At 49.7% G+C, this 115343-nt stretch carries 117 protein-coding genes, 1 tRNA gene and 1 riboswitch (2 of these 119 running past the window's edge); of the genes, 47 read left to right on the top strand and 71 right to left on the bottom strand.

Annotated elements, in window-relative coordinates; genetic code table 11:
- A protein-coding gene (gene mutM / locus Undi14_RS03120; protein WP_200177860.1) for a bifunctional DNA-formamidopyrimidine glycosylase/DNA-(apurinic or apyrimidinic site) lyase crosses the window boundary here: on the bottom strand, positions 1 to 512 show its 5' portion. It extends 310 nt beyond the left edge of the window; only the first 512 of its 822 coding nucleotides appear in the window; the start codon lies at positions 510 to 512; its stop codon lies off the left edge, out of view.
- Positions 513 to 696: 184 nt separating this feature from the next.
- Between mutM and Undi14_RS03115 the strand changes: the two genes are divergently transcribed.
- The 7 genes from Undi14_RS03115 (at position 697) to ggt (ending at position 8104) form a co-directional block, all read left to right on the top strand.
- On the top strand, positions 697 to 2544 hold the full coding sequence (locus Undi14_RS03115; RefSeq protein ID WP_200177859.1) for a tetratricopeptide repeat protein: 1848 nt from the start codon (positions 697 to 699) through the stop codon (positions 2542 to 2544).
- Between the two features lie 96 nt (positions 2545 to 2640).
- Positions 2641 to 3261 carry an outer membrane lipoprotein LolB gene (locus Undi14_RS03110; RefSeq protein ID WP_200177858.1) on the top strand — a complete coding sequence of 207 codons (621 nt, stop codon included), beginning with the start codon at positions 2641 to 2643 and terminating at the stop codon, positions 3259 to 3261.
- Positions 3258 to 4100, top strand: coding sequence for a 4-(cytidine 5'-diphospho)-2-C-methyl-D-erythritol kinase (ispE, locus tag Undi14_RS03105; RefSeq protein ID WP_200177857.1), 843 nt, complete (start codon positions 3258 to 3260; stop codon positions 4098 to 4100). Before Undi14_RS03110 ends, ispE begins: the two co-directional genes overlap by 4 nt.
- Positions 4101 to 4183: 83 nt before the next feature.
- Positions 4184 to 4260, top strand: a tRNA-Gln gene (locus tag Undi14_RS03100).
- Between the two features lie 122 nt (positions 4261 to 4382).
- Positions 4383 to 5345, top strand: a complete 963-nt coding sequence (locus Undi14_RS03095; protein WP_186884709.1) for a ribose-phosphate pyrophosphokinase — start codon at positions 4383 to 4385, stop codon at positions 5343 to 5345.
- 115 nt (positions 5346 to 5460) lie between these two features.
- Positions 5461 to 6060, top strand: coding sequence for a 50S ribosomal protein L25/general stress protein Ctc (locus tag Undi14_RS03090; protein ID WP_186884708.1), 600 nt, complete (start codon positions 5461 to 5463; stop codon positions 6058 to 6060).
- A gap of 301 nt (positions 6061 to 6361) precedes the next feature.
- Entirely contained in the window at positions 6362 to 8104 is a 1743-nt protein-coding gene (gene ggt, locus Undi14_RS03085; RefSeq protein WP_370589887.1) for a gamma-glutamyltransferase, read from the top strand.
- A 248-nt stretch (positions 8105 to 8352) separates the two neighbouring features.
- On the opposite strand, the gene Undi14_RS03080 is transcribed toward ggt, so the two are convergent.
- A complete protein-coding gene (locus Undi14_RS03080) occupies positions 8353 to 8946 on the bottom strand; it encodes a 5-formyltetrahydrofolate cyclo-ligase (RefSeq protein WP_200177855.1) in 594 nt (197 codons plus the stop codon).
- A gap of 70 nt (positions 8947 to 9016) precedes the next feature.
- On the opposite strand from Undi14_RS03080, the gene Undi14_RS03075 reads away from it, so the two are divergent.
- The 4 genes from Undi14_RS03075 to Undi14_RS03060 all read left to right on the top strand — a co-directional run bounded on the left by Undi14_RS03075 (position 9017) and on the right by Undi14_RS03060 (position 13676).
- Complete coding sequence (locus tag Undi14_RS03075; protein WP_234030379.1) at positions 9017 to 10963, top strand: lytic transglycosylase domain-containing protein; 1947 nt, start codon at positions 9017 to 9019, stop codon at positions 10961 to 10963.
- Complete coding sequence (locus tag Undi14_RS03070) at positions 10950 to 11663, top strand: glutathione S-transferase family protein (RefSeq protein WP_200177853.1); 714 nt, start codon at positions 10950 to 10952, stop codon at positions 11661 to 11663. The genes Undi14_RS03075 and Undi14_RS03070 overlap by 14 nt, the downstream gene beginning before the upstream one ends.
- Entirely contained in the window at positions 11660 to 12913 is a 1254-nt protein-coding gene (locus Undi14_RS03065) for a multifunctional CCA addition/repair protein (RefSeq protein WP_200177852.1), read from the top strand. Before Undi14_RS03070 ends, Undi14_RS03065 begins: the two co-directional genes overlap by 4 nt.
- Before the next feature lie 82 nt (positions 12914 to 12995).
- On the top strand, positions 12996 to 13676 hold the full coding sequence (locus tag Undi14_RS03060) for a GNAT family N-acetyltransferase (RefSeq protein WP_186884703.1): 681 nt from the start codon (positions 12996 to 12998) through the stop codon (positions 13674 to 13676).
- Positions 13677 to 13711: 35 nt separating this feature from the next.
- On the opposite strand, the gene Undi14_RS03055 is transcribed toward Undi14_RS03060, so the two are convergent.
- Positions 13712 to 14215 (bottom strand): Lrp/AsnC family transcriptional regulator, encoded by a 504-nt coding sequence (locus tag Undi14_RS03055; RefSeq protein ID WP_200177851.1) that lies wholly within the window; start codon positions 14213 to 14215, stop codon positions 13712 to 13714.
- A gap of 175 nt (positions 14216 to 14390) precedes the next feature.
- Here Undi14_RS03055 and hppD point away from each other — a divergent pair, with 175 nt between their 5' ends.
- Both hppD and phhA read left to right on the top strand, forming a co-directional pair.
- On the top strand, positions 14391 to 15506 hold the full coding sequence (gene hppD, locus Undi14_RS03050) for a 4-hydroxyphenylpyruvate dioxygenase (protein WP_186884701.1): 1116 nt from the start codon (positions 14391 to 14393) through the stop codon (positions 15504 to 15506).
- 90 nt (positions 15507 to 15596) lie between these two features.
- Complete coding sequence (gene phhA, locus Undi14_RS03045; protein WP_370589886.1) at positions 15597 to 16484, top strand: phenylalanine 4-monooxygenase; 888 nt, start codon at positions 15597 to 15599, stop codon at positions 16482 to 16484.
- A 173-nt stretch (positions 16485 to 16657) separates the two neighbouring features.
- Here the strand turns inward: phhA and Undi14_RS03040 are convergent, their stop codons facing one another.
- The 4 genes from Undi14_RS03040 to Undi14_RS03025 all read right to left on the bottom strand — a co-directional run bounded on the left by Undi14_RS03040 (position 16658) and on the right by Undi14_RS03025 (position 20156).
- Positions 16658 to 17188, bottom strand: a complete 531-nt coding sequence (locus Undi14_RS03040; RefSeq protein WP_200177849.1) for a hypothetical protein — start codon at positions 17186 to 17188, stop codon at positions 16658 to 16660.
- A gap of 261 nt (positions 17189 to 17449) precedes the next feature.
- The gene (locus Undi14_RS03035) at positions 17450 to 18292 is read right to left on the bottom strand and encodes a hypothetical protein (RefSeq protein ID WP_200177848.1); all 843 of its coding nucleotides are present in this window, start codon (positions 18290 to 18292) and stop codon (positions 17450 to 17452) included.
- Between the two features lie 143 nt (positions 18293 to 18435).
- On the bottom strand, positions 18436 to 19299 hold the full coding sequence (locus Undi14_RS03030) for a lipid A biosynthesis acyltransferase (protein ID WP_200177847.1): 864 nt from the start codon (positions 19297 to 19299) through the stop codon (positions 18436 to 18438).
- Positions 19296 to 20156, bottom strand: coding sequence for a lysophospholipid acyltransferase family protein (locus Undi14_RS03025; RefSeq protein ID WP_200177846.1), 861 nt, complete (start codon positions 20154 to 20156; stop codon positions 19296 to 19298). Before Undi14_RS03025 ends, Undi14_RS03030 begins: the two co-directional genes overlap by 4 nt.
- 221 nt (positions 20157 to 20377) lie before the next feature.
- Here Undi14_RS03025 and metK point away from each other — a divergent pair, with 221 nt between their 5' ends.
- The 7 genes from metK (at position 20378) to Undi14_RS02990 (ending at position 33507) form a co-directional block, all read left to right on the top strand.
- On the top strand, positions 20378 to 21559 hold the full coding sequence (gene metK, locus Undi14_RS03020) for a methionine adenosyltransferase (RefSeq protein WP_186884696.1): 1182 nt from the start codon (positions 20378 to 20380) through the stop codon (positions 21557 to 21559).
- 26 nt (positions 21560 to 21585) lie between these two features.
- Positions 21586 to 22503: a M14 family zinc carboxypeptidase gene (locus tag Undi14_RS03015; protein ID WP_234030378.1), complete on the top strand. Its 918-nt coding sequence runs from the start codon at positions 21586 to 21588 to the stop codon at positions 22501 to 22503.
- Positions 22504 to 23094: 591 nt separating this feature from the next.
- Entirely contained in the window at positions 23095 to 24969 is a 1875-nt protein-coding gene (locus tag Undi14_RS03010) for a M4 family metallopeptidase (RefSeq protein WP_234030377.1), read from the top strand.
- 327 nt (positions 24970 to 25296) lie between these two features.
- A complete protein-coding gene (locus Undi14_RS03005) occupies positions 25297 to 27408 on the top strand; it encodes a prolyl oligopeptidase family protein (protein ID WP_234030376.1) in 2112 nt (703 codons plus the stop codon).
- Between the two features lie 344 nt (positions 27409 to 27752).
- On the top strand, positions 27753 to 29504 hold the full coding sequence (locus Undi14_RS03000; protein WP_200177845.1) for an ABC transporter ATP-binding protein: 1752 nt from the start codon (positions 27753 to 27755) through the stop codon (positions 29502 to 29504).
- A 1-nt stretch (position 29505) separates the two neighbouring features.
- On the top strand, positions 29506 to 31266 hold the full coding sequence (locus Undi14_RS02995; protein WP_234030375.1) for an ABC transporter ATP-binding protein: 1761 nt from the start codon (positions 29506 to 29508) through the stop codon (positions 31264 to 31266).
- A 6-nt stretch (positions 31267 to 31272) separates the two neighbouring features.
- Positions 31273 to 33507: a penicillin-binding protein 1A gene (locus tag Undi14_RS02990; RefSeq protein WP_200177843.1), complete on the top strand. Its 2235-nt coding sequence runs from the start codon at positions 31273 to 31275 to the stop codon at positions 33505 to 33507.
- A gap of 155 nt (positions 33508 to 33662) precedes the next feature.
- Here Undi14_RS02990 and metC read toward each other — a convergent pair whose 3' ends face one another.
- Positions 33663 to 34868 carry a cystathionine beta-lyase gene (metC, locus tag Undi14_RS02985; RefSeq protein WP_200177842.1) on the bottom strand — a complete coding sequence of 402 codons (1206 nt, stop codon included), beginning with the start codon at positions 34866 to 34868 and terminating at the stop codon, positions 33663 to 33665.
- A gap of 155 nt (positions 34869 to 35023) precedes the next feature.
- Here metC and Undi14_RS02980 point away from each other — a divergent pair, with 155 nt between their 5' ends.
- Positions 35024 to 35506, top strand: a complete 483-nt coding sequence (locus tag Undi14_RS02980; protein WP_200177841.1) for an Lrp/AsnC family transcriptional regulator — start codon at positions 35024 to 35026, stop codon at positions 35504 to 35506.
- Here Undi14_RS02980 and Undi14_RS02975 read toward each other — a convergent pair whose 3' ends face one another.
- The 7 genes from Undi14_RS02975 to Undi14_RS02945 all read right to left on the bottom strand — a co-directional run bounded on the left by Undi14_RS02975 (position 35507) and on the right by Undi14_RS02945 (position 42934).
- The gene (locus Undi14_RS02975; RefSeq protein WP_234030374.1) at positions 35507 to 36289 is read right to left on the bottom strand and encodes an MBL fold metallo-hydrolase; all 783 of its coding nucleotides are present in this window, start codon (positions 36287 to 36289) and stop codon (positions 35507 to 35509) included.
- Between the two features lie 247 nt (positions 36290 to 36536).
- Positions 36537 to 37364 (bottom strand): methylenetetrahydrofolate reductase [NAD(P)H], encoded by an 828-nt coding sequence (gene metF, locus Undi14_RS02970; RefSeq protein WP_200177840.1) that lies wholly within the window; start codon positions 37362 to 37364, stop codon positions 36537 to 36539.
- Positions 37361 to 37705 carry a phage holin family protein gene (locus tag Undi14_RS02965; RefSeq protein WP_190477187.1) on the bottom strand — a complete coding sequence of 115 codons (345 nt, stop codon included), beginning with the start codon at positions 37703 to 37705 and terminating at the stop codon, positions 37361 to 37363. Before Undi14_RS02965 ends, metF begins: the two co-directional genes overlap by 4 nt.
- A gap of 68 nt (positions 37706 to 37773) precedes the next feature.
- The gene (gene ahcY, locus Undi14_RS02960; RefSeq protein WP_200177839.1) at positions 37774 to 39201 is read right to left on the bottom strand and encodes an adenosylhomocysteinase; all 1428 of its coding nucleotides are present in this window, start codon (positions 39199 to 39201) and stop codon (positions 37774 to 37776) included.
- A gap of 26 nt (positions 39202 to 39227) precedes the next feature.
- A riboswitch (S-adenosyl-L-homocysteine riboswitch) is annotated at positions 39228 to 39301 on the bottom strand.
- A 385-nt stretch (positions 39302 to 39686) separates the two neighbouring features.
- On the bottom strand, positions 39687 to 40211 hold the full coding sequence (locus Undi14_RS02955) for a GNAT family N-acetyltransferase (RefSeq protein ID WP_200177838.1): 525 nt from the start codon (positions 40209 to 40211) through the stop codon (positions 39687 to 39689).
- A 164-nt stretch (positions 40212 to 40375) separates the two neighbouring features.
- The gene (locus Undi14_RS02950; RefSeq protein ID WP_200177837.1) at positions 40376 to 40918 is read right to left on the bottom strand and encodes an adenine phosphoribosyltransferase; all 543 of its coding nucleotides are present in this window, start codon (positions 40916 to 40918) and stop codon (positions 40376 to 40378) included.
- Between the two features lie 33 nt (positions 40919 to 40951).
- Positions 40952 to 42934, bottom strand: a complete 1983-nt coding sequence (locus tag Undi14_RS02945) for a cation:proton antiporter (protein WP_370589872.1) — start codon at positions 42932 to 42934, stop codon at positions 40952 to 40954.
- Between the two features lie 124 nt (positions 42935 to 43058).
- Here Undi14_RS02945 and Undi14_RS02940 point away from each other — a divergent pair, with 124 nt between their 5' ends.
- From Undi14_RS02940 to Undi14_RS02905, 8 genes are all read left to right on the top strand, one after another.
- Positions 43059 to 44099, top strand: a complete 1041-nt coding sequence (locus Undi14_RS02940) for an SIS domain-containing protein (RefSeq protein WP_186896314.1) — start codon at positions 43059 to 43061, stop codon at positions 44097 to 44099.
- Positions 44099 to 44623 (top strand): HAD family hydrolase, encoded by a 525-nt coding sequence (locus tag Undi14_RS02935; RefSeq protein ID WP_186896313.1) that lies wholly within the window; start codon positions 44099 to 44101, stop codon positions 44621 to 44623. The genes Undi14_RS02940 and Undi14_RS02935 overlap by 1 nt, the downstream gene beginning before the upstream one ends.
- Positions 44620 to 45240 carry an LPS export ABC transporter periplasmic protein LptC gene (gene lptC / locus Undi14_RS02930; RefSeq protein WP_186896312.1) on the top strand — a complete coding sequence of 207 codons (621 nt, stop codon included), beginning with the start codon at positions 44620 to 44622 and terminating at the stop codon, positions 45238 to 45240. The genes Undi14_RS02935 and lptC overlap by 4 nt, the downstream gene beginning before the upstream one ends.
- 58 nt (positions 45241 to 45298) lie before the next feature.
- On the top strand, positions 45299 to 45874 hold the full coding sequence (gene lptA, locus Undi14_RS02925; protein ID WP_186884680.1) for a lipopolysaccharide transport periplasmic protein LptA: 576 nt from the start codon (positions 45299 to 45301) through the stop codon (positions 45872 to 45874).
- A 1-nt stretch (position 45875) separates the two neighbouring features.
- Positions 45876 to 46628: an LPS export ABC transporter ATP-binding protein gene (gene lptB / locus Undi14_RS02920; protein ID WP_186884679.1), complete on the top strand. Its 753-nt coding sequence runs from the start codon at positions 45876 to 45878 to the stop codon at positions 46626 to 46628.
- 11 nt (positions 46629 to 46639) lie between these two features.
- Positions 46640 to 48121 (top strand): RNA polymerase factor sigma-54, encoded by a 1482-nt coding sequence (locus Undi14_RS02915; protein ID WP_200177835.1) that lies wholly within the window; start codon positions 46640 to 46642, stop codon positions 48119 to 48121.
- Between the two features lie 109 nt (positions 48122 to 48230).
- Positions 48231 to 48575, top strand: coding sequence for a ribosome hibernation-promoting factor, HPF/YfiA family (gene hpf, locus Undi14_RS02910; RefSeq protein ID WP_186884677.1), 345 nt, complete (start codon positions 48231 to 48233; stop codon positions 48573 to 48575).
- Positions 48576 to 48724: 149 nt separating this feature from the next.
- The gene (locus Undi14_RS02905; RefSeq protein WP_200177834.1) at positions 48725 to 49819 is read left to right on the top strand and encodes an enoyl-CoA hydratase/isomerase family protein; all 1095 of its coding nucleotides are present in this window, start codon (positions 48725 to 48727) and stop codon (positions 49817 to 49819) included.
- A gap of 351 nt (positions 49820 to 50170) precedes the next feature.
- Here the strand turns inward: Undi14_RS02905 and Undi14_RS02900 are convergent, their stop codons facing one another.
- From Undi14_RS02900 to Undi14_RS02840, 13 genes are all read right to left on the bottom strand, one after another.
- Positions 50171 to 50899 (bottom strand): ABC transporter ATP-binding protein, encoded by a 729-nt coding sequence (locus tag Undi14_RS02900; protein WP_200177833.1) that lies wholly within the window; start codon positions 50897 to 50899, stop codon positions 50171 to 50173.
- Positions 50900 to 50909: 10 nt separating this feature from the next.
- Positions 50910 to 52874, bottom strand: a complete 1965-nt coding sequence (locus Undi14_RS02895; RefSeq protein ID WP_200177832.1) for an ATP-binding cassette domain-containing protein — start codon at positions 52872 to 52874, stop codon at positions 50910 to 50912.
- Positions 52875 to 52883: 9 nt separating this feature from the next.
- Entirely contained in the window at positions 52884 to 53774 is an 891-nt protein-coding gene (locus Undi14_RS02890) for a branched-chain amino acid ABC transporter permease (protein WP_186896308.1), read from the bottom strand.
- A 170-nt stretch (positions 53775 to 53944) separates the two neighbouring features.
- Positions 53945 to 55102: an ABC transporter substrate-binding protein gene (locus tag Undi14_RS02885; RefSeq protein WP_200177831.1), complete on the bottom strand. Its 1158-nt coding sequence runs from the start codon at positions 55100 to 55102 to the stop codon at positions 53945 to 53947.
- 310 nt (positions 55103 to 55412) lie between these two features.
- Positions 55413 to 56117 (bottom strand): DUF4197 domain-containing protein, encoded by a 705-nt coding sequence (locus tag Undi14_RS02880; protein ID WP_200177830.1) that lies wholly within the window; start codon positions 56115 to 56117, stop codon positions 55413 to 55415.
- Positions 56118 to 56152: 35 nt separating this feature from the next.
- On the bottom strand, positions 56153 to 57307 hold the full coding sequence (locus tag Undi14_RS02875; protein ID WP_200177829.1) for a deoxyguanosinetriphosphate triphosphohydrolase: 1155 nt from the start codon (positions 57305 to 57307) through the stop codon (positions 56153 to 56155).
- Positions 57304 to 58959 (bottom strand): bifunctional shikimate kinase/3-dehydroquinate synthase AroKB, encoded by a 1656-nt coding sequence (gene aroKB / locus Undi14_RS02870; RefSeq protein WP_200177828.1) that lies wholly within the window; start codon positions 58957 to 58959, stop codon positions 57304 to 57306. Before aroKB ends, Undi14_RS02875 begins: the two co-directional genes overlap by 4 nt.
- Positions 58960 to 58978: 19 nt before the next feature.
- Positions 58979 to 60361, bottom strand: a complete 1383-nt coding sequence (locus Undi14_RS02865; RefSeq protein ID WP_200177827.1) for a hypothetical protein — start codon at positions 60359 to 60361, stop codon at positions 58979 to 58981.
- A 58-nt stretch (positions 60362 to 60419) separates the two neighbouring features.
- Positions 60420 to 62567: a type IV pilus secretin PilQ gene (pilQ, locus tag Undi14_RS02860; RefSeq protein WP_370589870.1), complete on the bottom strand. Its 2148-nt coding sequence runs from the start codon at positions 62565 to 62567 to the stop codon at positions 60420 to 60422.
- Entirely contained in the window at positions 62564 to 63100 is a 537-nt protein-coding gene (locus tag Undi14_RS02855) for a pilus assembly protein PilP (RefSeq protein WP_234030373.1), read from the bottom strand. The genes pilQ and Undi14_RS02855 overlap by 4 nt, the downstream gene beginning before the upstream one ends.
- Positions 63097 to 63747 (bottom strand): type 4a pilus biogenesis protein PilO, encoded by a 651-nt coding sequence (locus tag Undi14_RS02850; RefSeq protein WP_200177826.1) that lies wholly within the window; start codon positions 63745 to 63747, stop codon positions 63097 to 63099. Before Undi14_RS02850 ends, Undi14_RS02855 begins: the two co-directional genes overlap by 4 nt.
- A gap of 21 nt (positions 63748 to 63768) precedes the next feature.
- Positions 63769 to 64401 carry a PilN domain-containing protein gene (locus Undi14_RS02845; protein WP_186896300.1) on the bottom strand — a complete coding sequence of 211 codons (633 nt, stop codon included), beginning with the start codon at positions 64399 to 64401 and terminating at the stop codon, positions 63769 to 63771.
- Positions 64401 to 65477 (bottom strand): pilus assembly protein PilM, encoded by a 1077-nt coding sequence (locus Undi14_RS02840; RefSeq protein ID WP_200177825.1) that lies wholly within the window; start codon positions 65475 to 65477, stop codon positions 64401 to 64403. The genes Undi14_RS02845 and Undi14_RS02840 overlap by 1 nt, the downstream gene beginning before the upstream one ends.
- 343 nt (positions 65478 to 65820) lie before the next feature.
- On the opposite strand from Undi14_RS02840, the gene Undi14_RS02835 reads away from it, so the two are divergent.
- The gene (locus Undi14_RS02835) at positions 65821 to 68139 is read left to right on the top strand and encodes a penicillin-binding protein 1A (protein ID WP_200177824.1); all 2319 of its coding nucleotides are present in this window, start codon (positions 65821 to 65823) and stop codon (positions 68137 to 68139) included.
- A 20-nt stretch (positions 68140 to 68159) separates the two neighbouring features.
- Here Undi14_RS02835 and cyaY read toward each other — a convergent pair whose 3' ends face one another.
- On the bottom strand, positions 68160 to 68471 hold the full coding sequence (gene cyaY / locus Undi14_RS02830) for an iron donor protein CyaY (RefSeq protein ID WP_200177823.1): 312 nt from the start codon (positions 68469 to 68471) through the stop codon (positions 68160 to 68162).
- A 248-nt stretch (positions 68472 to 68719) separates the two neighbouring features.
- Positions 68720 to 69313 (bottom strand): 1-acyl-sn-glycerol-3-phosphate acyltransferase, encoded by a 594-nt coding sequence (locus Undi14_RS02825; RefSeq protein WP_234030372.1) that lies wholly within the window; start codon positions 69311 to 69313, stop codon positions 68720 to 68722.
- Positions 69314 to 69403: 90 nt separating this feature from the next.
- Between Undi14_RS02825 and Undi14_RS02820 the strand changes: the two genes are divergently transcribed.
- Positions 69404 to 70138, top strand: a complete 735-nt coding sequence (locus tag Undi14_RS02820; protein WP_200177821.1) for a transporter — start codon at positions 69404 to 69406, stop codon at positions 70136 to 70138.
- A gap of 18 nt (positions 70139 to 70156) precedes the next feature.
- Here Undi14_RS02820 and Undi14_RS02815 read toward each other — a convergent pair whose 3' ends face one another.
- The 5 genes from Undi14_RS02815 to Undi14_RS02795 form a co-directional block, all read right to left on the bottom strand.
- Positions 70157 to 70777 carry a sulfite oxidase heme-binding subunit YedZ gene (locus Undi14_RS02815; RefSeq protein ID WP_370589869.1) on the bottom strand — a complete coding sequence of 207 codons (621 nt, stop codon included), beginning with the start codon at positions 70775 to 70777 and terminating at the stop codon, positions 70157 to 70159.
- Positions 70778 to 70784: 7 nt separating this feature from the next.
- Positions 70785 to 71765: a protein-methionine-sulfoxide reductase catalytic subunit MsrP gene (msrP, locus tag Undi14_RS02810; protein WP_200177819.1), complete on the bottom strand. Its 981-nt coding sequence runs from the start codon at positions 71763 to 71765 to the stop codon at positions 70785 to 70787.
- A 117-nt stretch (positions 71766 to 71882) separates the two neighbouring features.
- Entirely contained in the window at positions 71883 to 73031 is a 1149-nt protein-coding gene (ccsB, locus tag Undi14_RS02805) for a c-type cytochrome biogenesis protein CcsB (protein ID WP_370589868.1), read from the bottom strand.
- Between the two features lie 78 nt (positions 73032 to 73109).
- Entirely contained in the window at positions 73110 to 75266 is a 2157-nt protein-coding gene (locus tag Undi14_RS02800) for a cytochrome c biogenesis protein ResB (RefSeq protein WP_200177817.1), read from the bottom strand.
- 80 nt (positions 75267 to 75346) lie between these two features.
- A complete protein-coding gene (locus tag Undi14_RS02795) occupies positions 75347 to 76012 on the bottom strand; it encodes a cytochrome c (RefSeq protein ID WP_186884654.1) in 666 nt (221 codons plus the stop codon).
- Positions 76013 to 76223: 211 nt separating this feature from the next.
- Between Undi14_RS02795 and yihA the strand changes: the two genes are divergently transcribed.
- The 6 genes from yihA to Undi14_RS02765 all read left to right on the top strand — a co-directional run bounded on the left by yihA (position 76224) and on the right by Undi14_RS02765 (position 82835).
- Positions 76224 to 76931: a ribosome biogenesis GTP-binding protein YihA/YsxC gene (gene yihA / locus Undi14_RS02790; protein ID WP_200177816.1), complete on the top strand. Its 708-nt coding sequence runs from the start codon at positions 76224 to 76226 to the stop codon at positions 76929 to 76931.
- 173 nt (positions 76932 to 77104) lie between these two features.
- A complete protein-coding gene (hemB, locus tag Undi14_RS02785; RefSeq protein ID WP_200177815.1) occupies positions 77105 to 78115 on the top strand; it encodes a porphobilinogen synthase in 1011 nt (336 codons plus the stop codon).
- Between the two features lie 154 nt (positions 78116 to 78269).
- The gene (locus Undi14_RS02780; protein ID WP_200177814.1) at positions 78270 to 79526 is read left to right on the top strand and encodes a sterol desaturase family protein; all 1257 of its coding nucleotides are present in this window, start codon (positions 78270 to 78272) and stop codon (positions 79524 to 79526) included.
- The gene (locus tag Undi14_RS02775; RefSeq protein WP_200177813.1) at positions 79507 to 80601 is read left to right on the top strand and encodes a magnesium transporter CorA family protein; all 1095 of its coding nucleotides are present in this window, start codon (positions 79507 to 79509) and stop codon (positions 80599 to 80601) included. Before Undi14_RS02780 ends, Undi14_RS02775 begins: the two co-directional genes overlap by 20 nt.
- A 138-nt stretch (positions 80602 to 80739) precedes the next feature.
- Positions 80740 to 82182 carry an exodeoxyribonuclease I gene (sbcB, locus tag Undi14_RS02770; RefSeq protein ID WP_200177812.1) on the top strand — a complete coding sequence of 481 codons (1443 nt, stop codon included), beginning with the start codon at positions 80740 to 80742 and terminating at the stop codon, positions 82180 to 82182.
- Positions 82183 to 82298: 116 nt separating this feature from the next.
- Positions 82299 to 82835: a GNAT family N-acetyltransferase gene (locus Undi14_RS02765; protein WP_200177811.1), complete on the top strand. Its 537-nt coding sequence runs from the start codon at positions 82299 to 82301 to the stop codon at positions 82833 to 82835.
- A 106-nt stretch (positions 82836 to 82941) separates the two neighbouring features.
- Here Undi14_RS02765 and Undi14_RS02760 read toward each other — a convergent pair whose 3' ends face one another.
- The 36 genes from Undi14_RS02760 to rpsL all read right to left on the bottom strand — a co-directional run bounded on the left by Undi14_RS02760 (position 82942) and on the right by rpsL (position 105259).
- On the bottom strand, positions 82942 to 83580 hold the full coding sequence (locus Undi14_RS02760) for a peroxiredoxin (protein WP_186896287.1): 639 nt from the start codon (positions 83578 to 83580) through the stop codon (positions 82942 to 82944).
- Between the two features lie 157 nt (positions 83581 to 83737).
- Positions 83738 to 85534 (bottom strand): protein-disulfide reductase DsbD, encoded by a 1797-nt coding sequence (dsbD, locus tag Undi14_RS02755; RefSeq protein ID WP_200177810.1) that lies wholly within the window; start codon positions 85532 to 85534, stop codon positions 83738 to 83740.
- Complete coding sequence (cutA, locus tag Undi14_RS02750; RefSeq protein WP_370587083.1) at positions 85531 to 85866, bottom strand: divalent-cation tolerance protein CutA; 336 nt, start codon at positions 85864 to 85866, stop codon at positions 85531 to 85533. The genes dsbD and cutA overlap by 4 nt, the downstream gene beginning before the upstream one ends.
- 146 nt (positions 85867 to 86012) lie before the next feature.
- The gene (rplQ, locus tag Undi14_RS02745; RefSeq protein ID WP_186884644.1) at positions 86013 to 86408 is read right to left on the bottom strand and encodes a 50S ribosomal protein L17; all 396 of its coding nucleotides are present in this window, start codon (positions 86406 to 86408) and stop codon (positions 86013 to 86015) included.
- A gap of 121 nt (positions 86409 to 86529) precedes the next feature.
- Positions 86530 to 87507 carry a DNA-directed RNA polymerase subunit alpha gene (rpoA, locus tag Undi14_RS02740; RefSeq protein WP_200177809.1) on the bottom strand — a complete coding sequence of 326 codons (978 nt, stop codon included), beginning with the start codon at positions 87505 to 87507 and terminating at the stop codon, positions 86530 to 86532.
- Positions 87508 to 87609: 102 nt separating this feature from the next.
- The gene (rpsD, locus tag Undi14_RS02735) at positions 87610 to 88233 is read right to left on the bottom strand and encodes a 30S ribosomal protein S4 (protein WP_186884642.1); all 624 of its coding nucleotides are present in this window, start codon (positions 88231 to 88233) and stop codon (positions 87610 to 87612) included.
- Positions 88234 to 88429: 196 nt separating this feature from the next.
- Complete coding sequence (rpsK, locus tag Undi14_RS02730; RefSeq protein WP_110255932.1) at positions 88430 to 88834, bottom strand: 30S ribosomal protein S11; 405 nt, start codon at positions 88832 to 88834, stop codon at positions 88430 to 88432.
- Positions 88835 to 88865: 31 nt separating this feature from the next.
- Positions 88866 to 89231, bottom strand: coding sequence for a 30S ribosomal protein S13 (gene rpsM / locus Undi14_RS02725; protein ID WP_186884641.1), 366 nt, complete (start codon positions 89229 to 89231; stop codon positions 88866 to 88868).
- Between the two features lie 28 nt (positions 89232 to 89259).
- Complete coding sequence (gene rpmJ / locus Undi14_RS02720; RefSeq protein WP_014004415.1) at positions 89260 to 89373, bottom strand: 50S ribosomal protein L36; 114 nt, start codon at positions 89371 to 89373, stop codon at positions 89260 to 89262.
- A 33-nt stretch (positions 89374 to 89406) separates the two neighbouring features.
- The gene (gene infA / locus Undi14_RS02715) at positions 89407 to 89625 is read right to left on the bottom strand and encodes a translation initiation factor IF-1 (RefSeq protein WP_005663428.1); all 219 of its coding nucleotides are present in this window, start codon (positions 89623 to 89625) and stop codon (positions 89407 to 89409) included.
- 24 nt (positions 89626 to 89649) lie between these two features.
- Positions 89650 to 90987, bottom strand: coding sequence for a preprotein translocase subunit SecY (secY, locus tag Undi14_RS02710; RefSeq protein WP_190477132.1), 1338 nt, complete (start codon positions 90985 to 90987; stop codon positions 89650 to 89652).
- 25 nt (positions 90988 to 91012) lie between these two features.
- Positions 91013 to 91444: a 50S ribosomal protein L15 gene (rplO, locus tag Undi14_RS02705; RefSeq protein WP_186884639.1), complete on the bottom strand. Its 432-nt coding sequence runs from the start codon at positions 91442 to 91444 to the stop codon at positions 91013 to 91015.
- Between the two features lie 28 nt (positions 91445 to 91472).
- Positions 91473 to 91652, bottom strand: a complete 180-nt coding sequence (gene rpmD, locus Undi14_RS02700) for a 50S ribosomal protein L30 (RefSeq protein WP_186884638.1) — start codon at positions 91650 to 91652, stop codon at positions 91473 to 91475.
- Between the two features lie 10 nt (positions 91653 to 91662).
- Positions 91663 to 92181: a 30S ribosomal protein S5 gene (gene rpsE, locus Undi14_RS02695; RefSeq protein WP_110255927.1), complete on the bottom strand. Its 519-nt coding sequence runs from the start codon at positions 92179 to 92181 to the stop codon at positions 91663 to 91665.
- A 12-nt stretch (positions 92182 to 92193) separates the two neighbouring features.
- Positions 92194 to 92556, bottom strand: a complete 363-nt coding sequence (gene rplR / locus Undi14_RS02690) for a 50S ribosomal protein L18 (RefSeq protein ID WP_186884637.1) — start codon at positions 92554 to 92556, stop codon at positions 92194 to 92196.
- 12 nt (positions 92557 to 92568) lie between these two features.
- A complete protein-coding gene (gene rplF, locus Undi14_RS02685; RefSeq protein WP_186884636.1) occupies positions 92569 to 93102 on the bottom strand; it encodes a 50S ribosomal protein L6 in 534 nt (177 codons plus the stop codon).
- Positions 93103 to 93112: 10 nt separating this feature from the next.
- Complete coding sequence (gene rpsH / locus Undi14_RS02680) at positions 93113 to 93508, bottom strand: 30S ribosomal protein S8 (protein ID WP_186884635.1); 396 nt, start codon at positions 93506 to 93508, stop codon at positions 93113 to 93115.
- Positions 93509 to 93522: 14 nt separating this feature from the next.
- Complete coding sequence (gene rpsN / locus Undi14_RS02675) at positions 93523 to 93828, bottom strand: 30S ribosomal protein S14 (RefSeq protein ID WP_186884634.1); 306 nt, start codon at positions 93826 to 93828, stop codon at positions 93523 to 93525.
- A 7-nt stretch (positions 93829 to 93835) separates the two neighbouring features.
- The gene (gene rplE / locus Undi14_RS02670) at positions 93836 to 94375 is read right to left on the bottom strand and encodes a 50S ribosomal protein L5 (RefSeq protein WP_186884633.1); all 540 of its coding nucleotides are present in this window, start codon (positions 94373 to 94375) and stop codon (positions 93836 to 93838) included.
- Positions 94376 to 94379: 4 nt separating this feature from the next.
- The gene (rplX, locus tag Undi14_RS02665) at positions 94380 to 94694 is read right to left on the bottom strand and encodes a 50S ribosomal protein L24 (protein ID WP_186884632.1); all 315 of its coding nucleotides are present in this window, start codon (positions 94692 to 94694) and stop codon (positions 94380 to 94382) included.
- Between the two features lie 9 nt (positions 94695 to 94703).
- Positions 94704 to 95072 carry a 50S ribosomal protein L14 gene (gene rplN, locus Undi14_RS02660; protein ID WP_006464924.1) on the bottom strand — a complete coding sequence of 123 codons (369 nt, stop codon included), beginning with the start codon at positions 95070 to 95072 and terminating at the stop codon, positions 94704 to 94706.
- Between the two features lie 238 nt (positions 95073 to 95310).
- Positions 95311 to 95583: a 30S ribosomal protein S17 gene (rpsQ, locus tag Undi14_RS02655; protein ID WP_186884631.1), complete on the bottom strand. Its 273-nt coding sequence runs from the start codon at positions 95581 to 95583 to the stop codon at positions 95311 to 95313.
- The gene (rpmC, locus tag Undi14_RS02650; RefSeq protein ID WP_186884630.1) at positions 95583 to 95774 is read right to left on the bottom strand and encodes a 50S ribosomal protein L29; all 192 of its coding nucleotides are present in this window, start codon (positions 95772 to 95774) and stop codon (positions 95583 to 95585) included. Before rpmC ends, rpsQ begins: the two co-directional genes overlap by 1 nt.
- A gap of 13 nt (positions 95775 to 95787) precedes the next feature.
- On the bottom strand, positions 95788 to 96207 hold the full coding sequence (rplP, locus tag Undi14_RS02645) for a 50S ribosomal protein L16 (protein ID WP_186884629.1): 420 nt from the start codon (positions 96205 to 96207) through the stop codon (positions 95788 to 95790).
- A gap of 2 nt (positions 96208 to 96209) precedes the next feature.
- A complete protein-coding gene (gene rpsC, locus Undi14_RS02640; RefSeq protein ID WP_186884628.1) occupies positions 96210 to 97034 on the bottom strand; it encodes a 30S ribosomal protein S3 in 825 nt (274 codons plus the stop codon).
- Positions 97035 to 97043: 9 nt separating this feature from the next.
- Entirely contained in the window at positions 97044 to 97376 is a 333-nt protein-coding gene (gene rplV, locus Undi14_RS02635) for a 50S ribosomal protein L22 (protein WP_186884627.1), read from the bottom strand.
- 6 nt (positions 97377 to 97382) lie between these two features.
- A complete protein-coding gene (rpsS, locus tag Undi14_RS02630; RefSeq protein ID WP_124574225.1) occupies positions 97383 to 97658 on the bottom strand; it encodes a 30S ribosomal protein S19 in 276 nt (91 codons plus the stop codon).
- Positions 97659 to 97668: 10 nt separating this feature from the next.
- On the bottom strand, positions 97669 to 98496 hold the full coding sequence (rplB, locus tag Undi14_RS02625; protein WP_186884626.1) for a 50S ribosomal protein L2: 828 nt from the start codon (positions 98494 to 98496) through the stop codon (positions 97669 to 97671).
- 2 nt (positions 98497 to 98498) lie between these two features.
- The gene (gene rplW, locus Undi14_RS02620; RefSeq protein ID WP_186884625.1) at positions 98499 to 98813 is read right to left on the bottom strand and encodes a 50S ribosomal protein L23; all 315 of its coding nucleotides are present in this window, start codon (positions 98811 to 98813) and stop codon (positions 98499 to 98501) included.
- Positions 98810 to 99433: a 50S ribosomal protein L4 gene (gene rplD / locus Undi14_RS02615; RefSeq protein ID WP_186884624.1), complete on the bottom strand. Its 624-nt coding sequence runs from the start codon at positions 99431 to 99433 to the stop codon at positions 98810 to 98812. Before rplD ends, rplW begins: the two co-directional genes overlap by 4 nt.
- Positions 99434 to 99436: 3 nt before the next feature.
- Complete coding sequence (rplC, locus tag Undi14_RS02610) at positions 99437 to 100093, bottom strand: 50S ribosomal protein L3 (protein ID WP_186884623.1); 657 nt, start codon at positions 100091 to 100093, stop codon at positions 99437 to 99439.
- A 216-nt stretch (positions 100094 to 100309) separates the two neighbouring features.
- Positions 100310 to 100627 (bottom strand): 30S ribosomal protein S10, encoded by a 318-nt coding sequence (rpsJ, locus tag Undi14_RS02605; RefSeq protein ID WP_110255911.1) that lies wholly within the window; start codon positions 100625 to 100627, stop codon positions 100310 to 100312.
- Positions 100628 to 100757: 130 nt separating this feature from the next.
- Positions 100758 to 101948, bottom strand: coding sequence for an elongation factor Tu (gene tuf, locus Undi14_RS02600; protein WP_186896239.1), 1191 nt, complete (start codon positions 101946 to 101948; stop codon positions 100758 to 100760).
- Positions 101949 to 102026: 78 nt separating this feature from the next.
- Entirely contained in the window at positions 102027 to 104132 is a 2106-nt protein-coding gene (gene fusA / locus Undi14_RS02595; protein WP_186886133.1) for an elongation factor G, read from the bottom strand.
- 128 nt (positions 104133 to 104260) lie between these two features.
- Complete coding sequence (gene rpsG, locus Undi14_RS02590) at positions 104261 to 104731, bottom strand: 30S ribosomal protein S7 (protein ID WP_162039546.1); 471 nt, start codon at positions 104729 to 104731, stop codon at positions 104261 to 104263.
- A 144-nt stretch (positions 104732 to 104875) separates the two neighbouring features.
- Entirely contained in the window at positions 104876 to 105259 is a 384-nt protein-coding gene (gene rpsL / locus Undi14_RS02585) for a 30S ribosomal protein S12 (protein ID WP_186886132.1), read from the bottom strand.
- A gap of 426 nt (positions 105260 to 105685) precedes the next feature.
- Between rpsL and Undi14_RS02580 the strand changes: the two genes are divergently transcribed.
- The 10 genes from Undi14_RS02580 to Undi14_RS02535 all read left to right on the top strand — a co-directional run.
- Positions 105686 to 107635, top strand: coding sequence for a phosphoethanolamine transferase (locus Undi14_RS02580; protein ID WP_370589867.1), 1950 nt, complete (start codon positions 105686 to 105688; stop codon positions 107633 to 107635).
- 325 nt (positions 107636 to 107960) lie between these two features.
- Entirely contained in the window at positions 107961 to 109085 is a 1125-nt protein-coding gene (locus Undi14_RS02575; RefSeq protein ID WP_200177808.1) for an ABC transporter permease, read from the top strand.
- A complete protein-coding gene (locus Undi14_RS02570) occupies positions 109085 to 109867 on the top strand; it encodes an ABC transporter ATP-binding protein (protein WP_200177807.1) in 783 nt (260 codons plus the stop codon). The genes Undi14_RS02575 and Undi14_RS02570 overlap by 1 nt, the downstream gene beginning before the upstream one ends.
- 7 nt (positions 109868 to 109874) lie before the next feature.
- The gene (locus Undi14_RS02565) at positions 109875 to 110813 is read left to right on the top strand and encodes an MlaD family protein (protein ID WP_200177806.1); all 939 of its coding nucleotides are present in this window, start codon (positions 109875 to 109877) and stop codon (positions 110811 to 110813) included.
- A gap of 30 nt (positions 110814 to 110843) precedes the next feature.
- A complete protein-coding gene (locus Undi14_RS02560; protein WP_200177805.1) occupies positions 110844 to 111458 on the top strand; it encodes an ABC-type transport auxiliary lipoprotein family protein in 615 nt (204 codons plus the stop codon).
- Positions 111459 to 111466: 8 nt separating this feature from the next.
- Complete coding sequence (locus tag Undi14_RS02555; RefSeq protein WP_200177804.1) at positions 111467 to 112663, top strand: VanZ family protein; 1197 nt, start codon at positions 111467 to 111469, stop codon at positions 112661 to 112663.
- Between the two features lie 98 nt (positions 112664 to 112761).
- The gene (locus Undi14_RS02550) at positions 112762 to 113088 is read left to right on the top strand and encodes a ferredoxin (RefSeq protein WP_186896277.1); all 327 of its coding nucleotides are present in this window, start codon (positions 112762 to 112764) and stop codon (positions 113086 to 113088) included.
- 9 nt (positions 113089 to 113097) lie between these two features.
- The gene (locus tag Undi14_RS02545; protein ID WP_186896276.1) at positions 113098 to 113745 is read left to right on the top strand and encodes an alpha/beta hydrolase; all 648 of its coding nucleotides are present in this window, start codon (positions 113098 to 113100) and stop codon (positions 113743 to 113745) included.
- Positions 113746 to 113802: 57 nt separating this feature from the next.
- Complete coding sequence (locus Undi14_RS02540; RefSeq protein ID WP_200177803.1) at positions 113803 to 114951, top strand: D-alanyl-D-alanine carboxypeptidase family protein; 1149 nt, start codon at positions 113803 to 113805, stop codon at positions 114949 to 114951.
- 218 nt (positions 114952 to 115169) lie between these two features.
- Positions 115170 to 115343, top strand: the start of a protein-coding gene (locus tag Undi14_RS02535; protein ID WP_200177802.1) for a D-amino acid aminotransferase. It continues 672 nt past the right edge of the window; only the first 174 of its 846 coding nucleotides appear in the window; the start codon lies at positions 115170 to 115172; its stop codon lies off the right edge, out of view.

Here is a 115343-nt window from a genome sequence, read left to right as displayed (position 1 = left end):
ACGCCGACCACGATATCGCCTGCCAGCAATACCTGCTTGATCGCAGCACTGCGCTGCCGGGTCAGGCGAAACAGCAATTCTGCACTGAACTGATCTTCCAGCGGTTCAACACCCAGATTTTTCAGCAAGACATGATGGTCGAGATCGCCATCAGCCGCAGAATGCCAGAGTACCGCGCCAAAACGACGCGGATCCGTCATCCGCAACGCCTGCCTGCCGACGATGATATCAATGTGATCGTGTTTTTCTGGCGGCGTTGTCGCTGGCAAAATACGCAAATGCCCCGACATTCCCAAATGAATCAGCACCGTGCCATGCTGAAAATGGAGCAACAGATATTTACCGCGCCGTCTTGTCGCAAGTATGGTGTGCCCCGTCAGCAAAGCAGGTAAATCTGCGGGGAAAGGCCAGCGTAAGCCAGCGCGCCGCATGATCACAGCGGTCACCCGCTGCCCCGTCAAATGGGGCGCAACGCCACGACGTGTCACTTCAACCTCAGGTAATTCGGGCATAGTCTGGAACTTTTATATCAATGAAGTTTCTAATTTTGCAGAGTTCAGAAAGTAAGGCGGCATTCATGTGCATGAACATGAGTCATCGCTATGTACAATTTGAAACAGGGTCAGGCGTGTCAGCTCCCACGCGTTGGCTACTTCGGCGTAAAATCAGCCATCCACAGTTCATTTCGGGTTCGTCTTGAAAACTATCTCTGCATTTGTCACCACATCTATTGTATCCGTACTTCGTCCGGCGGCTTACCTCAGTTGCGCCGCGCTGCTGTCTGCCTGTGCCGGCATCGGCGGATTACATAATTTTAAATCCGAAGACACCCATCATGTTAGCGATGCAGCGAAAGCGGCTCTGTCTGCCGATCAGGATCTGAACGGCGCCAGCCCGGCGATTGTCGAAAACAAAGATAAACTGCCGGCGGTCGCCCTGACAGACGAGTTGTTATACAAAATACTGACAGCAGAAATCGCGTACCAACGCGGTAACTGGCAGGCGGCGTATATCACTCTGATGAGCACCGCTCAGCAAACCAGCGACCCGCGTCTGGCAAAGCGTTCAGCGGAAATTGCCCTGAGTGCGAAACAACCTGGCGAAGCGCTGGCAGCAATCCGTCTGTGGCGCGAACTGGCACCAAACTCAAATGAAGCGACCCAGTATTATCTGGGCTTCATGGTCATGAATAATAATCTGGCCGAAATCCAGAAAGTGTTTTCAGAAAAGCTCAAAGAAGCTGACCCAAAACAATACGGCGTCATCATGTTGCAAACCCAGCGTCTGCTGGCACGCGGACGTGATAAAAATGCCGCATTTGACGTACTGGAAGAAACCTTAGCGCCCTACAAAACCTTGCCGGAAGCCCATCTGGCGCTGGCGCAAGGCGCTTACAGCAAAGGCGACAACAAGCGTGCCGTTGAAGAAGCGCAACTGGTTCTGAAAACCAAAACCGATTCGCAACTGGCGATACTCACCATCGCGCAGGCATCCTCGCAAAAAGATGCCGCCAAAGCGATGGCGGCATTTCTTGCCAAAAACCCCGATGCGCGCGATGTCCGCCTGGCCTACGCCAGTATCCTGATCGATTTAAAACAACTGGACAAAGCCAGTGTCGAGTTTGAGCATATTTTGCGCGACAAACCCGATGATCTGAGCGCGATTTACACACTCGGTTTGCTGGCGATGGAGAAAAAACAGCCGCAACAAGCCGAAGAATATTTCATGCAGCATCTGAAAATCGTCGAAACCAAAGGTGAAGACCGCGACACCACGCCAGTGTTGCTGAATCTGTCCAGAATCGCGTTCGAACGCAAGGACTACAAAGCCGCACAAGAATGGCTGAGCAAGGTTGAATCCTTTGATGGCCGCAATTCTGCGTGGTTTAACGTGCAGATGCGGCGGGCAAACTTATATGCCCGCGATGGCAAGCTCGACAGTGCGCGACAATTGCTGAAAGACCTCAAACCGGCAAATCCGTCTGAACAACTGCAGATCATACAAACCGAAGCGCAAATTCTGCGCGACAGCGGTCTGCCAGCAGAAGCCGATCAGGTTCTGCAAAACGCGATCAAAGCCCATCCGGATAATGCAGACCTGCTGTATGACTACGCAATGCTGCTCGAATCACAATCAAAGTATGCAGAAATGGAACAGGTTTTACGGCGTGTGATCAGCATTGAACCAAAGAGCCAGCATGCCTACAATGCGCTCGGATACTCGTTTGCCGACAGAAATATCCGCCTTGATGAAGCGCTGACACTGATCACAAAGGCAAATGAATTGTCGCCGGATGATCCATTCATTCTGGATAGTTTAGGCTGGGTGAAATTCCGCCTCGGGCAATTTGATGACGCAGAAAAAGCCTTGCGCCGCGCTTATGAATTGCGCTCCGATACCGATATTGCCGCCCATCTTGGCGAGCTGTTATGGACACAAGGTCAGAAAGATGCGGCACGCAAAATCTGGCGTGAAGGTCGCACTAAAGACCCAAAAAACACTTCCCTGAAAAACACGCTGGAACGCCTGAATGTGAAGCTGTAAGCGCTCAGTCAAGACCTTCAGATAATGCATATACTCCGGTGGGGTATATGCATTATTTTTAATATAGTCCAATAAAATAAAGGGCTCCAGAGCATCATGAACAGATACTCCCGCATTTTTATGCTTCTGACAGGCTTATCCGGCGCGCTTCTCAACAGTGCCTGCAGCAGCCTTCCGCAAACGACAACAAACAGTGCAGAACGGCTGCACAGCGTCAGCCGCAGCTATCAGGAAACCATACACCTGAGCGGTAAAATCTCAGTTCGCTACGAACAAAACAACAAACAACAAAGCCTGCCAGGTGGAAGTTTTGAATGGGAGCAAACCAGCGACAACCTGCAAATCACCCTGTTCTCCCCCATCGGCCAGCTCATCGCCAAAATCACCCAAAATGCGAACGGTGCGCTTCTTGAACGCGAAGGAAAAATGCCTCAACAAGCTGACAATCTGGATCAATTGCTTGCAGACACCTTGCGCTGGCCGCTGCCAGTTTCCGGGATGCGCGATTGGCTGCAAGGCTTTGTTCGTCAGCCTGATGGCAACAGAACTGCGCTGCTTGCCACCGATCAGACCATCAGTAGCGACGGCTGGAATATCCGCTACGCGAGCTGGCACGCATCGACGAATTCCCCCAAGCGCATCGATTTAAATCGCTACACAACAAGCGCTGGCGAAGTTATTTTGAATATTTTTATTGAAGCACCGCAGAACCCATGACGCAACGACTCCTTGCCTGTCCGGCACCCGCCAAACTGAATTTATTTTTGCATGTGACCGGTCGGCGTGCCGATGGCTACCACTTGCTGCAAACCGCATTTCAACTGATAGACCGCTGCGATACGCTGGACTTTGAAGTTCGCGACGATGGTCAGATCATCCGCTCCAACGATGTTCCCGGTGTGCCGGCAGATACCGATCTGATCGTGCGCGCCGCGCGCCTGCTACAAGAAAAAACCGGATGCCCACTCGGCGCCAATCTGAAACTGCATAAAATTCTGCCTATGGGTGGCGGACTGGGCGGTGGCTCCTCCGATGCAGCCACCACACTGATGGCACTAAACCGTTTGTGGCACACAGGTCTGAGTAAAACTGAACTGATGTCGCTGGGCTTGCAGCTCGGTGCCGATGTACCGTTTTTTATCTTTGGCGAAAATGCTTTTGCGGAAGGCGTCGGTGAAGAATTGCAGGCAATTCAGACGCCGGAACGCTGGTTCGTTGTCATCGAACCCGGCGTGCAAGTGCCGACACCTGCAATTTTTTCGGCAAAGGAGTTGACAAGAGACAGTAAGATCGTCAGAATAGCGGACTTTTCCAGCAATGCAGAAATGTTCTGGAAAAACGATCTGCAAACAGTTGCCTGCGCAATGTTTCCTGAGGTTGACGAAGCGGTTAGATGGCTGTCACAATTCGGAAACGCGAAGATGACAGGATCAGGGGCTTGTGTTTTTTGTGCTTTTGCCGACGAATCGGCAGCAGACAAAGTGATAGCGCAAATGCCTGAACGCTGGACATCGTGGAAAGCAAAAGCACTGAATCGCCATCCTATGGATGAATGAAGCAGAAGTAAAAAAGATTTGGTCTGATGCCGATTTGACGCTAAAATAGCGGTCGATTCTGGACGACAGACAAACGGTTGAGTAGGGGAGTCGCCAAGCTGGTTAAGGCACCGGATTTTGATTCCGGCATGCGAAGGTTCGAATCCTTCTTCCCCTGCCATTAAAATTAAAGCCGCCGCATAGATTCTGCGGCGGCTTTTTTAGTTTTTACTTTTGATTTTTTTGCAAAAAGTCTATGCAAATAAATCAGGTCCTCAAAAAATTCAGCCAATAGGTCCCGCCATGGCAAACGCGCGCGCAAATGACAACATGATGGTCTTCACTGGCAATGCCAATCCGGCATTAGCAGCTGGAGTCGTCAAACAACTGGGCATTCCTCTAGGTAAAGCAGATGTTTCAAAATTCTCCGACGGTGAAGTGATGGTCGAGATTAATGAAAACGTCCGTGGTAAAGATGTCTTCGTTTTACAATCCACCTGTGCTCCAACCAACGACAACCTGATGGAAATCATGTTGATGGTCGATGCACTCAAACGTGCTTCTGCTGGTCGCATTACAGCAGCCATTCCTTACTTCGGTTACGCCCGTCAGGATCGCCGCCCACGCTCAGCGCGTGTTGCGATTTCTGCCAAAGTGGTCGCGAACATGCTGGAAGAAGCCGGCGTTGACCGCATCATGATCATGGATTTGCATGCCGATCAGATTCAGGGTTTCTTCGACATTCCGGTCGATAACATCTACGCGTCGCCAATTTTGCTGGGCGATCTGGTCTCGAAAAACTATGACAACCTGCTGGTTGTTTCCCCGGACGTCGGCGGTGTGGTACGTGCCCGCGCTCTGGCAAAACGCCTCGGCTGCGATCTGGCGATTATCGATAAACGCCGTCCGAAAGCCAATGTGTCAGAAGTCATGAACATCATTGGTGAAGTCGAAGGCCGTAACTGCGTGATCATGGATGACATGGTCGATACCGCGGGTACGCTGACCAAAGCAGCAGAAGTATTGAAAGAACGTGGCGCTAAGAAAGTGCTGGCATATTGCACGCATCCGGTATTATCCGGTCCGGCCATCCAGCGCATTACACAATCGCCGCTCGACGAGCTGGTGGTGACGGACACGATTCCATTATCCGAGGCAGCACGCGCATGCCCGAAAATCCGTCAACTGTCTTGTGACAGCTTGCTGGCAGAAACCTTCCGCCGTATCACCAAAGGCGAATCAGTTATCTCCCTGTTCACGGATTAATTTGTACCAGTTTCGGCGCTGTCTTTTATTTGACAGCGCTTTTTTATGAATCCCTGGTCGCGGGGATTCTTTATCGCAAAACGACAAACCGTTTTGCATTTTTTGGAGTAACACCATGAAAGTTATCGCATTTGCACGCAAAGAACAGGGGACCGGAGCGAGCCGCCGCCTGCGCAATGCTGGCCAAACACCTGGCATCATCTACGGCGGCACAGAAGCACCAGTTGCTATCACTCTGGATCACAATGCGCTGTACCATGCATTGAAAAAAGAAGTATTCCATTCTTCTATTCTGGATCTGGAAGTTGACGGTAAAGTAGAAAAAGTTCTGTTGCGCGACTTCCAAGTCCACGCATACAAACAATTGGTATTGCACGCTGATTTCCAACGCGTTGATCCAAATAAAGAAATCCACGTTAAAGTGCCTCTGCACTTCGTGAACGCTGACGTATCCCCAGCAGTAAAAACTTCTGGCGCAGTCATCAGCCACGTAGCAGTTGAGCTGGATGTATCCTGCTTGCCAGCAAATCTGCCAGAATTCGTTGAAGTTGACCTGTCCAAACTGGAAGCTGGTCAATCTATCCACGCATCTGGCCTGAAACTGCCAAAAGGCGTAACAGCTGTTGTACACGGTGGTGATATCACTATCGCTATCGCAACTGTACCAGCAGGCGCAGTTTCTGCTGAAGCTGAAGCCGGTACTGAAGCGAAATAATTCTCGCGAATTCATTTCGTTTTTGCCGCTGAAAAGCCACCTTACGAGGTGGCTTTTTTATTTTGACGTTAGCTCTGGACTGAGCTCCCCTGCTCTCTTTACACATCCGCACAAGAGCGCCGCATCGCCCGTCAATCGCACACGCCCCACGTGCAAATCACCTATCGATATGCGATAGAAATATATTCGTCACCAGACTAAGCAGATACACTGTCGGCTGAGTATTATCCAACGTACACCAGACATGACCTCACGGAGAATTCGCGTGTTACTAAAGAAAAAATCGGGGCTGACGCCATTCATTGCAGCCAGCTTCACGGGTTTCAACCTCGTTATCAGCGTCGCCATCAGTCTCGCCGTCAGCCCACTCCCCGCACAGGCGCAAATCGCGGCGAACATTCGTTACGATACCAATTTCCCCATTATCAGCCCGGTCAGCAGTCGTCACGGTATGGTCGCGACCGAACAGGCTTTGGCCAGTGAAGTCGGTGTCAAAATACTCGCGCAAGGTGGCAACGCTGTCGATGCGGCAGTCGCCACCGGATTCGCTCTCGCAGTTGTGCTGCCGAATGCCGGTAATATCGGCGGCGGCGGCTTCATGCTGATTCACGATAGTCGTTCCGGAAAACAGATCGCCCTCGATTTTCGTGAAAGCGCGCCGGAAAAAGCCCACAAAGACATGTATCTCGATGCCAGCGGCAACGTTATTCCCGGCAGTTCCACCCACAGCCATCTGGCGATAGGCGTGCCCGGCACCGTCGCCGGTTTGGAGCTCGCGCTCAGCAAATACGGCAGCATGAAACTAAAAGATGTCATCGCCCCAGCTATCCGTCTGGCGGAACAAGGGTTCACCGTCACGCCTTATCTCGCTGCATTGTTGCAAGCCGAACGTGAGCATCTTGGAAAATGGCCATCGAGTCGCGCGATTTTTTTCAAAGACGGGCGACCATTGCAGGCTGGTGAAAAGCTGGTTCAAAAAGACCTTGCGCATTCGCTGCGACTGATAGCGTCACAAGGTTCCAAAGCATTTTACGAAGGCGAGATTGCAAAGAAAATTGTCGCCGAAGTGCAGCAGCATCAAGGCTTTATCAGCGCCAGCGATCTGAAGAATTACAAGGCGATAGAGCGCCAGCCAGTTAAAGGCAATTATCGCGGCTACGAGGTCGTTTCCATGCCGCCACCCAGTTCTGGCGGTGTGCACATCATCCAGATGCTGAATATGCTGGAACACTACCCGCTCAGACAACAAGGTGCCAACAGCGCGCAGACCTTACATCAACTCAGTGAAGTCATGAAGCTCGCTTATGCCGACCGTTCCGAATATCTGGGCGACCCGGATTTCTACAAAGTTCCGCAAAAGGGTCTGACTGCGCGCAGCTACGCCGATGAACTCGTCAAAAAAATTAATCCTGAGCGCGCCACACCTTCGGCAGAAATCAAACCAGGCCAACCACAAGCCTATGAAAGCGACCAGACCACGCACTACAGCGTGGCCGACAAATTCGGCAACGTTGTCGCAACGACCTACACCCTGAATCTGAATTTCGGCAGCGGCATTGTCGCCAGCGGCACCGGCATCGTATTGAATGATGAAATGGATGATTTTTCCGTCAAAGCTGGTGTACCCAATGCTTTCGGGCTGATCGGCGGCGCCGCTAATGCGATACAGGCAGGTAAGCGCCCACTGAGCTCGATGTCACCGACGATAGTGTTGAAAGATGGCAAACCGTTTCTGGTCACAGGCAGCCCAGGTGGCAGCCGCATCATTACCACCACGCTGCAAACCATCTTAAATGTGATCGACCACGGCATGAACGTCGCCGAAGCAACGATAGCGCCACGCATCCATCAGCAATGGATGCCGGATCAGCTGTATTTTGAAAAAGGCATCAGCGCCGACACCTTGAAAATCCTGACAGACAAAGGCCAGAATCTGAAACAGGCTCCGGTGATAGGAAAAACTCAGACCATACAAGTCAGCGATGGCGTGTTTTACGGCTTTTCTGATTCGCGCAATCCCGATGGTAAGGCGCTGGGATTTTAAAGAACGACATTGCTGATCGCATCGCTGGGCGCATCAATGCAGCTTATTGTTGCGCCCTTATCTTCCCTGTTTTGATATCGGATCAGTACTCCCGTATCATAAAAAAACACCGATTTTTAGCATACTCCCCCTCTTTTTTATCAAAATCACGCTCTTGTCAGCGAAAAATAAGGGGGGGTAAATATATACTCCCCGGGAGTATATAAAGCACATAAAACGCCGAAATTACCTCTATTGCACCAGCTGACTCAAGCCAGACATCCGGTTTCGGTCATGATCTGCGTCATCGGGATGTCGTGTTCACCCGGCGCAAATTCGGCACAGGCGCATTGATAGGCGATGCCGAGGCTGACCGCATCCGGCAGACCGGGCAGTGTTCTGTCGTAATACCCACCACCATAACCGAGACGATAGCGATCGGCATTAAAACCAACGCAGGGAATCAGCAATGCAGCTGGCGTCACCAGATGATTACGTTGCGCCGGTAAAGGAATGCCGTAATCATCCGTCAGCATCGCATCCCCTTCGCACCAGGCGAGAAAGCGCAAAGGCACCTCTCTCGCGCTGACCCAGGGCAATGCGAGTTGTATTCCCATTCCAGCAATCGCGGCGTAGCAGGAACGCAAGTCCGGCTCAGCCTGTATCGGCCAGTAAACGGCCAGACTGGTGGGTTTTTCCTGACGGCACCACGCCAGTAAATGATCTGCGATTTGTGCGTCCCATTGCTGGCGCACAGTTGCGTCAAGCTGACGACGGCAATCTAATAAATATCGTCGCAAGGCGCTGCGATTCTGGCTAAGTTCTGCGAGGCTGGTGTGTCCGCTCAGAGGTGGCTGTGTCATACTGTCAGAAATAGATTTTGATAGCGATGCAAAGATGTCTGTGAAAAATAAATTAGCGCAATGTAGCCTCATGATCTTAGCAGGTTTGAGTGTTTTACCCTGTGCGTATGCGGCCTCTCCCAAAAAGAGTTTCATCAATGATGATGATCGCTTCATGGCCTTACGCGATGCAGGCTTGCATGAAGATGCGGCAAGTGCCGAACAACATGCGCCGGCGCTCGCGCAATATGAAATTCCATCGTATGTCGATTACTACCGCCTGCGCTCGCATCTGCAGCGCGCATCGAATACAGAATTCCGCGAATTTATCAGCAAATACGAAGGCAGCGCCATCGCAGACCGCTTGCGCAATGACTGGTTAACGTTGTTAGGCAAGCGCGGCGAATGGGATTTATTTGATCAGCAATATCCGCAGTTTGTTGTGGCTGACGATAATCAGTTGCGTTGCTATGCGTTGTTATCGAGAGCATATAAACAGCAGAAAGTCGCCAACGAAGCCAAAGCCTTGCTGAATGCGCCGCGTGATTATGGCGAGGGTTGCTACAGTCTGGTGAGCTATCTGACGGCAAATGGCCAGCTCAGTCAGGCGGATTTGTGGACACAGATACGCATGGCGGCAGAATACGGTGCCGTACCGCTGGCACAACGTCTGGGGAAATTACTGGATTTGCCGGAAAAAAAGCTGAGTGCGGCACTGGAAAAACCTGCGAGTCTGTTAAAAACTGGGCCGGAAAATAACCGGATTTCCAAAGAGTTGTTCGTCATCGCGCTGGGTCGCGCAGCGAAATCCGACCCCGAAGACGCGGCAGAAAAATTATCCCGCTTCAGCGCCAAACTCAACGACAGCGAGCGCGCGAATGCGTGGGCGCAAATTGCCTTACAGTCGGCGCTGAAATTAGAACCGGAAGCGCTGGCTTACTGGTTACGCGCGGATGGCGCCACCTTGTCGCAGGAAGCCTACCAATGGCGGGTGCGTACTGCATTGCGTGAAGGCGACTGGAAAATCGTTAAGACAACAATCGCGCTGATGCCTGCTTCACTGAAAAATGAACCTGCCTGGATTTACTGGCTGGGACGCGCACTGAAAGCCGAAGGCAAAAACGAAGAAGCGCGGCAATTATTTGCCAGCATCGCCGATCAGATTCACTTCTACGGACAACTCGCGCTAGAGGAAAATGGTCAGAAAGTCGGCGTGCCTCTGACTTCCAGACCTGTCACTGCCGATGAACTGGCGGCGGTAGAACGCAATCCGAATTTACAACGAGCGCTGAAATTTTATTCCATGAATCTGCGGCTAGAAGGCACGCGGGAATGGAACTGGGAATTACGCAAAATGACAGAGCGGCAGCATCTGGCTGCGGCAGAACTGGCGCGTAAAAACAATATGCTGGACCGTATGGTGAATACCTCTGACCGCACCCGGGGCGAATTCGATTTCAACCAGCGCTACCCTACGCCGTTCAACGACAGCATGTACAAAACCACGCAGGCGCTCGGACTCGATATGGCGTGGGTGTATGGTCTTATCCGTCAGGAGTCGCGGTTCGTCATGCATGCGAAATCGCATGTCGGCGCATCGGGATTGATGCAAATCATGCCAGCGACGGCCCGCTACGTCGCCAAAAAAATTGGTCTGGGTAATTTCGTGCCGGAACAGGTCAATGATATCGATACGAATATCGCTCTCGGTACCAATTACCTCAATATGGTGCTGACCGATCTGGGTGGTTCACAAGCGCTGGCGTCCGCCGCCTATAACGCCGGCCCCGGGCGTCCACGCGCGTGGCGGGCAAAGCTGACGCGCCCAGTTGAAGGCGCCATTTTTGCGGAAACCATTCCGTTTGCAGAAACCCGTGGCTACGTCAAAAATGTCTTGTCCAATGCGACCTACTACGCGGCATTGTTCGAGAAAAAACCACAATCGCTGAAAGCCCGTCTCGGCATCGTCGTGCCTAAAGGCATGTCTGCCAATGATGCCGAAATACCTGAAGAGTCTACGAACAATGCAAGATACTGAAATGCTTCCCGCGCTGGCCGCGCTGATGGATGAACGCCGTTCCCGTATGGTGCTGGTGATAGGCAATAAGAATTATTCATCGTGGTCCATGCGCGCATGGGTAACCATGAAAGCCTTTGGTATTCCATTTGAAGAGATACGCATACATCTGGATCAGCCGGATACCACAGCAAAAATTTCAGAATATTCGGCGGCCGGAAAAGTGCCGGTGCTGATCGCCAACGATATTACCGTCTGGGACTCGATGGCGATTTGCGAGTTTTTAGCCGAACAGTTTTCTTTATTAAATTTATGGCCGGAAGACACGGCCGCGCGCGCGTTTGCACGCAGCATCTGCGCTGAAATGCATGCCGGATTTTCTTCGCTGCGTTTTGACATGCCGATGAATATCCGGGCTGATTTACATGGCAAAGGCCATACCCCTGGCGCGCAGGCAGATATAGGCCGGATTTGCGAAATCTGGGAAGATTGCCTTGCGCGCTTTGGCGCGCATGAATTTTTATTTGGCGCATTCTCCATCGCTGATGCTTATTTTGCCCCAGTCGTCACGCGCTTTAAAACCTACGGCGTCTCTTTAGCGCCAGCGCTGGAAGCATATGCAGACAGAGTCTGCGCACACCCGGCCGTAGCGCAATGGATACTGGAAGCCAGGGCCGAAACAGAATCTGCCCCGTGGCATGATGCCCGTCCACCCAAATGAGTACGAAGCAAATCTATATCGTCGGCGGCGCTGTCCGTGATTCACTGTTGGGACTGCCGGTGCAAGACAGGGATTATGTCGTCGTCGGCAGCACACCGGAAGAAATGATCCGGGATGGTTTTCGGGCGGTCGGTAAAGATTTTCCGGTTTTTCTGCATCCTAAAACCCACGAAGAATATGCGCTGGCACGTACCGAACGTAAAACCGCAGCCGGTTATAAAGGCTTTGTTTTTCATACCGATGCCAATGTCACACTGGAACAGGATTTAATCCGACGCGATCTGACGGTGAACGCGATGGCGCAAGACAGCAACGGCCAGATTACCGATCCGTTTGGTGGTTGTCAGGATTTGCAACGACGCGTATTACGACATGTCTCTGCCGCATTTGCGGAAGACCCAGTGCGCATACTGCGGGTTGCGCGCTTTGCTGCGCGCTTCGCCTTACCGCCGCACAACTTTACCGTTGCCGACGAAACCAATGCGCTGATGCAAGAAATGGTGGCAGCCGGGGAAGTCGACGCGCTGGTGCCAGAGCGCGTCTGGCAAGAGCTGGCGCGCGGTCTGATGGAGGTTAAACCATCGCGTATGTTTGAAGTCTTGCGCGCCTGCGGCGCTCTGAAACGATTACTGCCCGAACTGGATGCGCTGTGGGGCGTGCCGCAACCGGAAAAACATCATCCCGAAATTGATACCGGTGTTCATGTCATGCTGGTCGTCGATTATGCGGCGCAACAGGGATATTCGCTGCCGATCCGGTTCGCTGCCCTGATGCATGATCTCGGTAAAGGTACTACGCCGCCGGAACTCTGGCCAAAACACCACGGTCACGAGGAGCGTAGTGCAAAGCTGGTCGATATCGTCTGCCAACGCCTGAAAGTGCCGTCAGATTGCCGCGATCTGGCTTACATGACCGCGCGCGATCATGGCAATGTTGGGCGTGCGTTTGAAATGCGCGCGTCGACTATCGTCGATTTTCTGACCCGCAACGATGCATTCCGTAAACCACAACGTTTTAGCGACATGCTGCGGGCGGCCGAGTGTGATTGTTTTGGTCGTGCGGGCCTTGAAAACAAAGAATTTCCACAAACTGCGTTTTTAGAACAGGCACTGAATGCAGCGCAGCAAGTGAATGGCGGTGAAATTGCACAGCTCTGTAAAGATCAGCCCAAACGCATCCCAGAAGCCATACGCGACGCCAGAATTGCGGCGGTGCAACAGATTAAAAAGCAGACTCCACTCTCACATTGACAATGTTTTCTGGAATAATCAGAACAGATCGCCTACAATGCTTTGTGCACTGCACAAATTCTATTTGCAGTAAGGACATGTCATGAATCCTACCGATATTTTCCCCATTAATTTCAATGAACATTCCGGCAGCAACAAGCCTGCTGTCTACGTCAAAGAATTGTCTGAAAAAGACCGGCATCGCATACTCAAACATTTTCTGGCATTAGAAGAAAGTGATCGTTTACTGCGTTTTGGCACCTATCTGCCGGATCCCATGATAGAAAAATATGTTAATGGTCTGGACTTTTCCCGGGATAAAGTATTCGGAGTGCTGAGCCGTAACTTCCGGCTGGTCGGCGTCGGTCATCTGGCATTTGCGCCGCGCAGCGAAAAAGATGAGGCTACCGATAAAGATACGGTCGCTGAATTTGGTGTCTCGGTATCCAAATCAGCACGCGGTAAAGGCGTCGGTGCCAAGCTGTTCGAACGCGGCGCGATTCATTGTCGCAATGCCGATGTCGATACCTTGTACATGCATTGTCTGTCGTCAAATCAGACGATGATTCATATCGCCAAGAAAGCAGGCATGGAAATTCAGCGCGAATACGGCGAGGCCGATGCCTATCTGAAATTATTGCCAGCCGATGCAGTCAGCGTTCTGAAAGAAGCCGTGCAGGAACAGGTTGCCGCTATTGATTACTCGATCAAAGCGAATACCCGTGCCGCCGTCAAATGGCTCAGACACTTGCCGGGTATGGGCAACCACTCTGAAAAAAAATAGTCACCCCGGCGAATCAGACACTCGCGGATTCGCCGTCAAGCCGTGCCCGCCACTGGCATGGCCGTCGTCTCTTTGATCTGCTGTAATGCAAAGCTGGATTTCACATCCAGCACAGCCGGATGACGCAATAAGGTTTCCATCATGAAACGCGAAAAATGATTCATGTCTTCGACATGCACGCGCAGTAAATAGTCCATTTCGCCTGTCATCGCGTAACACGCCACCACTTCTGGCCATTGCCCTACCGATGCAGAAAAATCGTCCCGTGGCGACCGCGAGCCACTCTTTCCGGGCAAATCATTGTGTTTTTCCAGGCGTACATTCACGTACGCCAGCAAACCCAGACCAATCTTGGCAGGCTCGAGCAAAGCCACATATTTGCGGATCACGCCACTCTCTTCCAGTCGTTTAATACGGCGCAAGCAAGGTGAAGGTGACAGATTAACACGCTCCGCCACCTCCTGATTCGTTAGTCGTCCGTCGGCCTGCAAGATCGCCAGAATTTTACGGTCAATTTTATCGAGAGGAATTTCAGCCATTATTTGCCAATATTTAAAATAAATAAGACATATTATTGCTCAAATAAGAAATACCTTAGGTTATTTTGAAATTTAATGGCGCATTTGCCGGACTATACTGCTCGCTTGATCTACATCAAAACACGCGTAACGACGTGACGATGCAGACCCAGACGAATTAATACAGGAGACACGCATGACTTTCCAGACTTGGGAAAACCCTATGGGGACAGATGGTTTTGAGTTCATCGAATACGCAGCACCAGACCCAAAAGCACTCGGTGAATTATTTGTCACCATGGGCTTTACCGCCATCGCCAGACACCGCACAAAAGATGTCACGCTGTTTCGCCAGGGTGACGTAAATTTCATCATCAATGCCGAAAAAGATTCGTTTGCACAGAAATTCGCCCGCAAGCATGGTCCATCGGTATGCGCTTTCGCATTCCGCGTCAAAGATGCGAATGCCGCCTACAAACGCGCGCTGGAATTAGGTGCCTGGGGCTTTGACAATAAAACCGGCCCGATGGAATTAAATATCCCTGCGATCAAAGGCATCGGTGATTCATTGATTTACTTCGTGGATCGCTGGCATGGAAAAGACGGCGCACAACCAGGCGCGATCGGCAATATCAGCATCTATGATGCTGACTTCGTTGCGATTCCGGGCGTTGAGTCCAATCCGGTTGGACTGGGGCTCACTTACATCGATCACCTGACCCACAACGTGCATCGCGGCCGCATGAAAGAGTGGGCCGACTTCTATGAAACACTGTTCAATTTCCGCGAAATCCGTTATTTCGACATCGCAGGCAAACACACTGGTCTCAAATCAAAAGCGATGACATCGCCTTGCGGAAAAATCCGGATTCCTATCAATGAATCTTCGGACGACAAATCACAAATTGCCGAATATCTCGACCTGTATCAGGGCGAAGGCGTGCAGCATATCGCCATGGGCACGGACGATGTGTATGCGACGGTCAGCGGCATGAAAGCAAGTGGCGTGGCGTTCCAGGACACGATAGACACTTACTACGATCTGGTAGATCGTCGTTTGCCCGGCCACGGTGAAAACCTGGAAGCCTTGCGCAAGTTACGGATTCTGATCGATGGCAAGAGCACGGAAACATCGCGTGAATTATTACTTCAGATTTTCACGACAACAGTGATCGGTCCTATTTTCTTTGAAATTATCCAGCGCAAGGGAGATCAGGGCTTCGGTGAAGGTAATTTCCGCGCCCTGTTTGAATCAATTGAACTCGATCAGATTCGTCGTGGTGTACTGAAAGACGACAAAGCGACAGCATAAAATTTCTGTACGGATGTGATGTGAATGACCTCAAAAGGCTGACCGGTTTCTGGTCAGCCTTTTGTCAAAGAGAGACAAACAATGGACAACATCAACACAAACAACATGACCGTCAGTAATGAAGAATTTCTGGCAACCGTGGCTGAAAAATCTCATGGGGCAGCGCTGCGGGGTGATTATGAGCATGCTGATTCGCACTACGTCGTCAAACAACATTGGCAGGCTTATACAGAGGCAGAACACGATCTCTGGCGCGCCTTATATCAACGGCAGATGTCGCTTTTACCGGGACGCGCATGTGACGAATTTATTGATGCCTTACATAAAATGAATGCAGCCGATGGCATTCCTGAATTTGAAAAAACATCGCGTGAATTATTTGCAGCAACTGGCTGGACTATCGTCGCCGTTCCTGGCCTGATTCCTGAACTGACCTTCTTTGAGCACCTTGCCAATCGTCGCTTTCCGGTCACCGTCTGGCTGCGCAAACCCGAAGAATTCAACTACATCGTCGAACCCGATGTATTCCATGATTTCTTCGGACATGTGCCTATGCTGTTCAATCCGGTATTTGCCGATTATATGCAGTTGTATGGCAAAGGCGGCTTAAAAGCCATGCAGCTGGGTGGTCTTGAGCAACTGGCGCGTCTGTATTGGTACACCGTGGAATTTGGCCTGATCAACACACCGCAAGGTTTACGCATTTATGGCGCAGGTATTTTATCTTCCGGTGGCGAAGTCGAATATTGTCTGATACCAGGCACCAGCTCGCGGCATATCCATCTGGATATACAACGCTGCCTGAATACGCTGTACAAAATCGATACCTATCAGGAAACCTACTTTGTCATTAACAGCTTCCAGGAATTATTTGATGGTACTGCGGCAGATTTTGCGCCGTACTATGAAAAACTGAAACAAGGTCAGGCGTTACCTGCCAATACCTTGTTGCCTGACGAAACCGAGCTTTTAGTGTAAATCCTTAGTCTTTACAAAGCCTGCGAACCACGAACGCCGGAGAGTAATTCACCGGCGTTTTTTGTGGGTAGCTGAACATTTACCAGTTTTCAAACCTGAATAAAATTTTTCAACACCTGTGGCAGTAATGACCAACGGGGTTGTCAATCAAACGCGGTTTGCGGTCAACTCTGCTATTGCGCAAAGCGACCAACACGGCTGGTTTGTAAACGTTGTAATGCCAGCGCTTGCCATGCAGGACTGGCATACGCCAGCGTCAGGTTTCTTTGCAGGCCGTGCCACAATCCCGCATCCAGATTCAGCTGCAGCGCTTCCAGATAATGCGTGCTGACCAGCATGAATTGCCGCCGGTAAGGAAGCAAATAAAGATGCGGGTCGGCCTGCAGTTGCTTGTCTGCGTCGGCGTAAGTGGCATACCAGAGATTACTCAGACCAGCGACTTCCGGGCCATGCCAGAAATCCCCCATGTCGTCACCCGCTTGCGCCTGACCAGACAGCACGTGGCGGGCATGCTCCCAATGAGAAAAGCCAATATCCGCCGCGGCCAGATTAAGACAATGGCGCAGTTGCCAGCCGTCAGGAATATCCCAGCGGTGCTGGCGACAAAGAACCTGCGCACGCTTGCGAGCATTGGCATTGTCACTTTGCAGCAGTGTTAACCACAGACGGGCGCGGGTTTTGAGTTCGTTGATTAAAACGTTCATGTCTGCGCTCCCTGAGTAGGGCAGACAATAAAAGGAAATAGTGCAGAAATATACAAGGTCAACATGATGAGCTCCGATTCGTTATCTGACGACCCGCTACGTCAAACGAATTTCGCTTATCACATCAAAAGATGGCAGCAACAGTATCGTCAGTAACGACATTAGTACTGTGGCTGCAAAGATAAAGGGTGAGAGCCTCTTGTGCGGGAAGGCGCCCCTTAGCACCTGTGCCGCGATTGTAAAGTCAGGTTGACAGCATTGTCAATCAGGCAGTTTTTGGTCTGATACATAATCCCCGATCAATTCCACCTCCAACTCTTTTGCCAGCATATCCATTGCTTGCTGATTGACGGGATAGGGATAATCCGTGATGCCTTTGACACCGTATTTCGTCAGCATATGCTGGTTTGGAAAATATACTCTGGGGGATGGGCGGGCAACACTGATACGATATTTCGTCATTGAGTCTATCGTTTTTGATAGAAATACAGCGAGTTCCGCACGATTTGAAAATGTATACACATGTTTATCATCATCCAACTCCACTTTAAAAATCGCAGGAACAGTCGCAATAGTCAATAAAGCAGAAATGTGAATCAAGGTACTATCAAAACCTAGCGAACTATAAAATGACTGCTCCTCCCTTTCGAGATCATTTAACTCGGATTGGAATGAGGTATTTTTTATATGATTTAGTTCATTTTTATTTTTTGCGGCTCCAGACACTCCTCCATGAAACCCAAGGACAGCATCTGGCATCAGTTTTTTCTGGAGCGCGGCAACAAACAGGTAATTGGCACAACTGGAAAAACAATAATCCTGTACTTGCAGTGCCACTTTATTGCTAGCCATCTCTTTAGCCACATCCAGAGCATCTTTTGCACTCCCACCTTCGGAGGTAATGACAATCAGTGATGCACCGCTTCGGATCTGTTCAATCAATGCATTTGCAGACTCTCGGTTAATTTCACCTTTAAAAAAAACAGTCTCCTGCTCACGGCGAAGCTCAAATGACTGTGCTGCCATTGTCGGCGCAGCAATGAACGTGACAATTAGAAAGGTAAGCACTGTCACGGTAGCATGGAAGCATAATTGCTTTAACATCAGATCAAACCTTTCTTTTTGACTAACCGACTCATTAGGCAGTCTGCAGCATCTTTGCTTCAGCATCGTTATTGACTTCCGCCTTAAGCCCATCGTCCAAACTCACCACATACCGCGCAGCATTAATCAAGATAGCGTCGTTTTCAATACAAACTGGCTTCACCTTCTGGCCGGGTCTTGAAACGTTTGTGCGCCCAGAAATATTCTGCCGGTGCTTTCAGGATTTCCTGCTCAATGAAAGCATTCATCTGACGGGTCGCTGCGGTGATATCTGCACCGGGATAATTCTCCCACGGTGGATGAAACGTGACTTTCCATCCCCGATAATCTGGCAGCATCGTTGCGATGACCGGCACCACTTTTGCACCGGTCGATGCGGCAAGCCGTGGCAATGCAGTCAGCGTTGCGGCAGGTACGCCAAAGAATGGAACGAACTCTGCATTTTTTGCGCCGAAATCCATATCTGGCAACATGAAATACGGCAGACCTTCATGCATCGCACGGATAATCGGTTTCACGCCATCCGCTCGTGAAAATAACTTCACCGGCCGAAACCGCGAACGGCCGCGACGCAAAGCGAGATCAAAAACTTTGTTTCTCTGCTCGGTGTAAATCGAGCACAATGTTGATTCCAGCATCACAGCGACACCAGCGACATCCAGACAAACAAAATGCGGACACATCAGTATGGTCGGCCCCTGTTGAATAACATCCAATGGAACGGCTGGTTCGACCTGAATCAGGCGCTTCAGACGAGGTTCTGATGCCCACCAGAGAATGCCGCGTTCCAGCACACTGCGTGCATACATTTGAAAATGCTGGCGGGCGATACGCACTCTTTCTGCCTCACTCAGATGCGGTAAACAGAGTCGCAAATTGGTCAGAGTAATATGGCGACGTTTGCGTATCAGAGAAAACAATATGCTACCGACGCCCGCCCCCAAACGCCCCAAAACTGGCAAAGGCAACCAATGCAACAACCACATCATCAGGAGCACAGCTCTCATGCCTGTCCCTCTGTAACATCAGTATCGGGACCACTGACACCATCCGGTTTTTTGTAGCGGTTATAGCTCCAGAAATACTGTGCTGGTGAACGGGCAATCAATTTTTCCATACCGCGATTAATCGCTTCCGCCTGTTGCACAGGATCGCTTCCCAACTCTTCCTCAAATGCGGCAAAACGTACGACGTAGCCACGCCCATGCGGTAAACGCTCAGCGTATGTCAGAATAATCGGCGCACCGTTCATGCTGTGCAACTTGGCTGACAAGGTCATCGTATACGCTGGCTTACCGAAAAATTTTGCCCAGACACCTTCGCCTTCCTGCGGCACCTGATCTGGCAACAAACCAATCGCCTCGCCTTTCTTCAGTGCCTTCGCCATAATGCGCACACCAGATAAATTCGCCGGTGCCAGCAAGAGATTATCCCGAGCGCGCGCGCCTTCGATCAAGGGTTTCAGTGCGTCTTTACGGGGCGGTCTATACATCACCGTCAAACGCGTGCGTACCGCGATCGACTGTGCCACAATTTCAAAGCAGCCTAAATGCGGTGTCAGAAAAATTACGCCTTTTTTGGCATCCAGCGCCTGTTGCACTAAGTCCCAGTTTTCTAAACTGGCGGTACGCAAAACACGATCAGGTTTCGCGCACCAGATAAAAGGTAACTCGAGTATATTTTTCCCTGCCTCTTTGATCGCATCGCTTAAATGTGCGGTAAATCCGGCACGTTCGAGATTTTCCCGCAAGCGCCGACGATAAGAGCCTGACAACAAATACACAATACGTCCTAATACTGCGCCAATCAGATGCAGTACGGAGAGCGGAAAAATCGACAGAAATCGGAATAGAATGACAAGCATGACGCTGCTCAAGAATAGGTAAAAAAAAGAGGGGTATTCGACAGAAATCGAATAGAGAGCGTAAAATATCACACATTGGCTAGCTGTTGAGGTTCTGACAGCAAGCTACCGCCGAGTTAACAGACAACTTGCGAGGCGGTTTATAAAATTCGCTAAAGCGTCGCAGGATCTCTTTCCGACTGCGGCACAATTTTTTACGGTCATTTTTACAGGAGCCTGCGATGGCAAATGATTTTCTTTTTACCTCAGAATCCGTTTCTGAAGGACATCCCGATAAAGTCGCGGATCAAATCTCCGATGCAATTCTCGACGCTATTCTCGAACAAGATCCCTATTCCCGTGTTGCGGCTGAAACGCTGACAAACACTGGTTTAGTTGTCCTTGCCGGTGAGATTACGACGCAAGCCAACATCGACTATATTCAAGTAGCGCGCGATACCATCAAACGTATCGGCTACGATAATACTGAATATGGTATCGACTACAAAGGTTGTGCCGTACTGGTCGCCTACGACAAGCAGAGTAACGACATTGCACAAGGTGTGGATCGCGCGAGCGACGACTATCTGAACATCGGTGCGGGTGATCAAGGTCTGATGTTCGGCTACGCTTGCGATGAAACACCTGAGCTGATGCCAGCACCGATTTATTACGCACATCGTCTGGTCGAGCGTCAGGCGCAATTGCGTAAAGATGGCCGTCTGCCTTTCCTGCGTCCGGATGCCAAATCTCAGGTCACAATGCGTTATGTCGATGGCAAGCCACACAGCATCGACACTGTCGTGCTGTCAACCCAGCACAGCCCGGATCAAAGCGAAACACCAACCAAGATGAAGCAGTCGTTCATCGACGCGGTCATTGAAGAAATTATCAAACCCGTGCTGCCGAAAGAATGGCTGCAGGATACCAAATACCTGATCAACCCTACCGGTCGCTTTGTGATCGGTGGTCCGCAAGGTGATTGCGGTCTGACTGGTCGTAAAATTATCGTTGATACATACGGTGGTGCCTGTCCGCATGGTGGTGGCGCATTCTCCGGTAAAGATCCTACAAAAGTAGATCGTTCTGCTGCTTACGCTGCACGTTATGTCGCAAAAAATATCGTGGCGGCAGGTCTGGCTAAGCAATGTCAGATTCAGGTGGCATATGCGATCGGCGTGGCACGGCCTATGAATGTCACGGTTTATACCGAAGGCACAGGCGTGATTCCTGACGCGCAGATCGCTGCACTGGTCAATGAATATTTTGATCTGCGTCCAAAAGGTATTATCCAGATGCTGGATTTACTGCGTCCGATTTATTCAAAAACTGCGGCGTATGGTCACTTTGGTCGTGAAGAGCCTGAGTTCACTTGGGAACGCACAGATAAAGCAGCGATCTTGCGGGCGGCGGCAGGTTTGTAATTTTTGTAGCGGGAGTTGAAGTAACGATGCAGTGGTTTTTATTGAGTGGTAAAAAAGTCATTGCATCGTCCTGCAAAAAAACAGCGCTGGCCTGCACGATGCTGATATCCGCCGTATCAGCATCCTCGACATTTGCCGCCCCCCTAGCCAAGACAAAAACCGTCACTGATTGGTGCACTCCGCTTGCACTCAAATTACCGGGAGTCAATGTCAACGATTGCCTCAAAAGTAAGTTGATACCCGCAGGTACAAATTCACTGAATGGTTTTCCTCTGCTTTCACGTGACTGGCGTGCAGATGCCAGACATCCGCATGCCGTCAAAGTATTGCTGCTCGGCGGCATTCACGGAGACGAACAAACGGCGTCGGCCATCGTATTTAAGTGGCTGGAAAATATCCAGAAAAATGACGTGACCGAGTTTCATTGGAAAATCGCGCCAGTCGTGAATCCTGACGGCTTACTCGCGGCGAAACCGCGCCGGGTCAACGCCCGCGGCATTGATCTGAACCGCAACTTCCCCACGCCGGAATGGGAAAAAGAAGCGCCCGCCTACTGGGCTCGCGTGACTCGAAAAGACCCGCGCCGCTATCCAGGTAAAGCACCGATTTCAGAACCAGAAAGTCGCTGGGTGTATGACACCATCGAAAAATACAAACCAGATGTAATCATCTCCGTTCATGCACCATTTGGTGTGCTGGATTTTGATGGTCCGAGTAAACCGCCAAATCGTTTTGGCAGACTGGTCTATAACCGTGTCGGTGTTTATCCGGGCTCACTGGGAAACTATAGTGGCTTGCATAAGGATATTCCAGTCGTCACCATAGAGTTACCCAACGCAACTCAGATGCCACCTGAAGCTGAGGTGCAACGCATCTGGCAAGACATGCAAAAATGGATACGCCAGAATATCGCGGCACCGGTAAGAACTGCGCGCAACCCTTAAGTAAAAGTATTTTCAAAAAAGCAGTTGCAGCTACTTAACTCGACGCAGAAAAATAAATTGATTATTTTTCTAAATAAAGGGAATTTTTTTCGTTATGACGAATCTTAGCTCTGACTGATCAGAATCAATACGCCAGTCTTCAGAATAAGTTATTTAATCACAATAGTTTTTCTGTCAAGCCCATCTATCATCCTCCGTTACTTATTACATAATAATTAGTAAAAATATTTTTAACTATTTGTTATGTAATATCCCTGTTTGCTTCGCACATCCCGTGTTTCGATGAAGCAAGTTCGATATTTACTAATTGAAAAGAAATTTTCTTCTGTTGGTAAAAAATTTACTTTTTTAAGTAATTAAAAATACGCAACACTGTCATTTTCCCTTAACAAATTATCTGATTAACTATTTATCGCTATCAGGACAATCGCTTGTCGGGTAGCGAGCATGTATCGCAGTGTTTTCGCTGGGCGATAAGCCATTTGCTTCAGGCTTTCCCGCTTTGATCTGGTTTGTTTAAGTTCTACTCTTAACTTGCTGCCATAAGCTGCAAGTTCAATAACATTAACAACAATTTAGGGATAAACAAAAATGACACGTACTTCTAATACCAGCTTAGTGTTCCGGCCAACCATGATGGCAGCGTTGCTTGCCTGTGCATGGAGCGCCTCAGCAGCAGACAAAATCAATTTGGAGCAATTGACGCCTTCGGCGACAGCGCAATCTGCGGCAAGCAGATCATCCTCGGTCACAGGTAAAGCGAGCTCGGGGGCTCCCAGCATCCACAGCACTTTGGGTTTAACAAGCAGTGAACTGCAAGCCGCACGCAGCCAGACTTACGCTAACGGTCGCGTAGTAACGCGCTTCCAACAATTTCATCAAGGTGTGCCAGTCTGGGGTGAGGCCATTGTTGAGCACGCCAATGCTGGCGCAGCGCAATCGACCCTGTCAGGCTATCTGATCAGCAATCTGGCCAAAGATGTACCAAATGCCAAACCGTTCTATTCAACAACACAGGCAGTTACTCTGGCAAAAACTCAGGCTCGCGCATCCAGCAGCGAAAATGAACAGGCAAAACTGTTTGTGAAACTGGACGAGAATAACGTCGGCAAACTGGTCTATCTGGTGTCATTTCTTGACACTACAAATCCGGCAAAACCCAGCCGTCCGCATTTCATCATTGATGCCAATACCGGTGTCGTTGTCGAGAAATGGGAAGGTCTGACTCACGCAACGACAGGCACAGGGCCTGGCGGCAATGCGAAAACTGGTCAGTATGAATATGGTACAACAGCCGGATACGGCTTCCTTGATGTGACTGTCAGTGGTTCAACTTGTACACTCAACAGCACTAATGTTGCCACCTACAACATGAATAGTGCGACCTCAGGCGCAGGTACGCTGCATTCATTTACCTGCCCGAGAAATACCGTCAAAACTATCAATGGCGGTTACTCACCGATGAATGATGCACATTACTTCGGTAACCAGGTATTCAACATGTACCAGACTTATCTCGGCGTGCGTCCTATCAGCCAGAAACTGGTCATGAAAGTGCATTATGGCTCCAGCTACGAAAATGCATTCTGGGATGGCAGCTCGATGAATTTCGGCGATGGTGCCTCCACTTTCTATCCGTTAACAGCACTGGATGTAACCGGGCATGAAGTAAGCCATGGCTTCACCGAACAAAACTCCGGTCTGGTGTATTCGGGTATGTCGGGTGGTATGAACGAAGCGTTCTCCGATATGGCTGGTGAAGCAGTTGAGTACTATGTCAAAGGGACGAATGATTTCAAAGTCGGTACCGATATTTTCAAAGCCACAGGTGCATTACGTTATATGTACAACCCACCGCTGGATGGCGGCTCCATTGCAAATGCGAGCAACTACACCAGCAGCCTCGATGTTCACTATTCGAGCGGTGTGTATAACAAAGCCTTTTACCTGTTAGCAACAACAGCAGGCTGGAATACACGCAAGGCATTTGAAGTGATGGCAGATGCGAATCGTCTCTACTGGACATCCAGCAGCACATTTAACCAAGGTGCCTGCGGTGTTGAAAAAGCAGCGACTAACCGTGGCTATGCCGTTGCCGATGTGACTGCGGCCTTCGCCAGCGTTGGTGTCAGCTGCACCACAACAACACCGACCGCCACCCCACTGACAAAAGGCGTAACCGTCAGCGGCATCACACTGGCGAAAGGTGCAACGAAACTGTATTCCATCGTGGTTCCTGCTGGCGCGACCAATCTGACATTTAAATTGTCTGGCGGTACAGGTGACGGTGATATTTATGTCAAAGCATCGACAGCACCGACAACGACATCGTACACAGCAAAATCAACCGGTTCCACCAATACAGAAACCGTGACTATTGCTTCGCCGTCAGCTGCAACATACTATGTTCTGGTCAGTGCATACGCGGCAGTCAGTAGCACAACGCTGGTCGCGAACTATCAATAAACGTAAGTACAAAGCAGTCGCTCATTCGTAACGAATGAGAAAAAAAATCCCGCTCCTTCTGCTATGCAGTTGAGCGGGATTTTTAATGTGCAGAAGTGCCGCAAAAATGTGTGATCTGAACATCCTTTCTGAATCCGCGCGTCAATTCAGATCTGCATAACAAATCAACTTTCTTACGGGGTGCCATATCAGAAGCAGGAAATATATGCTTACATGGAACTAGTCAGTTAATTCTGTGTCGATGTATAGCTACAATGGCGCAGATAAACAATACGACACCAGCCACAAAACAAGTAACGAAATCACATAGCGGAGAACTCTTAAAAAATGAAACCACAGTTATCACTGCTCACCACCCTCTGCATGCTCGGCGTAACCAGCATCGCGGCGGCACAAACCACGGATTCTCAACAATGGCTGGAAGACGTCACCGGAGAGAAAGCACTGAATTGGGTCAAATCACAAAACCAGGTCACCCGTAACAAGCTCGATAACGACGCTGGTTTCAAACAATTACGCAGTGATTTGCAAGTCATCCTGAATTCCAAAGACCGCATCCCCGGCATACGAAAAATGGGCGATGCCGTCTATAACTTCTGGACCGACGCGGAGCACCCGCGCGGTGTCTGGCGCAAAACTTCACTCGAAGAATATCGCAAGGCGCAACCGAAATGGGAAACTGTGCTCGACATCGGCGCGCTGGCGGCGGCAGAAAATGAAAACTGGGTATTCAAAAACAGTAATTGCCGCGAACCTGCGTTTGACCGTTGCCTGATTGAACTCTCGCGTGGCGGCGCAGATGCGGTCACCATGCGTGAATTCGATCTGAACACAAAAACTTTTGTGAAAGACGGTTTCTCGCTGCCTGAAGCAAAAATGTCGCTGGACTGGCGCGATAAAGACACCTTGTTTGTCGCCACCGACTTTGGTGCCGGATCACTCACCGATTCAGGTTATGCCCGCATCGTCAAAGTATGGAAGCGTGGCACTCCGATCAGCGCAGCCAAAACCATTCTGGAAGGTAAAAAATCCGACATGGCTGTTTCGGCGCAAAGTACGCAGCATGGCGGAATTCAACACAATCTGGTTCATCGTCAAATCACTTTTTATACCGCAGAAAATTTTTTACTTGATGGAGATCAATTACAGAAGCTCGATATCCCTGAAAAATCCGGCGTCGCCTTTTTCAGCACACAAATGATCGTGACACCACGAGAAACTTGGAAAATTGGTGAAAAAACCTATGCCAGTGGCAGCGTTCTCGCGATTGATTTCGAAGCCTTTCAACATGGTGATCGCCAATTCACCAATCTGTTTGAGCCAACAGACAGTACGTCTTTCACGGGCTTAACTGCAACTAAGAACTACCTGTTAGTACAGTCACTCAACAATGTTAAAAGCCATTTGCAGGAATGGAAATTTGCAGATGGAAAGTGGGCGTCCCGCCAGGTGCAGCTACCGACCATGGGCGCAGTGGGCATCAGTGCCGTTGACACTGAAGGTAATGATGATTACTTCCTGAGTTATTCTGATTATCTGACTCCAAGCGTCTATCTTCTCGCACATGCTGCCAACGATACACGCGAACAATTGAAATCAGCGCCAGCATTTTTTGATGCAACTCCTTACGAAACAGTTCAGCAATTTGCAACTTCGGCTGATGGCACGAAAGTTCCTTACTTCGTCGTCAAACGGAAAGATGTCAAATACGATGGCAACAATCCTACCCTGCTTTACGGTTACGGCGGTTTCCAGATTTCTATGACACCATCCTATTCTGGCGCCTTAGGTAAAACCTGGCTGGAAAAAGGCGGCGTCTATGTTGTTGCTAATATTCGTGGCGGCGGTGAATTCGGCCCACGCTGGCATCAGGCCGCACTGAAAGAAAACCGTCAGCGTGCGTATGATGACTTCGCTGCCGTCGCAAACAGCCTGATCTCCAGCAAAATAACCAGCCCGCGTCATCTTGGTGCCATGGGTGGCAGTAACGGCGGCCTGCTGGCGGGCGTTGCCCTGACCCAGCATCCGGAATTGTTCAATGCCGTTGTCAGTCAGGTGCCGTTGCTGGATATGCAGCGCTACAATCAACTGCTGGCGGGTGCGTCCTGGATGGGCGAATATGGTAACCCTGACGTGCCGCAAGAATGGGCATACATCCAGCGTTACTCGCCTTACCACAACGTCAAAGCAGGCGTTCGCTATCCTAATGTTCTGTTTATTACCTCAACCCGTGATGATCGCGTACACCCTGGCCATGCCCGTAAAATGGCGGCAAAAATGCTGGATCAGGGTCACAAAAATGTTTGGTACTACGAAAACATCGAAGGCGGACATGGTGGTGCGGCAAATAATGAACAAAGAGCCGATATGAGTGCAATTACCTACAGCTTCTTGTGGAATATGTTAAAACGCGACAACGACGCAAATGCAGTTCGCTGATGGCGGCAAACTGCCACAAATTTGGCAGGCGCTGATTCGACGTCGATAGTCGAATCAGTCTGCGATCCAATCACAATCCGTTTAATCCGTTTACAATCCGTTATCCTGTTGTGGGATAACGGATTTTTTATTTAACAGGGCTGACGCAAAATTGACCCGGCAAGACTAAAAAGCTTTTTTCTGCTTTGGAAAACATCGCTGGTAAGCGATGTCCGTTTCGCCAGCAGGCAACATGTTGCCTGAAACCCTGGCTACACCATGGCGACGAAGATAGTACGAATAGGTCGGCCAGGAGCCATCACGCCGCAGGGGCGGTTTTGCGTCAGTCCTACTTAAGAATTTGCATGACACTGTTCCAACTACTGAAAACATTTATCCGCCGCCATTGGCAGCGCTATTGCGCAGCAGCCAGTATGCTGTTCGCCGTCGCCCTGATGACCGTATTGATACCACGTCGCGTTGGCGCCGTGATTGATGGACTGGTCAGTGGTCAGCTTGATCAACGCGGTATGCTGACCGAACTCGCATGGCTGTTATTGATGGGCATCGCCATTTATTTCCTGCGTGTCGGCTGGCGCATGCAGCTGTTCACGGCCTCGTATCAGCTCGGCGTTGAACTTCGCACTCGTTTATATCAGCGCCTGAGTTTACAGGGACAGAATTTTTTTCAGCAACAACGTACCGGCGACCTGATGGCACTCGGTACCAATGATGCCGATGCGATAGAACTTGCGGCCGGTGAAGCAGCACTGGCAGGTTTTGATGGATCAATGACATTTGCCCTGGTCATCGGCATGATGTTACTTGGCGTGGACTGGCGTCTTGCGGTGGCGGCGTTATTGCCATTTCCCCTGATGGCCTGGGCGTTCCGGCATATCACACATCAGGTGCATGAAGCCTCGCGCGATTCGCTGGAACGCTTCAGCAAACTCAACGATCAGGTGCAGGAAACCCTCGCTGGCGTGCGCACTCTGCGCGCTCTGGGTCTGGAACAACGCAGTGCCGCGCAGTTTGCCAAACTCGCTGAAGACGCTGCCAGCGCCAGCCTCTCGGCGCAAAGCTGGGAAGCCGCCTATGAGCCTGCGGTCGGCATCACGCTGACGGCAGCCGGTGCACTGACATTGGCGGTCGGCGGCTATCTCGTGTGGCACGAAGAAATGACGATAGGCGCGCTCACCAGCTTTACTATGTATCTGGGACAACTGATCTGGCCCATGTTTGCTGCGGGCTGGGTATTGTCTCTGATGGAGCGCGGCAAAGCAGCCTGGGGCAGGCTGGAACCTGTTCTGTCACAAGAACTGTCGATTCAGGACAAAGGCACGCTGAGCAGCCCGCTATCTGGCACGATTCATTTCGACCACATCAGTTTTTCGTATCCCGGCCAGAGCAGAAATGCACTGAACGATATTTCGGTGTCAATCTCGCCTGGACAAACGCTGGGCATCGTCGGGCCAACCGGCGCAGGGAAATCCAGCATCATTAAATTGCTGTTGCGGCAAATAGAAACTGCACATGGGCAGGTGCGGTGGGGTGAACATGCCATCGCAGAATATCCATTGCACAGCTTACGAACGGCCATTAACTGGGTAGCACAGGAACCTTTTTTATTTTCGGCGTCAGTGGCAGAAAATATTGCGCTGTCGAATCCCTATGCCAGTCGTGAGCAGGTAATCCGTGCCGCGACCTTAGCGGCAGTACATGATGACATTCTGCGTTTCCCACAAGGCTACGACACACCCGTCGGTGAACGTGGTGTCACACTATCAGGTGGCCAGCGCCAGCGCGTTGCGATTGCCCGCGCACTGCTGACATCCAGTCCGCTGTTGATACTGGACGATGCGCTTTCCGCCGTCGATACGGATACCGAAACCCGCATCCTTCAGCATCTTGCCGAATTACGCAAAAAACAAAACGAACGCAGTGCGATCATCATCAGTCACCGCCTGAGTGCGGTGGTCGATGCCGATCACATCCTTGTTTTGCGGGATGGGAAAATCACAGAACAAGGAACGCATCAACAACTGCTGGACGCCAATCAATGGTACGCATCGCAATGGCGCTATCAGCAACTGGAGGCAAGCTTACATGCCGCGTGATATGAGTACGACAGAAAATACCACTCCGAAATCTGAAAAAAAATTAGCCGTACAGTTATTGGTGCAAGCAGCCCAGCCGGAAAAAAAGCACGTGATCTGGGGCGTATTTTTTTTGCTGATTGCGGCGGGACTGGAAGCGCTCGGCCCTTTGCTAGGTAAAGCGTTTATCGACCGTTATCTGCTGCCGCGCATCATGGACTGGCCTGCTGTTATCGCCTTACTGGTGGCGTATGTCGTAACAGGCTGGGGAGCAACCTGGCTGCGCTACATGCAGCTGACCCGACTTGCGGGGGTTGCAATGCGTTCAGTGCGGCGCTTACGCGAACAAGTGTATGGGCACGTCCTGCGTTTGCCTATGGCCTTCTTCGATAAGGCGATTACCGGTCAGCTTGTCAGCCGCGTCACCAACGATACCGAGTCAGTCAAAAATCTGTATGTGCAGGTGCTGTTTGTGATGCTGGACAGCTCCATCGTTGTGCTCGGTGCACTGGTGGCAATGGCATGGCTGGACTGGCGGCTGATGCTGATCGTCATCACGTTAATTCCGGCCGTCGTGATTATTGTCTGGTTTTACCAGCGCTGGAGCGCTCCGGCGGTCAGCAGGGCGCGCCAGTTACGCAGCGACATCAATGCGCAGGTTGCAGAGAGCATCAGTGGCATGAGCGCACTGCAGGCCAGCAATGCCGAACAACGTTTCGGCCAACGCTTTGCTAATACCAACCAATTGCATTACGTCGCCCGCCTTGATGAATTGCGCGCAAATGCGTGGTTACTACGACCAGCGCTGGATTTACTCAATTCCGTGCTGCTGGTAGTCGTGATTTACAGCTTTGGGCAACGCAGTTTTTCAGGGGTCGAAGTCGGGATTCTGTATGCATTTGTCAGTTATATCGCGCGCGTTGTTGACCCGCTGATTCAGATTACGCTGCAATTCGGACAAATTCAGCAAGCCGTCGTCTCAGCTGCGCGGGTCAATACCTTGTTACATGAACAGCAGGCAACTAACACCAGTACCGATGTACAAATGCTGTCAGGCGACGTGAACATCGCGCATCTGAGCTTTGCATACAGCGCTGGACATCCGGTATTGCAGGACGTAAATTTACACGTGCCGGCAGGGAGTTTTTTTGGTGTAGTCGGTCATACCGGCAGCGGAAAATCGACACTGATGAGTTTGCTGCTGCGCTTTTATTCCGCGCAATCTGGCAGCATCAGGATCGATGGGCATGACATTGCCGCTTTCTCAGATGAGCATTTCCGCGCCAGCGTCGGCCTGGTACCGCAAGAACCTTTTTTACTTGCCGCCAGCGCACGTGAAAATATTGCGATGGGACGCAGCATCAGCGAGGCTGACATCATCACGGCAGCGAAAGCAGCGCACGTCCATGAGTTTATTCTGCAACTGGAACATGGCTATGCCACGCCACTCGGCGAAGGTGGAGCCAGACTATCCACCGGGCAAAAACAACTGATCGCCATTGCCCGCGCGCTGGCGGGTCGGCCACGCATCCTGTTCCTGGACGAAGCGACCTCCCATATTGACAGCGAAACCGAGCAGATCGTGCAGATTGCGCTGAACGAATTACGTGGCAAAGTCACCATCATCGCCATTGCGCATCGCCTTTCCACCATCAGGGATGCGGACAGCATCATCGTTCTGAATCACGGCAAAATCGCAGAACAAGGTCAGCATCAGGAATTAATGCAGATAGATCAGGGTATTTATCAAAAACTGTATCTGCTGCAAACTTTAGAGGATTAAACCGACATGAAATGGATTGCTGCCATAGTGGCATCGCTGGGCATCATCGCTGCGGGCGTGCTGGCCTACGTGTTTCTGGTACTTGCACCAAACCTGCCGCCACTCGACGCGGTAACCGATTACCGTCCCAAGATACCGCTGCGTATCTACACAGCAGATAACGCGCTGATCGGTGAATTTGGCGAAGAACACCGTGAATTTGTACCAATCAAAGAGATTCCAGAAAAACTGAAAACAGCCTTGCTGTCGACTGAGGATGCGCGCTTTTACGAACATAGCGGTATCGACTTTATCGGTGCCGGTCGCGCCGTGCTGGCAGATTTGCGCGGTGGTTTTCATCAGGGTGCCTCGACCATCACGATGCAGGTTGCCAGAAATTTTTTCCTGTCACAGGAAAAAACCGTGAATCGCAAACTCAAAGAATTACTACTCACCACCCGTATTGAAGCCGCACTCAGTAAAGACCAGATTCTGGAGTTGTACATGAATCAGATTTATCTGGGTCAGCGTACCCATGGCTTTGCCGGCGCGGCGCGTACTTACTTCAATAAATCGCTGAATGAACTGAGTCTGGCGGAAAGCGCAATGCTGGTCGGGATTCCGAAAAATCCGGTGCGGCATAATCCGGTCAGTAATTTCCAAAAGGCCAAGCAAAGGCAGGAAGTGGTGCTCAAACTCATGCTCAATCGCGGCGCGATTACCGAAGCGCAATACGATCAGGCCATACATGAAAGAATCACCGTCACCGGCAAACAAATTTATGACACTCATGCCGACTATGTCGCTGAAATGGTGCGCCAGAAAATCGTCGACGAATACAAAGAACAAGCCTACACCAGTGGTATCAAAGTCTATACCACGCTGCTGAAAGCAGATCAGGAAGCTGCTTATGAAGCAGTGCGTAACAACGTCATGGCATACGACCAGCGCCACGGCTATCGCGGCCCCGAAGCCTTTATTCAGTTACCTGCTGATGAAGATGAACGTGACGATGCGATTGATGAAGTGCTGCGCAAACATCCCTCCAGCGATAAATTACAGGCAGCGGTCGTAACCGAAGTCAGCAGCAAAATCATCAAGGCGGAACTAGCCAACGGTGACACCGCAGTGGTTGATGGCGACGGCTTAAAATTTGCGGCAAACGCCTTACAAGCGAAAGCAAAATCCAGTCTGAAAATCGTTCCGGGCGCGGTGATCCGCGTGATACAGGATACGAAGAAACGCTGGAGTATCAGCCAGTTACCTGAAGTCGAAGGTGCCTACGTTGCCCTGAATGCTGAGACCGGTGCTTACCGTGCACTGATAGGCGGATTCGATTTCAATCGCAAAAAATTCAACCATGTCACCAGCGCCTGGCGTCAGCCTGGCTCCAGCATCAAACCATTCATTTATTCAGCGGCGCTGGAAAAAGGCTTTTCTCCGGCAACATTGATCAATGACGTGCAACTCTCCGCCACAACAGGCACCTTGCTACGCTGGGACCCGCGTAATGACGATGGCAAATATGATGGCCCCATCAGCATGCGTACGGCGCTGGCGCAATCGAAAAACGTCGTTTCTGTGCGCATACTCAAAGCCATCGGTGTCGATACTGCGCATAACTGGTTGCCACGTTTTGGCTTTAATAAAGAAAAGCATCCGGATGATCTGACTATGGCGCTAGGCACTGGGGCAGTCACACCAGCGCAACTAGCGGCAGGGTATGCCGTATTTGCGAATGGTGGTTATCAGATCACGCCGTGGCTGATCAGCAAGGTCGTTGATGCCAAAGGCAAGGTGCTGAGTGAAAATAAAGTACCGGCGATTGCCCAAGAAGATGCTCGTGTGATTGATGGCAGGAATGCCTTTGTGATGCATAGCCTGTTAAGTGAAGTCACCCGCAGCGGTACGGGTGCCTCAGCCAGCGCGCGCTTAGGGCGCCATGATCTGGCTGGTAAAACAGGGACGACCAGCGATGCGGTTGACGGCTGGTTTGCTGGCTACGCAGCGAATGTCGTCGCGGTTGCATGGATGGGCTATGACGATCCTAAATCCTTAGGCGGCAGAGAATTTGGCTCAACGCTCGCCTTACCTATCTGGATAGACAGCATGCGTGCGAGTCTTGCTGGCAAAGCAGAGAGCCAGAGAAGCGCCCCGGACGGTGTCAGCAATGCCGAAGGCGACTGGATGTACGTGGAATTTCTGAATGGCGGCGGCGTAAAAACATTGGATATGGATGAGGCAGTCAGCCCGCCACCATAACTCACCACCCAAAAAAAACCCGCAGAAAAATCTGCGGGTGAATATCCTGACCTTTGGAGGTAAAGCAGTAGGACGCTGGCATCTTAATCAACGTGAATGACACGTTGATGACAATACCGGCGAACGCCACGAACTGCATTCACTGAATTAAAAATTTATGCTGCTCTGGCGATAGCACCTGGCTCTCTTAATGCAGAAAATCCAGCGTCCAGATCGGCAATTAAATCCTCCACTGCTTCCAGTCCGATATGCAAACGTATCATCGGTGTACTCCATTTTTCTGCATTAATCGTCCGGTACCCGGCTGGGCGAGTCGGCAGAATCAGGCTTTCATATCCGCCCCAGCTGAAACCTATTCCAAACAAACGTGTACGGTCAATCAATGCCGCGACCTGCGCTTCAGTCACATTCGAATGAAAGACCGCGCCCATCAATCCACATGCATATTCGGCACGGAAATCGCGCTTCCACAACGCGTGCCCTGCAGCGCCTTCCAGCGGTGGATATAAAACTTCTGCCACTTCAGGCTGCGCCTGCAGCCACTTCGCAACAACCTGCGCACTTTCTCGATGCACAGCCAGGCGCGCAGCCATGGTACGCAAACCACGCAATGCCAGCGCCGCATCATCACCGCCGACAGACATGCCCAATTGCTTATACGTATTGCGAATACGCAGATGCAAGGCTTCATTCGTCAAGATCGCCCCCATCAACGCGTCAGAGTGACCGACGATGTACTTGGTCGCTGCATGCAGTGAAACATCCACACCCAGCGCAAAGGAATCCCAGCCTATCGGTGTAGCCCATGTGCTGTCAGAAACCACCACCGCACCAGCCGCATGTGCAACAGCCGCAATCGCCGGTATGTCCTGCACTTCAAACGTCAGCGAACCCGGAGACTCAACAAAAACCACTTTGGTGGTCGGCTGCATCAAGGCAGCAATACCCACACCAATCAGCGGGTCGTAATACGTTGTGCTGACACCGATCTGTTTCAACAAACCATCACAGAACTGGCGTGTAGGATCGTAAGCGGTATCAACCATCAACAGATGATCGCCCGGTTTCAGCAAAGCCAGCAAGGTCGTTGTAATCGCCGACAAACCCGACGAGGTCAGCATGCAGGCAGCAGCGCCTTCAGCGGCACACAGCGCCTGTTCCAGCGCCAGTGTGGTTTCGGTTGCATGGCGCGCATACGAGCGGCGGGTGCCATTAGCTTCCTGCAAAGCCGCACAATCGGGAAACAACATTGTCGAAGCACGAACCACGGGCGGGTTGACGGGGCCATGATGCTCTTTTCCTTTGCGGCCGGCATGGGTCAGGCGCGTTGCCGTTTGCAATTCAGATGAGTGTTGCTGCATGGCGTTCTCCAGAGACAGAATATTTCAGGTATCGCATTCAGGTGACTGTAGGCGATGGTATAACCGTCATCGTAACAATCATCGGGCAGAAATTTTTACTCATTTTTTTATGCATATATGCTATTTTTAGAAAAAATTGCTAAAAACTTTCAATTATGGATAAAAAAGATCTTGAAATACTGAATTTCTTGCAGAAAGATGCCTCCATTTCTCTGGCAGATCTGGCGCAGGCAGTGCATCTTTCCGTCACACCTTGCTGGCGGCGGGTGCAGAAACTGCAGGAAGATGGCGTCATCCGCAGTCAGGTTGTTTTATGCGATCCGGGCAAACTGAATCTCGGTTTAACCGTGATGGTGGCGCTCAAGGCGGCGCAGCATAACGAGAAATGGATGCAGAAGTTTATTGCGGGCGTCAAAGACATCAGCGAGATCGTTGAGATACTGCGCATGAGCGGCGACATCGACTATCTGTTGAAGGTCCACGTGCCGGATATGGCAGGTTTTGATCTGGTCTATAAAAAACTGGTGAAAGTCGCCGACTTACAGGACGTCAGCTCCAGTTTTGTGATGGAAGTGATTAAGAGTACTACCGCATTGCCTCTGGACTATGCGGTAGTGAAACCACCAAAAGCGGGCTGATCAGCCACGGAAGCGGTAGTTTTCCTGCGTGAACAGGTCGATGCCGCACTGCAGGTTTTCTATCCAGTCGAGGAACGCGTGTATCGCTTCTTTACCGACAAAATAACGGCCATGCTGCGGCACCATCATTTCAATGTCCATTTGCCGTACCATGTTTGCCCACAGGCGACAGACCTTGTTTGACACCATGTAACGCTTATGGAAACCACTCATGGTGTGCAGCTCTTCGAGGAAATCTGCTTTGGTTCTCATCGGTTTCTCGATATCGCTCGCATCCACCATCGACGCGCCCATATCACCGGAAAACAGAATTTTTGATTTCGAGTCGTAAAACTGGAAATTGCCTTCCGCATGCAAAAAATGCGCAGGTATTGCATGGATCGTGGTGTCACGCATAGGCACGGGCATACCCTCATCCGGAATACCGATAATGCGGCCGTCAGCGCGGTTCAGATTACAAAAATGCGGTACAAAACGTGACCAGAGTTTAGACACATACAGACTACATTCAGTACTGAAAAGCCACTTATCCAGTGAACCGATAATGTCTGGGTCCTGATGCGAAGCAAACATATACTTCAACTGCTGCTTGGGTACGTATTTGTGCATCGCCAGTACCAGCGAGTTGTATGTCAGATGGCCGGACGGATCTATCAAAGCGCCTTCACCATCGGAAACGACAAGGAACTGGTTGGCCTGAACGGCATGATCCCCGGCATCTTTCACCAGATCGTTAAACATCACGCAGATGTGTTTGCCGTCATTGTAAAGTTCAATAGCCAATTTTGCTCCCGGTGGCAAGGTTATTTAAATATGAAAAATTAAATATAACGAATTATTGTAGTGCAGAAAAAGGCCTGTATTCTTGACTTGAATCAAAATAAATATTTTCTTACAGACAAGAATTTGTGCTTAAAAACGGAGAATGAGTTCAGCCGCCTGACAAACCGCTCCTTTTTCACAAGCAAAAAAAGCGTGCTGACATTGCCATCAGCACGCTTTTGAAAAAATGGACGATTAAAATGAACGATTACACCAGGCGTTGCCAGATTGCCGTTGTTGCGGCGGCCTGATTCAATGAATAGAAATGCAGCCCAGGTGCGCCGCCTGCCAGCAAACGTTCGCACATAGATGACACCACGTCGAGTCCAAAGGCTTTGATCGACACTGTGTCGTCGCCAAAACTCGCCAGCTTCAGACGTACCCAGCGCGGGATCTCTGCGCCGCACATTTCAGAGAAACGCAACAACTGACTGCTGTTGGTAATCGGCATAATGCCCGCCACGATAGGTGCGGTCACACCAGCCTTCTGCGCTTCATCAACAAAGCGGAAATAAGCGTCCGCATTGTAAAAATATTGCGTGATGGCGGCATTGGCTCCGGCGTTCATCTTACGGACAAAATTTTGTAAATCGTCTTGCGGTGAACGCGCCTGCGGATGCATTTCCGGATAAGCCGCCACTTCGATATGAAACCAGTTACCAGTTTCGGCACGGATAAATTCAACCAGATCACTGGCGTGACGGAATTCGCCGCCCATGCCATAGCCACTCGGCAAATCACCACGCAACGCCACCAACCGCCGTATATCGTTGGCCTGATATTGCTGCAGAATGTCGCGTATCGATTCACGGCTGCCGCCGACACAAGACAAATGCGGCGCGGCATCATAGCCTTCTTTGCGAATGTCCAGAACGGTATCCAGCGTTCCCTGCTGCGTCGTGCCACCGGCACCAAATGTCACGGAAAAATATTTAGGCTGCAACTCAGCCAGTTTTGCTCTGGTTGCACGTAATTTCTCAGTGCCTTCCGCCGTCTTTGGCGGGAAAAATTCTATGCTGAAATTATGCGTCTTCATCGTTGTTGGAAGAGTAAAGTCGACAGTGTCCAGGAGATCACGCTGTACAACAAAGCACCACCGACTGCTGCCCAGAATCCTGCGACATGAAAGCCATCAACCACGTTCGCCACAGCCCAGAACAACAAGCCGTTGATGACAAAAATAAATAAGCCCATGGTCAGCATCGTTACCGGCAAGGTCAGCACCAGCAACACCGGACGCAAGATGGTATTCACCAACCCCAGCACCAGCGCCACCAGCAAAGCTGTGCCGAAACTATCGATGGCAACAGAATGCATCAGATAAGGGATGGCGAGCAAAGCAAGGGCATTGATTAACCAGATAGCAAGCAGACGCATACGGACTCCTGTTTTAATGGACAAGAAAAACTCCCCGCTGGCAAGGCCAGACGAGGAGTCAGTGACAATTAATAACGGTAGTGATCAGGCTTGTACGGGCCTTCTTTTTTCACACCGATATAGGCAGCCTGCTCATCGGTCAGTTCGCTCAGTTGCGCATTGAGTTTTTTCAATTGCAAACGGGCGACTTTTTCATCCAGATGCTTAGGCAAGGTGTAAACGCCAACCGGGTATTGATCGTTGTTGAGGAACAATTCAATTTGCGCAATCGTCTGATTCGCAAAGGAAGAGCTCATCACATACGAAGGATGGCCGGTACCGCAACCCAGATTCACCAGGCGACCTTCTGCCAGCAGAATGATGCGTTTGCCATCAGGGAAAATCACATGATCCACTTGCGGTTTGATGTTATCCCAGGTGTATTGCTTGAGCGACGCGACATCAATTTCATTGTCGAAGTGACCGATATTACAAACGATCGCCTGATCTTTCATCTTCAGCATATGCGCATGATTGATGACGTGGTAATTACCAGTTGTCGTCACGAAAATATCGCCATGTTCTGCGGCGTATTCCATCGTCACCACGCGGAAGCCTTCCATCGCTGCCTGTAATGCGCAGATAGGATCGATTTCAGTCACCCAGACCTGTGCCGACAATGCACGCATCGCTTGTGCGCAACCTTTGCCGACGTCACCATAACCGACGATCACAGCGACTTTACCAGCGATCATCACGTCAGTCGCACGCTTGATACCATCCACCAGCGATTCGCGGCAACCATACAGGTTATCGAATTTGGATTTGGTCACGGAATCATTGACGTTAATCGCAGGGAAAGCGAGTTTGCCTTCTTTATGCATCTGATACAGACGATGCACACCTGTGGTCGTTTCTTCGGTCACGCCTTTGATAGCGGCCAGACGTTTGGAATACCAGTCTGGTTCTGTTTTCAGATGCGATTTGATTGCGTTAAACAGGCAGATTTCTTCTTCTGAACCTGGATTATCCAATACGGAAATATCTTTCTCCGCACGGGTACCGAGATGCAGCAACAGTGTCGCATCGCCGCCATCATCCAGAATCATGTTGGAATAACCACCGTCAGTCCATTCAAAGATACGGTGCGTGAATTCCCAGTATTCGTCCAGATTTTCGCCTTTGAATGCGAATACCGGTGTGCCGCCCGCAGCGATCGCTGCCGCAGCGTGATCTTGTGTCGAGTAAATATTGCAGGAAGCCCAGCGCACCTGTGCACCAAGTGCATTCAGGGTTTCGATCAAGACTGCAGTCTGAATTGTCATATGCAGCGAACCGGTGATGCGTGCGCCTTTCAACGGCTGGCTGGCGGCGAATTCCTCACGGATTGCCATCAAGCCAGGCATTTCGGTTTCAGCGATCTGGATCTCTTTGCGACCCCAGTCAGCGAGACTGATATCGGCAATTAAAAAATCCTGAGTAGTATTAGATGGTGCGGAAGTTACAGTGGCGTTCATCACGCCCTCCTTTCTGATTGAAAAAAGTAACGTGAGCGCAGTTGTGTGGATTCCAAGCCTGGCAAGATAGCAAGATCCTGTCGCAGCGCTCCTTGGAAGACCTGAAGTATAGCGCAGAAGCCTGTTGTTGGGCGATGTAAAAAACTTCGGCACAATACGTCGGCTTGCCCATCTTGTGCGGATAAAACTTGTCGCAAGACGAAGCACGGCATCGAAAAATCAGCTGCTCATGCCTATTTTGCCTGCGCCAGTCTGTGCCATTTTATGCCGGAAAATTTCTGTCAAAATCTGATTTTGATGGGAGTATATTCAAAAACAACGCTATTCTCACAATAAAACAAAGGGGGTTTTTATATACTCCCCCCAGTATATTTTGCCATCAAAGCGGGCGCTGACAGAAAAAAACATGTCAGCATACGCAGCGCAGCGCAGAACAACGCCGTGTTGGCGTTTGCAAAAACATACGCTAGCAGCGTCGTCCGCTTTCACCCGCGTAACAATTGTTTATACATAATGCTGGTGCTGTCTAGCGTTCCCGTATCTGACATTGCATAACCAGGAATTTTCCCTGCCAACTGATAGCCCAGCGATAAATACAAAGGTTCTGCTGCATCACCTGTTTTGGTATCCAGTACGATCAGATTGCGCTGCTCAGCGCGACAAATATCTTCTGCCCTCCGCATTAAGCTGCGCGCAATGCCGCGTCGCCGGGCATCCGGTGCCACCATCAGTTTGGCGATTTCCGCCCGATGCTGCCCGTTTCCCGGCATATCAAGCACAAGCTGCACGGTTCCCAGCACCCGGCCATCATCGTCGAGCACCAGCGCCATACGGCGTTCGCCAGACTGTACGGACTGATGGATATTTGCCCAGAAAGCCGCCGCTTTATCATCGCTGAGCGGTGCGATAAAACCGATGCTGGCACCAGCGGCAACACATTGCTGCAACAACAGATTCAACTGCGCCGCATACGTCGGCAGCGTAGCGCCCTGCACTTCCAAAACAGGCATACTTTATCCCTCACAATTTCGGTATAAAAAAAGCTGATAGCAATCAGCGTATCAGCTTTTTTCAGGGCCAGACGAACCAGTCCGTTCTTCTTTTCATTCTTTTTTACGCTGTCATGACGCCGTCAATTCAGCACGGCGTTCAGCGGCGAATTAATTTGCCGATATCAATGTCCGTCGAAATTACATACGGTAAACAGTGGCAAGCCACTTTCTTTAATCAGCTTAGAGCCGCCCAGTTCAGGCAGATCAACAATCACCGCGCCTTCGACCACGATAGCGCCGAGACGCTCCAGCAGTTTTTTACCCGCCATCATGGTGCCGCCAGTCGCAATCAGATCGTCGATCAGCACGACACGGTCACCTTTTTTGCAGGCATCGGCATGCAGCTCGACGGTTGCGCTGCCGTATTCCAGCTCATATTCTTCCGACACGGTGTGAAACGGCAATTTACCTTTTTTTCGGATAGGCACGAAGCCCAGATTCAATTCATACGCCAGCACCGAACCGATGATGAAGCCGCGCGCATCCAGACCGGCGATCACATCAATCTTCTGATCCATGTAGCGATGCACAAACATGTCGATTAACACGCGAAACACCTTAGGATTTTGCAACAAAGGGGTAATGTCGCGGAACATCACGCCTTCTTGCGGCCAGTTTGGCACGGTGCGGATATGTTCTTTAATGTACTCGGATGGATTTAACATCGCCGGATGACCTTCAAATTTTAAAATAACCCGCTATTTTAGCAGTCGCTGCTCTGCTCTTGCGACTGCTTCTGATGTTCCGCGCACGACGATCACATCGCCTGCCTGTAAAACGATCGTTTCGGCATGCGCCAGACGCTGGCGGCCACGGCGCACCACATGCACATCCGCCCCTGTTTCCGTCAGGCATATCTCTTGCAGGGATTTACCTGTTGCCGTTGCCCGCTCATTCAAAACGATCGTATGCAAACGGATCTGCATCGCTTCCGGGCTATCGGACGCATCGCTGGCACCACGGAAAAATCCCCGCAGCGATTCATAGCGCTCATCACGTGCCGCCTGCACGCGATGCACAACACGGCGTAGCGGCACACCAAGAATCACCAGCGCATGCGATGCCAGCATCAGGCTGCCTTCCATTAATTCAGGCACCACCTCGGTGGCGCCAGCGGACCTGAGTTTATCCAGATCCGCATCATCGTGGCTGCGTACGATCACCGGCAAAGCAGGATTGAGTTCATTCACGAAATGCAGAATTTTCAACGCCGAGGCAGTGCTGGTATACGTCACGACCAGCGCGGCCGCGCGGTTAATACCAGCCGCCGTCAGGCTTTCACGGCGCGCCGCATCGCCATACGAAACATTTGCGCCCGCCATCTGCGCTTCCTGCACACGATCAGGGTCGAGATCCAGCGCGTGATAGGTGATCCCCTCCTCTTCCAGCAGACGCGCCAGACTTTGCCCGCTGCGCCCGAAACCGGCGATGATCACGTGCTTTTTCGCATTCATCGTGCGGGCGGCAATTTGTGTCAGGGCGAGTGATTGCATCATCCATTCGTTGGCGGAAAACTTCATGACGATGATGTCTGATTTCGCCAGAATAAACGGCGATACCAGCATCGATAACACCATCGAGGCCAGTATCACCTGCAGCAATTGCGGGGGTATCAGATGCAGATCACCGGCCTGGTTTAGTAAAACAAAGCCAAACTCACCAGCCTGCGCCAGTGCCAGACCGGTGCGCAAAGAAACACTGGTCGAATTGCCAAACAATTTCGCCAGGCCGGCGATCAACAACAGCTTGATGACCATCGGCAAAATAAATAGCAACAACACTAACCACAGATGTTCAACCACCAGCCGCCAATTCAGCAGCATGCCGACGGTGATAAAAAACAGCCCCAGCAACACGTCGCGGAAAGGCTTGATTTCTTCCTCCACCTGAACGCGGTATTCAGTTTCTGAAATCAGCATCCCCGCCACAAATGCCCCCAGTGCCATTGATAGCCCGGCCTTGTCAGTCAGCCAAGCAGCCCCCAGCGTAATCAGCAAAAGATTAAGCATAAATAACTCTTGCGAACGCTGCTTCACCACCACACGAAACCAGGCGCGTATCACCTTTTGCCCGACGACCAGTAATAAAATCAAGACTAGAGTCGCCTTCGCACTTGCCCAGGCGAGGTTTTGCAGCAGATCAGAAGAATGTGAAGCCAGCGCCGGAATCAGGATCAGCAACGGCACCACCGCCAGATCCTGAAACAACAGGATGCTGATAATCTGCCGCCCGTGCAGGCTTTCTAACTCCAGCCGCTCCGTCAGCATTTTGGAAACGATCGCTGTCGATGACATCGCCAGTGCACCGCCTAAGGCAAAAGCAGCTTCCCAGCCGATCTGGAAATACTGCGGCAACCAGATGCTCGCTAAGCGTGCCGCCACCAGGCTAACCGCAATCGTCACGAATACCTGCGCCATCCCTAAGCCGAATACCGCCTTGCGCATCGTCATCAGCTTGGGCAAAGAGAATTCCAGCCCGATAGAAAACATCAGAAACACCACGCCAAACTCGGCAAGTTCGTGCGTGACTGCGCCATCGTCGGCAAACCCGAGGCCGAACGGACCGATCAGCACGCCGACCACGAGATAACCCAGAATCGGCGGCAATTGCCACAGACGAAAAACAACAACCCCGAGAACCGCGGCAGCTAACAGAGACAGAGTAGTATCAAGGGCGTTCATAAAGGACATTATTGCCGATTTATGCCAATGCTTCCGTCATATCTCGTTAACAATATCGACTGAATATGCATTTCGTTACGTCTGGCAGAGTTTTTGCTTATAGGATTTCGTTTATACTTCAGGCATGAATGATCTGAACGCAACCCCATTTAACGAGACGACTGCAGACGATGCGTCCTCGATCGCCGCGCAACGCGCGGTGCAACTGGCATCCACGACCCTGCAAATCGAAGCAGATGCGCTGATTGCCTTACAAAACAGGCTTAATTCTGAAGACGCTGCGAGTTTTGCCGTTGCAGTAAAGATGCTGCTTTCATGCAACGGTCGTGTGGTCGTTTCCGGCATCGGTAAATCCGGCCATATCGCCCGCAAGATTTCAGCCACCTTCGCCTCCACCGGCACACCGTCGTTTTTTATCCACCCGGCAGAAGCAGCGCACGGTGATCTGGGCATGGTGACCAAACATGATGTGTTCATCGCGATTTCCTATTCTGGTGAAGCGGCGGAATTAATCTCTATTTTGCCGATCATCAAACGCCTTGGCGTCAAACTGATTTCACTGACAGGCAATCCGCAATCGAGTCTGGCGAAACTGGCCGATGTACATCTGAATCTGCACGTCGATAAAGAAGCCTGCCCGCTGAATCTGGCGCCGACAGCAAGCACCACGGTGACACTCGCTTTGGGCGATGCGCTGGCCGTCGCAGTATTGGATGCGCGCGGCTTTCGCGAAGAAGATTTCGCACGTTCCCACCCGGGTGGCGCGCTGGGACGCCGTTTGCTGACCTATGTCAAAGATGTGATGCGCACCGGTGACGCGGTGCCATGTGTAACACCCGAAACCCGGCTGACCACGGCATTGCTGGAAATAACCAAAAAAGGCATGGCGATGACGGCAGTCATTGATGCCGAACGAAAAATTATCGGCGTTTTCACCGATGGTGATTTACGCCGCCTGATGGAAGATGTGCGCGATTTCACGCAAATTCAGATTGCTGACGTGATGCACAAGAATCCACGCAGCATACGCGCCGATCAATTGGCTGTCGAAGCCGTCGACATCATGGAAACCTATCGCATCAACCAATTGCTGGTGACGGATGAGCATGACAGATTAGTCGGTGCCCTGCATATTCACGATCTGACCCGCGCCAAGGTGATTTAATGTCCGACGCAAGCACAAGAGCCGCAAAAATCAGACTGATGATCTTTGATGTCGACGGTATTCTGACCGATGGCAGCCTGCACTTCGGTGCAGACGGAGAAGCACTGAAAACATTCAACGTGCTCGATGGGCAAGGCATACGCCTGCTGCAAAATGCAGGCATTGCCACTGCGATCATCAGTGCCCGGCAATCACCGATCGTTGCGCGGCGTGCCGCTGACCTCGGTATCACCCATGTACGTCAGGGTATCCATGATAAAAAGACGGCGTTTCTGCAGTTGTTGAATGAGCTCAGCATACCCGCAGACGAATGTGGCTTCATCGGTGACGACGTGATCGATCTGCCGGTTCTGACCCGCGTCGGTTTCGCGGCCAGCGTTCCAAACGGACACGCCGAAGTGCGCCAGCGCGTGCATCATGTGACGACCGCCAGCGGTGGTAAAGGCGCGGCGCGGGAAGTCTGCGACTTCATTTTACGTGCGCAAAACAAGTACGACAGCGTTCTGGCAGAATACCTCGCATGAAGGCACAAATCACTATCGACCGTGCACGCATCTGGATGGCAATCGCTGCTGTCGGCGTCGTTGCACTTGGCAGTTTCTGGCTGTATGACACGGTGCGCCGTCAGGGTGCTGATGACTACAACCGGGCATCGGCACGTCTGGAACCGGATTATTACGTAGAGAATTTCAATTTCATCAAACTCTCGAATAACGGTAAAGCGAATTATCATGTCACCGGAAAAAGTCTGATTCATTTACCGCGCACAGATCAATACGATATCAAAGAGCCGCGTATCAGTAGCTTTGATGCGCAGCGCACACCGATTACGATCAATGCCGGACGCGCGGTTGTGGAACAGAAATCGGAAGTGCTGACACCCAAACGCACAGAAGACGTGGTGCATCTTTATGATCAGGTCACAGTCGAAAGACCGCTGGGACTCAACTCCAGTTTCATGCGGGTGGAAACTGAATATCTGCAATTACTGCCCGATGCCGACATCGTGAAGACCGATCAACGCATTAAGCTGATTACGGATAATGGCGAAACCCTTGCCACCGGCATGATGGCTAACAATACGAATCAGGAATTACGCCTGCTAAGTAAAGTACATGCGCGCCTGTCAAAACATAAATAAAGACATGCACAAAGATATTTATTCACTTCATCAACATCAACAAGTCAGAGAGTAAAACATGCGCCCCGAAAAAAAATCAGTTTATCTGGTACTGAACTCATGGACGTTAGCCCTTGTGACTTTGCTGTCAGCGTCCGGCGTTCATGCTGAAAAAGCAGACAGTCTCAAAGAAATGACGATAGAAGCAGATCAGTTTTTAAATAATGGTAAAACCAATGTCAGTACATTTTCAGGCGATGTCGTGGTAGTACGCGGTACGCTGAAAGTCAAAGCTGAAAAAGCCGTCGTGACAAAAAGTGCGGATGAATTCCAGCACGTGGTACTGACTGCCAAACCCGGTGCAAAAATCAGCTTTCGCCAAAAACGCGATGGCGGTCCTGATCTGTGGGTCGAAGGCGAATCAGAAAAAGCCGAATACGATGAAAAAACTGAGTTTGTAAAATTTCTGTCCAAAGCGCAGATACGCTATCTTGATGGCAGCAAAGTCACTCAGCAGCAAGAAGGTGAATTCCTCTCTTACGACAGTAAAAACGATGTCTTTGTTGGCGTCAATTCCAGCTCAGGTCAGTCAGTTTCAGGTGGCGGTCGCATCAAAACCACGATACAACCAAGAACTGAAAAACAGGCAAATTAAGATGGCATCAAAAGACAGTACGCTGACCGTCAAAGGTCTGCAAAAACGCTATGGCGCACGACAAGTGGTGCGTGATGTCTCGCTGTTGGTGAGAAGCGGTGAAGTCGTCGGTTTGTTAGGGCCGAACGGTGCAGGTAAAACCACCTCTTTTTACATGATCGTCGGACTCGTGCCTTCGGATTCCGGTGAAATCAATATCGACGATACGAACGTTTCTGATTTACCGATACATCAGCGCGCCGTACTCGGTCTGTCGTATCTGCCGCAGGAAGCATCGGTGTTTCGCAAGTTGACGGTGGAAGAAAATATCCGCGCCGTGCTCGAACTGCAAAGAGACAAAGAAGGAAAATTTTTGTCTGAGAAAAAAATCCGGCAACGTCTGGATAGTTTGCTGACCGATCTGCAGATAGAAAAAATCCGTGACAGTCAGGCGCTTGCTTTATCGGGCGGTGAACGACGCCGGGTTGAGATTGCGCGCGCACTCGCGACGAACCCGCGCTTTGTTCTGCTCGATGAACCTTTTGCCGGTGTTGATCCTATCGCAGTCATTGAGATTCAACGGATTGTCCGCTTCCTCAAAGAACGCGGCATCGGCGTGTTAATCACAGATCATAATGTGCGTGAGACACTGGGCATTTGTGACCACGCCTACATCATCAATCAAGGCTCGGTATTAGCCAGCGGCAAACCCGACGATATCATTCAGAATGAGTCCGTGCGACGCGTCTATCTCGGAGAACATTTCCGGATGTAACGGGACGCCTTATGAAACAAAGCCTGCAACTACGTACTTCACAGCATCTTGCACTGACGCCTCAACTGCAGCAATCAATACGGCTGTTGCAACTGTCAACGCTGGAACTGCATCAGGAGCTGGAAACACTGCTGATAGAAAATCCTATGCTGGAGCGTGTCGACGATCCTATGGATAATGCGGTTCGCTTACTGGCGGACGGTGCGATCAATAACACAAGTACGACACCGGATGCAGGCATGGAAAGCGCCGCTCAGGCTGACAACAATACGCCGCAAGAAACGACGGCCGACGCCGATGTGCCAGTCAACGACAGCGTCAGCGCCAATGAGGAAGAATGGAGTTTTAACGACGCGCCTTCCGGTGCATCTAACAGCGACGAAGATGAGGGACGTCCGCAACTGGAAGCGGCGCACATCAGCTTACGCGAATACTTGCTCGAACAGATGCGTCTGACGCTCAGGGAACCGCGTGATCGTGCGTTGCTGGAACTGATCATCGACACACTGGATGACAACGGCTATCTGACAGAAAGTCTGGAAGAAATTCATGCCGGTCTGCCGATAGAATTGTTAATTGAAGAAGATGAATTGTCGTTTGCGCTGAAGATGCTGCAGAGTTTCGATCCGCCCGGCGTCGGTGCCAGAAATTTATCAGAATGTCTGGCGCTACAGATCAGGCGTCTGCCAAAAATTCCTTTTGTCACACGTCGTCTTGCACTGGCCGTGGTGGAGACTCAGCTGACTTTATTTGCACAGCGAGACTTCACTAAATTAAAAAAAATATTCGGCTGCGATGACGAAGATTTACGTGAGGCACAAGCAGTCATACGACAGTGTGAACCACGTCCCGGCATCACATTTGCCACCAGCAGTTCGGACTATGCAGTGCCTGATGTGATCGTCAAAAAAAGTGGTAATGGCTGGCAGGTTTTACTGAATCAGGATGTGATGCCGAAACTGCGCGTCAGTAGTATGTACGCCAATATCATGCGGCAAAACCGTGGCGAAGCAGGACTGGGAACGCAGTTACAGGAAGCACGCTGGCTGATCAAAAATATGCGTCAGCGTTTCGATACTATTTTGCGTGTATCGCAAGCGATAGTTGAAAGACAACGTAACTTTTTTACGCATGGTGCAGTCGCGATGCGCCCCCTTGTTTTGCGCGAAATAGCTGATACACTAGGTCTACACGAGAGCACTATTTCTCGTGTAACGACCCAGAAATACATGCTGACCCCGCATGGTATGTTTGAGTTGAAATATTTTTTCGGCAGCCATGTCGCGACGGAAACAGGGGGTGAAGCATCTTCCACCGCGATACGTGCACTCATCAAGCAGTTGATAGGAGCAGAAGACCAGAAAAGCCCACTCTCTGATAGCAAAATTGCAGACATGCTGGGCGAACAGGGCATGGTAATAGCCCGACGGACCGTTGCCAAATACCGTGAAGCCCTGAAAATTCCGCCAGTGAGTTTGCGTAAATCTTTGTAAGACGTCCTTGTAATCACGGTTTGAATTGCTATATATGATTTAGCTCAACGCAGTAAAAACGAAATGAGCTTATCGTTAATAGCAAGTAATATCACTATAGGAGCACAGTATGAATCTCACCATCAGTGGACATCACGTCGAAGTCACTCCTGCCATTCGTGAATATGTACATACCAAGCTGGAACGCATCCGGCGCCACTTTGATCAGGTCATTGACATTACCGTCACGCTGACCGTCGACAAACTGAGCGAAAAAGAGAAACGGCACAAAGCCGACATTGACCTGCATATCAGCGGTAAAGATATTCATGTTGAAAGTCTGGCGCATGATTTGTACGCAGCCATTGACACACTGATTGATAAACTGGATCGTCAGGTGATAAAACATAAAGATAAAGTCCAGGGTCACGATCGCGATGCGATCAAACATATCCCCGATCCTGCATCGGCATAATCGCCAACCCCGCGCTTAACGGGACTCCAAAACAAGGACGCCAATAGCGTCCTTTTTTGTTATCTGTTTTTTGTTATTTTTGTCGTACTGACGATGTGCAAACAGGAATAAAATGAATGCCCTGTCACGACTATGTTAATGGTATCTACATGAGCGAATACGTAATCACCTCGGTTAAAAATCAGATCGGCTACATCACTCTCGACCGTCCCAAAGCATTGAACTCCTTATCACTGGAGATGGTGCGCGCACTCACCGCCACTTTATTGGCATGGCGAGACGATACAACGATCCGTGCAGTATTCATTCACAGCAGTAGTGAAAAAGCATTTTGCGCTGGCGGCGATATCCGTTTTTTTTATGATGTCGGCACCGCCACACCGAGCGGTGACAGCGCCCTGCTTGAAGATTTTTTTACCGAAGAATATGCGTTAAATCATTTGATACATTTTTACCCCAAACCCTACATCGCGTTGATGAATGGTGTGGTGATGGGTGGCGGTATGGGCATTGCGCAAGCAGGTGAAAATTGCCGTCTGCGCATCGTGACCGAGCGTACCAAAATGGCGATGCCGGAAGTGAACATCGGTTTATTTCCCGATGTAGGCGGCAGTTATTTCCTGTCGCGAACACCGGGGGAAATCGGTACTTATCTCGGTCTGACTGGCGACATCATCGCCGCCGCAGATGCCTTGTATGCAGGCCTCGCCGACGTCTATATTCCGACGTCCGAGTTACCGGCATTACTGTCCATGCTGGAGACCAGCAACGCGCAGGATATACGGCTGGCGATCCGTGAATTTGCTGCGCCATTTGTGTCGCAGGCCAATCCGGCCAGCAGCAAACTTGCCGGCCAGCGCGCCTTGATTGATCAGTTTTTCAGTGGCAACAACGTGCTGGCCATCGCAGAAAAATTAAGCAACAACAGCGATGCATTTGCCCAACAAACGCTGGTCACGATGGAGAAGCGTTCGCCTTTACTGATGTGCGTCACTCTCGAACAACTACGGCGCGGTGCAGGTCAGAATGTGTCTGACTGTCTGCGCATGGAGCGCACCATGGTGCGTCATTGTTTCAAGCACGGAGAAGTGCTGGAAGGCGTGCGAGCCTTAGTGGTCGATAAAGACAATATGCCGCAATGGTCGCCCGCGCATCTGCGCGATGTGAGTCAGGAACAAGTTGATCAATTTTTTACCGAAGTGTGGCCGGGACACGCACATCCGCTGCGGCATTTGCAGGGTTAATAGCGGACAGGTTTCTGAGCAATTTCACTGACAGATTTACTGACAGATTTGCCAGCACGTTTTTTCCGGCATCATCACAACAGCGCCCATCACGCAATAAAGTGATGGGCGCTTTTTCATGGAACGCTGCTTAAAAAATGTGGCGGTATTTTTATCGCATCCGTGTTTAGTATCAGATCACGACACATCCTGCAACGAAGTATCAGGAAATACCATTCTGAGCATAAAATATACTCCCCCCAGTATATGTAAACCTCCCTTATTTTCTGATGACAATAGACCGATTTTATAAAAAAAGAGGGGGAGTATATGAACTCCCCCTCTTTCAATTTCATTTTTGACTTACTTCATTTAATGATGTGAGCCGCCACCCAGATACGCCGCTTTCACTGCCGGATCATTTTGCAATTTATCGGCTGGACCATGCACCGAGATGCGGCCATTTTCCAAGACGTAACCGTAATCAGCAACAGCAAGTGCGGCGGCGGCAAACTGCTCAACCAATAACATGGTGCGGCCTTCCTGCTTGAGTCGCTGGATGATACGAAACACTTCATCCACCAGGATCGGCGCAAGCCCCATCGATGGTTCATCCAGCAAAATCACTTCCGGATTCAGCATGACGGCGCGCGCCATTGCCAGCATTTGCTGCTCACCACCGGATAAAGTACCGGCCAGTTGGTGACGGCGTTCACGCAGACGAGGGAATAATTCCATCGCTTTTTGCAGATCGCTTTCGATATCGCCACGCGGACGCGAACGGGTAAAACGCGGAAACGCGCCTAGCAGTAAATTATCCGTCACCGACATCGTGGCAAACACACGCCGACCTTCCGGAGAATGGGCAAGGCCAGCGCGCGCTATCTTATGCGAATCCAGGCCAGTCACATCTTTACCATGCAAAGTGACGGTGCCCTGTTTTGGTTTCAGCATGCCGGAAATCGCGCGCATGGTTGTGGTTTTGCCAGCGCCATTCGAGCCTATCAGCGTCACCACTTTGCCCTTAGGCACTTCAAGCGAAATGCCGTGCAAGACTTCCACTTTGCCATAGGCCGCGTGTAAATTTGAAATACTTAACATACTGATCTCCTCAGGCGGTGGCGGTCGATGGGACAGATGCACCCAGGTCTTCACTGACGCTGCCACCGAGATACGCTTCAATTACTTTCGGGTCTGCCTGCACTTCGGCTGGCTTGCCTTCAGAAATTTTCTGACCAAAATCGAGCACGGTCACGGTATCGCAAATCGACATCACCACGTCCATGTGATGTTCAATCAGAATGATGGTGATATCGTGCTCGCGGATTTTACGAATGATCGCGATGAGGTCTTTGATGTCCGGTGCGGTGAGACCAGCCGCAGGCTCATCCAGCAACAGCAACTGTGGATTCAGACCCAGTGCGCGACCGATTTCCAGCAGGCGTTGCTTGCCGTAAGGCAGATTCCGCGCTTCTTCATTCGCCAGATCAGCCAGACCAACAAAGTTCAGAATACTCGCTGCCCGTGCACGCGCTTCGCGCTCTTCACGCAGATAGCGCGGGCTATGTATCATCACGTCAAACACATTGCTGCGGAAAGTATTGTGCAAGCCAACCAGCACGTTTTCTGTTGCGGTCATTTCACCGAACAGTTGCACGTTCTGGAAAGTCCGTGCAACACCGCCCAGCGCGATTTCTGAAGGTGTGGTGCCGGAGATCACTTTGCCGCCAAACTCGACCACACCATCGGTAGGTTTATAGATACCGGTCAGCACGTTCATCATGGTGCTCTTACCGGAACCATTCGGTCCAATCAGGCCATGTACCGTGCCTTTGGCGATTTGCAAATCCACCTGATTCAGCGCTTTCAAGCCGCCGAATTGCATCAGCAACTGGCGTGCGCTTAACAACACGCCGACACGTTCGCCGTTGGCTTTGACAATCGCCAGATCTTCCCCCCCACTCAGCTCACCGGCTTTTGCCAGTAAGTGGCGTGGGCCTTTACCTAACAAGGAATTGACGAAACCGACGATACCATCCTGCAGGTAATACACGACGAACAAGGTCATCAGACCGAACACCGTCAGGCGCCAGTCAGTGATATTTTCCAGCTTGTAGGAGAAGATCGCCATACCGACAACTGCTGCTACCGGCACCAGCAATTCCTTCGCTGTTTTACGTCCCTTGGCGATAGTAAAGGCAGCACCGGCAATACCAATCACCGCAGCAACGGTCGCAATCTTGCGGAACAGCTCAATGTCTGCCAGTAACGACGGCAGCATCACCACAATAAACGCCCCCAGCAAAGAACCGATACGCGACTTGCGGCCACCCATGATCACTGCGAGCAAGAACATAATCGTCAGCTCAAAGTTATACGTATTCGGCGAAATGTATTCTTCGGAATACGCATACAGGCTACCCGACAGACCAGCCAGTGCCGCACTGATAATGAACGCATACACTTTATAGCGATAGACGGAAACGCCCATGCAATCAGACGCGATCGGGCTGTCACGCAAGGCCTGAAAAGCACGGCCGAGATGCGAGCGCAAAATGCGATGCACCACAATCATCGCCACGACCATCATGCCGGCGACCAAATAGAAGTTACCGACTTCACTCAGTTTTTGACCAAACAGAATTGGCTTCGCAACCTTGATCCCCATCGGGCCTTCGGTCAGAAACGTCATTTCGTTGATCAGAATCTGAATAATGGTGCCGAATGCCAGTGTCACCATCGCCAGATAAGGGCCGGTGACGCGCAGCGCAGGCAAGGCCAGCAAGGCTCCAAAAATAGCGGTCACACCGATACTGGCGGGGAGCGCCACCAAAATCGGCATACCCAGCTTGAAATACAGCACGCCTGTGGTGTACGAGCCGATTCCGAACAGACCTGCATGTCCGAGCGATACCTGGCCGGTGTAACCGACAACGATGTCCAGACCGAACAATAAAATCGCGTAAATTAAAATCGTTTCGGCGAGATGTATGTAGTACGGGTTATGTACTATCATCGGAAACAGTATCAGGGCAATAATGCCGAGAATTGAAAAAGCTAAGGTTTTCTTGTTCATGTTTATTCCTTATACCTTTTTGATCGCTGCTTTGCCGAACAGACCAGCAGGTTTAAATGCCAGAACCAGCAACAGCAATACCAGGCCAGGTACTTCTTTATAACCTGTCGAGATATAAAAACCTGTGAGCGTTTCCGCCACACCTAAAATCAGGCCACCGACAATTGCACCGACACCGGAAGTCAGACCGCCGATAATCGCCACCGCAAATGCCTTCAGACCCAGTGCCGAACCCATCGTTGCACCAGTCAGCGTCAACGGTGCCACCAGCACGCCCGCAAACGCCGCTGTGGCCGACGATAAGGCATAAGAGAAGGTGATGACTAGGCTGGTGTTAATCCCCATCAGGCCAGCCGCATCACGGTCATTAGAGGTTGCCACCACGGCTTTACCGTAAATCGATTTACGATTGAATAATTCCACCGCCAGCATGATCGCCAGCGCGCCAACGACGACGACGACTTGCATCGCCTGTACATTGGCGCCGAAAATTTGAAACGGTGCAGCAGACAACGGCGACGGGAAAGTCAGATCGTCTTTACCCCAGATATTTTCAGCGACGTTTTTAAAAATAATCGCGAGCGCAATCGTGGACATAATCCAGCCAAACTCTGATTTGATTTTGATCGCCGGACGCACACCTATCCATTCAACGAACATCCCTTGCAAGCCACCGAAGACGATGACGATAGGAATCATCAGCCAGTAATTCATGTAAGGGCCACCATGAATATTACCGACCACACTCAGGCCAACCAGCGCGCCCAGCATCAATGATTCGCCCTGACCGAAATTCAGGGTGCCGGAAGTGGCGAAGGTCAGTTGATATCCAAATGCGATGACCGCGTAGATCATGCCAAGAGCGATACCACTGAACACTAACTGTAATAAAATTTCCATTTTCATTTACCTAATGGAGAGCACGACACAAGACGCACATAACAGCTGCAGACATGGCCGAGCCAGTCGATGCAAGCGATGTGGTCTTGATGATGCAGTACAGAGAAACGAGTCAGATCTTGCCTAAATTGCCGCAGACCTGACTCTGATGACAGCTAAAAAACGACGTTTTATTTAGCCAGAACGATGTGACCGCCTTTGGCTTCACCCATCACTGGAATACCAGTTTTGATCGCTTCGTGATCGTCGTGGGTAAATGGTTTGTTGTAAGTCGTTACAACACCATCGACTTTTTCAGTCAGATTTTCGAGTGCTTCACGAACTTTCACGCCGTCAGTAGTACCGGCCTGTTTGATCGCTGCTGCGAGTACGTAGATAGAGTCGTAGCCTTGTGCTGCTGAGACTGGGGAAGGAATGCGGTCAACTTTGTAAGCCTTCTGATAGGCATCGATGAAGGACTTGCGTTTCGGTGTTGTCGCGTCTTGAATGAAGGTCTGTGGCATACGTGCGCCATCGCCGTTTTTGCCAGCGTTATCGAGGAAGTTACCCATCGATAATGTCCAGCTGCCTATCATCGGTACTTTCCATCCAAGCTTTTCCATACCATTGGCGATCTGCGCTAATTCAGGGCCAATACCGTAAGTCAGGATCGCCTGTGCGCCGCCTTGTTTGGCTTTCAGCAATTGCGCTGTCATATCCACATCTTTGATGTTGAATTTTTCAACTGCAACCGGCTTGATGCCTTTTGCTGCCAGCGCTTTTTCCAGATCTTCGCGGCCTAATTGTCCGTAGTTGGTGGAGTCAGCAAGAATCGCCACTTTAGTGAATTTATGCTTGCCGATCGCTTCTTCCACAATCATTGCGGATTGAATCGTATCACTGGCAGCAATACGGAAGATGTAGTTATCTTTGTGTTCTGGCGCAACGAACTGCTTGGTGATTGCAGTACCGGTAGCGATGTTATTCATGACCGGAATTTTAGCTTCCTGATAGAAGCGCTGTGAAGCCAGAGCCACGCCGGTGTTTGCGTAGCCGACGGTAGCGACCACTTTTTCTTTATTAATCAGTTCTTGCGCGACCTGAACGCCACGCTCATTTTTTGCTTCATCATCACGTTCAACGAGTTGGAACTGACGACCAAGTACACCGCCTTTTGCATTGATTTCAGCAACAGCAATTTTGACGCCATCGCGCATCGAAACGCCCATCGGTGCAGAGCCGCCAGTCAGCGGGCCGGAAACGCCAATCTTGATCGGTTCGGCAGCAATACCTGCCACGGACCAGCTTACGAGTGCAGATGCAATAACAGCTTTCATTTTGTATGACATGTCGGTCTCCAGATTATTTGTATGAATTTGAATATTTGCTTTTCGACGTACTACCCATACAAATTACCAGAAAATTCTTTTTGCATTGCAACAAAAGCTACTTAAGTAAAACTACGCAAGCTATTTTTCGTCAACACTCGTCATTCGTAATCCCGTTGAAGACCTCATGTTTTCTGGGTTTCCGTAGATAAAACGATTTTTCACCAAATCTATTTCATCAAAAGTCGAAATTTTTTTCACCAATCCTGATCGGAATTGATTTTTGTCAAGAGCGCAAAAAGAGACAATCAACATGCAGCACTGCGGTCGCTTATTTCAGTAAACTGAAAACCTGGCTGATCGCTTTACTGCCTGAACCAAGCGGATCTTTGCGTATCGCCTTTTCTTCTTCCGCAATCATGAGATACAGACCATCTAATGCTCGCTGCGTCACATAGCCTTCCACCGTTGACTCTTGTGCCGGGACCACGCCGAATTTCTGTGCTTGCCCCATCATATTGTTGTACTTAGAAGATAAACCTGCCTTATCCGTCACATTCTTCACCAGAGGCAAAAATTTGACCGCTAACGGTGCCGCTGTTTTCTCTTTGAAAAAAACGGTGACCGATGTCTCGCCGCCAGTCAGAATATTTTTTGCGTCGCTCAATGTCATTGATTTGACCGCGTTGATTAACAACGGCTTCGCCAATGGTACGGCTGATTCAGCAGCACGGTTCATTGACAACACAAGCTCATCGAGCTGCTGCGACTTTCCGGTCATTTTCAATATTGGCCGCGCTTTTTCCAGCACGGATGGCAGCGGTATTCTGACCTTATCATTATTCAGAAAACCGTTTTCCACGCCAAGTTTGGCGACCGCGGCGACACTGCCTTTGTCCAGCGCCGCTTTCAAGCCAGTGCTGGCATCTTTATTACTTAAATCACTGAAAGACATTGCGTAGACAGACATCGCTATCATCGTCAGCGAAGCAGCCAGTAGAATGCGTCTTTTAGATAAGGAATGATCAGAAAACATAACAAACTCCACAATAAATTTGATACAGCAGCAGATTAAATTTCTTGCATAGAAAACAGGCGTCTGTGTTCACGTATTGCATAACGATCAGTCATGCCGGCGATGTAATCGGCTATTTTTCGCGCTTGTAAATTACCGTTGTCGTGATTCTGCGATTCATGCGCCACCTGATAATCTGGCGGTAGCAAGTTAGGCTCAGCTATCATCGCGTCGAATAATTCTTTAATGATTCTGCGCGCCTTCGACGTCATACGGTTGACCTGATAATGCCGGTACAAATGGTGATGTAAAAATTGCTTAAGCAATTTGGCTTCTTCGAATCTGGCATCGGAGAAAGCGATCAGTTTGCTGCTGTTTCTGACATCATCGACAGATTGAGGGGCACAATCTCGGATACGCGATGCAGAGGTTTCAATCAGATCAGTGATCAGGGTGTTAATCATGCGTCGTATGGTTTCTGAAATTGCCCGGCGCCCCTGTACACCCAGATATGCCGCACTAACCTCAGCACGATGGCGGGCGAAGAAATCGACTTCCATCATCTGCGCCTCAGTCAGCAACCCGGAGCGTAGTCCGTCATCAATATCATGATTGTTATAGGCGATTTCATCTGCCAGATTTGTCAGTTGCGCTTCAAGACCAGGCTGAGTTTTATTGATAAACCGCTGCCCAACATCGCCGAGTGCAGTGGCATTGGACAAGGAGCAATGCTTGAGGATACCTTCGCGTGTTTCAAAGCATAAGTTCAATCCGTCAAAGCCAGCATATCGCTCCTCGAGTTGATCTACGATGCGCAGGCTTTGCAGGTTATGTTCGAAGCCACCGTAAGGCTGCATGCAGGCATTTAAGGCGTCCTGCCCCGCATGACCGAAAGGTGTATGACCGAGATCATGGGCGAGTGCAATCGCTTCCACCAAATCTTCGTTGAGCCTCAGGTTACGCGCGATAGAACGACCTATCTGCGCGACTTCCAGGCTGTGCGTCAGCCGGGTCCTGAACAAATCGCCTTCGTGATTCACGAACACCTGGGTCTTATATTCCAGCCGCCGGAACGCCGAACAATGAATGATACGATCCCGGTCGCGTTGAAACTCAGTGCGCGAACCGGATGACGGCTCAATAAAAAGCCGCCCTCGTGATGTTGCTGATTGGGCGGCGTATGGTGCTAAATGGTCGTCTGTGAAATTCATTTATGGTCAAGAATACAGTGACGTAAGGTTTGTAATAATAACTCTTCCGGCACATTGGTAATGACGGAATGCCCTAAAGGTTTTAGCAAAATAAATTTGATTTGCCCACCTTCATTTTTCTTATCCACTTCCATTAATTCTAACCAACGCTGTTCGCCAAGGTCCGGTGCAATGATCGGTAAACCCGCAGCTTCGACTAGCTGTTTAATTCTGGTTTTAGTCACAAAATCAATACAACCTAAGCGGCAGGAAAGATCCGCAGCCATGACCATGCCACAGCCAACCGCTTCACCATGCAGCCATTTTCCATATCCCAGACCAGATTCAATCGCATGTCCGAAGGTATGTCCGAAATTCAAAATTGCGCGCAAACCACCTTCCCGCTCGTCCTGTCTGACGACATCGGCTTTAATTTCGCACGAGCGGATAACCGCATAAGCCAGGGCTTGTTCATCTCTTGCCCGTAGCTTCAACATGTTAGCCTCCAGCCACTCAAAAAAAGCCAGATCAATGATCGCGCCATGTTTGATAATTTCAGCCAGACCTGCGGATAATTCATTATCCGGTAGCGTAGTCAGAGTTGAGGTGTCTGCAATAACGGCCTGAGGCTGATAAAACGCGCCGATCATATTCTTGCCGAGCGGATGATTAATGCCAGTCTTACCGCCGACCGACGAATCCACCTGAGACAATAAGGTCGTTGGAATCTGCACGAATGGAACACCGCGCATGTATGTAGCGGCAGCAAATCCTGTCATATCACCGATCACGCCACCGCCCAGCGCAACCAAAGTGGTTTTACGATCACACTTTTGCTCCAGTAAATGATCAAAAATCATCATCAGACTGCCCCAGTGTTTATACTCCTCACCATCAGGAAGAATCACAGCACTACATGTCTTGCCAATACTGCGCAGCGTTTTTTCAAGAGAAGACAAGTACAAAGGGGCGACCACCGTGTTGGTGACGATAACGACGCTTTTACCTTTGATGCGATCTGGCAATACGGAGGCATCATTTAATACCCCAGCACCGATAGTGATAGGGTAAGACCTATCGCCTAACTCGACATTCAGTGTGTGAAATCCAGCTTCTGTTTTATGCATGCTGAGATGTTTCTGCGGAAATCGCTCGCTGACATTGGACCGGGGCAACTTATCCAGAATGTTCTGTACCAGATACTGAACATTCGGACGTCCGGTTTCTATGACTAAATCAGCAATTTCCTGATATAAGGGGTGACGTTGAGACTCAAGTTCTTCGAGTTTTTTACGCGGATCTGCTGTACGAAGCAAAGGGCGATTTTTATCGTTGCGGGTACGCTGGAGAATACTATTTACACTCGCGTGCAAATAAATAACGGTACCGCGCTCTTGCAGGTAACGACGGCTATCATGATTCAGAATAGCACCACCACCTGTTGCCAGCACGATACCATCTTGCGCGGTTAAGTCACGTATCACCTCAGCCTCTCGCTGACGAAAACTGACTTCACCTTCAATTTCAAAAATCACCGGAATCGAAACGCCTGTACGCGCCTCGATTTCGTGATCTGAATCAATGAAACGTTTATTAAGCTTCTTTGCCAGGGCCCGGCCAACTGTTGTTTTGCCGGAGCCCATCAAACCTACTAAGAAAATATTATTCGACACTATCTTGCTTAAAATCCCATTATTTACAAGTAGCGTCTAAAGTATCTCTGACCGACATAATACTAACAGCAGACGCACCCAAACTATCAACCACTGTGAGAGATACTGGATATACACCCAACGCAGTTGTCGTTGTTACACATCGACGATTAGTACCGCCTGGTGCTGCAACCGTATATGTATTTCCTGAAATAGATACTAAGCCAAACTGAGGATCACTAGTGAAAGCAGTATATGGTGCAGAACCACCATAAATCTTCAATTGGAAAGATTCAACCGATTGTTCGCTGACTTCGATAGCATTCGGCGCCAGACGGAGAGTTGACGCATTAGCATTGACTACAATAGTAATATTGCTGGTTGTTCCTAAGGAATCAATGATGGTAACAATTGTGCTACCTACATTTCCTAAAGCCGCAGTAAATGAAGATCCATTACTGGACGCTGTAACCAAGGCAATACTATCATTAGTATTGGTAACTTTATAAGGTAATACGCCCCCAACGACATTAAACTTTAAGGTATCACCGACACTACCAGAAGCACCAGCAGGCAAAACAGACAATGTACCTGCGGCTGGAGTCGTTACAGTTACCGCAATGGTGACCGAACTACGGGATGCGTCGGTCACGACAATATTAGCAGCCCCGGCCGCAATGGCGTTGATATCAAAATCAGTACCATTTTGTTTTAAGCTTACGTCAGCCGCACCTGAGTTATTACTGGAAACCGAGTAAGGTGCCGAACCACCAGAAATCGAGTAAGAGACTGTTTTACCTGATGGAACTGTTACTGCAGAAGGTGCTGTGGTGAACAGAGACCGAGTCCCGCCAATCACCGTAACAGCTATACTCACAGATTGTCCTGCATTGTCTTTTACAACGACCGTTGTTGTACCCGTACTGACACCGCCAATAACAAAAATATTGTCTGACATCCCAACATTGGCAATAGACGTATCGCTGCTATTTACCGCGTACACCCCAGTTCCACCAGTAATAAAGTACTTCGATGTAACCGCACCAACACCAACACTGACGGACGCAGGAGCAGTAGTGCTCAGTGCTGCTCCAGTACCGACAGTGACATCAATGGCTACCTTCGTTCCGACTTTGTCAGTAACTGTGACAGTACCAGTGCCGGTTGCAGTAGTCTCGATGGTCAGTGTAGTGCCGCTCACCTTCGCAGAAACAGCTCCGGAACTTGATACAGAATATGATGGAACACCGCCGCCCACTGTAAAGGTTTTAGTTTCTCCATAAAGCATCTGAATCTTGTCGGCCGCAGTTGTAAACAAGGCAGCTCCGTTCATGCTAGTGCCGGCAGAACCGCCTCCGCCACCGCACGCGGATAAGATTGCCAGCAAAAATAGTCCAGAAACTATTTGAAAAAACGTCTTCATGTAACACCTGTAGTTAAGCTAAAAATTATCAAATCTGCGCGTTAGTCTAAGTTCAGCATTACTTCACACTAAACTTATCAGTTACGATTTTAGGCGTAATGAAGATTAACAATTCAGTTTTGTCATTTGTGCGGCCGGTATTCTTAAACAAGTTACCAAACAGCGGGATATCACCAAAAAATGGTATTTTCGTAATATTATCACGTTCGGTCTGTTGGAAAATTCCACCTAACACAACGGTACCTCCATTTTCAACCAAGACCATCGTTTTTACTTCTTTAGTATCAATTGCATAACCCATACGTGTTTCCTGACCAACACTGTCTTTATGCACTTCAACATCCAGTATGACGTTGCCATCCGGAGTAATCTGAGGCGTCACTTCCAACCTCAAAGTTGCTTTACGGAAGAAAATTGATGTAGCACCGCTAGATGTCGCCACCAAGTACGGTAATTCAGTACCTTGCTCGATTAACGCCTTCAATTGATCCGCAGTAACAACCCGTGGGCTGGAGATAATCTTACCTTTACCATCGGCTTCCAGTGCAGATAACTCTAAATTCAAGAAGCGATTTGCGGCAGCTGAGAACAAACTGATAGCCAAACTACCTGGTGTTGATCCATTAATACCCGCAGCAGGCAGACTGACAAACTGTGAGTTAGGCACGAAACTCTGATCGGTAATCTTAGCCTGACCAGTTTGCTCACCAACACCCAAATAATTACCGGTTAAAGCGACGCGTTGATTTCCACTGACAGAATATCCTGCATCACCACCGCGTAAGCCACGCAGATCCGTGAACCCTAATTTTGCACCTAGATTTTTACTGAATTTATCATCTGCTTCAACAATCCTTGCCTCAATCAACACTTGCTTTGAAGCGATATCTGTTTTTTGAACCAACTTCCTGACTTCTTCAAGTTTCGAAGGAATGTCAGTAATAAATATCTGATTAGTACGAGGCTCTATAACGGCACTACCTCGCTTCGATAAAATTCTGTTTGTTGACGAACCATCCATACCAAATACCTGCTTAAATGCTTCGGCTTTTTGATAATTTAACTGAAAAGATTCAGTCTTCACTGGTTCCAACTCAGCAATCTGTGCTTTTTGTTCCAGTTCCAGTTTCTCTTTCGTCAACAATTCATCTTTAGGTGCAATCCAGATCACATTACCGTTCTTACGCATATCAAGACCCTTGATTTGCATAATATTGTCCAACGCCTGATCCCATGGAACGTCTTTCAGACGTAAAGTAATAGTTCCGGTTACAGTATCGCTGGCGATAACGTTCAAACCACTTACTTCGGCGATAATTTGTAAAATTGCCCGAACTTCGATGTTCTGGAAATTAAATGACAGACGTTCACCCCGATAACCTTGTGTCCCCTGCGTCAGCTTGTTCGGATCTTCTTTGATAGGCTTCACCTCAAGCACAAACTGCGTATCACTTTGATAGCTACTTTGTTCCCATAATCCTTTTGGCTCAATCACCATCTGCACGTTATCACCGACTGGAGTAGTGGTAATAATCTGCACAGGAGAACCAAAGTCAGCGACATCTAAACGCTTACGTAAGACCTCGGGCAAACCAACTTTCTGGAACGTCACCAAAATCTTTTGTCCTTGTTGACGCACGTCCACAGCAATCTGATTCAAAGGCAGATCAACAACTATCCGACCATCGCCAGCAACTCCGCGACGGAAATCAATGTCACGTATCTGTGGCTTTGTCGATATCGGGCTCTCAGTATTAACAGGCAACCCTTGTGAGTTAACTGCGGTTGCAACACCGCCAGAACCATCAATAGTAACAATCAGAAATTTACCTTCGATCACGGTTGCGTAATTCAACGGCTTATTCAGGTTGAATATCATCCGGGAACGGCCTGAGGCCTCGACAAGCGTAACTGTACGTAAATCGCCGATATTGACATCGACCGTTGCCTTGCCCGTTGCATTCGAAACATCAGCAAAATCAAGTGCGATGCGAGCCGGATTCGCGATAGAAAACCCAGCCGGTAATTTTGTGATTGGATTTTTCAAACCAACTTTCACAACAATATTAGAACCTTGTTGGTTGGCAACAACTGACTCGATACTGTTCGATTGGGCAAAAGCTAACTGGCAAGTGCCCAGCATAGTAAAGATACAGGCTTTAAAAAACATGGCGCCCCTTTTACTTATATTTATCAACGCGTTCATTTCTTACTCTCCTGCAACTCAAGCTTAACGTTACGTTCAACCCACTCCCCTGATGCATCTTGAATGGTTTCTTTAATTTCAATCTCAGAATCAGTAATTCGTGTCATCAGGCCAAAATTTTGTCCAATGTAACCACCAGCTTTCGCCTGAAAAACGGTTTTATCTGCTTGCACCAAAGCTTGCTTAACTCCGGATTTTTCAATCACACCAACCATTTTTAACGCATCAAGAGGGAATGCCTCTAAAGCTTCTTTCCTCCTGTCCATATCAGGTTTAAAACCATTACCGGAATCTCTCATTCGTGCCAGAACAACAAGAAGCTTAGCGGGATTAAAAGGATCAATATCTGCTGCACCAGAATAAGCAACAGGAACATACACTTTAGGTGGACTCAGCTTAGGAATCGATAATTTGGTCTCTTTCTTCACTGAGTTCATCCACTCTGTCAGTTCAGAAACACCATTGTCGCCACAACCGGCAAGTAAAATTGCTGGCAACAGCAATATTAATATTTTGAAATATCTAAACATCATTTCTTTGCTGCCTTTTTCAGGTTAGCCTGAGCTAAAACTTCGTCCTTATCCAGATAACGGAATGTTTTAGCGACGACATCCAAAGTCAACCCGCCATCTTTGCTGCTTGTCAGAGCCAGGTTATTCAAAGTTACGATCCTCGGTAATTTTGCGATGTCAGCAACAAATTCGCCTAAATCATGGTAGCTGCCAGCAAGTTTGATATCAATCGGCAATTCGGCATAGTAATCTTTGACAATAACGACACCAGGTTTAAACGAATCAAATTGCAACCCTCGTCCTGTTCCCGCCTGATTAATATCTGACAGCAACGCATACATTTCAGCCTTGCTCGGCAATTGCTTTTCCATCGTGGCGACATATTGCAACACCAAGCCGCGTTGATCTTTCAAAGCATCCAGATTAATCGCTTGCTGCATTTTGTCGCGGTAGTCCTGCTTCAACTTGACTTCTTCTTGCAGCTTTTGGTTTATTTCCTCTGTTTGTCCATCCCAGTAAAAAAACCAACCTAGTACCAGAACCACTACCGTCAAGCCAAAAGCCATAGCGACTCTCGGGGCAATAGGCCACAAACCAGGATGTAATCCATTCAGGTCACGGAATTGCTCGCTGATTCCTTCAAAAAATTCTTTTGCATTTGTTGCCATTCCTGATCTTCCCTTTTTACATTATCGAGCAGGACTCGGAGCACTCGTATTTTTTACCGGGTTCGCCACAACGCCGGATGCCGATTCTTCTTTTTCACGCGGGCGTTTAATGCCAACATTCACAGTAAAGTCTGAAACTTTTTTAGCGTCCCTTCCTTGTCCGATTCCTGTTGTGTGGATATCAATCAGCTCCGGCTTAAACATCCATTCAGAGTTATTGCTTAGATTACGAATAAACTCAGCGACCCGCTCTTGCGATTGAGCATACCCATTCAAGGTCACACGCTGTCCATCCTGTTTCAACGCACGCAAATAAACGCCTTCAGGAGTATGCGTGACCAGCTCACTCAATAAAAACACTGGCTGATTCCGGTCACTCTGCAAATCTTCTACGGCCTGCTGGCGCGCTTTCAAAGAGTCAATTTCTTGCTTCAAAGTAGCGATTTCTTTAATTTTCTCGTCGAGCTTTGCATTTTCGCTCTTGATGAAATTCACCCTGTCTGTTTGTATAGCAAGCTCTCGCGCATTAAATACACCAACCACCACAACGATTAACGCACCAATGATCACCGCCAACAGCAAGAGGGAATAAAAGTCTTTAACCCGCTGTTTACGCTTTTCCTCTCGATGAGGGAGAAGATTAATTTTTATCATTAGTCAAATCTCCGCAGCGCGAGACCGCAAGCAACGGTGTAAGCAGGTGCTTCACTGCGCAAAGCTTTTTCATTTACTCCTGTACCCAATTCCATCCCCTTAAACGGACTGATAACCGCGGTCGAAATCTTCGTACGCTCAGCGACAATATCAACAAGTCCTGCGACAACAGCACAACCACCTGTCAGAAAAATCTGATCAACTCTTGTATAAGGAGTGGACGTAAAGAAAAACTGAATTGCGCGGGTTACTTCTAACGCAGCATTCTCTAAAAATGGCTCAAGCAACTCCATTTCATAACTATCAGGTAGATCACCGTTTTTCTTTTTAATTTCAGCTTCTTCCTGCGAGAGTCCGTAATTCCTGACGATATCCTGAGTCAGTTGCCCACCGCCAAATTGCTGCTCACGTTCATAAACCACTTCACCATTGAACATGATGTAGATATAAGTTCGTTTGGTACCAATCTGGAAAATGGCAAAAACCTGATCACGTCCCTCGTTGGCCTGTTTTTCAATCAGACGCTGCATTGCAGCGCGAGCCGCATAGGACTCAATATCCATTACTTTTGCCTGCAATCCCGCTGCCTGAACAACAGCAACCCGGTCTTCAATTTTTTCTTTACGTGAGGCGGCCAGCATCACTTCGACATCTTCGTGATTTGCAGCCGGGCCGATCACACAAAAATCAAGACTGACTTCATCCATAGAAAACGGAATATATTGGCTTGCTTCAGATTCAACCTGCACTTCCAAGGCCTGATCACTCAACGTTGCAGGTAAAAATATTTTCTTTGTAATGACCGCTGCAGCAGGCATGGCAACCGCAGCATTCTTTGAACCGGAACCACTTTTCTTCAGCAATTTTCGAATCGTGTCAGAAACCTGCTCGATGTTTTCAATATTGCCATCCAGAATCGCGCCCTTAGGCAAAGGCTCGGAAGCATAGCGTTCCAGCCGGTATTCTTTATCGCTACCCTCAGAAAGTTCGACCAGTTTGATATCAAACGAACTGATATCCAACCCGATAAGAGGCGGATTTTTTCTGCCGAGCAGTGAAGCAAGATCTAAAGCCAAGAATACCCCCTCATGAACACATCCGTTTTTTTAAACACGACAGTGTTCGTTTTTTAAACACTTCAGTGTTCGTTTTTTACAAATTGAAACAAACCCATCAATGAAAACCGAAAAATCTCTTTAAAAACCGCTATTTAGGAGACACTTATAAAAGCCTACGTGAAATGCTAGCAACATCGCCAGTATTGGTAAAGAACTTTCCTAAGGGCATATTCAGAATCCGTTGCCAAATCCCCACGCTCGGTCAAATTTCATGTCCGGGCTCAAACCAGGAATCAGGTTTCAACAGCTGTCGAGGTGACAACCGTTATAATGTCTGCCGCGATTGTTACTGAGTAAACACATGACGGATAACGAAAAAGAACTTTCTCAAAAGAACACCCAGAAGGCAGGTGCAAAACGCAGCCTCGCCAGTCGTATCGTCATTGTTACCTTAGGCACACTATTGGGTTTAGGTGTCGCCCTGGCACTGGTCATTGGTTTTGCCTTAACCATGGCCTATCCGAATTTGCCCGAACTTGATTCAATCACCAGCTACAAACCGAAAATGCCTCTGCGCATTTTTTCTGCTGACAATGTATTAATTGGCGAGTTTGGTGAAGAGCGAAGGAATGTCGTTCGTTTCGATCAGATCCCTGACATCATGAAAAAAGCGGTTCTCGCGATCGAAGATGATCGCTTTTATGAACACGGCGGTGTTGATTATCTGGGTATCACACGTGCAGCCCTGCACAATCTGACTGGCGGTGCCAAACAAGGTGCTTCAACGATCACGCAACAAGTCGCGCGTAATTTCTTTTTATCGAGCGAGCAAACCTTTAAACGAAAAATTTACGAGATCCTGCTCGCCTGGAAGATAGAACAAAATCTGAGCAAAGATCAGATTCTCGAAATTTACATGAACCAGATTTATCTGGGGCAACGCGCATACGGCTTCTCGTCGGCAGCGCAGATTTATTTTGGCAAAAACCTGAAAGACCTCACGGTTGCCGAAGCAGCGATGCTGGCCGGCTTGCCGAAGGCACCTTCCGCTTACAACCCAGTCGTTAATCCGAAACGGGCGACAGCACGTCAGCAATATATCCTGCAACGGATGCGACAACTTGGCTACATCACCAATGATCAGTATGAACAAGCCAAGGCCGAAGAACTGGTCACAAAAACAGACAGTAGCGAATTCGGTGTGCATGCAGAATATGTCGCCGAAATGGCGCGTCAACTGGTGTATGAGCAGTTTAAAGAAGATACCTATACGCGCGGATTGAACGTCTATACAACGATCACTAAACCAGATCAGGATGCAGCTTATTTATCGTTGCGCCGCGGGGTGATGGAGTACGAAAAACGCCATGGCTATCGCGGCCCGGAAGCAATTATCAGTATTCCTGAAGGAAAAGAAGCAGCGGAAGATGCGATTGAAAAAGCACTCGCAGAGCACTCGAATAGCGATGACTTGCAGGTGGCAATGGTGCTCGACGCCACGCCAAAATCAGTGCGCGCCATCCTAGCCTCCGGTGAAGAAATTCGGATGGATGAAGCTGGTATCAGCTTTGCCGCATCTGGGTTGTCAACGAAAGCACCGGCAAACAAACGTATACAGCGCGGTGCTGTCATTCGTGTGATGCAGGAAGGGAAAAACTGGGTGATCACCCAGATGCCTGAAGTGCAGTCGGCGTTCGTGGCCGCTAGCACCACCGATGGCGCGATTAAAGCTCTGGTCGGTGGCTTTGATTTTGATCTGAATAAATTCAACCATGTGACACAGGCATGGCGTCAGCCGGGCTCCAGTTTCAAACCGTTTATTTACTCCGCTTCGCTGGAAAAAGGTTTATCTCCGGCCACCATCATCAATGATGAACCCATCAGTTTTGACGCAGGCCAGACTGGCGGTCAGGCATGGGAGCCAAAAAACTATGACGGTAAATACGAAGGTCCGATGACCATGCGTAAGGGCCTGACGAAATCGAAAAATATGATTTCGATTCGCATCCTTAACCGGATAGGGGCGAAATATGGGCAGGAATACACCAGCCGCTTTGGTTTTCTCCCGGAAAAAAATCCACCTTACCTGACACTCGCCCTCGGCGCTGGCGCAGTGACGCCGTTGCAGATGGCAGGCGCATACGCGGTGTTTGCGAATGGCGGCTACAAAATTAACCCGTATCTGATCAGCAAAATTACCGACAGCAACGGCAACGTGCTGGTCACCGCAAAACCGGATAAAGCGGGCGACGAAAGTAACCGCGTTATCGATGAACGCAATGCATTCCTGATCGACAGCATGTTGAAAGACGTGGTGCGCTATGGCACCGCCGCCAAAGCTATGGTGCTGAAGCGTCCGGATCTGGCAGGTAAAACGGGAACAACGAATGACTCTTTCGACGCCTGGTTCGCTGGTTACCAGGCCAAGATCGTGGGGATTGCATGGATAGGTTTTGATCAGCCGAAAAATCTCGGCAATCGTGAAACAGGCGGTGGTCTGGCTTTACCTATCTGGATAGGCTTTATGCAAAAAGCGTTGAAAGATATTCCTATCGAAGAGCGTCCGGTTCCGAATGGCATCATCTCTGTGAATGGCGATTTCTATTATGCAGAGAATCCGCCCGGAACCGGGATCAGCGATCTGAGCACACCGCCGGTGATTGAAGAACCGAAAGAGTAACTTCAGTAAATTCGGTAAATTCAGCGACCTTGTTCTTGCGCCAACGAGGACAAGGTCGTAAATAATTCCGAGCCATCGCGCGTGTTGCGCCATTGCTGACCATCGTATTTATAGTGGTAACCACCGGCGCGCGCAGCCAGCCACATCTCTTGCATCGGCGCCTGACTGTTGACGATCATTTTTGAGCCGTTGTTCACAAACTCTATCGTCAATACATTCCCGGTACGGCTGCATTCAACATCCAGCTCATCATTGTCGAACGCTTTTTCAAACATCTCTTCCACCTGGTTCAGGCAAGATTCCGCCAGAGTCAGGAAATCAGATTCAGTCATGCTACACTCCTCGCATTGATTCACACTTAAAACGCCATTTTATACGGTGTCAGACAATTCAAGATGCGTACCCTGATTTCTTCCCTGTTACTCCTCAGCCTGCTCTCCGCCTGCGGACAAAAGCTCCATTGTATTTACCGAATAAACCGAGTGCCCAGACGCTCTCTACGGCAAAATAATACTCCCGGGGAGTATATTTTAAGCCCCTTTATATTCGTAGAGATTTAGGCATTTTTGGCATATACTCCCTATTTTTCAGCGTTATCGGGGCGAAACTGTATCGGGCTGGCAAGTTGCGGACGACACCCCTGCACGCCATTGTAAATGCCGCGTATCTTCGCCAGATCGCCATCGATGTCGCCACTTAACTCAAGATAGTCAACCAGACTGACTTCTTTGCGACGAAAATCAAAATAGGCACAGCCCAAAGGAACCCTGGCAGCGCAAGTGATGTGATAAAACCCGCTGCGCCAGTAAGGTTTACGACTACGGGTGCCTTCAGGTGCGATCACCATCCAGTACCAGTCAGACTGATTTACTTTTTCCGCCAACCGGGAAATCGCACCAGTCGAGACACCGCGCTCCACAGGTTCGCCGCCCAAAGCGCGGATAATTCGGCCTATCGTCGCGCCAGTGAAGCCTTCGAACAGAGAAGACTTCGCAATAAAATAAAATGGCATACCTATCGCCAGTTTTGCCAGAACACCAATCGGAAAATCCCAGTTTGACGTATGCGGATAAACGATGATGATGCCCCGGGGACCGGGCAAGGGACGGAAATGCACCTTCCATCCGATGCAACTTAACAGTCGCAACGCCACGCGCTGCGTCAGCGTTTGCATCTGGTCCTTTTTAAGTAGATAGCTTGTCATAATTCAACGGTACGATGTGCTGAAAATTGTGCCGAGCATTATGCCGTGGAAAAAATAGAGATGCAAAAATTACGTAAAACCATGCTGCTCATCGCCTGCGCACTGATGACACAGAACGCAGCACATGCAGCCCATCCGCTGGTGACAGAAGACGCCAATCTGCAAACCACTGGCAAACAGCAAATTGAATTTAATAGTGATCACTGGTCAACATCGAGAGCACACAGTCAGATCGGCAATCTGACTTACACCTACGGCGCCAGCGATCAGCTCGATTTATTCTTTTCCAGCCCGATACGCTGGTCGTCACCCGGCGCGCTCGGCGACTTATCCGTCGGCAGCAAATACCTGTTTTCGTCGCAAGAAAATGCCAACTGGGCCTGGAAAACCGAAGTCTTTTTCCCGACCGGCGCGAAGACATTCGGCAGTGACCGCTACGATCTGGCTCTGACGTTAGTCCGTACGGAAAACGCCGGGCCGTGGGTGATACACAGCAATCTCAGCCTGAACTTACGTCAGCACAGACAGGCGCTGGCAGATGCACAGCAACGCGATCAACTATGGCGCACATCGGTCGCGGTATTGCGTGCGATCACGCCGCAGACACAGTTGCTCGCTGATACGGGCATAGCGCAAGCCGATCAAAAAAATGATGGTTACTGGCAACCTTATCTGGTCGCTGGCGTCATTTATTCGCCCGCGAGCAATCTCGATCTGGATATCGGTTTCAAATATCAGAAGAAAACGTTTTCTACAGAACGGCAAATCGGCATCGGTATGGCCTGGCGTTTTTAAGCGATTTGTCTGGCGTTTTCAGCGTCCCTGCGCCAGCTCGCTGCGACTGGCAGACCAGCGCCACCACACGCGCATCAACAACAGCACGCCGACCAGTACAGCAAACATCAGCGGCTGCGACAAATCATGCTTACCGGCTTTCATCCAGTAATAATGCAAGAGACCGGCAGGCACAATCAGATAAATCAGGCGATGCAAAAGTTGCCAGCGCTTGCCGCCGAGGCGCTTGATCATGCCGTTCGTGCTGGTCAGCGCCAGCGGTAACAATCCGGCAAAGCCGAGAAACCCAACCGTGATGAATGGACGTTTCAAAACGTCAGCCCACATTTCCGCCAGATCAAAAAAGTGATCGAACCAAAGGAAGGTCAGAAAATGCAGACTGGCGTAAAAAAACGCATACAAGCCCAGCATACGCCGCAAGCGCAGTAACCAACTCCAGCCAGAAATTTTGCGCACGGGCGTCACTGCGAGGGTGATGCATAAAAAATACAACGTCCAGTCGCCAGTGTTGCGGGTAATAAATTCCAGAGGATTGGCACCCAGTTGATCCAGAGTGGCGAAGCCTACAAGCCTCGCCAAGGGCAACAAACAAAGAATAAAGACGACGGTTTTGATCACCGCCATCTGTCGCTGAGACATCGCCATATCAAAAGAATTTTTTCAGATCCATGCCCGCATACAACGAAGCAACTTCAGGATAGCCATTAAACATCAGGGTCTTACGCTTGCGCGTGAATAAGCCATCTTCACCGATGCGCCGTTCGGTTGCCTGCGACCAACGCGGATGATCAACCAGCGGGTTCACATTCGAATAAAAACCGTACTCGTTTGGTGCCGATTGATTCCACGCTGTACGCGGCTGCTCTTTGGTCAAACGGATTTTAACGATAGACTTTGCCGACTTAAAACCGTATTTCCAAGGGACAGACATGCGTACCGGTGCGCCATTCTGATTTGGTAAAATTTCACCGTACATGCCGAATGTCAGCAGCGCCAGCGGATGCATCGCTTCATCCATCCGCAGACCTTCGACATACGGCCAGTCAAGAACAGGGCTGCGCAAACCCGGCATCTGTTTCTTATCGTCGAGCGTAATGAATTCTACGTATTTGGCGTTGCCCGTCGGCTCAACTTTTTTCAGCAGATGCGATAAAGAATAGCCTATCCACGGAATCACCATAGACCAGCCTTCGACGCAACGCAGACGATAAATGCGTTCTTCCAGCGGTGCAAGCCTGAGCAAACTATCGAGGTCCAGCGTCACAGGCTTTTTGACTTCGCCTTCGATCACCACGGTCCACGGGCGCGTTTTCAAACTGCCAGCCATCACGGCCGGATCGGCTTTATCGGTGCCGAATTCATAGAAATTATTGTAGGTCGTGGCGTCTTTGTAAGCGGTCTTTTTCTCTAACAGCGCGTATGCCGGATTAAGACTCGCCGCCAATTTCTGTGCCGCCGGTGTTTGCGCAAACGCTTCCCGACTCGCCATTTCGAGCAAGCTACCGCTGGCAATCGTTCCGACTGCCAGTTGGCGTATGAAATCGCGGCGTGATTCAAACACCTCTTTTGGCGTAATTTCGGATGAAAGTGGCAAATGGTTGCCACTGGAATGGGATTTGATCAGCATGACAGACTCCAAAGTTGAAACGCCAGACAAAACAGAATGAATGAAACACTCACCCTGTTTTGCCGCTTAGTTTCTCACGAGTCGCAAAAGTCTGCTGAGAGAGGAAAATTTAACTGATTACAGCGTGCCGTAGGAATGCAGGCCGGACAAGAACATATTCACGCCAAGGAATGCAAACGTCGTCACCAGCAAGCCCATCAAGGCCCACCAGGCCGCAACCTGACCTCGCAAGCCCTTCATCAAACGCATGTGCAGCCACGCAGCATAATTCAGCCAGACGATCAGCGCCCAGGTTTCTTTCGGATCCCACGACCAGTAACCGCCCCAGGCTTCGGCCGCCCACAACGCACCGAGTATCGTCGCGATCGTGAAGAAGGCAAAACCAACGGCAATTGCTTTGTACATCACGTCATCCAACACCTCCAGCGCAGGCAGACGATCCACCAGATAGCCTTTCGATTTCAACAGATACGCCATTGCCACCATCGCCGCCAGCGCAAACGTGCCGTAACCGATAAAGTTTGCAGGTACGTGAATTTTCATCCACCAGCTTTGTAATGCAGGCACCAGCGGTTGAATTTCTGCGGCATCGCGAGTGACTGTGTACCACAGCAAAAATCCAACCGCAGCAGAAATCACGAGCAACACAAATGCCCCTAATTGCCGGGTTTTGTATTCCTGTTCGTAATACAGATAAAACAATGCCGTAATCAGCGAAAACAGAATAAAGACTTCATACAGATTTGAGACCGGAATGTGACCGATGTCGGCACCAACCAGATACGACTCATACCAGCGCACCAGCATACCGGTAAAGCCCATCACGACCGCCGCCCAGCACAGCACAGAGCCGACCGAGGCACCGAAATCAGAACGGGCAATCAAACCGCCCCAGTAAAATAAAGTCGATAAAAAGAACAGCGTGCTCATCCACAGAATCGCGGACTGGCTGGACAGCAGATATTTCAGGAAAAATTTCTGGTTCGCCATTTCCAGTGAACCGGCGTACAAATGGATGGCAAAGAAACTCAGTAAGGCCAGCAGTACGATCAGCGGACGCACCGGCTTCCAATGCCAGCCCAACCATGCAAATGTCGGGGCAGCTAACAACAAAATGCCTTTTTCATAGACATCCATGTAAGCACCGAAGCGGTTCAATGCAAACAGCGACGCCATGCACAGAGCAACGGCATACAGCCAGTCGAGCACACCCAGGCGCTTAAAAAAGCCTTGATAGGGCATGTAATTTTGTGTCATTTCCATCATTTCTCCCCGAACCAGAATAGGAAAATATCCTGGTCGTCAGTGTAGTCTATTCGTTGCATCTTTGTTCTGATTACATTCTTACGCCTGACCGTTACTGATCACCTGCCCCAACTGCGCCTTCAGTTCGCCGAACTCTTTTTCAAAATCCAGGGTTTTGCGTTGTGAACTCAGGGCCATCAGTGTATTCGTCCCGTGTCCGTCGTCTTTGAGCCAGATCCAACAACGTCGCTCACGGATGTAAAACATCGCAAACACGCCTATGACTAAAAATAAGCAGCCGAGATAAACGATATTTTTCCCCGGTGAACGCGTGACTTGCAATACCGATGCTTTGACCTCGTCGAATCCTCTGAGTTGCAGATACACCGGTGCACCATAGAAATAAGCATCTGACATCGCACCGATAGATAATTGCAGAAAACGTCCATGCTTCTCCGTCAGTTCCAGCGCAGGCAACCCGTCTTTCTCACGCGCCAGCATCCACAGATCCCACAGGCTGCCATTCAGAATTTTCATGAATACATCCGCCGCCTTGCCCTGATCTGCGGCGGGAATCTGTTCTAAGAATTTCGAAATAGCCACGAAACCCGCTTGTTTTCCATCGCCAGCAAAAATGCCCAGACTTTTCTTTGCAGACTCTGCCAGTTGCGTCTGCATCTGCGACGCATTGTTCATTTTGGCGGGCAAAGCTCTGGCTGCATAACGCTGTGCGGCAGCCTCACGCAGAGCCGGATTGGCGACAGCTGCGCGCAGACGCATCCATTCATTCACGCTGTCATTATCATCGGCAGGAATACGTAAATACCGGAAAGCATCTGCCGGACTATCTCTGGTACCGGCAAGAAACATATAATCGCCATCGACCAGCAATGGCTGCATGTAATTATGGAACTCCCGCGCTTGCCCGGTTTTGTCGCGCAATTTGTACTGTACGCTGGGGCCGACGTTTTTCAAATCCTTGTTGTTCGCATTCTTCGCAGCAGAACCAAGATGTTTGTCGAGATCGGCACTGAATTTTTCGTTAAAAGATTTACCGGTATTGACCGCGCGTACGTCAGCGCCATTCCGTGTCATATTTTCGACGTTGAACGGGCGGAACCCTGACCATTCTATGGTGTAAGCATTGCCGCCCTGCCCGCTCAGCGGCGTATTTCCGCCGACTTCGCCTGCGACTTCAAAACTGGTCGCCGATGCCCCAGACATAGGAAATGCGGCTAACTTCAAACGACTGCCGCCATCTTCAAAACTCGATTGATAAACCGCCACGCCTTTGTATATCAAAGGCTGATTCACCTTAATCGTGGAGTTGAATTTTTTCCCAGTTTCATGATCGGTCACCTCGACATCGCTGGCAAACAACTTAGGCATGCCACTGCTGTAAAAATCGATCGTGAATTTATTCAGTTTAATCGTGAACGGCAAATCCTGAATAAGGACACCGGTTTGCTGCGGAATAATTGCAGTATTGCTGCTGGCACCTTCAGGAATCATGGTATTGCCACGGAAAGTGGGATTCGCCAGCGACAAGCGATGTTGCTGCGGGATGTTGGCAATAATGCCGTTACCATCAAACGGCACTTTGCCCATAAACCATTGCTGAAAGCGGATCGGCAATTCGGAGTCGAGCATGCCGCCGATACAGATAATCACGATCGCGGCATGCGCAAAAATATAGCCCCATTTATTCCCCGCCCCTTGTTTGGCAGCGATCAGGGTTGCACCTTCTTTTTCTACGACTTTGAATTTATAACCAATACGCGCAAGGTGTTGCGTCATATCAGCCAGCAGTTGCGAACGCTGATGCGTTGACGTCCATTCTGCTTTATGACGAAAATTGCGCAATGATTGCTCGCGCACGTTGTCGCGCCAGCTACGCATGTCTTTCAGCATTTTGGGTGCATTGCGAATCAGGCACAGACTGGTCGACAAGACCAGAAACGCCATGATCAGCAGAAACCACCAGGCAGAATACACAGAATACAAACTGAATTTACCGAAGACCTCAAACCAGAATGGCCCGAACTGATTGACGTAATTCGGCATAGGCTCATTTTGCTTGAGCACGGTGCCGATCACCGATGCAATCGAAATCAGCGTCAGCAAACTAATCGCAAAACGCATAGACGATATTAACTCTATCGCGTCGGCCAGCCACAACTTGCGGGTCGCAATCTGTATACCGCCGGTGTCGGCCACCGGATCATCCGCGATGCCGGTTTCTGTTTTGTTTTCCATACTGCTCCGAGAAAAACCTGAAAAAAAAGGGGATGGCTTTGCGCCACCCCCTCCTGTTGTCTTTAGCTTGTAATAATCAGTTATTTCAAACCGGCTACGTAATCAGCAACTGCCTTCATTTCATCGTCCGACATTTTTTTGGCGATGGTCACCATTTGTGCGCTGTTTTTACGTGCACCAGTGCGGAAATTGGTCAACTGAGCAATCGTATAATCCTGATGCTGACCAGCGATACGTGGGAACTGTGCTGGAATCCCTGCACCGTTAGGGCTGTGGCAACCCGCACAGGCAGGTACATTTTTCTCAGCAATACCGCCACGATAGATTTGCTTGCCCAGTTCAACGATGTCTTTATTTTTTGCGGCACCTGGCTGAGATTTTTGCTTCGCCAGATAAGCAGCGACGTTTTTCATATCGTCTGCCGTCATAGCTTTTGCAAAAGTCGTCATGACAGGATTGTTACGATCAGCGCCAGTGAAATCCTGCAACTGCTTCACGATATACGCGTCGTGCTGTGCAGACAACTTAGGATTGACGGTGATCGTGGAATTGCCGCCGGCACCATGGCAGGATGCGCAGGCAACGATGCCGCGCGCCGGGTCGCCGTTAGTGAACAGCGCCTCGCCTTTGGCCGGATCAGCTTTAACAGCCTTGGCTGGTTCGTTGGCATACGCGGAAGCAATCGAGGACAACGCCAGAATAGCGATGCTGATGGACTTCAAAAATGGTAAGAAAGCACGGTTCATTCAAACACCCTGAGACTAAATAATAGAAATCTGCCCTGATGGCGACACGTAGCTACTGGCTTGATCTGAATTCAGTTGAATCAAACCCTGGAAACAACCAGAAGGGGTCAGTACGATGCTGCTACCGCCCGTTACCGAACCCCTTATTGTACAATAGCTTTCAGGCGTTTTTACTGCTGACTGTTGCATTTTTCAATTTTTCCTTTCCTCTATGTCTATCCTCTGGCAAGCCCGCTTCTTTACTACGGTAAATCACTTACGTGATCTGCCGCGTACCCATGTACCGGAAATCGCATTCGCCGGTCGCTCCAATGCAGGCAAATCAACTGCCATTAATACCCTATGCAACCAGAAAAAGCTTTGTTTTGCATCAAAGACTCCTGGTCGCACTCAACATATCAACTATTTTTCTATCGGCGGCGCCCACGTCGCGATGCATCGCAAAGATGAAACCCGGGTTGATGAGATCCGTGCGCTGCTGGTCGATTTACCCGGCTATGGCTACGCTGAAGTGCCCGGCGCGGCGAAAAATCACTGGAACCAGTTACTCGGCTCCTACATACAACGCCGAACGCAGCTCGCGGCATTGGTGCTGATTATGGATGCACGCCGCCCGTTTACTGATCTGGACATCCAGATGCTTGAATGGTTTGCGCCAAGTGGACGGCCTATCCATTGCATACTCACCAAAGCAGATAAATTAAACAAAAATGAATCTGCCAATGCTTTGCGCCAGGCCAAAGACATACTCACCAGCTACGCGGATGATGAAGGTCCTTTGTTTCCATACAGCGTGCAATTATTTTCAGCCTTGAAACGCACCGGCATAGAAGAAGCCGATGCAACGATACAGCGCTTACTTGGTCTGGATCGCCCGCCGGAACAGATGGAGACAGAAGTTCCAACAGAAAGCGAATAAAAAAAACCCCGGCTTTGGCCGGGGCGAAATAACACCGATACGAATAGGGACGAACGGTGCCCGCTCAGGGAGGAGAAGCGGTAGGCTTGGAGATCATGATTCCTAACCTGTGCGTTAAGATGTGGCTGAACCCAAAAAGTTTCATTTACCTGACAAATATTTTTTAATTCATCATGGCCCAAAACAAACCCAATCTTTTCCCCGCTGTACGTATGCGTCGCATGCGTAAGGATGTTTTTTCACGCGCGATGATGCGCGAAAATACCATTACCTCTGCCGATCTGATTTATCCGGTATTCATACTGGATGGCGTTAATCAATGCGAAAAAGTGGCGTCGATGCCAGGCGTGGAACGCGTTTCCATTGATCTGCTGCTGGGCGTTGCAGAAGACTGCGTCGCACTCGGCATTCCAGTGATGGCGTTATTCCCGGTCATTAATCCCAGTTTAAAAACCCCGGACGGTATCGAAGCGACCAACCCTGACGGCCTGATGCCACGCGCTATCCGCGAGTTGAAAAGCCGCTTCCCTGAACTCGGCATTCTTACCGATGTCGCACTGGACCCCTACACCAGTCACGGTCAGGATGGTTTGATCGATGCGAATGGCTATGTGCTGAATGATGAAACCACAGAAATGCTGGTGCGTCAGGCGCTGACCCACGCCCGCGCCGGCGCTGATATTGTTGCCCCCAGCGATATGATGGATGGTCGCATCGGTGCGATTCGTCATGCACTCGAAGCGAACGATTTTATTCACACGCGCATCATGGCGTATTCCGCTAAATATGCATCTGCTTTCTACGGTCCTTTCCGTGATGCGGTGGGTTCAGCGACCAATCTCGGCAAGAGCGATAAAGCAACCTACCAGATGGATCCGGCCAACAGCAATGAAGCCTTGCGCGAAGTGGCGCTTGATCTGGCCGAAGGCGCCGATATGGTGATGGTCAAACCCGGCATGCCATATCTTGATATTGTGCGTCGCGTCAAGGATGAATTCAGGGTGCCAACCTTCGCTTATCAGGTCAGCGGCGAATACGCGATGATAAAAGCGGCGGCGCAAAACGGCTGGCTCGATCACAACAAAACCATGATGGAATCCATGATGGCATTCAAACGGGCTGGTGCCGATGGGGTACTGACCTATTTTGCCCGCGATATCGCACGCTTGCTGCGACACGCTTAAACCACCGCACTGGCTGCGCCGGTGTTCTACCTGCGCAGATAACTGCCGCCAGCGATGCTGCGCGACAGCATTCTGCGTCACGGCTACAGGCATTCCCAAGATGTCTGTAGCCGTGTAGCATCACTGCTTCCTTTCTCTTTTGACGGTGAAGCGCATGCAAGAAAAAGTCATCACTTTTGCCAGCCCGATATTTTTTCTGCTGATCGCGCTTGAAGCCTACGTCGCCATGCGTCGGCAGCGCCATAAATATCGCGTCAACGATGCGATCAACAGCCTCAGCCTTGGCGTCATGAGCCAGATTATTAACGTCTTTCTGAAGTTATTATCGATCGGCATTTACGTCTGGGTCGCACAACACTTTGCCATCACGACTCTGCCTGCAGATCAGCCCTGGGTCTGGCTGACAGGCTTATTGCTGTACGATTTTTTATATTACTGGCTGCATCGCATGGGGCACATGACGAACCTGTTGTGGGCAGCCCATGTCGTTCACCATCAAAGCGAACATTACAATCTGAGTACCGCGCTACGGCAAACCAGCAGCGGTCATTTATTTGCCTGGATATTTTATTTACCGATGGCATTGCTCGGTTACCCGGCAGAAGTTTTCATCGCCGTGGGACTGATCGATTTGCTGTATCAATTCTGGATACACACGCAGCAAATCGGTAAGCTGGGCTGGTTTGACCGCGTGTTTGCATCGCCGTCGAATCATCGTGTTCATCATGCGGTAAATGACATCTATCTGGATAAAAATTTCGGCGGCATCCTGATACTCTGGGATCGCCTGTTCGGCACTTTCATCGAAGAGCAGGATGCCCATCCTGTCGTGTTTGGCACGCGCAAACCCTTGCGTAGCTGGAATCCAATCTGGGCCAATGCGGAAGTGTATGCCGCCGTGCTGAAAGACGCTCTGAGCACCCGGCGCTGGACGGATAAATTCAAAATCTGGCTGATGCCGCCAGGATGGCAACCTGCCGATCTGGCGGCACGCTCTGCGCCTGCTACATTCGATCTGCAACGGCCAGAATATAATCCGCCATTGCGTGGTGCACTGATGTGGTACTGTCTCGCGCAGTTCGCGCTGGGACTGAACATCACGACGCATTTTTTACTCAGCGCAAATACCGCTGGCAGTGTTTCGCTGGTGCTCTATGCGCTATGGCTGCTGGCGGGTTTCTGGATCATCGGCGGTCTGATGCAACAGCAAAAATTTTTCGTGTTGCTGGAAGCAATCAGAATCGCGATCTGTGCTGCGATGGTACTGACGACGTCAAGCTGGTTTGGTATCACAACACTGACCGGCACGGCGCAAGCCTGCATCATTGCTGCCTGTGCGGCTTGCGCGGCTTGTTTACTGGCGCTCTTACTGATTTTTAAAACGAAACCGCATGGATATCTTTCATATTAACGACAATCAGGTATTACTCAATCCGGATTCCGCCATCACGCCGCAAGGCTTTCTGTGGCTGGATGCAACCCACGATGAAGTCAGCAACAATCCTGAAGCATGGCGGGCGGAAGTCGAACGCATTACCGGCATTCATATTTACGATCTGCATTTAAGCGATGCCGTCAATCTGAGCCATCCTTCATATTTCGATAACACCCATGATTACGAAATGGTGGTCTTCCGCAAGCTCGCGTTGAACGGTGAAGCAGTCGCAACCGACACCACAGAAAAACGCAAAATTCCGGCAGCGCTGAATAAATTGCTAACCGTTCCGGTATCGTTTTTTTTATTCGGTCATGCACTGGTTACCGTCCGCGCCGCGAATAGCAAAACCATCGACAATGCCCGCGCCCGCTTGTTGAATTACAAGGCCAAAGCCGATGGCAGCAGTCATGGCCGCTTACCAGCGTCGCCCGAAGATCTGATGCTGCGCTTACTCAATGCGATGGTCGATCAGTATCTGGAATTGCGCCAGCCACTGACGCAGCAACTCGATCGCTGGCAGCACGCGCTGCTGGATCCGCGCCGCCCATTCAATAATTGGATGGCCTTGCTCGATTCGCGTCTGGAATTACGCAAACTCGATAATCTGTGCGAAGAACAACGCGATGCATTGCAGGAATTGCGCGATCATATCGTTGACACGCATGACGGCAACAACGATGCGCAAAGCCGTGCGAAAGATTTGTTATTGGTCCGCACGACTGATGTGATGGAACACATCAGCCGCGTACTGAATCATGCGCGCCGCCTCGAAGCGTCGCTGGAATCGGCGGTGCAGATACACTTTTCTGCGATGGCGCACCGCACCAGCGAAATCATGCGCACCCTGACAGTCATCACGGCCTTGTTCATGCCGCTGACACTGATTACCGGGATTTTCGGTATGAATTTTGAAGTCATGCCGCTGCTCAAAAATGCCTCTGGTTTCTGGATCACGATGGGTGCGATGGGCTTCATCGTCGTGCTGCTGTTGATATATTTCCGCAGCCAGCGCTACCTCGAAGATCGCCTGCGCAATTCCCGTCGATAACACGTTTTTGGCGGAGTATGTTGCTAAATGCCTTTAATCTCCTTATAAACATTGGGCGTTTAAAAATACTCCCCCCAATATATTTCACCTGTTTTTGCACTTATTTCTTTTACTTTTGCAGCCATTCCTGACGATTCCATGCAAGCACTGACCTATCTGTGGCACGACTATGAAACTTTCGGCGCCGTGCCACGCCGCGATCGCCCGGCGCAATTTGCCGCCATCCGCACCGATGCAGAACTCAATGAAATCGGCGACGAACTGATGCTGTATTGCCAGCCCGCACCAGATTTTCTGCCTGACCCGCAAGCCTGCCTGATCACCGGAATCACGCCACAAACTTGTCTGCAGCTCGGCGTTCCGGAACACGAATTCGCACGGCAAATCGAAGCCGCATTCGCGCAAGCGGGCACCATCGGCGTCGGCTACAACACGATACGTTTCGATGATGAAGTGACCCGTTTTTTGTTCTGGCGCAATCTGATCGACCCGTATGCGCGCGAATGGCAAAACAATTGCAGCCGCTGGGATATTCTCGATGTCGTGCGTACCGCGTATGCGCTGCGCCCCGACGGCATACAGTGGCCGCGCAACGAAGAAGGCAAGGCCAGCTTTCGCCTCGAACATCTGACGGCCGCCAACGGCCTCAGCCACGAAGCCGCGCATGATGCCTTATCCGATGTGCGCGCGACGATTGCGATGGCGCGTTTGCTGAAAGAAAAAAATCCGCGGCTGTTTGATTTCTGCCTGAGTCTGCGCAAAAAAGATCGCGTCATGGAAGAGATAGGCTGGCCCGTGCAAAAACCGTTTCTGCACGTTACCGGTATGATTCCGGCGGAGCGCGGATGCGTCAGCGTGATGTGGCCGCTGGCGATGCATCCGACCAACAAAAACGAAATCATCGTCTGGGATCTGAGCGCCGATCCTGCTGAATTATTCTCGCTCAGCAGCGAAGAAATTCAGCTGCGTATGTTCAGCAAGAGCAGCGAGTTACCAGAAGGTGTGACCCGTCTGCCGATCAAAACCATCCACATCAATAAGTCCCCGATAGTCATCAGCAATCTGAAAACACTATCCGCCGAACGCGCCGCGCATTGGGGCATCGATATGACTGCCGTGATGGCGCACGCTGCCATCGCAGCCAACGCGCCTGACATGGCACAGATCTGGGAAGCGGTGTTTGACCGCTCTGCCGCGAACGACTTATCAGCGAATAATGATGTTGACGAGGATTTGTACAACGGCTTCATCGGCAATGCTGACCGCCGCTTATTGAACGAGCTGCGGGCGCTGCCAGCAGAACAACTGGCACAAGCCTCCACCCATTTTCAAGATGCACGACTGGATGAGCTGCTGTTCCGCTATCGCGCCAGAAATTTCCCCGCGACCCTGAGTGCGGAAGAAGCAGAAACATGGGAACAACACCGCGCCGCCCGCCTGCATGAAGGGCTGGGCAATGCAATGACGGTGGAACAGTTTTTTGAGCGTATCGATCAGTTATCGGAAGACGCCGATGAACGCGCCGAAGAGATACTCGGTGCTTTGTATGATTACGCTGAGCACATCACGCCTATGCGTTGAAGACAATTATCTAGCAGGTATAAACAGAGACTGAGTATTCATGTGCTTCTTCAAGGCATTTCCTGCGAAGCGGCGCATGATGATGCAGATGTTCAAATTAATTTTATGGAGTCACAATGATACGAGGCAGCTGCTTTTATTTGCGCCATCCTAAGAAAGAGGAAATTCCGCAACTCATTAACTTGCTCAATAATCTGGATACACGCGGTCCGTGGTTATCAACCGAACTGATGCTGCCTGGCCTGCTCGAAAAGCGCTTTGAGGAACAACATAGCTCTAAGGAAAACATGGAATACTTTCTGATCATCGGCGACGACGAACAGATACTGGGCAGAGTGTTCCATTTCAAAACAGTGCCGTATTTTCAGTCGCGCGAAATCGGTTACTCGCTTTTCTCTACCGCTCTGCACGGCAAAGGCATTATGAGCGAAGCGGTGGCGCTGCTCACGCGCTACCTGTTTGAAACCAGCTTGCTGAACCGCCTGGAAATTCACATGGAAGCGGGCAATACCGGTTCTGAAAAAGTCGCTGTCAAGAACGGCTTTCAATTTGAAGGTGTCGCACGCGGTGCAGCATACAACCGCGGACGCTTTGTCGACGTCAGGATGTATGCTTTGTTGCGTAGCGAATGGGAAGCCTTGCAAAATACCTGATGCCGGCAAACAACTTGCATCTGGTGAAGTGGATTATGCATCTCGCTACCAATAAAAAGCCCCGGCACAAAGACCGGGGCAATCAGGTAAAGCAAACAGACAGCGCTTATTTATTCGGCTGCGGTGTAATGCGCAGATAAGGCTTCGGTGCTTTGTAACCTTTCGGGTATTTCTGCTTGATCACATCTTCATCTTTGATCGACAAAGGAATAATCACATCGTCACCATCGCGCCAGTTGCCTGGTGTCGCCACGGTATAACCATCGGTCAGTTGCAGGGCATCGATCACACGCAGCACTTCATCAAAATTTCGGCCAGTGGTCAGCGGATAAGTAATGATCAGGCGGACTTTTTTATTCGGATCAATGATGAACAGCGAGCGCACGGTGACGGTTTCTGACTGATTCGGGTGAATCATGTCGTACAAGGCGGCAACCTTGCGATCAGCATCAGCGATGATAGGGAAACCAACCACGGTCTGCTGCGTTTCTTCTATGTCTTTAATCCATTGCAGATGTGAATCCGCGCCGTCAACCGACAAGGCAATCGCTTTGACATTGCGCTTGTCAAACTCCGGTTTCAGCTTCGCTGTCAGGCCGAGTTCTGTGGTGCAGACCGGTGTGAAATCCGCCGGATGGGAAAATAGTACCACCCAGGAATTACCAGCCCATTCGTGGAATTTCAGTTTTCCTATGGAGGAATCCTGCTCGAAATCCGGTGCAATATCGCCTAAACGTAAAGTCATCTTACTCTCCCAAAAATGTAGAGCCTGACTATAAGTCGCCTCTCTCAACTTCTCAAGAACAGAGAAGTTGCAAGCTTATATCGGCTTAGTTATATAAGGGCGATTATGCGGGGACGCTGGATCAGCGCTGCGAAAATACAGCGCTGATCCGGGTTAATTACTTACCTTCAATTCTTGATAGGGACTGTAAGAATTTTTCAGCATTCTGGAAGCCGACGACGCGGCTGTCTGGAATTTCCGCACCTTGATTATTGAAGAAAATGATGCCCGGAGGGCCGAATAATTTAAAGCGTTTCAGCATTTCTTTATCATCTTCATTATTCGCGGTAACGTCGACTTGCAGCAGCAACATTGCATCCATCTTCGCCTTCACCCTGACATCGGTGAATGTCAGTTTTTCCATTTCTTTGCAAGAGACGCACCAGTCTGCGTAGAAATCCAGCATCGCCGTTTTTCCTTTGCTCTGCGCCAATGCCGCGTCCAGCTCTGCAACATTACGTACACGGACAAACACTGCACCATGCGTCTGCGTGCCAAACAGATGAGCGACCGGCGCATAGATATCGCGACCGCCGGTAGCGACACCAACGAGTTGCAATAACCCCAGTACGCCGAACGCAGCGGCAATCAGCTTCCCTGGCAAACCTGAACGATGAAAAAATAACTGATAGCCAGCGTATGCAATCAATAACGTTGCCCATCCCAGCATCTGTAACCAGACAGGAATGACTGGCGAGATCATCCATAACGCCATCGCCAGCATCAGCACGCCAAAGAAACGTTTGATGTTTTCCATCCAAACACCGGCGCGGGGTAGCAAACTACCTGCAGATATACCGAGTAACAGCAAAGGCACGCCCATACCGATCGCAATAGCGAACATTGCGGCACCACCAACGATCACATCGCGCGTCTGACTGATGTAGACCAGCGCGCCAAGCAATGGGCCCGTGACGCATGGTCCAACGATCAACGCAGAAATCGCTCCCATCAGGAATACACCAATTAATTTTCCTAATTTACTATCGCGCTGACCTTCGGAAATTTCAGTTAACTTAGTTTGCAACGCCGCTGGCATTTGCAATTGATAGACGTTAAACATCGACAACGCGAAGAACACCATCAATAAGGAAAATGCACCCAATACCCATGGATTTTGTAGGGTCGCCGCCAAGCCCTCACCGGCGAGACCGGCAGCAACGCCCATTCCTGTGTACACCAGTGACATCCCCAGGACATACGCAAGCGATAACATGAATCCTCGCGTACGACTGACACCCGCACCTTCACCAACGATAATAAAAGACAAAATAGGCACCATCGGCAGCACGCACGGTGTCAGCGATAAGCCCAGACCAAGAATGAAAAACAAAGGCAGGATAACGGATAACTTACCGCTCTTTAGTGCTGCACTGATGCTGCTGCTTTCTGCGTCTGCTCCGGCATCGGTCTTACTGAGGTCTGCACTGCCCGATGAGGTGGAAACAGCGGCATTAGCGGCTGAAATGCTCAGTCTGAATTCGCTTTCCAATGGCGGATAGCACAAGCCCTGATCAGCACATCCTTGTCTGCCGACTTTCAATGTGAAGTCATTGGCAGCCTGTACCGGAATCCTGATCAGTACAGACTTGCGGTATGTCTCAACGTCTTTCTGAAAGGTTTCGTCAAACTTGACCTTACCGGCTGGCAGTATGACTTCGCCGATTTTTGCGTCGGCCGAAGTGAATTTCAACTTTTCACGGTACAAATAATAACCATCAGCAATGGTCAGCGTCACCTCGGCAACGCCGGGTTCAGCCATTCTGGCGGATGCTTTGAAAGCGACTTCAGGGTCGAGAAACTCATCGGCATGCGCCAGGCTACTGAGAATCAGAAATGCGCTCATTAACAGCATCTGTAATACATGAATGAAACCGTTTTGCGGCGAGAGCGTTGCGATGCGATGCGTGTTCATTTAAGTCCTGTTTGTTCTTGTACCCATTGCAGATAGGCAGGTAAGCCATCGACCACGGGAATAGCAATAATTTCCGGTACTTGGTAAGGGTGCAGCGAGCAAATCAATGCCTGCAGATCTGGATAGGCTTGAGTTGTTGTCTTGATGTGCAATGGCACTTCAGTGGTGACTTCCTGCTGACCATCCCACGTGTACAGAGACATTATTTCGGGCATGACGTTCACGCATGCAGCCAAATTATTTTCTAATATATTTTGGGCGATCGTGAGCGCAACGGTCTTATCCGGACAATTCGTCATTACCAGTAAAACTTTATCGTCGTTTGTCTTCATAGCGCTCATTTTAGCAAGAGTCTGATGATCACGAGCAACCCAAGCTGAATAGACCCAAATATAAACGCGTTGATAACGGGCACACAAATGAAGAAAAAAAAGCCCGGATAAACCGGGCCTTTTTATTTAAGAAATATCTTCTTAAATTATTCTGCTACTGGAGCATTTTCTACATCAGTGACTTCTGGACGATCCAGCAATTCAACGTAAGCCATCGGTGCATTGTCGCCAACGCGGAAGCCCATTTTCAGAATACGCAGGTAGCCGCCATTACGATTTGCGTAACGTGGGCCGAGTTCCGCGAACAGTTTCAGAACCATTTCGCGATCGCGCAGACGGGAAAATGCCAGACGTTTGTTAGCCAATGTATCAACTTTACCCAAAGTCAGAATTGGCTCGATAACGCGGCGCAGTTCTTTTGCTTTTGGCAATGTTGTTTTGATCGCTTCGTGACGCAACAGGGATACTGTCATGTTGCGCAACATAGCCAAACGGTGGGATGAAGTACGATTCAGCTTACGTAAGCCGTGACGGTGACGCATGGTATTTCCTTTCAGATTTCATTGCCAGCTCTTCTATCGACAACATTGTCGCGGGCCGGTAATTATTTTTACTACGATAAAAAAATGAACGGCCTTATTTAAAACCGTTCATTCCGACAAATTATTTTTCCAAGCCTGCAGGTGGCCAGTTTTCCAGCTTCATGCCCAAAGACAAGCCACGGGAAGCCAACACTTCTTTGATTTCGTTCAAAGATTTGCGACCCAGGTTTGGTGTCTTCAACAGTTCATTTTCGCTACGTTGGATCAGATCACCAATGTAGTAAATGTTTTCTGCTTTCAGGCAGTTTGCTGAACGTACTGTCAATTCCAGATCATCCACTGGACGCAACAGAACTGGATCAACTGCTGGTGCACGGGATGGTGCTTCAGCGGCCGCTTCTGTACCTTCCAAAGCAGCGAAGACGTTCAACTGATCAACCAGCACACGGGCAGATTGACGAATTGCTTCTTCTGGTGTGATCACGCCATTGGTTTCAATATTGATGATCAATTTATCCAGATCGGTACGCTGTTCAACACGAGCGGACTCAACGGAGTAAGAAACACGACGCACTGGAGAGAAAGACGCGTCCAGAATCATGCGGCCTATCGTTTTGTTTGCATCTTCAGACAAACGACGAACGTTACCTGGCACATAGCCACGGCCTTTTTCAACTTTGATCTGCATATCCAGTTTACCGCCGGCAGTCAGATTCGCGATGACGTGATCTGGATTGATCAGTTCAACATCATGTGGCAACTCGATGTCGGAAGCCAGGACTGCGCCTTCGCCATCTTTCTTCAATACCAATGTTACTTCTTCACGATTGTGCAACTTGAATACAACACCCTTCAAGTTCAACAGAATATCAACGACGTCTTCCTGAACGCCATCGAGGGATGAATACTCATGAACCACACCAGCGATCACCACTTCAGTTGGTGCATAACCAACCATCGTCGACAACAATACGCGACGCAGCGCGTTGCCCAGTGTGTGGCCATAGCCACGTTCAAACGGTTCCATCACGACTTTAGCGTGACCGGCACCCAGCATTTCCACATCGATAATACGTGGCTTCAACAGATTGTTTTGCATGAAATGTCCTTTTCAATACCCTCGGTTCGTTACACCGATAAGGCTGACGGCATTAAAGAAAAAGCCTGCCTGTCGTAAAACAGGCAGGCGATGAAACTAAAATTAACGAGAATACAATTCAACGATCAGGGATTCGTTGACATCGTGAGCGATATCGCTACGATCTGGCATGGACTTGTAAGTGCCTTCCATTTTCTTCGCATCAACAGCTACCCATGAAGGCATGCCGGATTGCTCAGCCAGGGACAGAGCTTCAACGATACGAACTTGTTTTTTCGCTTTTTCACGAACAGCAACAACGTCACCAGCTTTAACTTGGTAAGAAGCGATGTTCACAACGATACCGTTGACTGTGAAAGCTTTGTGGCTTACCAACTGACGTGCTTCAGCACGTGTAGAGCCGAAGCCCATGCGGTATGCAACGTTGTCGAGACGGGATTCCAGCAATTTCAACAGTGTTTCGCCTGTGTTGCCTTTTTGGCGATCAGCTTCAGCGAAGTAGCGGCGGAATTGACGTTCCAGAACGCCGTACATACGTTTAACTTTTTGTTTTTCGCGTAATTGATTACCGAAGTCAGAAGTACGTGCGCCGGATTTAGCACCGTGTTGACCTGGTTTTACATCTAATTTGCACTTTGAATCCAAAGAGCGGCGTGCGCTTTTCAGAAACAGGTCCGTGCCTTCACGACGGGATAACTTAGCTTTTGGTCCGATATAACGTGCCACAATATTTTCCTTTTATAAATGACGCAGAACTTGGCTGCGCTAGTCTGATCTGCTTGCTATCAGACAGTGGTCTTAAAGGCGAAAGCGAATCGCTTAATGCCTGAAATAAAATTCCCAACACAAAACCCGCCAACAAAATGGCGGGCTTGCATTCTAACGGAAATACCGTCAGAACGCCAGCAGCAAATGCTACCGCTTAGATACGACGACGCTTTGGAGGGCGGCAGCCGTTGTGTGGTACTGGAGTTACGTCTTGGATCAAAGAAATCTTGATGCCGAGATTGTTCAGTGCGCGTACTGAAGATTCACGACCTGGGCCTGGGCCTTTGATGCGAACTTCCAGATTTTTGATACCGCATTCAACAGCAACTTTACCTGCTGCTTCCGCTGCAACCTGAGCTGCGAACGGAGTAGATTTACGTGAGCCTTTAAAACCAGCACCGCCAGCAGTTGCCCAAGAGAGAGCATTGCCTTGCCGATCAGTGATCGTGATGATGGTGTTATTGAAAGAAGCGTGAACGTGTGCGATACCTTCAGCAACGTTCTTTTTAACTTTCTTACGAGCACGTGCTGCTGCTGCGTTGTTTTGTGCTTTTGCCATAATGATTTCCTTGGATCCGGGCTAGCCTGGATTATTTCTTCAAAGATTGAGCTGCTTTACGTGGACCTTTACGTGTACGTGCGTTAGTACGTGTACGCTGGCCACGACAAGGCAAGCCTTTACGATGACGCAAGCCGCGATAGCAACCCAAGTCCATCAAGCGCTTGATGTTCATGGACAATTCACGACGCAAGTCACCTTCGACGATAAATTTACCGATTTCGTCGCGAAGCTTCTCGAGTTCGTTGTCATCCAGATCTTTAACCTTTTTATTGGTCAAAACACCTGTTGCTTCACAGATTTTCTGTGAGCGTGGACGGCCAATACCATAGATAGCTGTTAAGCCGATTACGGTATGCTGATGATTTGGGATATTAACCCCTGCGATACGTGCCATTCGTTATTCCTCGTTCAATAACGTTAAATTAACCTTGGCGCTGTTTATGGCGTGGTTCTGTGCAAATAACACGAACAACACCTTTGCGCTTGATGATTTTGCAGTTGCGGCAGATCCGCTTAACTGATGCGAGAACTTTCATTTTTGCCCTCTTCCCTTCTTGTTCACTTTTAATTTACTTGGTTCGGAACACTATTCGCGCCCGGCTCAAATCATAAGGCGTCAATTCCACTGTCACCTTATCACCTGGAAGGATGCGGATATAGTTCATCCGCATCTTCCCGGAAATATGGCCTAGTACAACATGCCCGTTTTCCAACTTAACTCTAAATGTTGCATTCGGAAGATTCTCCAGAATCTCGCCCTGCATCTGTATAACGTCGTCTTTTGCCATTCGATCTGCTGTCCCTTCAGCAAATTACCGCGAAGGAATCCCGCCCTTGAAATTTGCTTTACGAAGCAGCGACTCGTATTGCTGCGACATGACATAGTTTTGCACCTGAGCCATAAAATCCATGGTCACCACCACGATAATCAGCAGGGATGTACCACCGAAGTAGAAAGGAACTTTCCATTTGGCAATCAAAAATTCAGGTAACAAACAGACTAGCGTGATATAAACCGCGCCAGCCAACGTCAATCGCATCAAAATTTTGTCGATATAGCGGGCAGTCTGATCGCCTGGACGTATTCCAGGGACAAACGCTCCACTCTTCTTCAAATTATCAGCTGTTTCTTTGCTGTTGAATACCAAAGCGGTATAAAAGAAGCAAAAGAAAATAATCGCAGCAGCGTACAACAACGCATGAATAGGCTCGCCTGGCGCCATTGATGCAGCCAAATCTTTCAAGAACGTAATAAACCCGCTCGTTGAAGAATCTGCACCCTTGGTAAACCAGCTGGTAATCGTCGCTGGGAATAAAATGATCGATGAAGCGAAAATCGGTGGAATTACACCAGCCATATTCAACTTCAGCGGCAAATGACTGCTTTGCCCGCCATACACTTTATTTCCGACCTGACGCTTCGCATAATTAACCAGAATCTTACGTTGGCCACGTTCCACAAATACAACCAGAAACGTCACAGCTACCGCAATAACACAGATCAACAATACTGACGCAGGATGCATAGAACCAGTACGAACCAACTCAAACAAACTTACCAAGGCACCTGGCAAACCAGCAGCAATACCGGCGAAGATAATGATAGAAATACCGTTACCTAAACCGCGCTCAGTGATTTGTTCGCCCAGCCACATCAAAAACATCGTACCTGTCACCAATGACACTACAGTAGTGAATCTGAAAGCGAGGCCGGGATCAATAACGAGCCCTGGCTGCGCCTCCAGACCAAACGCAATGAAATATGCCTGCACTGTCGCCAGTAACAAAGTTCCATAACGTGTGTACTGAGTAATTTTTCTGCGACCGGATTCACCTTCTTTTTTCAGTGCTTCCAGTTGCGGAGAAACGATAGACATCAGTTGCATGATGATCGATGCCGAGATATACGGCATGATGCCGAGTGCAAACACGGTGAACCGTGACAATGCACCACCGGAGAACATGTTAAACATCCCCAAGATACCACCTTGGTTTTGCTTAAACAGGTCTGCCAATGCAGTTGGATCTATACCTGGAACAGGTACGTGAGCACCAATCCGATAGACAACCAGCGCCGCAAGCAGGAACCAGAGTCGCCCCCAGGGAAATCCGCTTGCTGCACTTTTAGCTTGTTGTGGAGATGTTGCCAATTATTGCTCCGGTGTCTGCAGTGAATTAAGCGATCGTACCGCCAGCAGCTTCGATTGCAGCTTTAGCGCCTTTAGTGACGATCAAGCCGTTCAAAGTTACTTTCTTAGTAATCGCACCAGACAAGATCACACGAACTACACGTGCGAGCTCAGAAACAACACCAGCTTGTTTTAAAGCAAGGATGTCAATTTCAGTGACTGGCAAATTTTCCAAGTCTGTCAGACGAACTTCTGCTTTGTACGGTGTTGCCAGTGATTTAAAACCACGTTTTGGCAAGCGACGTTGCAAAGGCATCTGACCGCCTTCGAAACCGACTTTATGAAAGCCGCCGGAACGAGATTTTTGACCTTTATGGCCGCGACCCGCTGTCTTACCCAAACCTGAGCCGATACCACGACCAACACGACGTTTGTAGTGTTTAGCGCCATCAGCAGGTTGTATGTTATTCAATTCCATAATTTGCTCCGAACATAAGTCTGACGACTTACGCTACAACCTTCACAAGATACGAGACTTTATTGATCATGCCGCGTACTGCTGGCGTGTCTTGCAATTCAGAAACTGAATTAACACGACGCAAACCCAGACCACGTACGGTAGCACGGTGATCCTGGCGTGTGCCGATCAGACCTTTGACCAATTGCACTTTTACTGTCTTAGTCATCGCGCTCTCCTTAACCGAGGATTTCTTCAACGGTCTTGCCACGCTTTGCAGCGATTTCAGATGGAGTACTCATCTTAGCCAGACCATTCAAAGTTGCACGAACCATGTTGTAAGGATTTGTTGAGCCGTTGGATTTAGCAACAACATTAACAATACCCATTACTTCAAAAATCGCGCGCATTGGACCACCGGCAATAACGCCAGTACCTTCTTTTGCAGGAGAAATCATGACGGAAGACGCGCCGTGCTTACCAGTAACGGTGTGTTGCAAAGTACCGTTTTTCAAAGTCACTTTGATCATCTTACGACGTGCTTCTTCCATCGCTTTTTGTACGGCAACAGGAACTTCTTTCGACTTACCTTTGCCCATACCGATACGGCCATCGCCGTCGCCTACAACTGTCAATGCAGCGAAGCCCATGATACGACCACCCTTAACCACTTTGGTTACACGGTTGATCGCGATCATTTTTTCGCGCATGCCATCATCCGGCTTGTCGGCTGCTGTTTTTGCTTGCATTTTTGCCATGACAAATTTTCCTTAGAACTTCAAGCCAGCTTCACGGGCAGCTTCTGCAAGCGCCTTGATGCGGCCATGGTAACGGAAACCGGAGCGGTCAAACGCAACTTCGGTAACCCCTGCTTTGATTGCCTTCTCTGCTACACGCTTGCCGATCAAAGTCGCGGCTGTGGTGTTGCCACCAGCTCCGGACTTGCCAGCCAATTCTGCACGTACTTCCGCCTCTACGGTGGAAGCCGACGCCAACACTTTGGCGTCTGGGCCAATAATGTTTGCGTAGATGTGCAGGTTGGTGCGATGCACGGCCAGGCGGTTCACTTTGAGTTCTGCGATCTTGGCACGGGTTTGACGTGCGCGGCGCAGACGTGATTGTTTCTTGTCCATCGTCAACCCCTATTACTTCTTCTTGGTTTCTTTAATCACAACCACTTCGTCCGCATAACGGACACCCTTGCCTTTATAAGGCTCTGGGCTGCGGTATGCACGGACTTCAGCTGCCACCTGACCTACTACCTGCTTATTAACACCTTTAATCAGGATTTCAGTAGGAGTTGGCGTAGCACAAGAAATACCTTCTGGCATTTGATGTACGACTGGATGTGAAAAACCTAAAGACAAATTCAACTTATCACCCTGAGCTTGCGCTTTGTAACCAACGCCGACCAAAGTGAGCTTTCTTTCAAAGCCTTTAGTAACACCGGTAACCATGTTATTGACCAAGGCACGTAAAGTACCAGTCATTGCATTAGCTTCACGGCCATCATTGGCTGGTGAAAAACTCAAAGTGCCGTTGTCGTTCGCAACTTTCACTAAGCCATTGAGGCTTTGTGTCTGCACGCCCATAGGACCTTTTACTGTAATCTGCTCTGCTGAAATTGCAACTTCTGCACCGGCCGGCAAAGCGATTGGCATCTTACCTACTCGAGACATCTTTCACTCCTTAGGCGACGTAGCAAATTACTTCGCCACCGACACCGGTTGCGCGCGCTTTGCGGTCAGTCATGACGCCTTTTGGTGTAGAAACAATCGCTACACCCAAACCGTTCATCACATTTGGAATCTCGTCTTTACCTTTGTAAATACGAAGACCTGGACGTGAAACACGTTCCAAACGTTCAATAACTGGACGTCCTGCATAATATTTCAAGCCGATTTTTAATTCGGACTTCCCTGCAGTTTCTAAAACTGCGAAATCTTCAATGTAACCTTCGTCTTTAAGTACGTTTGCAATTGCAATCTTTACTTTAGAGGACGGCATCGCAACAACAGTTTTTTGAACAACTTGCGCGTTACGAATGCGGGTCAGCATATCGGCGATAGGATCGCTCATACTCATTGCTTATTCTCCTATTACCAGCTGGCTTTAGTCATACCCGGGATTTCACCACGCATGGCGACTTCACGGAGTTTAATACGGCCCAAACCGAATTTACGGAATGTGCCACGCGGACGACCTGTCAAAGCGCAACGATTACGCTGACGTGTCGGATTAGAATTACGTGGCAAAGCCTGCAACTTCAGACGAGCAACATAACGCTCTTCTTCAGTCTTTGATTGGTCATCAACGATGGCCTTCAATTCGGCGCGCTTGCCAGCGAATTTCTTCACCAAGTCTGCACGCTTTTGCTCACGATTAATCAGTGCCAGTTTTGCCATGGCGACCTCAGTTTCTGAACGGAAATTTAAATGCGGCGAGGAGTGCTTTCGCTTCTTCGTCGGTCTTTGCTGTTGTCGTGATACTGATATTCATACCACGCAATGCGTCGATCTTGTCGTACTCGATTTCAGGGAAAATGATTTGTTCCTTGACACCGATATTGTAGTTACCACGACCATCAAACGCACGACCAGAAACACCACGGAAGTCACGTACGCGAGGCAAAGCCACGGTAATAAAACGATCCAGGAATTCATACATCTGAGCGCCACGCAAAGTAACCATACAACCGATTGGATAACCTTCACGGATTTTAAAACCTGCGATCGCTTTACGAGCTTTGGTCACAACTGGCTTCTGGCCGGCGATTTTCGTCAAGTCACCAACTGCATGCTCGATAATCTTTTTATCTGCAACTGCTTCAGACAAACCCATATTCAGGGTGATTTTCAAGATACGTGGAACTTCCATGCTTGACTTGTAAGCGTACTTTTCAGTCAATTCACCGACGATTTTTTCTTTATATAATGCTTGTAGACGGGCCATGATGTTATGCCTTCACAACTTCGCCAGTCGACTTGTAGATACGGACTTTTTTACCATCCACTACCTTGAAGCCTACACGGTCTGCTTTGCCAGATGCAGCATTAAACAACGCCACATTGGAAACATGAATCGGCATCAATTTATCAACGATGCCACCAACTGCGCCAGTCATTGGGTTTGGCTTAACCGCTTTTTTAGCGACATTAATACCAGCAACAACAACGTAATCACTATCGATGCACGATTGCACCTGACCGCGCTTACCTTTGTCTTTACCCGTCAAGACGATGACTTCGTCGTTTTTACGAATTTTATTCATCACGACTCCTTACAGCACTTCTGGAGCCAAAGACACGATTTTCATAAAGCGCTCAGTACGCAGTTCGCGTGTCACTGGGCCGAAAATACGAGTGCCGATAGGCTCAAGCTTTGCATTCAACAATACTGCAGCATTGCCATCAAATTTGACCAACGAGCCATCTTGACGACGAACACCCTTAGCTGTTCTCACAACCACGGCGTTGTAAATTTCACCTTTTTTTACACGACCGCGCGGAGCAGCAGATTTCACAGTGACTTTAATTACATCACCGATACCCGCATAACGACGCTTGGAACCGCCCAACACTTTAATGCACAGAACTTCACGCGCACCAGTATTGTCAGCCACTTCCAGCCGGCTTTCTGTTTGAATCATAATGTTCTCTTTCCCAACTTAATCCACACAACTTACACAATGCAAGCTTGTAGTCAGTCTTGGTCCTGCCAGCCAACCCCTACATAACCTGCAATGCACGAGCCAACTGATTAGGTGGACGATTTTTAACCACTTTCACAACGAGAGGGTGTTGCGAAAGACATTTAGGCTGTCATTTGCTTACTACGCAAATGACAGCCCATCATTATTACATCAAAAAAATTTTTGTGCAATAACTTTATACGACTTGTGCTACTTGAACCACACGAGTCAATGTCCAAGCTTTAGTCTTGGAAATTGGGCGACCCTCTTGGATTTCAACTGTGTCGCCAGCTTTTGCCTGGTTAGCTTCATCGTGTGCATGGTACTTTGCAGTACGTACGATGATCTTGCCATACAAAGGATGTTTAACGTGACGTTCAACCAGTACTGTGACTGTTTTGTCCATCTTGTCAGACACAACCTTGCCAATCAATGTGCGCTTCAGAGCCACTTTAACTTGATCGTTCATTATTTGGCATCCTTCTGATTCATGACGGTTTTAACGCGTGCGATGTCGCGACGAACTTTTTTCAACTGTGAAGTATTAGTCAGTTGCTGTGTAGCGATTTGCATACGCAGGCTGAATTGTGCCTTCAACAGATCATTCAGTTCTTTCGTCAAAGCTGCAGAGTCTTTGCCTTGGAGTTCAGATACTTTCATTTACAACTCCCTATTAAGTGCCGACTTGACGTACGACAAACGTTGTCAACAATGGTAATTTGGCAGCTGCCAAGCGGAACGCTTCACGCGCCAGCGCTTCATCAACGCCATCCATTTCGTACAACATTTTGCCTGGTTGAATCTCGGCAACGTAGTACTCAGGATTACCTTTACCATTACCCATACGAACCTCTGCAGGCTTCTGGGAAATTGGCTTGTCCGGGAAAACGCGGATCCAGATACGACCACCGCGCTTGATATGACGAGTCATTGCACGACGCGCCGCTTCAATCTGACGCGCTGTGATACGACCACGGCCAACCGCTTTCAAGCCAAACTCACCGAAGGAAACAGCTGTACCACGAGTATGCGAAATACCCTTGTTACGGCCTTTTTGCTCCTTGCGATATTTTCTGCGTGCTGGTTGCAGCATGATTATTCTCCTGCTTTCTCAGCTGGTGCAGCATCAGCTTTTGCGCGTACACGCTTAGCTGGAGCTGCTGCGCCAGATGTATTTTGCCCTTCAGGACGCTTAGCACGTGGACGGCTGCTTGGCTTGCCATCGTCACGACGTGGGCCACGACGTTTTTTGTCGTCTTCCGGAGTCGATTCGATCACAGGCGCATCGCCATTTGCTAAACGGTCACCTTTGTAGACCCACACTTTTACGCCAATAATGCCGTAAGTTGTGGATGCTTCGCCAAAACCGTAGTCGATATCAGCACGCAAAGTATGCAGAGGCACGCGGCCTTCGCGATACCATTCTTTACGAGCGATTTCGATACCATTCAAACGACCACCGGACATGATCTTGATACCTTGAGCGCCAAGACGCATTGCATTCTGCATAGCACGTTTCATCGCGCGGCGGAACATAATACGTTTTTCGAGCTGCTGAGCAATAGAGTCAGCGATCAATTGCGCATCGATTTCTGGCTTGCGAATTTCTTCGATGTTGACGTGAACTGGCACGCCCATCATTTTCGACAAGTCAGCTTTCAATACTTCAATGTCTTCGCCTTTTTTACCGATCACAACACCTGGACGGGAGCTGTAAATGGTAATACGTGCGTTTTTCGCAGGACGCTCAATAACGATGCGGCCTACAGACGCGTTTTTCAGTTTTTTCTTCAGGTATTCACGTACCTTCAGATCTTCACCGAGCATAGAAGCAAAGTTACCATTGCCTGCATACCAACGGGAAGACCAGTTACGCGTTACCGCCAGACGAAAACCGGTTGGATGTATCTTCTGTCCCATCGTGACTCCTTAGTTACCAACAGTCACGTAGATGTGACAGGATTGTTTAGAGATACGATCACCACGACCTTTAGCGCGTGCTGTGAAGCGCTTCAGGATCGCACCTTTTTCGACATAGATACTCTTTACTTTCAACTCATCGATATCTGCGCCATCATTGTGTTCAGCGTTTGCAATTGCAGACTCCAACACTTTCTTGATGATTGCAGCACCTTTTTTAGGGCTGAAGGCCAGGATATTCAATGCCTGATCAACTTTTTTACCACGGATCAGGTCTGCCACGAGGCGACCTTTTTGCTCGGACAGACGCACACCGCGAAGATTAGCTTTAGTTTCCATCATCGGTCCTTATTTCTTAGCCTTTTTGTCGGCAGCGTGACCCTTGAACGTACGGGTCAGCGCGAATTCGCCGAGCTTGTGACCAACCATGTTTTCGGAAACATAAACTGGTACGTGTTGCTTACCGTTATGAACCGCAATGGTCAAACCGATGAAGTCCGGCATAATTGTCGAACGACGGGACCAAGTCTTGATTGGTTTCTTGTCTTTATTTGCCTGAGCAGCTTCGACTTTCTTCACCAGATGAGCGTCGCAAAACGGCCCTTTTTTCAATGAACGTGTCATGTTTTATCCCTTATTTCTTACCACGGCGTGAGACGATCATCGAAGTAGTACGCTTGTTGCGACGTGTCTTCTTACCCTTGGTCTGTTGACCCCATGGAGAAACTGGATGACGGCCTGCTGCAGTTTTACCTTCACCACCACCGTGAGGATGGTCAACCGGATTCATTACCACACCGCGAACGGTAGGACGAATACCACGCCAACGCATCGCACCAGCTTTACCAATCTTACGCAGATTGTGCTCGCCGTTACCAACTTCACCGACGGTTGCGCGGCATTCGATATGAATACGACGAACTTCGCCAGAGCGCAGACGAACTTGAGCGTAAGTACCTTCACGCGCCATCAGAACGACACCAGCACCAGCTGTACGTGCAATCTGCGCGCCTTTTCCTGGCAGCATCTCTACGCAATGCATAGTTGTACCGACTGGAATGTTACGGATAGGCAAGCAGTTACCAGATTTGATCGGGGCTTGTGAGCCACTAATCAATTGATCGCCTACTGCAACACCTTTAGGAGCGATGATGTATGCACGTTCACCATCCGCGTAACACAACAAAGCAATGTGTGCCGTACGGTTAGGATCGTATTCAATACGCTCAACTTTTGCAGGAATACCATCTTTGTTGCGTTTAAAGTCAACAACACGGTAATGCTGCTTATGACCACCGCCGATGTGGCGGGTAGTGATGTGACCGTTGTTATTACGGCCAGCAGTTTTGGATTTCTTTTCCAACAAAGCAGCGAACGGACGACCTTTGAACAGGCCCTCAGTTACCACTTTCACCATACCACGACGACCTGGTGAGGTTGGCTTCATCTTAACGAGTGCCATTATTATGCCCCCTCAGTGAAGTTGATTTCCTGACCTGGCTTCAAGCATACAAAAGCACGTTTTGTATGGTTGCGGCGGCCAGTAAATCTACCGGTACGTTTTTGTTTACCTTGACGATTTGCCACTTGTACAGATTCAACCTGAACCTTAAACAGCAATTCGACGGCAGCTTTAATTTCTGGCTTGGTTGCATCTGGAGTAACCAGGAAAACCACTTGCTCATTCTTTTCAGCAACCATAGTTGCTTTTTCAGAAATCACAGGAGCCAGCAACACCTTCATCAGGCGTTCTTCACTATGTTTGATTAATGCACTCATGCCAGCATCTCCTCAATCTTTGCCAGTGCTGGCTTGGTGATCAACACTTTCTTGTAGAACACCAAAGAAACTGGATCAGCGTAACGTGGCTCAACAACCAAAACATTTACCAGATTACGTGCTGCCAACATCAGATTTTCATTGAATTCGTCAGTGATAATCAGAACGGAATCCAAGCAACCCAATGCTTTGAGCTTTTCAGTCAACAACTTAGTCTTTGGAGCATCAACCGTTACAGCATCAACCACACTCAAACGATCTTCACGAGCCAACTGAGAAAGGATAGAGCAGATACCTGCGCGATACATTTTCTTGTTAACTTTGTGAGAGAAATTCTCATCTGGGCTATTCGGGAATATACGACCACCGCCACGCCACAAAGGAGAAGAAGACATACCAGCACGTGCACGACCAGTACCTTTTTGACGCCAAGGTTTCTTGGTTGTGTGGTGGACTTCTTCACGATCTTTTTGCTTGCGGTTACCGCTACGAGCATTTGCCTGATATGCAACGACAACCTGATGAATCAGAGCTTCGTTGTAATCACGACCGAAAATAGTATCAGGAGCAGCAACATTCGCAGCAGCTTGACCTTGTTCGTTTAGGAGCTTCAGTTCCATGGATTAGGCTCCCTTCTTAGCTTTAACTTTAACAGCAGGAGATACAATCACCTGACCATTTTTTGCACCCGGCACAGCACCCTTCACCAGCAACAACTGACGCTCTGCATCAACGCGAGCGATTTCCAGATTTTGCACAGTGCGGTTAACGTCACCCAGATGACCAGTCATGCGCTTACCAGGGAAAACACGACCTGGATCCTGCGCCATACCGATAGAACCTGGAACATTATGGGAACGGGAGTTACCGTGAGTGGCGCGACCAGAAGCGAAGTGATGGCGCTTGATAGTACCGGCATAGCCTTTACCAATCGTCACACCTTGCACGTCAACTTTCTGACCAGCTTCAAACAAACCGACAGGCACAACATCACCAGCCTTCAGTTCAGAAGCTTTAGCAGCATCAACACGGAATTCTTTTAATACAGTACCAGCTTCAACACCTGCTTTTGCGAGGTGACCGGCAGCCGCTTTAGTTACGCGGGATGCACGGCGCTGACCGAAAGTAACCTGAACAGCAGAGTAACCGTCTGTTTCAGGAGTTTTGACTTGCGTCACGCGGTTGTTGGACACATCCAGAACAGTAACAGGGATTGAATCCCCGTCATCCGTAAAGATGCGCATCATGCCAACCTTGCGACCAACTAGGCCCAAGCTCATTATTTTCTCCATTCTCACCTACGATTGGGTGAGGCTGATGTTTAAAAAACTTAAACGAAAAGGTCAGCAAAAGCCGACCCACATTTAAGCCTTCGATTATAGCCCGCAAATTTTTTATTTACAAGGCAAATTATTTGAAAATTCGAAGAATTGTGGTATGTCAAATTTCTTCAATCATCTGATTTTTAATCAAATCAGATATTGATAAAAATCTGATTACTGCAATTTGATTTCAACATCAACACCAGCAGGCAAATCGAGCTTCATCAAAGCATCAACTGTCTTATCTGTTGGATCAACGATGTCCATCAGACGTTGGTGTGTACGAATTTCAAACTGATCACGGGAAGTTTTGTTCACGTGCGGTGAGCGCAGAACGTCAAAACGTTGAATGCGAGTCGGCAAAGGTACAGGGCCTTTTACAACAGCGCCAGTGCGCTTTGCTGTTTCAACGATTTCCAAAGCGGATTGGTCGATCAATTTATAATCGAATGCTTTCAGACGAATGCGGATCTTTTGATTCTGTGTAGACATAACATTTCCTAAAGAACGAGCCACAAACTCAGTGAGAGTGGCATTTTTTTACAAAGAGCGAATACTAAAAAAAAGCGGCTGTCGCTAAAAAAACAGCGACAGCCGACTAGTGTACTACAAAATTACGAAATTACTCGATAATTTTAGCAACAACACCCGCACCAACAGTACGACCACCTTCACGGATAGCGAAGCGGAGACCTTCTTCCATCGCGATCGGGTTGATCAGTTTGACTGTGATAGAGACGTTATCACCTGGCATCACCATTTCTTTGTCTGCTGGCAACTCGATCGAACCAGTTACGTCCGTTGTACGGAAGTAGAACTGTGGACGGTAGTTGTTGAAGAATGGCGTATGACGACCGCCTTCATCTTTCGACAAAACGTAGATCTCGCCTGTGAAGTGGCTGTGTGGCTTGATTGAACCTGGTTTTGCCAACACTTGACCACGTTGGATGTCTTCGCGTTTTGTACCGCGCAGCAGAACACCGACGTTGTCACCAGCTTGACCTTGATCCAGCAATTTGCGGAACATTTCAACGCCAGTACATGTTGTTTTAACTGTGTCTTTGATACCGACGATTTCGATCTCTTCACCAACTTTGATGATACCGCGTTCGATACGACCGGTCACCACTGTACCGCGACCAGAGATGGAGAATACGTCTTCTACTGGCAACAGGAAGGCGCCGTCAACAGCACGTTCTGGTGTTGGGATGTAGGTGTCGAGTGCATCAGCCAGTTTCAGGATTGCTTCTTCGCCCAATGGACCTTTGTCGCCTTCGAGCGCCAGTTTTGCGGAACCTTGGATGATAGGCAGATCGTCGCCTGGGAATTCATATTTGGACAGTAATTCACGCACTTCCATTTCAACGAGTTCCAGCAATTCAGCGTCATCAACCATGTCGCATTTGTTCAGGAAAACGATGATGTATGGAACACCAACCTGGCGAGCCAACAGGATGTGCTCACGTGTTTGTGGCATTGGGCCGTCTGCTGCGGAGCAAACCAGGATCGCGCCGTCCATCTGAGCCGCACCAGTGATCATGTTTTTAACATAGTCAGCATGGCCTGGGCAGTCAACGTGAGCGTAGTGGCGTGTTGCTGTTTCGTATTCAACGTGGGCAGTATTAATTGTAATACCGCGTGCTTTTTCTTCTGGTGCTGCGTCGATTTCGTCGTATTTCTTCGCTTCGCCACCGAATTTTGCAGACAATACTGTTGCAATCGCTGCTGTCAATGTTGTTTTACCGTGATCAACGTGACCAATTGTACCTACGTTGACGTGCGGCTTGGTGCGTTCGAACTTACCTTTTGCCATTTTATTCTTCCTTCAAAAAGAACGATTTATCAATAAGATGCCTACTCCAGGCAAGGAGCAGGCTTTTCAGATTACGAATTACTTAGCTTTGGATGTCACGATTGCGTCGATAACATTTTTCGGCGCTTCGGAGTAATGCTTGAATTCCATAGAGTACGTTGCGCGACCTTGTGTTGCGGAACGCAATGAAGTGGAATAACCAAACATTTCAGACAAAGGAACTTCAGCCTTAATGATCTTACCGCCACCACCAGCAACTTCATCCATACCCTGAACCATACCACGACGTGAGGACAAATCGCCCATGACCGTACCAGCATAATCTTCTGGCGTTTCAACTTCAACTGCCATCATTGGTTCCAGAATAACTGGACTTGCTTTGCGGCAGCCATCTTTAAACGCCATCGAACCCGCCATACGGAACGCGTTTTCGTTGGAGTCAACGTCATGGTAAGAACCGAAGAACAGAGTTACTTTAACGTCAACCACTGGGTAGCCAGCCAATACACCGGATGTCAGTGTTTCACGAACACCTTTTTCAACTGCAGGGATGTATTCGCGCGGAACGGTACCGCCTTTGATCGCGTCAACGAATTCAAAGCCTTTACCTGGTTCTTGTGGTTCAATTTTCAGAACAACGTGACCATACTGACCGCGACCACCGGATTGCTTAACGAATTTACCTTCGATTTCTTCGCAAGTTTTGCGAATAGTTTCGCGGTATGCAACCTGTGGCTTACCTACTGTCGCTTCAACGTTGAATTCACGCTTCATACGATCAACGATAATGTCCAGATGCAACTCACCCATACCGGCAATAATTGTCTGACCTGATTCTTCGTCAGTACGTACGCGGAAAGATGGATCTTCAGCAGCCAGACGGTTCAGCGCCAAGCCCATTTTCTCTTGATCAGCCTTTGTTTTTGGCTCAACAGCCTGAGAAATAACTGGCTCAGGGAAAACCATGCGTTCCAGAACGACAATCGCTTTATCATCACACAATGTATCACCAGTTGTTGTGTCTTTCAGACCAACAACCGCAGCGATGTCACCGGCAAGCATTTCTTTGATTTCTTCGCGTTGATTCGCATGCATCTGAACAATACGTCCGATACGTTCTTTTTTACCTTTGACAGAGTTATAAACTGTGTCGCCAGAATTCAAAGTACCGGAGTAGCAGCGGATAAAGCACAATTGACCAACGAATGGATCTGTTGCGATTTTGAACGCCAAAGCAGAGAATTTTTCATCATCTTTTGCCTGACGAACCACTGGCTCCTCATCTTCGTTTGTACCTGGTACCGGTGGAATATCCACTGGAGATGGCAGGAATTCAACAACCGCATCCAACATCGCCTGCACGCCTTTGTTTTTAAAGGCAGTACCGCACATCATCGGAACGATTTCACTCGCGATAGTACGCTGACGAATCGCCGCTTTGATTTCGGCTTCAGACAAATCACCTTCTTCAAGGTATTTGTTCATCAATTCTTCAGAAGCTTCAGCAGCTGCTTCCACCATGTTTTCGCGCCATTTCTTAGCATCAGCCAACAAATTCGCAGGGATCTCGCCGTATTCAAACTTCATACCTTGGGATGCTGTATCCCAGATAATCGCTTTCATTTTGACCAGATCGATAACGCCTTCAAACAAGTCCTCAGCACCGATAGGCACTTGCATAGGAATTGGATTTGCCTTCAGGCGTGTGCGCATTTGCTCATACACTTTGAAGAAGTTCGCGCCAGTACGGTCCATCTTGTTGACGAATGCCAGACGAGGAACTTTGTACTTATTAGCCTGACGCCATACAGTTTCAGACTGAGGCTGAACGCCACCTACCGCACAGTAAACCATGCAGGCGCCATCGAGAACACGCATAGAACGCTCAACTTCAATAGTGAAGTCAACGTGGCCTGGTGTATCGATAATGTTGATATGGTGCGGAGCGAAATTATTCGCCATACCGCTCCAGAAGCAAGTTGTCGCTGCAGAAGTAATAGTAATACCGCGCTCTTGCTCTTGCTCCATCCAGTCCATGGTAGCAGCGCCATCATGCACTTCACCGATTTTGTGGTTGACACCGGTGTAGAACAGAACACGTTCTGTCGTCGTCGTTTTACCTGCATCAATGTGAGCCGAGATACCGATATTGCGGTAGCGCTCAATGGGGGTCTTACGGGCCATAGATAATCCTAAATCTTTTAATGGACAAAACCGAGCGCAATTTTTTGTGAAAATCGCGCCCGGCCTGATTCAAAATACTTGCCAGAACCATTGCATAATCATCATACAAAGGCTCCTTACTCTTACTCTTAGAAGCGGAAGTGAGAGAAGGCCTTGTTGGCTTCAGCCATACGATGAACTTCGTCACGCTTCTTCATTGCACCGCCGCGGCCTTCTGCGGCTTCTAACAACTCACCACCCAAACGTTGTGGCATGGATTTTTCACTACGCTTGTTTGCAGCTTCACGCAACCAACGCATAGACAAAGCCAGACGACGAACTGGACGCACTTCAACAGGCACCTGATAGTTCGCGCCACCAACACGGCGGGATTTTACTTCAACCAGTGGCTTGGCGTTGTTAATTGCCAATGCAAACACTTCCAGAGGATCTTTACCAGATTTTTGCTGGATGTGATCAAACGCACCGTAGATGATGCCTTCAGCAACAGACTTCTTGCCGGACAACATCAATACGTTAACAAATTTTGCTACTTCAACATTACCAAATTTTGGATCTGGCAATACGTCCCGTTTCGGGACCTCACGACGACGTGGCATTTCAATTCCTTTCAATCTTCAGTTGAGCATCGGGCAACAATTCACCTGACACTCGCGACAGGCCATCATAACCAGTCACTTACTCGGCTCATTCCGAACCGACACTGATCCGTAATACTTTACGGAGATTAAATTACGAGATAATTACTTCTTCACTGCCTTAGCGCGCTTAGAACCATATTTGGAACGAGCTTGCTTACGGTCTTTAACGCCTTGTGTATCCAAAGCACCGCGAACCATATGGTAACGAACACCTGGCAAATCCTTTACACGACCACCGCGCAGCAGGACTACGCTATGTTCTTGCAAGTTATGGCCTTCACCGCCAATGTACGAAATAACTTCGAAACCATTAGTCAGGCGAACTTTGGCAACTTTACGCAAAGCCGAGTTAGGCTTTTTTGGAGTTGTAGTATAAACGCGGGTGCAAACGCCACGTTTCTGCGGGCTGTTTTCCAGCGCCGGCGATTTGCTCTTAACCACTGCAGAAACACGTGGTTGGCGAATCAGTTGATTGATGGTTGGCATCGTTTTTAATCCAACAAAATACAACGTTAAACACAAACCCGGAAACGGTTGCCCGGGAACTAAAAATCATTTTTTACGTCCGAATTATTCAGACGAGCCCAATATCTGCCTGCTTTTTAAGCATATTTTTTCGCAAAAAACAGCTAGAAACATGTTGAAAACTGCAAACCCAAAATCGAGAACTCGCAATTTTATGTCGCCTGATCTAGCTATGTCAACGTTTTTCGTTGCGAAGCAGACTGCTCCAACTACTTCAATATGGCAAGTCAGGGTAGGAAATTTCCTTGAAAAATCAAGCATTCCCATACTTTTTATTTAATTTTGTTTAAATTAATGCAGTATGTTGAAGTGATTTCGCTAATGGCCTCCACCAGCAGCACCCCGTATTTTTACAAATCATTTATATTGTCGACCTGAACTCTTTTAGTGACCATCCTATGTTGCGGTAAACGGCGACGTATCCGTCACACAGCAACAACCGCAAGCCAGCCTGCCACTATCCTGATGCGCTCTTTATTACGCCCAAGCCCTCTCTTTCTGTTATTAAGTTATCTGCTGCTCTCAGCGATTCCATTTTTTTCGCTGATGCTGGGCAAACCGGTAGAAAAAGGCTGGCAGCTGCTGGCGATGGAGGTCATCTGCTGGCCAATACTATGGGCGGTGTTCAAGCATCCGCGCTGGTTTCATTTCCTGTTACTGCCGGCAATGCTGGCGATACCCATAGAGATTTATCTGCGCCTGTATTTCGGACAGAGCATTTCGACTCATCACCTGGGCATACTGCTGGAGACCAGCCCCAAAGAAGCGATTGAATTTCTGGGGCAAAAAATCTGGCTGCTGCTGTTTCTGACGTTGATGATTACAGCGTGGTGGTGGAGCCTGCTGAAAATTGCGCTGAACACGCCGGCACTGCACTGGCAACATCCGAGCCGCTGGGCGTTGATCAGTATGGTGGCGATGGGGTTCTGCATCTGGGGTTACGGCGAATATGTTGGTGTCACGGCACCACCAGCCTCAGCGGCAAGTAGCCATAGCGATGACGACAGCGACGATGAGCCAGCATCGGTCGCCAGTGCCAAGCCGATAGGCAAAGTGATTCCGCAGGTTTGGCTGGAGCATCAACGGCAAAAATTAAGCCACGCCCTTGGTCCGCTACCGTCCTGGGCCCAAATACGTTACGACGAGGATGTCTTCACAAGTACCTGGCCATTCGGCCTCGCGGTGCGCATCGCTGACTTCTGGAGCGAACGTGGATATTTATCGAAGCTGTCTGAAAAAAGCCGCGACTTCCGCTTCAACGCCACCCTCGAAGGCGATCCAAAGTTAGCGCAAACTATCGTCGTAGTGCTTGGAGAATCATCGCGCTACGACCGTTGGAGCCTGAATGGTTACGAACGTGAAACGAATCCCTTGTTATCACTGGAAGACAATCTGGTCAGCTTCAGCGACATGATTACTGCCGTCGCTGCGACTCGCCTGTCGGTGCCTGTTATTGTGTCGCGCAAACCGGCGGCACAAAGCCTGAAGGCCGGATTTTCTGAAAAATCCTTTCTGTCTGCATTTAAAGAAGCGGGATTTAAAACCTTCTGGATATCGAACCAGATGAGCTTTGGTCAGTTTGACACGCCGATCTCAGTGTTCGCGAAAGAAGCGGATGTCACGCAATTTCTGAATCTGGGCGGTTTTACCAATAATTCCAGTTTCGACGACATCCTGCTGGATCCCATGAGCCGCGCGCTGAACGATGCCACACCGAAAAAACTGATCGTCTTACATACGCTGGGAAACCACTGGAATTACAGCCATCGCCACCCGAAAGAATACGACCACTGGAAGCCGTCGCTGTTCGGCGTCGATAACCCGGCCTATACCGACCTGAAGAATAAACCAGCACTCAACAACAGCTATGACAATTCAATTCTGTACACTGACTGGATATTATCGGAAGTCATACAGCGCCTGAAAGCGAGCAAACAAGTCACCTCGATGATGTATATCTCCGATCATGGGCAAACCTTGTATGACGGCAGTTGCGGTCTGGCGTTTCATGGTCACAATACGCAATACGAATTTCACATCCCTGCCTTCATCTGGTATTCGGACGACTATCAGCAGTTGTTCCCGGAAAAAATACGGCAACTCAAACGCCATCAGAAATTCCGCCTGTCAACAGAAAACGTGTTTCACACCTTGCTCGATATGGGCAATATCCGCTATCCCGATGAACGCTTGAACTGGAGCATCCTCAGCCCGCAACTGGTTGCGCACACGCGCTATGTCGATAGTTACGGCTGGTCTGATTACGATAATGCGACGCTGAAGGGAGATTGCCGCGAAGTGATTGATAAAAAAACGCCGGTACGGCAAGAGAAATAAGCGTTACTCCAAGTGACAACACCGATGCAGCATCCTGCCGTTATGTGCCTGCAAGCGCTTGTTGAGCACTAAATATACTGGGTGGAGTATATTTAAAAGCCCAATGTTTATGCTGAGAATAGCCCGATTTTTGAATATACTCCCCCTTAAAGCTCATTTTCACAGCAGAATAAAACCAGTTTTGTCTGCAAAGCATCTGACTTACGTAATCGCTAGCGGTAGCACTCAGATGCCGATGGCGTATTTCTTTTAATGAAGATCAACATCAGTCAATGTATGCTTTGCTTCATTGCAGCAAAACAGTTATCTCGTTTACACTGGCGACATGCCCTCAGTTAGCCCTCCCACCCTGACCGTCAATCATGCAGATCAGACCACGATTAGCGTGGCTGGCGCGTGGCTGGTGCACGCCTTGTCCGAAGGTCACCGCTTGCATGATTTGCAGACGGAGCTGACCAACAAGGGAAAGCGCGACGATATTCACTGGGATTTAAGCCAGATCAGTGCGCTCGATCATGTCGGTGCGCAGATATTATGGCGCGCCTGGGGCAAAAAAAAGCCACAACATCTGTTACTGCAGCCGGTACATGAAGGTTTGTTTCAGCGTGTCGCAGAAGCCAGTCAGGTCAATCTGGTCAGCGCCAAACGCCCGCTCTTTTACGGCATCATGCAGTTGGGCGACATCGTGCTCGGCTTCTTTGAGCATTTGTACGGCTTCAGCATGTTGCTCGGTCAACTGATGATCGATCTGGCCGGTTTTATACGCCACCCGCTGCGAGGCCCGTGGAAAGAATTATCAGCCAACCTGTATCGCATGGGTGCGCAGGCGCTGGGCATTACCGCGCTGGTCGGCATCCTGATAGGGATCGTGCTTTCTTATCTGTCAGCACAACAATTACTAACGTTTGGCGGCGATTTATTTATCGTCAATATTCTCGGCATGAGCATCATCCGCGAACTCGGCCCGTTGCTGGCGGCGATTCTGGTTGCTGGTCGTTCGGGCTCGGCCATCACGGCGCAGCTCGGCGTCATGCGGGTCACCGAAGAGCTCGATGCGATGCTGGTGATGGGCATACCGCATGGCTCGCGCCTGATCCTGCCTAAGGTGCTGGCACTGGCGATCGCCATGCCACTGCTGGTGATCTGGACGGATGTGATGGCACTCATAGGCGGGATGATTTCGGCACAAGCACTACTCGGTATGAGTCCCGAATTTTTTGTCTATAAATTGCCGGATGCCGTGCCACTGTTGAATTACTGGATAGGCCTGGGTAAAGGTGTTGCCTTCGGTATTCTGATTGCGCTGATTGCCTGCCATTATGGTTTGCGCATCAAACCGAATACGGAAAGTCTGGGGCACGGTACTACCAATTCCGTGGTGATTGCAATTACCGTCGTGATCATTGCCGACGCGATTTTTGCGATTATTTTCAGCAAAGTGGGCTATTGATGACGACCGATAACGTGATCGAAATTCAGGGCTTACGCACGCAGTTCGGGCGTGCCGTCGTCCACGATAATCTGGAATTATCGGTACGGCGCGGTGAAATTCTGTCTATCGTCGGTGGTTCCGGCACTGGCAAAACCGTGCTCGTACGCCAGATGCTGGGTCTGGAAACACCACGTCGTGGCAGCATCAAAGTCTTCGGTGAAGACTTGCAGATATCCGACAGCCGTCATCTTGATTATCTGCGCAAACGTTCGGGCATGTTGTTTCAGCATGGCGCTTTGTATTCGGCGCTGAGCGTGTTTGACAATATCGCCCAGCCGATGCGCGAACTGAAAAAATTACCGGAATCGCTGATCACCGATCTGGTGTATCTGAAATTGCAGATGGTGAATATCGCCTTTGAACATGCACCGAAAATGCCGGCAGATTTATCCGGCGGCATGATCAAACGGATCGCCCTGGCGCGCGCTTTAGCACTCGACCCTGAATTATTGTTCCTTGACGAACCAACCGCTGGACTTGATCCGGATCGTTCCGACAGTTTCGTCGAACTGATACAGTCACTTCACCGGCAACTCTGCCTGACAGTCATCATGGTCACGCATGATCTCGACAGCCTGTTTGCACTGTCGAACCGTATTGCGGTGCTGGCTGAAAAAAAAGTGATCGTCGTCGGCACACCGCAAGAAGTCGTACGCTTCCAACATCCGTTCATCAGCAGCTTCTTCCTCGGTGGTCGCGGCAGGCGCGCCATGGAAGTATTGACACCCGCTACACCTTAGGAAAGCCATGGAAAACCGATCGCACGCCTTAATCGCTGGTTTCTTCACCATCGCCTTATTGATACTGGCCATTTTTATCGCTATCTGGCTGGGCCGCGACAAAATTCAGCGCACGCCGTATGAGATCGTGACCAAATCGGCGGTCTCCGGCCTCAACCTGCAAGCGGCTGTCCGCTACAAAGGGATTAAAGTCGGCAATGTTACCGACATCGATTTTGATGATAAAAATCCGGGACAACTGATACTGCGTCTGGAAGTGATTCCGGATACGCCCGTCACCAGCGCCACCTTCGCCACTCTCGCCTATCAGGGTGTGACGGGCATTGCATTTGTGCAGCTCGATGAAGACAAAACAGCGGGCGCTTCTGTCCCTTTAGCGCAGGATGGTACGACGCAACGGATTCCGCTGCGTCCCGGCGTCATGCAAAATCTGGAAGAGCGCGGGCTCGCAATTCTGACGCAGACCGAAGAACTGACCCGCCGTATCAATAGCCTGCTCGACCCGAAAAATCGTCAAACCATGATCAGCGCCGTTGACAATATCAACAAAGCTGCGGAAGCGTGGCAGGCGTTACCGAATAAACTCAATCCGACCCTGGATAAATTGCCCGGGCTGATCGATCAGACGCAGAACACATTGAACACCGTCAGTGTGTTATCCAAAGACGCATCGCGCTTCACCAATAATCTGAACCAGCTCAGTACGCAATTACAGGCGGCCGATGGCCCGATCGCCCGCTTTAATCTGGCATTAGACCAACTGAGTAACGGCGTAACGATGGAAACACTGCCACGTATACAGAGTCTGACCGGAGAAGCCCGCAGCAGCCTGCGTTCTCTCAACCGCACCACGGAAAATCTGAACGACAGGCCGCAAAGCATCCTGTTTGGAAATCCGCCAGCCACGCCCGGCCCCGGCGAAGCCGGTTTTGTCGCGCCCAAATAAATAACAGAGAAGACTACCTGAGGACATCGTATGCAACGACTCTATCGCCTTACTCACTATCGTTTTCTGCCCGTACTGCTGATCTGCGCCAGCCTGCTGAGCGCCTGCAGCAGCACGGCTCCGGCACAACGCCAGCAATACGATTTCGGCCCGTTCAATACGGTCTCGCTGCCGAACACAAAAATGCAAATTGCCCTCGCCGAGATTCAGGTACCCGCCGCGCTCGACAGCAATGCCATGCTGTATCGCCTGCAATACGATAACGCACAGCAGTTGAAGCCGTATGCGCAAGCGCGCTGGAGTATGCCGCCCGCACAGTTAGTCGCGCAAAGAATCAAGCTGGTGCTGAACTCGCGCGGCGCTGTGGTGACCAACACCGCTGATAGCGCGGGAAGTTTGCCGGTCTTACGCCTGGAGCTCGATGAATTTTCTCAGGTATTCACCACGCCAAGCGCCAGCCATGCACACATTTATGCGCGCGGCATCGTGCTTAGAGGACGCAACATTATCGGCACGCGGAATTTTCTGTTGCAGATACCAGCTGCCAGCGCTGATGCTGCCAGCGGTGCAAAGGCGATGCAAACAGCGGTCGACACCATGATCAACGACATGCAACAATGGCTCAATAGCCTGGCTCTGAATTAACTCCCGCCATGAGCGAACACCTGCCGGACAACCACGCTCAGTCGCCAGACGCAAGTGCGGACAGTCACTTATTCAGTCACGTCGTCAGCCACTTACACAGCTCCCCTTTCGCCCGTGTCTGCCTGCTCGCCTATACCGTACTGATTCTGTATGCGAGCTGGTATCCATTTACCGGCTGGCAGGCAAATAATTTATCTGCGCTGCCTGATGTGATCCGGCAATGGCCACGTTACTGGACCAAATTTGATGCTGGTATCAATATTGTTGGCTATATCCCGTTTGGCACCCTGATCGTCTTTGCGCTGTACCCGCTGGTCAATCGCTGGTGGGCGGCGCTGATCGCCTGTTTTGGCGGTGCGTTGATCTCTGCGGTGGCCGAACTGGTGCAATATTTTCTGCCGAGCCGCGTCACTTCGCTGCTGGATTTTCTGACCAACACAAGCGGTGCGGTACTGGGGGCGATCTTAGGTGCGCTATTGACGCCGCTGATACTGGAAAAAGGACGTCTGCAATTATTGCGCAAACAATGGACGTATCAGGATTCGAGCTGGGAAATCGTCTTGCTGGGTTTATGGCCGATGGCCCAACTGTATCCACAGGCCTATCTGTTCGGGCTGGGGCAATTGCTACCGATATTGTCGCAACACCTGAGCGACTTGTTCGACATGGATATCGACATCGGCGCATTTGTTCTGCAAGGCATGGAATTCAGTGCCGATGAATATCTGCTGGCAGAAACCTTCATCACAGCCAGCGGTTGTACCGGTGCCATCCTGATTTGTCTGAGTTTATTTAATCGCCATGCACCAAAATTCCCGCTAGGCATGCTGTTGCTGAGTATGACCCTGATCGCCAAAACACTCGCCAGCGCGTTGCTGTTCAAGCCCGAATATGCGTATGCCTGGCTGACGCCCGGCGCGATCGGTGGTTTGCTGATCAGCGCCATCATGTTGTACGGTTTTTCATTTGCGCCTGTGCGGGCGCAAAAGCGACTGGCATTTTTGCTGCTGCTGATTTCGCTCGTGGTGCTGAATCTGTTACCGGACAATCCCTACTTCGCCGCAACGATGCAAACCTGGGTGCAGGGAAAATTTTTGAACTTTAACGGTGCTGCGCAGTTCTTATCACTATGCTGGCCTTGGATGGCGTTGTGGACTTTGTTACGAAAGCCCAAACCGGCAGCTGCGCAAGTTGCAGTATCATAGCGGCTTGACGGCACAGCCGTTCGCCCTTCGCCTGACCGCTATCACCGGATAGCCATCCGGAGTCAGATTAACTGCCTGAAGCTAAAGAATTGCTCATCATGTCTGAACCTCTCTATTTTCAAAAACATGTGTTTTTCTGCATGAATCAACGCGACGATGGTCGCCCCTGCTGCACCGATCACGGCGCGCAAGCCGCACAGGAACACGCCAAACGGCGCATCAAGCAAATGGATATGAATGGTCAGGGCAAAATCCGCATTAATAAAGCGGGTTGCCTCGATCGCTGCGATGAAGGCCCGGTGATGGTGGTCTACCCGCAAGGCACCTGGTACACCTTCGTCGATCAGACAGATATTGATGAAATCATTGATGTGGATCTGGTCGGCGGCGGCATCGTCAAACGCCTGCAATTACCGAACACCTAATTTTTACGCATGAACGCACAAACTGAACATTTTCTGATTCCCGGCGCCGTCGGCCCTTTGCAATGCGCGCTCGATTTACCTGATCCTGAAATTTTTGCAGCACCGCTCGGTCTGGCACTGGTCGCGCATCCGCATCCGTTGTACGGCGGTACGATGGATAACAAAGTCGCGCAAACACTGGCACGCACTTTCACGGGCTTGGGCTACGCCGCCGTGCGTATGAATTTCCGTGGCGTCGGCCAGTCTGCCGGAACGCATGATGCAGGCATCGGCGAAACCGACGACATGGCATTGTTACTGGCCCACATGCGTACACGTTATCCCACGTTGCCATTAGCGCTGGCGGGATTTTCTTTCGGCACCTTCGTGCAGGCTTGCCTGCAACAAAGGCTGATACAGGCAGGTACGCCGGCCGAGCGGCTGGTGTTAGTCGGTGCTGCCGCCGGTAAATGGGCAATGCCTGAGATTCCGGCGAACACCATACTGATTCACGGCGAACAGGATGACACGATACCGCTGTCCGCCGTGCTCGACTGGCTGCGCCCGCAAGATATTCCGGTCACCGTGATTCCCGGTGCCGATCATTTTTTCCATCGTCGCCTGCACCATATCAAACAGCTGGTCACCAGCATGTGGGATAAACCTGCTGAGCGTTGAAGCCTTTTGCTTTTATCCCCTTTTGCTTTTATTTTTTGTTTTTTTAAGTCTCATCCAATGAAAAAATTCCTTGCCACTATTGCCGCCTCACTGCTGACGATGTCAGTGGCGATGGCACAAACTCTGCCAGCACCGACAGTTGCTGCGAAATCCTGGATACTGGTGGATGCCACCAGCAATCAGGTGATCGCCGCCCAAGACCCGGATCTGCGCATAGAACCAGCGTCGCTGACGAAAATCATGACAGCCTACATGGTCTTTTCTGCGCTCAAAGAGAAAAAGCTCGATCTGAATCAGAGCGTGAATGTATCTACCCGCGCCTGGAAAGTCGATGCCAGCAGCTCGAAGATGTTCATCGAGCCAAACAAGCCTGTCACCATCAATGAATTGCTGTACGGTCTGATTGTGCAATCCGGTAACGATGCTGCCGTCGCGCTGGCTGAGGCCGTCGCAGGCAGCGAAGAAGCCTTCGTCGTGCAGATGAACCGCGAAGCAGAACGCATAGGCATGAAATCCAGCCATTACGGCAATCCGCATGGTCTGCCCAGCCCGGAAAACTATGCCACCGCACGTGATCTTTCCACTTTAGCGGCACGCCTGATCAGTGACTTTCCTGAGTATTACAAAACCTATTACAGCACCAAGAGCTATACCTACAACAAAATCACCCAGCCTAACCGCAACCGTTTGCTGTGGCTGGATCCAACCGTCGATGGCATGAAAACCGGCCATACCGAAGCGGCGGGTTATTGCCTGATCTCTTCGGCGAATCGTCCGAATGGCACAGGTCAGCGCCGCCTGATTTCTGTTGTCACCGGCACCGCCAGCGACCAGGTGCGGGCGCAGGAAAGCCTGAAATTGCTGAACTGGGGCTTCCTGAATTTCGATACGGTCAAACTGTATGCCAAAGGCCAGGCCATCGACACGCCGGTGATCTGGAAAGGTTCGCAGGCACAGATCAAGATCGGTTTCGACCGCGACCTGTACGTGACGCTGCCAAAAGGCTCGGCAGCTAAACTGAAACCAGCGCTGGAACGCAAAGATCCGCTGGTGGCACCGATCGCCCAGAACAGCAAGGTCGGCACCGTGAAAATGATGCTCGATGGCAAAGCGATTGCTGAATTCCCGGTACTCGCTTTAGAAAAAGTCGATCAGGCCAGCATCTTTGGCCGCGCCTGGGATTCGATTCGTCTGATGTTCAAATAAGTCAGAAGACACGCATGCCAGCGTAACGCGTCATGCCCACAAAAAGCCACGCTCGCCGCCCGGTTTGCGTGGCTTTTTTACGTCTTCAGCAAGGCTGATTTCAAGCAAATACAGCACCAGACAAATAACCCGCAGGCATCCTTGTATGCGATATTTGCATAATCTGGCAGCATTATTTGTGTGAGAATAAGTTCTTTCTTCTCACTGGCACTCACATCATGAATGATCCTCTGGTTTATCTGAACGGCGCAATGACGCCCCTCTCCGAAGCTAAAATTTCCGTGCTGGATCGCGGCTTTATTTTTGGCGATGGTATTTACGAAGTCATTCCCGTTTATGGTCGCAAGATGTTCCGCGCAGACCAGCATCTGGCACGCCTGTTTCGCAGCCTC

Origin of the sequence: Undibacterium sp. 14-3-2 (genome assembly GCF_016595265.1) — a bacterium.
In the GTDB taxonomy this organism is placed as follows: Bacteria; Pseudomonadota; Gammaproteobacteria; order Burkholderiales; family Burkholderiaceae_D; genus Undibacterium; species Undibacterium aquatile.
This window is presented reverse-complemented; position numbering and strand designations above follow the sequence as displayed.

Coding starts and splice junctions, on each gene's coding strand:
- Undi14_RS02880 (WP_200177830.1), bottom strand. CDS start 56,117: ATGTTTTCTGATCATTCCTTATCTAAAAGACGCATTCTACTGGCTGCT.
- Undi14_RS02570 (WP_200177807.1), top strand. CDS start 109,085: ATGACGACCGATAACGTGATCGAAATTCAGGGCTTACGCACGCAGTTC.
- rpsS (WP_124574225.1), bottom strand. CDS start 97,658: ATGACACGTTCATTGAAAAAAGGGCCGTTTTGCGACGCTCATCTGGTG.
- rpsC (WP_186884628.1), bottom strand. CDS start 97,034: ATGGGACAGAAGATACATCCAACCGGTTTTCGTCTGGCGGTAACGCGT.
- Undi14_RS03055 (WP_200177851.1), bottom strand. CDS start 14,215: ATGGCTGAAATTCCTCTCGATAAAATTGACCGTAAAATTCTGGCGATC.
- msrP (WP_200177819.1), bottom strand. CDS start 71,765: ATGCTGATCAAATCCCATTCCAGTGGCAACCATTTGCCACTTTCATCC.
- Undi14_RS02850 (WP_200177826.1), bottom strand. CDS start 63,747: ATGGCAACAAATGCAAAAGAATTTTTTGAAGGAATCAGCGAGCAATTC.
- rpsH (WP_186884635.1), bottom strand. CDS start 93,508: ATGAGTATGAGCGATCCTATCGCCGATATGCTGACCCGCATTCGTAAC.
- Undi14_RS03075 (WP_234030379.1), top strand. CDS start 9,017: ATGATCTTAGCAGGTTTGAGTGTTTTACCCTGTGCGTATGCGGCCTCT.
- Undi14_RS02990 (WP_200177843.1), top strand. CDS start 31,273: ATGAAATGGATTGCTGCCATAGTGGCATCGCTGGGCATCATCGCTGCG.
- Undi14_RS02560 (WP_200177805.1), top strand. CDS start 110,844: ATGCAACGACTCTATCGCCTTACTCACTATCGTTTTCTGCCCGTACTG.
- rpsG (WP_162039546.1), bottom strand. CDS start 104,731: ATGCCACGTCGTCGTGAGGTCCCGAAACGGGACGTATTGCCAGATCCA.
- Undi14_RS02550 (WP_186896277.1), top strand. CDS start 112,762: ATGTCTGAACCTCTCTATTTTCAAAAACATGTGTTTTTCTGCATGAAT.
- Undi14_RS02965 (WP_190477187.1), bottom strand. CDS start 37,705: ATGCGTCTGCTTGCTATCTGGTTAATCAATGCCCTTGCTTTGCTCGCC.
- Undi14_RS02900 (WP_200177833.1), bottom strand. CDS start 50,899: ATGTTAAGTATTTCAAATTTACACGCGGCCTATGGCAAAGTGGAAGTC.
- rpmD (WP_186884638.1), bottom strand. CDS start 91,652: ATGACTAAGACAGTAAAAGTGCAATTGGTCAAAGGTCTGATCGGCACA.
- Undi14_RS03065 (WP_200177852.1), top strand. CDS start 11,660: ATGAGTACGAAGCAAATCTATATCGTCGGCGGCGCTGTCCGTGATTCA.
- rpoA (WP_200177809.1), bottom strand. CDS start 87,507: ATGCAAAACAATCTGTTGAAGCCACGTATTATCGATGTGGAAATGCTG.
- rplP (WP_186884629.1), bottom strand. CDS start 96,207: ATGCTGCAACCAGCACGCAGAAAATATCGCAAGGAGCAAAAAGGCCGT.
- rpsE (WP_110255927.1), bottom strand. CDS start 92,181: ATGGCAAAAATGCAAGCAAAAACAGCAGCCGACAAGCCGGATGATGGC.
- Undi14_RS02780 (WP_200177814.1), top strand. CDS start 78,270: ATGCAAGAAAAAGTCATCACTTTTGCCAGCCCGATATTTTTTCTGCTG.
- Undi14_RS03025 (WP_200177846.1), bottom strand. CDS start 20,156: ATGCTTGTCATTCTATTCCGATTTCTGTCGATTTTTCCGCTCTCCGTA.
- Undi14_RS02940 (WP_186896314.1), top strand. CDS start 43,059: ATGAATGATCTGAACGCAACCCCATTTAACGAGACGACTGCAGACGAT.
- lptB (WP_186884679.1), top strand. CDS start 45,876: ATGGCATCAAAAGACAGTACGCTGACCGTCAAAGGTCTGCAAAAACGC.
- rplX (WP_186884632.1), bottom strand. CDS start 94,694: ATGAATAAAATTCGTAAAAACGACGAAGTCATCGTCTTGACGGGTAAA.
- Undi14_RS03010 (WP_234030377.1), top strand. CDS start 23,095: ATGACACGTACTTCTAATACCAGCTTAGTGTTCCGGCCAACCATGATG.
- metF (WP_200177840.1), bottom strand. CDS start 37,364: ATGAAGACGCATAATTTCAGCATAGAATTTTTCCCGCCAAAGACGGCG.
- Undi14_RS02885 (WP_200177831.1), bottom strand. CDS start 55,102: ATGTCATACAAAATGAAAGCTGTTATTGCATCTGCACTCGTAAGCTGG.
- Undi14_RS02935 (WP_186896313.1), top strand. CDS start 44,099: ATGTCCGACGCAAGCACAAGAGCCGCAAAAATCAGACTGATGATCTTT.
- Undi14_RS02565 (WP_200177806.1), top strand. CDS start 109,875: ATGGAAAACCGATCGCACGCCTTAATCGCTGGTTTCTTCACCATCGCC.
- Undi14_RS03110 (WP_200177858.1), top strand. CDS start 2,641: ATGAACAGATACTCCCGCATTTTTATGCTTCTGACAGGCTTATCCGGC.
- Undi14_RS03000 (WP_200177845.1), top strand. CDS start 27,753: ATGACACTGTTCCAACTACTGAAAACATTTATCCGCCGCCATTGGCAG.
- rpsN (WP_186884634.1), bottom strand. CDS start 93,828: ATGGCAAAACTGGCACTGATTAATCGTGAGCAAAAGCGTGCAGACTTG.
- Undi14_RS03080 (WP_200177855.1), bottom strand. CDS start 8,946: ATGACACAGCCACCTCTGAGCGGACACACCAGCCTCGCAGAACTTAGC.
- Undi14_RS02865 (WP_200177827.1), bottom strand. CDS start 60,361: ATGAAGACGTTTTTTCAAATAGTTTCTGGACTATTTTTGCTGGCAATC.
- rpsQ (WP_186884631.1), bottom strand. CDS start 95,583: ATGAACGATCAAGTTAAAGTGGCTCTGAAGCGCACATTGATTGGCAAG.
- Undi14_RS02945 (WP_370589872.1), bottom strand. CDS start 42,934: ATGAACGCCCTTGATACTACTCTGTCTCTGTTAGCTGCCGCGGTTCTC.
- Undi14_RS02825 (WP_234030372.1), bottom strand. CDS start 69,313: ATGCAAACGCTGACGCAGCGCGTGGCGTTGCGACTGTTAAGTTGCATC.
- rplO (WP_186884639.1), bottom strand. CDS start 91,444: ATGGAATTGAATAACATACAACCTGCTGATGGCGCTAAACACTACAAA.
- rpsL (WP_186886132.1), bottom strand. CDS start 105,259: ATGCCAACCATCAATCAACTGATTCGCCAACCACGTGTTTCTGCAGTG.
- Undi14_RS02795 (WP_186884654.1), bottom strand. CDS start 76,012: ATGAACCGTGCTTTCTTACCATTTTTGAAGTCCATCAGCATCGCTATT.
- cutA (WP_370587083.1), bottom strand. CDS start 85,866: ATGAAGACAAACGACGATAAAGTTTTACTGGTAATGACGAATTGTCCG.
- Undi14_RS02575 (WP_200177808.1), top strand. CDS start 107,961: ATGCCCTCAGTTAGCCCTCCCACCCTGACCGTCAATCATGCAGATCAG.
- ccsB (WP_370589868.1), bottom strand. CDS start 73,031: ATGATGGAAATGACACAAAATTACATGCCCTATCAAGGCTTTTTTAAG.
- Undi14_RS02760 (WP_186896287.1), bottom strand. CDS start 83,580: ATGACTTTACGTTTAGGCGATATTGCACCGGATTTCGAGCAGGATTCC.
- metK (WP_186884696.1), top strand. CDS start 20,378: ATGGCAAATGATTTTCTTTTTACCTCAGAATCCGTTTCTGAAGGACAT.
- Undi14_RS03090 (WP_186884708.1), top strand. CDS start 5,461: ATGAAAGTTATCGCATTTGCACGCAAAGAACAGGGGACCGGAGCGAGC.
- rpsK (WP_110255932.1), bottom strand. CDS start 88,834: ATGGCAAAAGCACAAAACAACGCAGCAGCAGCACGTGCTCGTAAGAAA.
- rplC (WP_186884623.1), bottom strand. CDS start 100,093: ATGAGCTTGGGCCTAGTTGGTCGCAAGGTTGGCATGATGCGCATCTTT.
- hppD (WP_186884701.1), top strand. CDS start 14,391: ATGACTTTCCAGACTTGGGAAAACCCTATGGGGACAGATGGTTTTGAG.
- rplF (WP_186884636.1), bottom strand. CDS start 93,102: ATGTCTCGAGTAGGTAAGATGCCAATCGCTTTGCCGGCCGGTGCAGAA.
- Undi14_RS03005 (WP_234030376.1), top strand. CDS start 25,297: ATGAAACCACAGTTATCACTGCTCACCACCCTCTGCATGCTCGGCGTA.
- Undi14_RS02845 (WP_186896300.1), bottom strand. CDS start 64,401: ATGATAAAAATTAATCTTCTCCCTCATCGAGAGGAAAAGCGTAAACAG.
- Undi14_RS02995 (WP_234030375.1), top strand. CDS start 29,506: ATGAGTACGACAGAAAATACCACTCCGAAATCTGAAAAAAAATTAGCC.
- Undi14_RS03030 (WP_200177847.1), bottom strand. CDS start 19,299: ATGAGAGCTGTGCTCCTGATGATGTGGTTGTTGCATTGGTTGCCTTTG.
- rplE (WP_186884633.1), bottom strand. CDS start 94,375: ATGGCCCGTCTACAAGCATTATATAAAGAAAAAATCGTCGGTGAATTG.
- ispE (WP_200177857.1), top strand. CDS start 3,258: ATGACGCAACGACTCCTTGCCTGTCCGGCACCCGCCAAACTGAATTTA.
- Undi14_RS02980 (WP_200177841.1), top strand. CDS start 35,024: ATGGATAAAAAAGATCTTGAAATACTGAATTTCTTGCAGAAAGATGCC.
- rplB (WP_186884626.1), bottom strand. CDS start 98,496: ATGGCACTCGTTAAGATGAAGCCAACCTCACCAGGTCGTCGTGGTATG.
- Undi14_RS02800 (WP_200177817.1), bottom strand. CDS start 75,266: ATGGAAAACAAAACAGAAACCGGCATCGCGGATGATCCGGTGGCCGAC.
- lptA (WP_186884680.1), top strand. CDS start 45,299: ATGCGCCCCGAAAAAAAATCAGTTTATCTGGTACTGAACTCATGGACG.
- rpsM (WP_186884641.1), bottom strand. CDS start 89,231: ATGGCACGTATCGCAGGGGTTAATATCCCAAATCATCAGCATACCGTA.
- Undi14_RS02545 (WP_186896276.1), top strand. CDS start 113,098: ATGAACGCACAAACTGAACATTTTCTGATTCCCGGCGCCGTCGGCCCT.
- fusA (WP_186886133.1), bottom strand. CDS start 104,132: ATGGCCCGTAAGACCCCCATTGAGCGCTACCGCAATATCGGTATCTCG.
- ahcY (WP_200177839.1), bottom strand. CDS start 39,201: ATGAACGCCACTGTAACTTCCGCACCATCTAATACTACTCAGGATTTT.
- Undi14_RS03015 (WP_234030378.1), top strand. CDS start 21,586: ATGCAGTGGTTTTTATTGAGTGGTAAAAAAGTCATTGCATCGTCCTGC.
- Undi14_RS02855 (WP_234030373.1), bottom strand. CDS start 63,100: ATGATGTTTAGATATTTCAAAATATTAATATTGCTGTTGCCAGCAATT.
- rplD (WP_186884624.1), bottom strand. CDS start 99,433: ATGGAACTGAAGCTCCTAAACGAACAAGGTCAAGCTGCTGCGAATGTT.
- Undi14_RS03035 (WP_200177848.1), bottom strand. CDS start 18,292: ATGTTAAAGCAATTATGCTTCCATGCTACCGTGACAGTGCTTACCTTT.
- Undi14_RS03095 (WP_186884709.1), top strand. CDS start 4,383: ATGGCAAACGCGCGCGCAAATGACAACATGATGGTCTTCACTGGCAAT.
- hemB (WP_200177815.1), top strand. CDS start 77,105: ATGGCCCAAAACAAACCCAATCTTTTCCCCGCTGTACGTATGCGTCGC.
- Undi14_RS02540 (WP_200177803.1), top strand. CDS start 113,803: ATGAAAAAATTCCTTGCCACTATTGCCGCCTCACTGCTGACGATGTCA.
- Undi14_RS02890 (WP_186896308.1), bottom strand. CDS start 53,774: ATGGAAATTTTATTACAGTTAGTGTTCAGTGGTATCGCTCTTGGCATG.
- Undi14_RS03070 (WP_200177853.1), top strand. CDS start 10,950: ATGCAAGATACTGAAATGCTTCCCGCGCTGGCCGCGCTGATGGATGAA.
- rpsJ (WP_110255911.1), bottom strand. CDS start 100,627: ATGTCTACACAGAATCAAAAGATCCGCATTCGTCTGAAAGCATTCGAT.
- rpmC (WP_186884630.1), bottom strand. CDS start 95,774: ATGAAAGTATCTGAACTCCAAGGCAAAGACTCTGCAGCTTTGACGAAA.
- Undi14_RS02775 (WP_200177813.1), top strand. CDS start 79,507: ATGGATATCTTTCATATTAACGACAATCAGGTATTACTCAATCCGGAT.
- metC (WP_200177842.1), bottom strand. CDS start 34,868: ATGCAGCAACACTCATCTGAATTGCAAACGGCAACGCGCCTGACCCAT.
- dsbD (WP_200177810.1), bottom strand. CDS start 85,534: ATGAACACGCATCGCATCGCAACGCTCTCGCCGCAAAACGGTTTCATT.
- rplQ (WP_186884644.1), bottom strand. CDS start 86,408: ATGCGTCACCGTCACGGCTTACGTAAGCTGAATCGTACTTCATCCCAC.
- Undi14_RS03060 (WP_186884703.1), top strand. CDS start 12,996: ATGAATCCTACCGATATTTTCCCCATTAATTTCAATGAACATTCCGGC.
- rplR (WP_186884637.1), bottom strand. CDS start 92,556: ATGGACAAGAAACAATCACGTCTGCGCCGCGCACGTCAAACCCGTGCC.
- Undi14_RS02905 (WP_200177834.1), top strand. CDS start 48,725: ATGAGCGAATACGTAATCACCTCGGTTAAAAATCAGATCGGCTACATC.
- pilQ (WP_370589870.1), bottom strand. CDS start 62,567: ATGAACGCGTTGATAAATATAAGTAAAAGGGGCGCCATGTTTTTTAAA.
- rplN (WP_006464924.1), bottom strand. CDS start 95,072: ATGATTCAAACAGAAAGCCGGCTGGAAGTGGCTGACAATACTGGTGCG.
- Undi14_RS02820 (WP_200177821.1), top strand. CDS start 69,404: ATGCAAAAATTACGTAAAACCATGCTGCTCATCGCCTGCGCACTGATG.
- Undi14_RS02555 (WP_200177804.1), top strand. CDS start 111,467: ATGAGCGAACACCTGCCGGACAACCACGCTCAGTCGCCAGACGCAAGT.
- yihA (WP_200177816.1), top strand. CDS start 76,224: ATGTCTATCCTCTGGCAAGCCCGCTTCTTTACTACGGTAAATCACTTA.
- lptC (WP_186896312.1), top strand. CDS start 44,620: ATGAAGGCACAAATCACTATCGACCGTGCACGCATCTGGATGGCAATC.
- Undi14_RS02950 (WP_200177837.1), bottom strand. CDS start 40,918: ATGTTAAATCCATCCGAGTACATTAAAGAACATATCCGCACCGTGCCA.
- infA (WP_005663428.1), bottom strand. CDS start 89,625: ATGGCAAAAGACGACGTTATACAGATGCAGGGCGAGATTCTGGAGAAT.
- rplV (WP_186884627.1), bottom strand. CDS start 97,376: ATGATGGAAACTAAAGCTAATCTTCGCGGTGTGCGTCTGTCCGAGCAA.
- rpmJ (WP_014004415.1), bottom strand. CDS start 89,373: ATGAAAGTTCTCGCATCAGTTAAGCGGATCTGCCGCAACTGCAAAATC.
- Undi14_RS02875 (WP_200177829.1), bottom strand. CDS start 57,307: ATGAATTTCACAGACGACCATTTAGCACCATACGCCGCCCAATCAGCA.
- Undi14_RS02765 (WP_200177811.1), top strand. CDS start 82,299: ATGATACGAGGCAGCTGCTTTTATTTGCGCCATCCTAAGAAAGAGGAA.
- Undi14_RS02835 (WP_200177824.1), top strand. CDS start 65,821: ATGACGGATAACGAAAAAGAACTTTCTCAAAAGAACACCCAGAAGGCA.
- tuf (WP_186896239.1), bottom strand. CDS start 101,948: ATGGCAAAAGGTAAGTTCGAACGCACCAAGCCGCACGTCAACGTAGGT.
- Undi14_RS02895 (WP_200177832.1), bottom strand. CDS start 52,874: ATGAACAAGAAAACCTTAGCTTTTTCAATTCTCGGCATTATTGCCCTG.
- Undi14_RS02955 (WP_200177838.1), bottom strand. CDS start 40,211: ATGCCTGTTTTGGAAGTGCAGGGCGCTACGCTGCCGACGTATGCGGCG.
- Undi14_RS02815 (WP_370589869.1), bottom strand. CDS start 70,777: ATGTCTCAGCGACAGATGGCGGTGATCAAAACCGTCGTCTTTATTCTT.
- Undi14_RS02915 (WP_200177835.1), top strand. CDS start 46,640: ATGAAACAAAGCCTGCAACTACGTACTTCACAGCATCTTGCACTGACG.
- rplW (WP_186884625.1), bottom strand. CDS start 98,813: ATGAGTGCATTAATCAAACATAGTGAAGAACGCCTGATGAAGGTGTTG.
- sbcB (WP_200177812.1), top strand. CDS start 80,740: ATGCAAGCACTGACCTATCTGTGGCACGACTATGAAACTTTCGGCGCC.
- Undi14_RS03040 (WP_200177849.1), bottom strand. CDS start 17,188: ATGAACGTTTTAATCAACGAACTCAAAACCCGCGCCCGTCTGTGGTTA.
- cyaY (WP_200177823.1), bottom strand. CDS start 68,471: ATGACTGAATCTGATTTCCTGACTCTGGCGGAATCTTGCCTGAACCAG.
- hpf (WP_186884677.1), top strand. CDS start 48,231: ATGAATCTCACCATCAGTGGACATCACGTCGAAGTCACTCCTGCCATT.